A 112,729-nucleotide genomic window follows, 5' to 3' on the forward strand; every position below is an offset into this window, starting at 1 on the left:
AGGAGCCCTGCACGGACTCCCCGCTCTTCGAGCTCGACCAGGTCGTCTGCACCCCGCACCTGGGCGCTTCGACCGACGAGGCGCAGGAGAAGGCGGGCGTCTCCGTCGCCAAGTCCGTGCGGCTGGCGCTCGCCGGCGAGCTGGTCCCCGACGCGGTCAACGTCCAGGGCGGCATCATCGCCGAGGACGTACGGCCCGGCCTGCCGCTCGCGGAGAAGCTCGGCCGGATCTTCACCGCGCTCGCGGGCGAGGTAGCCGCCCGGCTCGACGTCGAGGTGTACGGGGAGATCACCCAGCACGACGTCAAGGTGCTCGAACTCTCCGCACTCAAGGGCGTCTTCGAGGACGTCGTCGACGAGACCGTCTCCTACGTCAACGCGCCGCTCTTCGCCCAGGAGCGCGGCGTCGAGGTCCGTCTCACCACCAGCAGCGAGTCCCCCGAGCACCGCAATGTGGTGACGGTACGGGGCACGCTCACCGGCGGCGAGGAGGTCTCCGTCTCCGGCACGCTGGCCGGCCCGAAGAACCTCAAGAAGATCGTCGGCATCGGCGAGTACGACGTGGACCTGGCCCTCGCCGACCACATGGTCGTGCTGCGCTACCAGGACCGCCCCGGTGTCGTCGGCACGGTCGGCCGGGTGCTGGGCGAAGCCGGCCTCAACATCGCGGGCATGCAGGTCGCCCGCGCCGACGCCGGCGGCGAGGCGCTCGCCGTGCTGACCGTGGACGACACCGTCCCGCAGACGGTGCTCACCGAGCTGGCCGAGGAGATCGGCGCCGCTTCGGCCCGCTCCATCAACCTGGCGGACTAGCGCCCCCGCCGACCCCGGGTTCCCTCGCACCCCCGTCCTGACCGCCTCTTCCGCACAGGCGTCCGGACGGGGGTGCGGTGCGTGGTGCCACCGCCCGCCGGTCTTGGGCCCGGGGTGGGGCCCAGGGGCCCATGACGACCACCCCGCGCCGCCCTAGCGTGAGCCGCTCCTCCGTACGCGGACGCGTGCGGCGTACGGCAGTTGGGGTGGTGCATGTCTGCGGTCGGTGGCATACCCGCGGGACCGGTCCCGGTGCGTCCCGGGCGGGTGCCAGGGCCGCCGTTGCCGGGGTCGCTGCTCGCGATACGGGTCCTGGTCCTGCTCCTCTTCGCGGCCACCGTGCTGGGCGGCCTCGGCCTGCTCGGTTCCGCGCTCGCGGCGGACGGGCCGTTCGCCGGGGTGTTCGGCCTTGTGCTGTACGGGGCCGCGCCCGGGGTCGCCGGGTTCCTGCTCTCGCGGCGGTTGTGGACCGGCGGGCGGCGGGTGTGGGGCGGGCTGCTCGGCGTACAGGTCTGGCTGGTCCTCGGGGGCGTCGGCAGCATCGGTGCCGGCTCCCTCCGGGGCTTCAGCCAGTTACTGGTGCCGCTGGTGGTGCTGTGGCTGCTGACGCGGGCGGAGAGCCGGGAATGGTTCGACCGCCCCGACCGGCCGGCGCCGCCCGCCCGCCGCTGGGACTGGCGCTTCTCCCTGCCCCGGATGATCACCTGGCGGCGGGACCGGGGGCAGTCCACGGTCGAGTACGCCGGTCTCGTCGTGATCCTCGCGGGAATCGTGCTGGCGCTGACCCTGTCCGGGTTCGGCGGCCGTATCGCGGAGGGACTCGGGCAGGCGGTCTGCTCGATCACGGGCGGGACGAACTGCGGAGGCGGCGGCGAACAGGGAGCGGCGGAGCCGCCGACGGGCGTGACGAACGGGGGAGTTGAGGGCCCGGCGGGCGTTGGCGGGGCGGGTGCTGGCGGGGCCGGTGGTACCGGTGGTGTGGCTGGTGCGACCGGTGGTGCGGCCGGAGGAGCTGGTGGTGCCGGTGGGGGCGTGGGCGGCGCCGGGGGTGCCGGTGGTGCCGGTGGTGCCGGTGGTGCCGGGGGTACGGCAGGTACGGGTGGGCCCGGTGGAACCGGCGGCCCCGGGAACCCGGGCAATACACAGATCAACGCGGGCCCGGAGACCGAGGCCGAGTACGACGACATGCCCGCGCCGGGAGAGGAGGCCGAGGAGCCCCAGCAGCAGGAGAAGCAGGAGGCCAAGGAGAAGGAGGACTGCTCCGGCTGGGGCTTCTTCGGCTGTGCGGGCGACCGTGTCACCCAGGTCTTCAAGGGCGTCGTGGTGGACGGCGTCTGGGGAGACGTCACCGGATTCGTCGACCTCTTCAAGGGCGAGACCTGGGAAGGCATCGGCGAGTACGGCAAGCAGCTCGGTGGCCAGTGGCTCCAGGACTCCGAGGACGCGGCCGGCAAGTGGGACGACGGCGACTACTTCGGAGCGATCGGGGACTGGGGCGAGGCGTCCTGGAACACCGCCTTCACGGTCGGCGACGACCTGTTCGTCGGTGACGAGGTACGCCGGCGCTGGAACAACGGCGAGAAGACCCGCGCCGTCACCGACGTCGTCTGGAACGTCGGGTCGCTCTTCATCCCCGGCTACGACGTCGCCAAGGTCGTCGGCAAGTTCTCCCATCTGGGCAAGGCGGCCAAGGGAGTCGCCGAGGCTGCGGAGGCGGCCGACAAGGCGGGCGATGCGGCGACCCGCGCGCGCAAGGCCGCGGACGCGGGGGACGTGGAGGCGGCCCGGAGGGCCGCCAAGGAGGCGGACGAGGCGGCCGACCTCGCGGAGGACCGGGCCCGCAGTGCGGGGTGCCCGATCGCGAGCGGTCCGGGCGTCGGTGGAACCCCGGGCCTCGGTGGTGTACCCGGCTCCGGTACGGGGCTGATCGCGGCGGGTCCCGCTCCCAGGGCCCGCTATCTCGCCGCCGACGGCTGCGACAAGACCGCCAAGGCCGAGGCGGAGGAAGCCCGCAAGGCGGAGCGGGACGCCTGGGTGGCGAAGAAGCGCGCGGAGGAGCCGGCTCGGGCGGCCAAGGCGGTGGCGAAGCGCAAGCAGTGGCCCGCGCCCAAGCCCGGCGACGCGACGGACTCGCGCAACTTCGAAAAACCCGACTGGATGGCCGACTTGAAGGCCCCGAAGCTGGGTTCGGCGGACCGCGGCGATGGCTACTGGGCGTCGCGCGACCGCAATCCCCGGCCGATTCAGAAGAACGAGTCGTGGCTGCGTTACCAGGAGCAGGTGACCGGCACGGTCCGTGGCCACGAGTACATCGTGCCGCACCCGGACAAGAGCAAACCTCCGGTGGAGTACGACGGATGGGACGCCTCGCGGCAGACCTTCCTGGAGGCCAAGAACGGCTATGGGAAAAGCGCGAGGTTCGTGGCCCCCGGCACCGGCGAGCTCACCGCGTACGGAAAGAAGAAGTTCCTGGACGAGGCCCAGCGGCAGATCGACGCGGCCGATGGACGTGCCATCGAGTGGCACTTCTCCAACGAGCGTGCGGCGAAGGCGACCCGCGAGGAGTTCGAGAAGGCGGGGCTCGACATCGAGGTCGTCTGGAACAAGGCCGAACCGGGAGGGCCCAGAAAGCCCGAGGCATTTGGCTAACCTGCCTGGGAACGCAACCGGTCGGACGTTCGGCACACGCACGGGCATCGAGGGTGGAGGCATCGGATGAAACGAATGGTGCGGGGTTTCTGGGGCCCCCGCCGGCAGCCACTGGAGGAACTGGCCGCTGCTTGGACAGCAACTCTTGACGCAGTCGAGGGGTTGCTTCCTGCCGCGTGGAGCGCGACGGAGGGGGCGCGATGGCTGCTGATCCGGAATGACGGGGGCTCCGCAGGATTTCGTGCGGAAGAACACGCCCTGCTTGCCGTGCTGCGAGAGGAGGAAGCGGGCGAAGGCTGGACCGAACGGACGGGTGTCGGACCGAGTCTGGTCGCGGCGAGCGCGCCCGGCTGGGAAATCTCGGTGAGTGGCCGGACCGGCGGTGAATCGCCGAACCTGCTGCAGGCGATGCTGCTTGAGATCGAGTCCGTCGAAGGGGCTGCCGTTCCGGAGGCCGAACTCCTGCGTGCCGTTGCCGAGGTGTGGAATCCGGACTTCGGGGACGTCGTCGATGGCGCGGAACGCGACGCGCTGCGGGGAGTGGGAGCGCGGGTGGCCAGGCCGGCCGTGGGCCGTATCGGATATCTGTCTCCGGCCCGCGCGGCCTTGGTCCCGGACGAGCTGAGGACGGTGTGCACACCCCTGCCGACCGGCGGCGTTCTACTCGACATCGCCCCACCCGGAGCCCCCGACACCGTGGCTGCCGCCCATCTGCGCCTACGCGATGCTGGCGCCCTGGAACCCCTCCCCAAGCCCATGGACCGGAGCACCCTGTGAACGCACGCGGAGGCGAGACCTTCGAGGCCGCCCGCGCTCTCGCCGGGATCGAAACCCTGCTAGCCGGGGAGGTTCCGGTGAGCGGGCCGCCGGAGTACGACCGCCAGGCCCACACCGGGGAGACGCTCTCGGTGCGCGGCGAAGGTTACGCGATCGCCGAACTCTGGTCGGGCGAGGACCTGCAAGGGGTGTACGAGAAGGAGTGGGAAGAGGCACAGGAGCGGGCGTACGGGCACGGTGACGAGCTCGTGCGGCAGCTTGACGCCCGCTGGGGCGCGCACCGGGACGTCGGCAACCGAGTGGCCGTCTGGTGGTCGGAGGGCGACCCGAACCTGCCGCCGCTCTACGAACAGCTGCGCAATATGGACGCGTTGGGGACCCTGCACGTCTGGGGTCCGGTACGTCCGCCCGGTGGTCACGCGGACCGCTGGGTCGCTCTCTCCGTCAACCAGATCGACGGCGACTGCCCGTTCTTCCTGATCGCCGTGGTGACCGACCGGCCCGTCGAGGAGCTGGAGGACTGAAGCGGACGCCCGCCGGTGCCCCTACAGCCTGGCCGCCTTCAGCGACATGTGCAGCAGCAGCCGGTCCTCGCCGTCGTGCAGGTCCAGGCCGGTGAGCTGCTCCACCCGGGACAGACGGTAGTAGAGGGTCTGGCGGTGGATGCTCAGGGCGGTCGCGGTACGGCCCGCCTGGCCCGCGCAGTCGAGGAACACCTCGGCGGTGCGGGCGAGTTCCGTGTGCGCGGGGGAGAGGAGCGGGGCTACGGCCGGGTCCACCGGATGGCCGGGGCCGCTGTCCGGGAGGGCGGCCAGGAGGCGGTACGGGCCGATGGCCGACCACTCGGCCACCGGGCCCAGGTGCGGGCGGGCCAGGGCGGCGCGGGCGGCGGCGGAGGCTTCGCGCCAGGCCGCGGGGAGGTCGGCGAGCGTGCGCGCCGCGGTGCCGATGCCGACGGCGGCGGGAACGGAGGCGGGGGAGGCGGTGGCGGTGTGCGCAGTGGCCGGCGCGGCTCCGGGGGCGCTCGCCAGCAGCGCCTTCGCCGCCGCCCCGGCCGGTCCCAGGTCCGCCCCCGCCCCCAGTCTGACCAGCACCGCGAGCCGGGGTCCGGCGGCCCCCGGCACCGGTACGAGGGTGAGTGCCGAGGCGCCCGGCATCGTACGCAGGCCGGGCAACGGGGCGGTCCAGGGCGCGGCGCACAGCAGGGTGCAGGGCCCCGCGCCCAAGGGGCCGGTCAGTGTGGCGAGCGCGGCCTCCCTGCGGTCCTCGGAGTCCGAGGTGAGCAGGGTGTTCAGGTGCGGGCCGAGGTCGGCGCGGGCGCGGGCCTCGTCGGCGAGCTGGGCCCCTGTCCGGGCACACACCGCCATCGCCGCGTCCAGGTCGGCGTCCGCGAGCTCCGTATGGGGAAGCGTCGGCACGGGAGCGTCCCCGGCCAGCAGCCACACGTACCCGAACACCGTTCCCCGGTGCCGCACCGGCAGGCACAGCCGCGCGCGCAGTACCCCGGCACCCGGGTCCGCGGGGATGCGCACCGGGCCGGTGGCCGTCGCGATGCCGAAGCGCTCGAACCACGCCCTGACCTCGGCCGTGGAGCGCCGGGTCAGGATCGAGCGGGTGCGGACCGGGTCCATCGCGCCCGCGTCGTCGCCGTCGTGCGCTCCGAACGCGATCAGCCGGAAGTCCCGGTCCTCCAGGGTCGCGGGCGCGCCCAGCAGGGCGGAGATCTCATCGACCAGGTCTTGGTAATCGGCGTTCACGGTGTCATTCTCGCACCGTTTCAGACATATGTATGAGGTGGTGTCTCCGGATGCGTGACAGCTGTCGGTAGTCCAAGGTCGGCGCGATACCTAGATTTCACCGTGGTTATCCGTGCCGTCCCAGTTCCGTTACAAAAGTGCTGGTCACGGCCCCTTCTATTGTTTTCCGTGGAGGTGCCCCGTGCTGGGTCCCGTGATCCTGGCCGCATCGCGCAGCGACCAGATGCGCCGCTTCGTCTCGGTTGCCCCGGGCACCAAACAGGTCGTCGACCGGTTCATCGCCGGTGAGACCGTCGAGCACGTCGTGCCGATCGTCCTGGACGCCACCGACAAGGGCCTGGAAGTCACCCTGGACGTCGTCGGCGAGGACATCACGACCCGCGAGCAGGCCTGCGCCGCCCGCGACGCCTACCTCGACCTGATCGCGCACCTCAAGGACCTGGGCCTGGGCACCAAGGCCGAGATGTCCGTGAAACTGTCCATGTTCGGGCAGGCGCTGGAGGACGGCCACGAGCTGGCCCTCGCGAACGTCCGCCCCGTCGTCGAGGCCGCCGCCGCCATCGGCACCACGGTCACCCTGGACGCCGAGGACCACACCACCCTCGACTCCATGTTCGCCATCCACGAGGAGCTGCGGAAGGACTTCCCGCAGACCGGCTGTGTCATCCAGGCGTACCTCTTCCGCACCGAGGCCGACGCCCGCAGGCTCGCCGCCTCCGGCAGCCGCGTACGTATCGTGAAGGGTGCGTACAAGGAGCCCGCGTCCGTCGCCCACCAGGACAAGGGGGAGATCGACAAGGCGTACGTGCGGATCATGAAGATCCTGATGGAGGGCGACGGCTACCCGATGATCGGGTCCCACGACCCGCGCCTGATCGCCATCGCGCAGGAGCTCGCGCGCCGCGCGGGGCGCAAGCTGGACGAGTACGAGTTCCAGATGCTGTACGGCATCCGCAGCGACGAACACGTCCGGCTGGCCGCCGAGGGACACCGGATGCGTGTGTACACCGCGTACGGCACCGACTGGTACGGGTATTTCATGCGCCGCCTGGCGGAGAAGCCCGCGAACCTGCTCTTCTTCGGCCGCTCGATCATCACCAAGAACTGATCGCCCCCGACGTCATCGCACCGAACTGCCGCACCCCCGGCAGACTGATTCAAGGAGCTATGGAACCCATGGACGCTGTGACCCAGGTCCCCGCCCCGGTCAACGAGCCGGTGCACTCCTACGCCCCCGGCTCGCCGGAGCGCACCCGCCTCGAAGCCAAGCTCAAGGAGCTGGCCGAGAACCCCATCGACCTCCCGATGACCATCAACGGTGAGAAGCGGATGGGTGGCGGCGACACCTTCACCGTCGTACAGCCGCACAACCACAAGGCCGTTCTCGGCACCGGCGCGCACGCCACCCAGCAGGACGCCCAGGACGCCATCGACGCCGCGCTCGCCGCCGCCCCGGCGTGGCGCGCGATGTCCTTCGACGACCGCGCCGCGATCATTCTGCGCGCCGCCGAGCTGCTCTCCGGCCCGTGGCGCGAGACGCTGGCCGCCTCCACCATGCTCGGCCAGTCGAAGACCGCCCAGCAGGCCGAGATCGACACCCCGTGCGAGCTGATCGACTTCTGGCGCTTCAACGTCAAGTACGCCCGCGACCTGCTCGCCGAGCAGCCCCCGGCGAACGCGCCCGGCGTGTGGAACCGGCTGGACCACCGCCCGCTGGAAGGCTTCGTCTACGCGATCACGCCGTTCAACTTCACGGCCATCGCGGGCAACCTGCCCACCGCCCCCGCGCTGATGGGCAACGTCGTCGTGTGGAAGCCGTCCCCGACGCAGACGCACGCCGCGGTGCTGCTCATGCAGCTCCTCGAAGAGGCCGGTCTGCCCAAGGGCGTCATCAACCTCGTCACCGGCGACGGCATCGCCGTCTCCGAGGTGGCCCTGAACCACCGCGACCTGGCCGGCATCCACTTCACCGGCTCCACCCCGACCTTCCAGTACCTGTGGAAGACGGTCGGCGAGAACATCGCCAAGTACCGCACGTACCCGCGTCTCGTCGGCGAGACCGGCGGCAAGGACTTCGTCGTCGCGCACCCGAGCGCCGACCGCGCGATCCTGAAGACCGCGCTGACCCGCGGTTCCTTCGAGTTCCAGGGCCAGAAGTGCTCGGCCTCCTCGCGTGCCTACGTCCCGGCGTCGATCTGGAACGACGGGTTCAAGGAGGAGTTCGCCGCCGAGGTCGACTCGATCACCATGGGCGACGTCACCGACCTGGACAACTTCATCGGTGCCGTCATCGACGAGCGCTCGTTCGCCAAGAACAAGGCGGCCATCGACCGCGCGAAGGCCGACGACTCCTGCACGATCGTCGCCGGTGGCACCTACGACGACTCGGTCGGCTACTTCGTCCGGCCGACGGTCATCGAGTGCACCGACCCGGCCAACGAGGTCTTCACGACCGAGTACTTCGGCCCGATCCTCGCCGTCCACGTGTACGAGGACGACAAGTACGACGCCATGCTGGAGCAGATGGAGTCGGTCTCCGACTACGCGCTGACCGGCTCGGTCATCGCGGGCGACCGTGCCGCCGCCGCCCACACGATGGAGAAGCTGCGCTACGCCGCGGGCAACTTCTACATCAACGACAAGTCGACGGGTGCCGTCGTCGGCCAGCAGCCGTTCGGCGGAGGCCGCGCCTCCGGTACGAACGACAAGGCCGGTGCGCCCCAGAACCTCCAGCGCTGGACCCTGACCCGGGCCATCAAGGAGACCCTGGTCCCGCCGACCGACTACCGCTACCCGCACCAGGGCTGAGCCCGACGCTGCCACGGCAGCCCCTGATCCCCGCCCCCGTCCGGCCCCACACCGGACGGGGGCGGTGTCGCACCCGGCCCGCGCGGTCGAGTTGCGCAGGCACGGAAAATGTCTCGCCTGCTCGTGCGGGCGAGACATCTTCCGTACTCCTGCCCCCGGGGGCTTCCGGCGCTACAGCTTGCGCCACCGGGCCATCGCGAAGGAGAACACACCGAACAGGATCAGCCCGACGGCCAGTGCCACGAGCAGCCAGGGTCCCACCGGGGTCTCCCGGAAGCTGCGGATCGTGTCGTCCATGCCCTTGGCCTTGTCCGAGTCGTACGTCACGGCCGCGGCCAGGGCGAAGCCACCGGCCACCGCGAAGACCAGGCCGCGGGCCACGCCGCCGCCGACGCCGGTGACGTCCACCAACTGCCGTGTGCGGCGCGACATCTCGCCCATCTTCATTTCCTTGTGGTACTTGCGCCGCGCCGCCTGGATCGCGATCCACACCCCGGATCCGACGATGACCAGCGCCACCACGCCGACCAGCCACCGCCCGGCCGGGAGTTCCATCGCCCTCGCCGTGACGTCCTGCGACTCCTTGTCGCTGGAGTTGCCGCCGCTGCTCTTGCTGCCGACCGCGAAGGCCAGCACCGAGTACGAGACGAAGCCGTAGAAGACGAACAGGGCGCCGGCCAGCAGGCGCTTGCGCGGCTTGTGCCCGTCGGGGCCCACCGAACCGAACAGGGCCTCCGACAACTGCCACAGCGCCATCGCGATCAGCCCGATGCCCAGTGCCCACAGCAGGACCTTGCCGAACGGCTTCTCCGCGATCTCCGCCAGCGCCCCGCCCTGGTCGGCCGACTTGCCTCCGCCGCCCACGGCGATCTGCATCGCCAGGACTCCGATCAGCAGGTGAATGACGCCGCGCGCGGCGAATCCCGCGCGGGCGGCGTACTTCATGGTTTCGCTGTCGGCAGCCTGCCGGGCGGTGCCCTTGGCCGTCCGTTGTCCGGTCTCGCTCACGCGCTTGTGCCTCCCTCTGGTCCCCTGGGGGGACCGTTGGCACGCGTGTGCCCCCGGTGGACGCGCAGAAACGAAAGGGTGCGCGGGAGAGGGGCCGGAAGGGCGGCCGGTCACGGGGGCGGCCACCTGCGCCGGGCCGCCGGTTCAGGTCATGGGGCCAGATCCAGCACCAGCTTTCCGTACGTACGCTCCGTCTCCACCAGCGCCGTCGCCTTCGCCGCCTCCTCGAACGGCAGCGTCGCCTCGACGTGCACCTGGACCCGGCCGTCCGCCAGCAGGGCCGCGAGTTCCGAGAGCCGGGCACCGGACGGGGTCGCCAGGAGCGGGGCCCAGCGCACCCCGGCCACCTGCGCCGCGGTCTCGCCGAAGCCCGGATCCGAGACGACCGCCGAGACCAGCAGGCCGCCCGGGAGCAGCGTGGCCATGGTGCGCGGACCGTACTCGCCGCCGATCAGGTCCAGGGCGATGTCCACGTCCCGGGCGACCGCCACGAAGTCGTCCGTGGTGTAGTCGATCGGCTCGTCCACACCCAGTGCGCGCAGGAAGGCGTGCTTCGGCTCGCGCGCCGTTCCGTACACGAACGCGCCGCGCGCCTTGGCCAGTTGAACGGCGATGTGACCCATGCCGCCGGCCGCCGCGTGCACCAGCACCCGGTGCCCGGGACGCACCTGGCCCAGTTCCACGAGCGCCTGCCACGCGCCGAGGGCCGCGACCGGAGCCCCGGCCGCCTCGACATGGGAGATGCCGGGGGGTTTCGTGGCGAAGGAATCGGCCGGGGCGGCCAGGTACTCGGCGTACGCGCCGCCGGGATGCATCCCGAACACCTCGTCGCCGATCCGGAACCGGGACACTCCCGGGCCCAGTCCCTCGACCGTGCCCGAGGAGTCCCAGCCGGGCACGTACGGCGGGCCGCCGGGCGGTGGGGCGGCCCCCCGCCGGGTCAGTGCGTCGACGGAATTGACACCGGCCGCGTGCACCCGGAGCAGGATCTCGCCCTCGCCGGGCGTCGGACGGTCGGCCTCCTCCAGCTGAAGGACCTCGGGCCCGCCGAAGGCGCGATGGACCCAGTGCCGCATGCGGGGCGTGGCGGCCGGTGCGGTGTCCGGGGTGGCTCGGGAAACAGTCATGCGGACGAGTCTGCGTGCTCCGTGGGGCAGTTGAGAAGACGGCCGGTGCCCCGAGGCGGGGCCGCCCCTCCCTTCTGTGCGGGAGCCCGGTACTGCGAATTTCCCGGTGGGCAACCGGGCGGAGTCTGGGAGAGTGCTCCGCATGACGACTGAGACGACCGTCCGGCGTGCCCTGCGCACCGTCCACACCGCACACCTCGCCCCCGCCGAACTCGCCGCCGTCCGCGCCCTCCTCGACGACGCCTTCGACGGGGACTTCGCCGACGCCGACTGGGAGCACAGCCTCGGTGGCCTGCACGCGCTGGTCACCGAGGGGCCCGACGACGGGATCGTCGCCCACGGCTGCCTCGTCCAGCGCCGCGTGGTGCACCGGGGGCGCTCGCTGCGGGTGGGGTACGTGGAGGCGGTGGCGGTACGCGACGACCGCAGGCGGCAGGGGCTGGGCGGCCGGATCATGGCCGCCCTGGAGGACGCCGTCGACCGGGCGTACGACTTCGGCGCCCTGTCCGCGTCGGACGCGGGAGCGGCGATGTACGCGGGGCGGGGGTGGCAGGTGTGGGCCGGGGGACTGGCGGCGCTGGGACCGGCCGGGGTGCTCCCGTTGCCGGAGGAGGAGGGGTCGACCTACGTACGGGCGGCGGCGGGCCGCGCGCTGCCGGACCCGGAGGCGGCGCTCTTCTTCGACTGGCGGGAGGGAGACGTGCTGTAGGGGGGCTCTACTCCTCGACGCCCTTCGCCACGTCGCGTTTGGTGCCGTACCAGCCGCCCAGGCCGCCCGCGACGCCCGCCGCCGCGAACACCGCGAGCGACCAGGGGTGTGCGGCCACGAAGTCGCCGTAGTCGGAGCACACGAGGGCCACCACGGCCACCAGTGCCAGCAGACCGGTGACCACCAGCACGCGGCGCACGCGACCGCCGAACATCACGTGCTCCGCGGGGGTCCGGGCCAGCGCGTCCAGGGCTGCCGCCGGACCCGCGCTCGCCGCCTTCGGACGCTTGAAGTACATGTAGAACGCCCAGTGCCCGCACGGCTCCCACGCGTCCGGGGCCAGTTCGGCGGTCCGGGCGGCACGCTCGGCCGCGCCGTTCGCCATCGCGCGGCAGTACTCCCAGCGCAGGGCGTCCGCCGGGTCGCGGCGGCAGACGAACCGGCCGAGGCGGTCGAGGCGCTCGACCTCCCAGCCCTGGTCGCCGTACTGGTTCAGGAGCCTGCGGTCGTTGTAGATGTCCGTGGTCCACTTCCACGTCTCGGCCCCCGTGGCGGGACCCGCCACCTCCGCGCCCCCGGTCAGCCGGGCGGCGAACTCCTCGGGTGCGCCGAACTCCTCCACCGGGTCGGCGCCGTCCGCGTCCGCCAGGTGGGCGGCGAGTTCGGCGACGATCGCCGCCACCTCGTCCGCAGGCCTGCCGCTCGCGCGCAGGGCGGTCCCGAGCCGGTCGAAGTAGGTGGCGTGGACGGTCATCATGTTTCCCCCGTGGTGCTTTTTGACGCGGTGAGTGTGTCCCGTACGGCCGTGTGGAACTCCAGCCAGGCGCCGGTCTGCCGGGCCAGTGCGGCACGGCCGTCCCCGGTGAGCCGGTAGTAGCGGCGGCCGGGGCCGCGTGCGGAGGCGCGGAATTCCCCGACTACGTGGCCGGCCTCCTCCAGCCGGTTGAGGACCGGGTAGAGCGTGCCGCCCTTGATGTCCCCGAGCCCCGCCCCGGCCAGCGCCTTGGAGATTTCGTACCCGTAGCTCTCGCCCTCCGTGAGACAGGAGAGGACGAGGAGATCGAGAACACCCTTGAGCCAACTGGATCTGCGGTCTGCGGCCATGGGGACAGTTCACCACTACCTAGATAGGAATGCAATCTAGATGGCATGCCGATCGCATGGGTAGCAGGGGCTCCTCAAGATCTCGTCTCAGATAGTAGGAAGTCCGAGTAATTGTGGAGACAGCTGCCCGCACCTGTCCTAGCTTTGTAGGAGCCGAACGTCTCGCTCCATCAGCGACTGGCGGCTGCGGGCCGGTGCCCCGAAGCAGGCAATCCCTGCGGCACCCGCTCCCCGCCTCATTCCGGCGCCTCACAGATGCAGCAATTCCCTGCGCATGTTCCGCGCGTACTTCCATGCCTCTGAAGGAGTCGATTTCCCGTGTCCGAGACCTCGATGACCCTGCACGCGACCCCCTCCCGCCGGGTCCGCCACAGCTCCCGTTCCGCCGACGCCGCCGACCGCAGGCAGGCCGCGGCCGCCCTCCAGCGGGCGCTGGACCGCCGCGACAACGGCGGCGAGACCGGCCACTGAGCCGTGGGGTGCATGTCGCGTCCACATGGCGGACGCGACGTGTCATCCCCTGGGACGCGGAGTAGGGTCCCCGACATGTCTCGCAGCATCAATCTCGCAGTGATCCCCGGTGACGGCATCGGCCAGGAGGTCGTGGCCCAGGGCCTGAAGGTCCTCAACTCCGTCCTCCCGCAGGACGTGAAGCTGGAGACCAAGGAGTACGACCTCGGCGCCCAGCGCTGGCACCGCACCGGGGAGACCCTCCCGGACGCGGAGCTGGAAGCGCTCAAGCGGCACGACGCGATCCTGCTCGGCGCGATCGGCGACCCGTCCGTACCCTCCGGAGTGCTGGAACGCGGTCTGCTGCTCAAGCTGCGCTTCGCCTTCGACCACTTCATCAACCTGCGCCCCTCGAAGCTCTTCCCGAACACCGCGACGCCGCTCGCCGGCCGCCCGGAGATCGACTTCGTGGTCGTACGGGAGGGCACCGAGGGCCCGTACACCGGCAACGGCGGCAGCCTCCGTACCGGCACCGCGCACGAGGTGGCCACCGAGGTCAGCCTCAACACGGCGTACGGCGTGGAGCGCGTGGTGCGCGACGCCTTCGAGCGCGCGGCGGCCCGCCCGCGCAGGAAGCTCACGCTCGTCCACAAGAACAACGTGCTCGTCTACGCCGGCCACCTGTGGAAGAACACCTTCGACCGGGTCGCCGCCGAGTACCCGTCCGTCACCACGGACTACCTGCACGTCGACGCCGCGACGATCTTCTTCGTCACCCAGCCGGAACGCTTCGACGTCATCGTCACCGACAACCTCTTCGGCGACATCCTCACCGACCTCGCCGCCGCCGTCTCCGGCGGAATCGGCCTGGCCGCCTCCGGCAACATCAACCCGACGGGCGCCTTCCCGTCCATGTTCGAGCCCGTGCACGGCTCCGCGCCCGACATCGCGGGCCAGGGCAAGGCCGACCCGACGGCGACCATCCTCTCCGTCGCGCTCCTGCTGCGTCACCTCGGATACGAGTCCGAGGCCGCCCGCATCGAGACGGCCGTCTCCGCCGACCTCGCCGAGCGTTCCGCCGACACCGTCCGTACGACGGACGAGATCGGCGACGCGCTCGCCCTGCGAGTAGCGGGCTGACCCGACGGACTCTCGCTCACGCCAGCCGCCGGGTCTCCAGACCCGGCGGCTGTTCCTCTGCGGCCACCGGGTGCGAGACCATCAAGCCCGGGCCGCGTACACCGCACGCCACACACACCGTTTCGTCCCTGCCCCTTCGCGCGCGATAATCGAACGCAGGGTCGCGGTACGAGAGGAAGCTCGGACGTCCTACTTGTGACGGATGGCGTGCGCGGCCCTTCCCAGACAACCGGTGAAGGACACGCACTCATGACGACGCCCACGACGATCGAGCTCAAGCCCTCAGCCACCCCGCTGAGCGCCGCGGAGCGCCAGGCGCACATGGCCAACCCCGGGTTCGGCCGGTATTTCACCGATCACATGGTGACCATCAAGTGGACGGAAGGCCGTGGCTGGCACGACGGACAGCTCGTCCCGTACGGGCCGCTCTCCCTCGACCCGGCGAACATGACCCTGCACTACGCGCAGGAGATCTTCGAAGGGCTCAAGGCGTACCGCAGGCCCGACGGCTCCGTCGCGACCTTCCGGCCCGAGGTCAACGCCAAGCGCTTCCAGGCCTCCGCGCACCGGCTCGCGATGCCGGAGCTGCCGGTGGAGACCTTCATCGAGGCGTGCGACGCGCTCGTCAAGCAGGACGAGGCGTGGGTCCCGCCGCACGGCGGCGAGGAGTCGCTCTACCTGCGGCCCTTCATGATCGCCACCGAGGTCGGGCTGGGCGTCAAGCCCGCCAACGAGTACCTCTTCCTCGTCATCGCCTCGCCGGCCGGCGCGTACTTCCCCGGCGGCGTGAAGCCCGTCTCGGTCTGGCTCTCGGAGAACTACGTCCGCGCGGTGCCCGGCGGCATGGGCTACGCGAAGACCGGCGGCAACTACGCGGCCTCCCTGCTCGCCCAGGCGGAAGCCGCCGAGAAGGGCTGCGACCAGGTCGTCTGGCTGGACGCCCTCAACCACAAGTGGGTCGAGGAAATGGGCGGCATGAACCTGTACTTCGTGTACGGGGACAGGATCGTCACCCCGGAGCTGACGGGATCCCTGCTGGCCGGCGTCACCCGGGACACCCTGCTCCAGCTCGCCGGTGACCTGGGCTACACCTCGGAGGAGGGCCGCATCTCCACGGAGCAGTGGCGGGCCGACGCGGAGTCCGGCGCGCTGACCGAGGTCTTCGCATGCGGCACCGCGGCGGTCATCACACCGGTCGGCCACGTGAAGTCCGCCTCCGGGGAGTGGACGACCGCGGACGGACAGCCGGGCCGCGTGACGATGGCGCTGCGCAAGGCGCTGCTGGAGATCCAGACGGGCAAGGCGGAGGACGTGCACGGATGGATGCACGAGCTGGCTTAGGCAGCCGCCGAGCGGCGGAGTCCGAGGAGTTCGGGCGGGGGCGGTGCGAGGGGCGGGCGCGTGTGTGCGATGCCGTTCCCCTGTCCGCTCTCGCCCTTGTGCACGTGACGGGCGGGCTTTCAGGGGCGGGGCCGGGGCGCCTCGGGCACGGCCGGCTGGAGAGCGGCGCCCCACCGCACCAGCCTCCCCCCGTCCATCGCTGACCACGGTCGCCTGCGACCCCGCCAGCGCCTCGGGCGGCAACGCCGAACCGCCGCCGGTCGGCATCCCGCCCACCCCGGACGGTGACCTCCACTCCGGCCGCGACACCGCACAACGGGCCCGCGGCGAAGGTCTCCGGAGGATCGGCGTATGGCACGAACGCCCGGATCCCCGCGTCCAGCCGGGCCGGCTCCGCGGCCTTCATCGCGCCACGCCCGTCTCCAGGTCCGCGCGTACCCCCGCATGGTCGGAGGGCCACACCCCGTCCACCGGCCCGTGCCCGAAACGGGCGACCGAGCGCACCGCGCCGAGCCCGCCGGGGCCCGGCACGCCCAGGAACACGTAGTCGATCCGGCTGCTGGGCCCCGGGGTGTGGTAGCCGTTCGTGGCGTCCCAGGTGGCCCACGGGGCGCCGGGTTGCGCGTACTCCCACGCGTCCACGAAGACCTGCCCCGGCACCGGGGGCGCGGTCTTGTACCCGCCCATCAGCCGTATCTCGTCCGAGTCGGGCCAGGCGTTGAAGTCCCCTGCGACCACCGCCGGGAACGCTCCGGCACCCCGGTGCTCCGCCACGAAACGGCTCAGGGCACGCACCTGCACGCAGCGTGTGGCGGAGTCGTACACGGCCGAGTTGAGGTGCGTGGTGAACACCGGGACGCAGCCCGCGGGGGAGTCCACCCGGGCGTACAGTGCCATCCGCCCGTTGTCCCCCGCCCCGTCCGCGGGCAGCCGCACCGACGCGTGCTCGCCGATCGGCCACCGGCTGAGGACGGCCACCCCGATGTCCGACGTGTCCCCGCCCGTCCGCCGCTGCCAGTAGTGCGGCTCCGCGAAGCGCACCCACGTCCAGTGGTCGAGCCCCAGCTCCCCGGCCAGCCAACCCGCCAGGTTCTCCTCGTCGTTGGCCCACACCTCCTGGAGCACGACGACGTCCGGCCGCTGCTCGCGCAGGACGGCGAGGATCGCTTTCCGGCGGGCGTCCCAGGGGCCGAACCGCCACCACAGGTTCCATGTCAGTACGCGCATGCGCCGAACCTACCCGGCCGTCCGCACGCCGGAATGCGGAACCGGCGGGGCGGCGAGCGAACCAACCGCACCGTGCACGCGTCCTTCACTCCAGTACGGTCCAACAACCGCACCACCACGGGGAGTTCCATCAATGCGCACCATCTCACGTACCGCGATCGGCGCGGCACTCGTCGCCGCCCTCACCGCACTGACCCTGCCCACCGCCTCGGCCGGGCCCCTCGCGCCCCGCACCGAGAAGGCCAGCACCGCACCCGGCGGCGCGCAGGCGGACAACTCCTCCGGGGACCCGGTGCTGAGCGGCGACGGCAAGGTGCTCGCCTTCCAGTCGTACGCCTCGAACCTGGTCGCCGGGGACACGCCCGGTACTGAGGACGTCTTCGTGCGCCCCGCGCCTGGCGCGCCGCTCCAGCGGGTGGCCGTGCCCGGCGCCACGACCTCGTCGGCGGCGCTCAGCCGCGACGGCCGCTTCCTCGCGTTCTCGTCCAGGAGCGAGACCCTGACCTACGGCGTCCACGTACGGGACGTGCGGACCGCCCGCACCGAGCGGCTCGCCCCCGCCCTCGGCGACGCGTACGCCGTCTCCTCCGGCAGGTCGGCGCTCAGCGCCAACGGCCGGTACGTCGCCTTCGGTGCCGACGCCACCGACGCCACCCCGGCCGCCGCAGACGACGGCCCCCGCGTCTACCTGTACGACCGCACCACCGGGAAGACCGAGCGGATCAGTCACTCGCCGGACGACGCGGACGGCGCACGCGGCTGCTTCGTCGGGTCCGTCAGCGACGACGGCTCGAAGATCGTTTACCAGGACTCGTACACCAACGGGCCCCGGGGCGACGACTGGGGCGACGTCTTCGTCCACGACCGCACCACCGGGAAGACCGTGCAGGCGGACGCCACGCACAACGGGGCCGAGGCGGACAAGGCGTCGATCGAGCCGCGGCTGAGCGGTGACGGCAGCACGGTGGTCTTCAACTCCTACGCCACCAACCTGGTGCCCGGCACCGACCCCAACCGCGGCTGGAACCCGTTCGTGTACGACCTGCGCAGCAAGGAGCTGACGCGGATCGACGCCCCCGTGCCGACCGACATCACGACCGCGTCTAGCCTCTCGGGCGACGGGAGCAAGGTGCTGTACTCGCGCTCGGGCAGCTCCGCGGGACAGTGGGTACGTGATCTGCGCTCCGGCAGGGACACCCTGGCCACCCCGGGGCTGGACGGTTCCCCGCAGGGCGTGGGCAGCTCCGCGCTGAGCGCCGACGCGTCGACCGTCGCCTTCTCCGGCTACGACGACGGCACGTTCGTCGCGGGTGACACCAACGGCGAGCCGGACGTCTTCGTACGCCGTCTCCGCTGACCGCTGCCGGCCGTCTTCGCCGACGGTTCCCGGCCGTCTCCGCTGATCGCCCCCCACGGGCGCCCGCATCCTGAGACGCCCTGAGACACGGGGGCAGCCGTGTGCCAGACTGCCCCCGTGTCCTCGTTCGCCATGATTATCGGCAGCAGGCGCGCCGGTCCGCAGTGACCGTCCCGTACATCCACCCCCGTACGGCACGGCCGCCCCGCCCCGACCCGCGCGCAGACCTCTCGCACCCGCGAGGGGTTTTTTCGTTTTACGGCCCCTACCCCGGCCCGACGGACGAGGCGCGCGAAGATGGGGGCAAGTGGAACCAGTCATTCCGACTGAGTGAATTCACCGCCTGGAACGTGAGCCCAGGATCCGACAGGAGTCAGAGACCATGACGACCGCAGACAGCCTTGACGACAGCTTCCACGTCTTCGACACCACGCTGCGCGACGGCGCGCAGCGCGAGGGGATCAACCTCACCGTTGCGGACAAGCTGGCCATCGCCCGTCATCTGGACGACTTCGGGGTCGGGTTCATCGAGGGGGGCTGGCCCGGCGCGAACCCCCGGGACACCGAGTTCTTCTCCCGGGTGCAGAAGGAAGTCACCTTCCGCAACGCTCAGTTGGTGGCATTCGGTGCCACCCGCAGGCCTGGGGCGAGAGCCGCCGACGACCCGCAGGTGCGGGCGCTGGTGGAATCCGGGGCGCCGGTGGTCACCCTGGTCGCCAAGTCGCACGACCGGCACGTGGAGCTGGCGCTGCGCACCACGCTGGACGAGAACGTCGCGATGGTCCGCGACACGGTGTCGTACCTGCGCGAGCAGGGGCGGCGCGTCTTCGTCGACTGCGAGCACTTCTTCGACGGGTACCGGGCGAACCCGGAGTACGCGAAGGCCGTGGTGCGGGCGGCGAGCGAGGCGGGGGCGGACGTCGTCATCCTCTGCGACACCAACGGCGGGATGCTCCCCGCGCGGATCCAGGCGGTCGTGGCGACGGTCCTCGCCGACACCGGGGCCCGGCTCGGCATCCACGCCCAGGACGACACGGGCTGCGCCGTCGCCAACACCCTGGCGGCCGTCGACGCCGGCGCCACCCATGTGCAGTGCACCGCCAACGGCTACGGCGAGCGCGTCGGCAACGCCAACCTGTTCCCGGTGGTCGCCGCGCTGGAGCTGAAGTACGGGAAGAAGGTGCTGCCCGAGGGCTCGCTGCGGGAGATGACCCGGATCTCGCACGCCATCGCCGAGGTCGTCAACCTCACGCCGTCCACGCACCAGCCGTACGTGGGCGTCTCGGCGTTCGCGCACAAGGCGGGCCTGCACGCCTCCGCCATCAAGGTCGACCCCGACCTCTACCAGCACATCGACCCCGAACTGGTCGGCAACCGCATCCGGATGCTCGTCTCCGACATGGCGGGCCGCGCCTCGATCGAGCTCAAGGGCAAGGAGCTGGGGGTCGAACTCGGCGACGACCGCGAACTGGTGGGCCGGGTGGTGGACCGGGTCAAGGAGCGCGAACTCCGGGGCTACACGTACGAGGCCGCCGACGCGTCCTTCGAGCTGCTGCTGCGGGAGGAGGCGGAGGGGCGGGCCCGCCGGTACTTCCGGGTCGAATCCTGGCGGGCCATCGTGGAGGACCGGCCGGACGGCACGCACGCCAACGAGGCGACCGTGAAGCTGTGGGCCAAGGGTGAGCGGATCGTCGCCACGGCGGAGGGCAACGGCCCGGTCAACGCGCTGGACCGGGCCCTGCGCGTGGGGCTGGAGCGGATCTATCCGCAGCTCGCCAAGCTGGAGCTGCTGGACTACAAGGTCCGCATCCTGGAGGGCACCCACGGCACCGAGTCCACCACCCGCGTCCTGATCACCACCGGCGACGGCGCGGGCTCCGGCGAGGACTGGTCGACGGTCGGCGTCGCGGAGAACGTCATCGCCGCGTCCTGGCAGGCGCTGGAGGACGCGTACACGTACGGACTGCTGCGTGCGGGCGTCGAGCCGACGGAATGACGGCGGGGAAGCTGTTCGGCCGGAAGAACTTCAGCGTTTGACCAATTCCGTTCAATGAACAACAAGTAAGCGCTCGTTCACCCTGCGTCAAGGAGGGTGATCTCGTCAGGTGTAAAGGTGATCAAGCCATCTCCGAGGTCCGGGGGTGCACATGAGTACGAGAAACAGATCAACTGTTCCCGGCCGTCACGGAGTTCACGCGGTGCGCATGGTTCACATGTCCCGCACCGCGCACACCCGTCACGGCCGTCTCATTGCTCGGTGCATCCCTACTTACGGAGAGGACGTGACGATGGTGAAGAAGACCTACGTCAAGCCGTCGCTGTTCAACCAGGGCGACTTCAGCAAGAAGACCGCGGGCATGTTCTATGCCTCCTGCAAGGAGTACTGGTCCCGTCGGCTCTGCATCTGATCCGGCGGACGGCTGAGTGATGACGATGCCCGGTCACCTGCGTGACTTCTTTGTTGTCCTTCCGGACACCGCCGAAGGCGAGGCAGCGGCCGGGCATCTTCGCTCGGCGGCGCCGGACTCCCCGGACGCCCCCGGCGCCTTCGAAACCGTTCCCCACCCCTCCGGCCGGCCCTGGGTCCTGGCCCGCCTCCTCGTGCGGAACCTGGTCCAGGTCGTGCGGGGCGACGACGCCCTCGTCCTGATAGGACCCAACAAGGCCTCCACGGCGGAGCTGGACGCCGTCCTGCGCCCCGCCCGCGACACCCTCGACCTGCACCGCCGGCTCACCGCGCTGCCCGGCCTCGGGCACGTCGTCTCCCGCGTGGACGGCGAGACGTGCGTACGCGGCACGGCCTCCGGCCACCGCCGCGTCTACCACGCGGACCGGGCCGGCTCCCGGATCGCCTCCGACCGCCCCGGCCCCCTCGCGCACCTCACCGGTGCCGCGCTCGACGACGGTGCGCTCGCCCTGCGGCTGCTCGACTTCGTCCCGCACCCGCTGCGGGAGCGGCCCGTCTGGCAGGGCGTCCAGGAGATCGACCCCGCGTACGCGCTGGTCCTGCGGGACGCCGCCCGCTCCTGCTCCGTCCGCCGCTGGTGGCAGCCCCCGCAGCCCCGCCTCGGCATGGCCGAGGGCGCCCCGCTGGTCGCGGCCGCACTCGCCGCGTCCGTCGCCGCGCACCTGCGCGACCGCACCCGCGTCAGCGGCGAACTCTCCGGCGGCATGGACTCCACCTCCGTCACCTTCCTCGCCCAGCGCGCCGGGGCGCCCGACACCACCCTGCTCACCGTCGCCGCCCGCGACAGCCGCTCCGAGGACCAGCTCTGGGCGGAACGAGGAGTGCGCGAGGCCCGGCAGGCCGCCGGACGGGACGCCGGCGCGCGCAAGATCGAGCACGTCGTCGTCCCCGCCGACGACGCCCCGCTCTTCTACGCCGACCTGCCCGCCACCGCCGGCGAGCTCCTCGACGAGCCCTTCCCCGTCGCCCCCGCCCGCGCCCGCGCCGCCATGCTGCTCTCCCGCGCCGCCGCCACCGGCTCCGAGTACCACCTCACCGGATACGGCGGCGACGAACTCTTCAACGGCCTCGCCTCCGCCTGCCAGGACCTCCTCCCCGGCAAGCCCCTCAAGGCGTGGAACCGGATCAGCGCGCTGCGCCACCAGTCCGGCTGGCCCCTGCTGCCCACGCTGCGCGGCATGCTCCTGCCGCCCGCCTTCGGCACCTGGCTCGCGGGCTCCCTCGTCGACACGGCCACCGCCGACTCCCGTACGCCCCAGGTCTCCTGGGGCATGCGGCAGGCGATGCGCCCCTGGTTCACCCAGCGCGCCAGGGACCTGGTCCGCGAGGAGTTCCGCAGGGCCGCCGCCACCGCCGAACCCATCGCGCCGCGCCCCGGCCGCCACATGGACATCGACACCGTCCGCCTCGGCGCCCGGTACTTCCAGGCCATGGAGGACGTGGGCGCCGGGCTCGGGCTGCCCGTCGCCGCGCCCTTCTTCGACGACCGCGTGGTGGAAGCGGTCCTGGCGGTACGGGTGGAGGACCGGGTCGTGCCCTGGCGGTACAAGCCGCTGCTCGTCGAGGCGATGCGCGGGGTGGTCCCGGACGCGCTGCTCTCCCGTACCACCAAGGACCACATGTCCGCCGACGACGTCCAGGGGCTGCGCGTACACGCCCCCGGGCTGCGGGACCTGTGGACCGGGTCCCTCCTCGACGAGCGGGGCCTCATCGACGCGCAGCAGCTCCGCCGCCTCGCCGACGACCCCTACTCGCCGCTCCTCCAGCAGCACCCGATCGACTCGACGGTGTCCTGCGAGGCGTGGCTGCGCACCGCGCAGGACGCCTGGCCGCCCACCGGACCCGCCGCTCCGACGCCCACCGCTCCCACGACGAACAGCGAGGCAGCCCCATGAGCCGGACCGATCCCTCCGCGCAGCTCGCCCTCCGCAAGGGCATCGCCGTCACCACCACCGAGTACGGCGGAGTCCTGCTCGACGAGAAGGACGGCACGTACTGGCAGTTGAACGAGTGCGGCACCCTCGTCGTGACCGCGATCTCCGAGGGCCGCTCGCCGTCCGACGCCGTCGAGCAGCTCCTGGCCGAGTACGAGGTCGACCGCGCCGAGGCCGAGGCCGACGTGGCCGAACTGACCGACCAGCTCATCAGGGCGAAGATCGTCACCCGGGCCGGAGCGGCCCGATGACCACGGAGATGACGATGCCCCGGCGCGGTGCGGGACCGGGCGGCCTCCGCCTGCGCGCCGCCGTCGCCGCAGCCCTCCTCCTCGCCAGGCTCAAGCCGGGCCGACTGCGCAAGGTGCTGACCGGGCTCAGCGCGGGAGCGCGCCCGGCGACGTACGACCGGACCCTGGAGACGTACGAGCGCGTCGTCGCCACCAGCCGCAAGTGCGCGGGCTGGTACGGCTGCCTGCCCCGCTCGATCGCGATCGCCCTGGTCTGCCGCATGTCCGGCAGCTGGCCCGACTGGCACGCGGGCGTCCGCAACGCGCCGCCCTTCCAGCCGCACGCCTGGGTCGCCGCCGAGGGGCGCACGGTGGGCGAGCAGAACGTGAGCGACTTCCGGCCGCTGATGAAGGTGGCCGTGGGTGGCAGGTGAGGCACCGGCGGGGCAGGACGCACGGTGGACGGCCGGCGAGGTACCGGCGGCGCAGGACGGCTCCCGCCCCCTGACACTGCTCCTGGCCCGCGCCCGCCCCCACTGGAAGCTCCTCCTCGGCGGCGGACTGCTGTCGCTCGCCGGGTCCGGGGCCGGGCTCGTCATGCCGATGACGGCGAAGTTCGCGGTCGACGCCTTCGGCAGCGGGCGCTCGGCCACCGGGCCGCTCGTGGCGCTCACCGCCGTGGTGATCGTCGGCGCGCTGCTCGCCGCCGCCGGGCGCTATCTGCTGGCCCGGACCGGCGAAGCCGTCGTGCTGCGCGCCCGGCGACGGCTCGTCGGCCGGATGCTGCGGCTGAAGGTCGCCTCCGTGGACCGGCTGACCCCCGGCGACCTGCTCTCCCGCGCGACCGGCGACACCACGCTCCTGCACACCGTGCTCTCCCGCAGCGTCGTCGAGGCGGTCGGCGGCGTGCTGATGCTGGTCGGGACGGTCGTGCTGATGGCCGTCGTGGACGCACTCCTGCTCGGCGTCACCGTTGTCGTCCTGCTGCTGAGCGCGGGCGTGCTGGCCCTGCTCATGCCCCGCATCCAGCGCGCCCAGCTCCAGGCGCAGGAGGCGGTCGGCGAGATGGGCTCGCTGCTCGACCGCTCGCTGCAGGCCTTCCGTACGGTCAAGGCCAGCGGCATCGAGGACCGCGAGGCCGCGCACATCGGGGAGGCGGCACGCACCGCGCACGACCGGGGCGTCTCCGTCGCCCGCTGGACCTCGGCCTCCGAGGTCGCCATGTTCCTCGCCACGCAGCTCGCGTTCCTCGCCGTGCTGGGCGTCGGCGGGGCACGCGTCGTCTCCGGCGTGATGGAGGTGTCCTCGCTCATCGCGTTCCTGCTCTACGTCTTCGGACTGATGGGCCCGCTCAGCCAGCTCACCGACGGCTGGACCGGCCTGCAGACGGGACTCGCGGCCGTCCGGCGCATCGACGAGATCGAATCGCTGCCGGGGGAAGGGGGCCGGGGATCGGCCGGCCCGCCCGCGCCCGGCCGTGCGCCCCGTCAACTCCCGCCCCTCGAAGTCCGGTTCACGGACGTCGTGTTCGGGTACGGCGACTCCCGCTCGCCCGCCCACCACGGCGTGACCTTCGCCGCCCCGCCGGGCGGTCTGACCGCGCTCGTCGGGCCGTCCGGTGCGGGCAAGACGACCGTCTTCGCCCTCCTGGAGCGGTTCTACGACCACAACGCCGGCACCCTCACGGTCGGGGGCCGCGACATCCGCGACTGGCCGCTCGCCGAACTTCGGGCCGCCCTGGCCTATGTCGAGCAGGACGCGCCCGTCCTGGCCGGCACCCTGCGCGACAACCTTCTCCTGGCGGCACCCGCCGCCACCCCCGGCGAACTCGCGCACGCCGTCACCCGCACCCGCCTGGACGACCTGGTGGCCCGGCTCCCGGAGGGACTGGACACCCAGGTCGGCCACCGCGGCGTCACGCTCTCCGGCGGGGAACGCCAACGCATCGCCTTGGCCCGCGCGTTGCTCCGCAGGCCCCGGCTGCTCCTGCTCGACGAGGTGACCTCGCAGCTCGACGCCGTCAACGAGGAGCGCCTGCGCGAGGTGATCGTCGAACTCGCCGCCGACACCACGGTGCTGGTCATCGCCCATCGGCTGTCCACCGTCGTACGGGCGGACCGCATCGTCGTCATGGAGGCGGGCCGGGTGCGCGCGCGGGGCACTCACGACGAACTCGTGCGCACGGACGCGCTGTACGCGGAGCTGGCGGCGACCCAGTTCGCCACCGGAGAGAGGGTCACGGTGAGTTAACGACTGATTACGCAACGCAATAGGTGCGTGTTCGAACAGTTCGGGTAGCGTCGAATACATGAGGACCAGGTCGTTTTCCGTCATATCGGCCCTTGCCGGGTCGACGCTGCTGCTCCTGCTGCCGCTCGCCCCGGCGGCCCTCGCCGCCACCGGGACGACGGAGGCGGGCAACGCCTTGAAGGAGGGGCCGGTCTACGTCGCGCCGGAGGCCAGGGGGCAGCTGTCCCGGACCGATCAGGACGCGCTGGCGAAAAAGATCGAGGAAGCGGACAAGCCCCTCTTCGTGGCGGTCCTGCCGCGCAACGAGGAGTTCCCGGCCCGGACGGTGCGCCAGAACCTGCGCAACGCCACCGGCGTCACCGGTGTGTACGCGGTCCGCCTCGGTGACGGTTTCGAGGCCGGCGCCGATCCGCGCGCACTGCCGTACCGGTCGCTCCGCAACCTGGTCGCCGCCGCCAAGACCCCGGCGGGCCTGGGCGCGGCCACCCAGCTCAACACCTTCGTCGACCAGGCGCTCCCGCAGGTCAAGGGCCACGCCCCGGCATCCTGGGAGGGCGGGGCGGACGACGGCGTGAACACCGGCGCGCTCGTCGGCGTCGGCGCGGTCGTGCTGGTGGCGGGCGCGGGCGGCTACGCGCTCGTACGCCGCAACCGCAACCGCAAGGAGGCCGAGCGCCTCGAAGCGCTCCGCAAGCTTACGGTTGTCGTCGACGAGGACATCACCGCGTACGGCGAAGAGCTCGACCGGCTCGACTTCCATCCCGCCGAGCCGGGCGCCACGGACGGGATGCGCACCGACTACCAGCGCGCGCTCGACCTGTACGAGACCGCGAAGTCCCGGATGGCGTCGGTCCGCGAGCCCAACGACGTGCGGGCGGTCACCGAGGCCCTGGAGGACGGCCGCTACGCGCTCGCCGTCCTGGACGCCCGCCGCACCGGCCGCCCCGTGCCCGAACGGCGCTCGCCCTGCTTCTTCGACCCCCGGCACGGTCCGTCGGTCACCGACGCGACGTGGACGCCGCCGGGCGGCGCGGCCCGCGAGGTCCCGGTCTGTGCGGCGGACGCGACCCGTCTCGCCGACGGGCAGGACCCGGCGGTCCGCACCGTCGACACCGCCGACGGCCGCCGCCCCTACTACGACGCGGGCCCGGCGTACGGGCCGTGGGCGGGCGGCTACTTCGGCGGCGGCATGCTTCCCGGCCTTCTGATGGGCACCATGCTGGGTTCGATGCTGGCCACGCCCGCGTACGCCTCGGACTACGGCGCGGGCACCGGCTTCGACACCGCCGGAGCGGGCTTCGAGGGCGGCGACGTCTCGGGCTCGGACTTCGACCCCTCCGCGTTCGGCGGGGGCGACTTCGGCGGCGGGGACTTCGGGGGCGGGGGCGACTTCGGGGGCGGCGGGGACTTCGGCGGCGGCAGCTTCTGAGGCGCTCGCCGCCCCCGGCGGCGGGGCTTGCTCCTCACGCGACGTGAGGTTCTACTGTCCGTGCCATGAAGATCCTCGTGCACGACACCGCGTCCGCCATGTCCGACCTCCTCGCGCTCCCCGTCGCCCAACGTCCTGCCGCACTGCGGGAGTTGCTCGCTCCGTTCCAGGCGGTGCTCAACCGGGTGACGGGCGGCGGCATGGACGCGGTGCAGCTGCACAGTACGGGCAGCGGTTTTCCCCTCGACCGCGACGACCCGCGCCTTGCGGCAGCCCTTGGGCGGATGCGCGAGGCCCGGGTGTGGGAGCGGATCGAGGAGTCCCTCGGCGCCGCCCAGGAGCGGCTGGCCGCCGAGGCGCCCGGCGCGGCGCGGGCCGAGACCGTCCACGTCGTCCTCGTCCTCGGTGACCCCGATGACGAGCACCTGACCGTGCGCAGCGAGGGCTACTTCGGAATGGGGGGCTTCCCCGGCGGCATCCATCTCGCCATGTGGCCCACCGCGACCAGCCTCGCCAAGATCCACCACACCGCCGCGCACGAACTTCACCACAACGTGCGCTACGCCAACGTGGTCTGGGATCCCGCGACGGTCACCGTCGGGGAGCACGTCGTGGCCGAGGGGCTGGCCGAAGCGTTCGTGCGGGAACTGGCGGGCGAGCAGGCCATGGGCCCCTGGGCCACGGCGGTCTCCGGCACGGAACTCGACGACGCCTACGAGAAGATCACCGATGCGGTCGACCTCCCCGGCATGCGGAATCTGCCGCCGTACGTCTTCGGGGACGCCACCGCGAAGCTCATGGGTCTCGCCCCGGTGGGTCTCCCGGACTTCGCCGGGTACACGGTGGGCCTTCGCATCGTGGACGCCCACCTGGCGGCCACCGGCCTGACCGCCGCGCAGAGCGTCGCGCTGCCGGCGGGCGAGATCCTCAGGAACGCGGGGGTGCGGACGAACGCCTGACCGCACCCCGCGACCTTCTCCCGGTCAGGCCGCCTTCTTGATCGCGGAGATGTCGAAGTTCAGCTTCACCTTGTCGCTGACCATGACGCCGCCCGTCTCCAGTGCCGCGTTCCACGTCAGGCCCCAGTCGGAGCGCAGGATCGTGGCGCTGCCCTCGAAGCCGACGCGCTCGTTGCCGTAGACGTCGGTGGCCGTGCCGTTGAACTCCAGGTCGATGGAGAGGGGGCGGGTGACGTCCTTGATGGTGAGGTCACCGGAGATGCGGTAGTCGTCGCCGCCGAGCTGCTCGGCCCGGGTGGAACGGAAGGTCATCTCGGGGAAGGCCTCCGCGTCGAAGAAGTCGGCGCTGCGGAGGTGGTTGTCGCGGTCCGCGACGCCGGTGTCGATGCTCGCGATCCGGACGGTGATCCGCGCCTCGGAGTCGGCCGGGTTCGAGCCGTTCAGACGCAGGGTGCCCTCGTGCTCGGCGAAGGTGCCGCGCACGTTGGTCACCATCGCGTGGCGGACGGTGAAGCCGATGCTGCTGTGGCTCGGGTCGACCGTGTACTCGCCGGTGAGGGCGGCCAGCGCCGGGTCGACGGCGACCGGGGCGGTGGTGGTGTCGACGGTGTCGTTGCGGCGGCCGAAGAGACCCATGGCGTTCCTCCTGGGAGAGATGTGGACGTATTGGTTGAACGTTCAACCTGTTCAACGGGAACGACGATAGCGCGACGATGTTCAACTTTCAACCGTTACGGATCGGTAGTCTCGGGATTCACCCGCGGGGGCGAGCGGACCCACCGCGGGCCCAGGTCCTGCGCGTCGTCCATCCGGGCCGGACGGACCGGAGAAGTGGGCTTTTTCAGTAAGGGAGTTGACGTTCCGCAAGCAGTAAGCGACACGAATGCGCTACGAAGTCCCCCGTGCGCGTCCGCGCCCTGGGGGGGTGCGCGTGCCCGGCGTATCCTCGGGCGGCATGGGGGCCACGGGGAGCGGTGGGAGTCGGGACTTCTACGCGGACTGGCGGTTACGGCTGAGACTGGGCGACGCCCGGGGTCGCGTGTGCGGAGCGGGGATACTGCTCACCAGGAACCGCGTGCTCACCTGCGCCCACGTACTGGGCGACGCCCAGCAGCGGATCTGGGTGGAGTTCGCCGAGGGCCACGGCGTGGCACCGGTCGGCGCGCGCCTCGCTCCGGAGCCCGGCAGCTGGATCCCCCCGGCCCTGCACGCCCCGGAATCCGGGCTCGACGTCGCGGTGCTGGCGCTGGAGCAGGACCGCCCCCGTCTGGACCCCGCGCTCCTCGGCCGCGACCTGCCCGCCGACCGGCGCACGCTCCGGGCCACCGGGTACACCGTGCACCACGAAGCGGGTCTCACCCTCTTCGCCACCCTCGGCGGCCCGCACGGCCGGTGGGTGCAGCTCGACCCCGTCAACGATCCCGTGGAGGAAGGATTCAGCGGCGGCGCCGTGTCCACCGTCGCCGAGGACGGTGCCCCCGCCGAGGTCCTCGGGATGACGGTCGCGCAGGTCGGGACCGCGACGGCCGGCCAGGAACGGTCGTACATGCTTCCCGTGGCCGCGCTGGCCCGCGAGGTGCCCCTGGTGGACGAACTGAGCACGCCCGGCGCCTGGGACGTCGCCCTGCGGCAGCGGCTGCGCGACTGGTTCGAGTGCGACCTCCGGCCGCCCGTCGAACTGTGCCTCGTCCCCGAGGGCGGCGGCCGCGACCGTACCCTGCAGCACGCCCTCGCCCGCGCCCAGCTCGTCCACGACTGCGCCACCCGCGACCGCAGGCGCCTCACCGAACAGATCGCCGCCCAGCTCCCCCTCGGACACGGCAGGCTGAGCGCGTTCCGCACCTGGCTGCTGTACGGCGGCGAACCACCGCCGGGGATCGCCGCACTGCCCGGCAGACCCGTCGACCTCGCCGTCCTGGGCCTCGACCGGGACCCCGCACCGCACCGGATGCTGCCCGTCCTGGCCCGGGTGCGCCACCTGGGCCTGCGGGTCCTGGTCGTCGTACGCGGCGACACACCCCGCTCCGAGGAGACCTGGCGGCGGACCGAGAGCGACCTGCTGGCCCCTGGCCTCGAACAGCACGTCCGCTGCCTGCTCGCCGAACTGCGCGAGACCGAACGGTACGCACCCCCGCACCGCCCGCGCCTCGCCGACCGGTACGCCGCCGAACTGCGCGGCATCGCCCCGCGGTGGGCCGACGCACACACCCGGGTGGGACTGCTCGCCACCCTGGCCGAACGGCTCAGGGCCGCAGTCCGGGAGCCGTCCGCGCCATGACCCGCTGCGCGCACCGACTGCGCACCGGAGCCCGCTGCCCCGGCGACGTCCTCGCCACCGGGTACTGCGACCACTGCGGGCTGGCCGCCGACGAGCGGCGCTTCGGGCCGCTCACCGCGAAGGACCGGCCCGCGGGGTTCCTCGAACTGCCCCGGCAACGGCCCAGTTCGGCCGGTGAACGGCTGCGCAGGCCGGGCGACCCGCTGCGCGCCGTCATGCGCTGCTCGTCGCTGGAGTGCCGCACGGTCATCGGCCCGCCCCTCACCGAAGGGCCCGTTCCGCTGGACGGCTACTGCCCCGTGTGCGGGAAGCGCTACTCCTACCGGCCCGACCTGGACAGCTCCGAGGACGAGGCCGACTGGCTGGCCGGACAGTACGAGGTGCTCGGACCCATCGCGCAGGGCGGCCAGGGCTGGGTCTACCTCGCCGTCGACCACCACCTCGACGAACACGTCGCCGTCAAGGGCCTGCTCAACCGGTACCTGGAGGGCGGCCCCGCACAGGCCGACGAGGAACGCCGTCGGCTCACCGCCATCCGGCACCACCGCATCGTCCGCATCCGGGACTTCGTCCGCAAGCTCGACGCCGACGGCCACACCGTCTCCGGCGCCTACATCGTCATGGACGACGTCGGCGACCGCACCCTGGAGGCGATGATCGACGCCACCCGGCGTGGCGACTTCGTCCTCGACATCGAGCACGTTCTCACGTACGGCTGGCAGATCCTCGAAGCGCTCCAGGCCCTGCACGCCTCCGGGCTCGCGTACATGGACATGAAGCCGTCCAACGTCGTCCACCACCAGGACGGCATCAAAGTCATCGACCTGGGCGCCCTGCGCGAACTGGGCCGCCCCCACAGCAGACCCGACGACATCCTCACCACCTCCCGGTACGCCTCGCCCGAGATCAACCGCACCCGCGTGCCGACCGTCGCCCACGACCTGCACACCGTCGGCGCCACCCTGCGCGAACTCGCCGAATGGGCCGTCGACGACGAGCCGCACGGCCGGGGGATCGGCGCCGCGTCCTTCCGTGCGGCCCTCGACCGGGCCACCGCCCGCGACCCCGGACGCCGGTTCCGCACCGCCAGGGACATGGCCGACCAGTTGCGGGGAGTCCTGAGGGAGATCAGGGCGCTGCGGCCCGGCGAGCAGGACCCGCCCGAACCGTCGCCCTGCTTCACCCCCGCCACCCGGCTGCCCGGCGCGAGCCTGGGCGCCGTACCCGAGCCCGCGCACTGGCTGCGCCGCCCCCTGCGCGGACGCGGGCGCGCACCGCGCTCGCCCGCGCTGGACCCCGCGGCACCCACCCCCGCGGAGGTGGCGGCCGGGCTGCCGGCGCCCCGCCCGTACGAGGACGACCCGCAGGCGGGCCGGTTCCAGGTCAGCAGCGGGTACGACCCCGCCCAGTACCTCGCCCAGGCCCCGGGCCGCCGCCCCTCCGTGGAGATCTGTCTGCACAACGTGCGCGTGTCCGTCGCCCTCGGCACCCCCAGGGCCCTCGCCGACGCCCGCGCCCAGCTCGACGCCGCCCGCCGCATCCGGGCCCCCCGGGACGCCCACGGCTGGCGGCTGGAGTGGCACCGGGCGCTCGTGGCGCTGGCGGGAGCGGACGAGGACGCGGAGGGAGGCGAGGCGGACGAAGGTCCGCGCACCGCGCGGCTGCGGGAGGCGCGCGGCCGGTTCACCGTCGTCTTCCGCGCCCTGCCCGGCGAGTACGCGGCCAAGCTGGCCCTCGCGCACTGCGCCGAACTCCTCGACGAGGAGGGCCTGCCCGGGTACGGTGCCGACGCGCTCTACCGGGCGGTGCACGCCCGCAACCCCTCGCACGGCGGGGCCGCCCTGGGTCTGGCCCGCGGGGCGCTCGCCGCGGGGGACCGCGCGGGCGCCCTCGATGTCCTGGCCGCCGTCCCGGACTCCTCGCGGGACCGGGCCGTCGCGCGGATCGCCGCGCTGCGGATCCGGGCGGCCCCGCTCGGCCCGGACGGAGCACCCGCCGCCGAATCCGACGTCAACGAGGCCCTGTTCGACCTCGCGCAGGCCGAGCAGGACCCGGCGATGCGGCTGTCCGGCGACGAAGTGCTGAGGCTGCGCACCGAACTGCTGGAACGCCGCCTGGACGCGGTGCAGGGCACGGCGGGGGAGCGGGCCGTACGCGAAGGACTGGAGGAGAACTACCGCCGCCTGGCCCACCAACGGCAGGACCGGGCGGAGTACGAGCATCTGATCGACCTCTCCCACGAGGTGCGGCCCCGCACCCGCTTCTGACCCCCCGTCCGCGCCCCACGAGCCCCGGGACCCGCGGCCAACAGGCCGGCCGACCGCCGGCCCGCGACCGACGAACGACGAAGGTGACGCACATGGGCACACCCGCCGCAGCACCGGGTCTGACCTTCGACCTGCACGTGGAGACGCGCCGCGAGCGGACCCCGCGCCCCGGCACCGTCGTCAAGGCCGTCCTCCAGGCGGAGGCGCGCGCCGTCGGCGCGGACCCGACGGGTGAGCTCCCCGCCACCGACCTCGCGGTGGCACTCGCCGTCGACCTCGCCCCCGACCGCGACCCAGGCCCCAGGGAAGCCCTCGCGGACACCCTGCTGGCCCTGCCCGACGGCGCGTCCTTCGCGCTGATCGGCACCGGCGGCGGCTACCCCTTCGAGGGGGGCTGGGCCGTCGCCGATGCGGAGACGCGGGGGGAGGCCGCCTTCACCGCCGTCTCCCGGAAGCCGTACCGCACACCGGGTGCGCAGGGCGCGCAGGACACCGGGCTCGCCGGGCTGCTGGCAGCCGCGCGTACCCGCTTCGCCGCCCGCCCCCTGCCGGTACGGCACCTGCTGCTGTTCTCGGACGGCACCGCACCCGTCGGCCCGCTCGACGACGAAATAGCGCGCTGCGCGGGGGAGTTCACCTGCGACGTGCTGGCGGTCAGCGGTTCCTGGGACCCGCTCGCGCTGGTGACCGTCGCCCGGAACCTGTACGGGGAACGCGGTCTGGCCCCCGAGGCGTTCGCCCCGTACGCCACCTCCCTGATCGCCGCGCGGCGCCGCATCCGCAGCCCCGGACTCACCCTGGAACTCACCCTGCGCACCGGGGTGCGACTGATCGAACTCCAGGAAACCGGAGGTCAGTTGCTTTCCACGGCCGTACGCCCCGACCCCGGCCGGCCCGGCCGGTACCAGCTGCCCACCCACCAGTGGGACGTCGGCAGACGCGAATACCTCCTGCAACTGGGCGTCGACGCCGACACCGAACCGCTCGGCGTCGACCTGCAACTCGCCTCGGCCGCCCTCGGGGACGCCGTGGCCCCGGTTGTCGTCCGCTGGGAGACCCGGCCGCGCTCCCTGTCCGCCGAGGAGCGGGTCGGCACCGACGACAACCTCACCGTCACCCTCGCCGACGCGCTCGGCCGGCTGCGGCAGGAACTCGACCGCGGGCAGCTCGCCGCGCACCGCAACCGGCGCGACTCCGCCGAACGCCACCTCGGCGCGGCCGTCCAGCTCGCCCACCAGCTCGGCATCAGCTGGCCACTGGACCGCGTCCGCACCATCGCAGACATCGACGACGCGGCCCGCGGAATCGTCCGCCTCCACCAGAGCTACGACCAGGACCGGCTGCGCGCCGACATCCTGACCGGCGGCGACGCGGGCACCGCCCAGGACCTCCTGCGCGACTACGCCCACGGCGTCGAACGCCGCTGCCCGCGCCCGGGCTGCCGCCGTCCCGCCGGCCTGCCCGCGGCGTACTGCATCACGTGCGGAGAACCCCTGCGATGACCGACCGGCCCCCCATGTCCCCGGCCCCGCCCGCCCCCGGCCGGCTGCGCCGCTGGTGGCACGCCCGGCGCACCGGCTCGCGCACCCGCCACCTGCTGGAACGGCACCTGGCGCTCGCCCTGGTGCTCTCCCTCGTCGGCGCCGGGACCCTGCTGGTCTCCTACCGTGCCGCCGACCGTGCCGCCTACGAGCTGCGCACCGCCTCCGAGCCCGCCGTCGTCGACGTGGCCTCCACCCGCCTCGCCCTGCTGCGCTCCTACGACGAGGCATACGACTCGGTGGACTCCGGGCTGGCCCCCGTCGTCGACGCGGGAGAGGAGTACCGCGCCCAGTGGGCCGTCGCCTTCCAGGGCCACGCCCGGCTCGCCCGGAACCAGATCGACGGGTCCCGCGGCAGGGCGATCATCGAACCCCTCTACGGCCTGATGGGGGCGTACGCCCAGTCGGTCAACCTGGCCACGACCCGGCAGGTCGACTCGACGCGCGCCGACGAACTCCTGCGCAGGCAGCGGCTCCGCGAGGCCCACTACGTGCTCCAGCGGCCCGTCACGGGAATGGTGTCGCGACTCGACCTGCTCCAGACGAACCAGCTGGAGAAGGTGGAGGCCGACGTCTCGTTCGGACCCGGACGGTACGCGGGCTGGGCGGTCGCCGAACTGGCGCTGGTCGCCCTGTTCGTGACGGTCCTGTCCGCCCTGCGCGTGCTGCGCCGCCGCTGCGGGAGACGCTACGAGCCCTCCCTCGTCGCCGCACTGCTGCTCACCGCCGCCCTCGCGGTCCTCCCGCTCTGGGCCGCCGTCGTCACCCACCACCGGCTGGACGACTCCTACCAGTCCCTGCGCGCACTCGCCACCGACGCGGTGAGCGCCTCGCCCCGGGTCGAGGACGCCCAGCAGACGCTCGCCGACCGTATCCCGCGGGTCCACGCCGGGCTCGCCGACGACGGCCGTCCGCCGTGGGTCTACTACTCGTTCCTCACCGGCGGCGTCCTGATCTGCGTACTGCCCGTCGCAGGATGCGTCCGCAGGCTCAACGCCGACTACTGGAGGGCAGCCGGATGACTCCGTACCGCACCCGTCCCGCCCGGGCCGCCCTGCGCGGCGTGGTCCTGCTCCTCGCGCTGCTGCTGCCGGTCACCGCCTGCACCCTCGCCGCGCCCGGCGACCCGTCCGACAGCGAGAAGGTCACCGTCCTCGGTCCGTGGACCGGCGACCAGGAACGCCGGTTCACCGACCTGCTCAAGAGCTTCGGTGTGCCGTTCGCCTATCAGGGCACCGCCGCCCAGCGCGAGATGCTGCTCTCCCAGGTCCAGACGGGCAGCGCGCCGCACGTCGCGATCATGCCCGGGGTGGGCGAGCTCGCCGAGTACGCCGAGAGGGGCCGGCTCAAACCGCTGGACAAGATCCTCGGCGACGTCGAGCTGGAGGAGTACGGACCGCCCTGGCAGCCCCGTACCGCCGACGGCATGACGTACTGGGTCCCGGTGAAGGCCGACCTCAAAAGCATCGTGTGGCACCGAAGGGGCGTCGTCCCGCCCGCCGGCCCGGTCAGGATGGCCGCCTGGTGCACGGGCATGGGCGACGACGGGGCGTCCGGCTGGCCCGGCAGCGACTGGATCGAGGACGTCGTCCTGCAGTCGCAGGGCCGCGACGTGTACGAGAAGTGGGCGACGGGCCACCCGGACGTGCCGTGGACCGACGAGCGGATCGTCCGCGCCTGGCGGGTCTGGGGCACGATGGCCGCCGCGGACCCCGAGGCCGCCGAGCGCGCCCTGCTCACCGACCACCGGGGCCGCACCCCCGAGGGCGGCGGCCTCCTCTTCGACGGAGGAGGCTGCATCCTGGAGCACCAGGGCTCGTTCGCCCGCGCCTTCTACGGCAGGCGGGCAGCCGAAGCGGACTTCACCGACTCCGCGCCCCTGCTGCCCGGCGGCCCCTACCGGCAACGGGGGTACGAGGTCTCCGCCGACTTCGCCGTCCTGTTCAACGACACCCCTCTCGCCCGCGAACTGCTGAAGAAGCTGGTCTCCCAGGAGGGGCAGGCCCGCTGGGCGGGCACCGGCGGGGGCGGCGTCTTCTCGGCCCGCTCCGACGTCTCCCCCAAGGGGGGCGGCCCCGACCAGCAGACCGCCCTGCGCCTGACCGGCGGCACGGGCAGCGTGCGCTGCCTGGACGCCTCGGACGTGATGTCCCCCGCGGTCCGGGACGCCTTCTACGACGCCACGCTCCGGCACCTGGCGGACACGGAAGCCGACCCCGGCGACCGGCGGCTGAAGCAGCGGCTGGCCGACATCCAGAAGGTGCAGGAGGAGCACAAGGAGAAGCGACGGCGGGAGGGGAGGCCGGAGGCGGGCCTCTCCGGGGTGTGCGAACCGCGCTGACGGACCCCTGCGTGTGCAGCACGCCACACCGGCGTCCTTTGTGACCTCTTTACAAAGAGCTCCCGCCGCGAACAGTGACTTCCCCTCCTCCCGGACGCGGTTCTGTCCGGCCCCGACAGGGATACGGTCCGGAGACTGTGCAGAGTCGACGGACCGTTTTCTTGTCGTTCTTCGTAGGGTCGACACATGACCGTTTTGGATACTCCGGGCGCTCCGGGCGAGCCCACCGACTCCCGTGGCCGGGTGGCCGAGCTGCTGGCGCTTCGTGAGCGGGCCGTGCAGGGCCCGAGCGAGCGGGCCACCCAGGCGCAGCACGCGAAGGGGAAGCTGACCGCCCGTGAGCGCATCGGGCTGCTGCTGGACCCGGATTCCTTCCGGGAGGTCGAGCAGCTGCGCCGGCACCGGGCGACCGGTTTCGGCCTGGAGAACAAGAAGCCGTATACCGATGGTGTGATCACCGGCTGGGGCACGGTCGAGGGCCGGACGGTCTTCGTGTACGCGCACGACTTCCGGATCTTCGGCGGTGCGCTGGGCGAGGCACACGCCACGAAGATCCACAAGATCATGGACATGGCCATCTCGGCCGGCGCCCCGCTGGTCTCGCTGAACGACGGCGCGGGTGCCCGTATCCAGGAGGGTGTGTCCGCGCTGGCGGGGTACGGCGGGATCTTCCAGCGCAACACGCGCGCCTCCGGTGTCATCCCCCAGATCAGTGTGATGCTCGGCCCGTGTGCGGGTGGCGCGGCCTACAGCCCGGCTCTCACGGACTTCGTGTTCATGGTCCGCGAGAGCTCCCAGATGTTCATCACCGGCCCGGACGTGGTCCGCGCGGTGACGGGTGAGGAGATCACCCAGAACGGGCTCGGCGGCGCGGACGTGCACGCCGAGACCTCGGGCGTCGCGCACTTCGCGTACGACGACGAGGAGACCTGCATCGCCGAGGTCCGCTACCTGATCTCGATGCTGCCCTCCAACAACCGGGAGAACCCGCCGGCGGTTGCCTGCGAGGACCCGGTGGACCGGCGCGGCGAGGTACTGCTCGATCTGGTGCCCGCCGACGGCAACCGCCCGTACGACATGCGCAAGGTCATCGAGGAACTCGTCGACGACGGCGACCACCTGGAAATCCACGAGCGCTGGGCCACCAACATCCTGTGCGCGCTGGCCCGTCTGGACGGCCAGGTCGTCGGCATCGTCGCCAACCAGCCGCAGTCCCTGGCGGGCGTCCTGGACATCGAGGCGAGCGAAAAGGCCGCCCGGTTCGTCCAGATGTGCGATGCCTTCAACATCCCCCTCGTGACGCTCCTCGACGTCCCCGGCTTCCTGCCGGGTGTCGACCAGGAGCACGGCGGCATCATCCGGCACGGCGCGAAGCTCCTGTACGCGTACTGCAACGCGACCGTGCCGCGCATCTCGCTCATCCTGCGCAAGGCGTACGGCGGTGCCTACATCGTCATGGACTCGCAGTCCATCGGCGCCGACCTCACCTACGCCTGGCCGACCAACGAGATCGCCGTGATGGGCGCGGAGGGCGCGGCCAACGTGATCTTCCGCAAGCAGATCGCGGAGGCCGAGGACCCCGAGGCCATGCGGGCGCGCATGGTCAAGGAGTACAAGGCCGAGCTGATGCACCCGTACTACGCGGCCGAACGAGGCCTCGTGGACGACGTGATCGACCCGGCCGAGACCCGCCAGGTCCTCATCTCCTCCCTCGCGATGCTGCGCAACAAGCACGCGGACCTCCCCTCGCGCAAGCACGGCAACCCGCCCCAGTAATTCCCTCCCGCACCTCGGTGCCGCACGACGACGATACGGAGACCACGAAACCGATGAGCACCCCCGCCGATACGGCTGCCACCAAGAACCTGCTGCGCGTCGAGAAGGGCGAGGCCGCCCCCGAGGAGCTGGCCGCGATCACCGCGATCCTGCTGGCGAGGGCCGCCGCCCGACCCGCCGAGGTCTCGGCGCCGCACGGCCGCACCGCGGCGGGCTGGCGCCGGCTGGAGCGCACGCCGGGCTTCCGCGCGCCGCACAGCTGGCAGGGCTGAGCACCCCCGCCGCACACGCCGACGGCCCGGACCCCCTCACTTCGAGGGGGTCCGGGCCGTTCTCGTACGTGTGCCGGCCCGTACCACAGGGGCGCGGGGCTGTGTCATTGTGCGGCTCCGCCGCGTGGGCGCGACCGGCCGAGCCGCGCCCACGCGGGAAACACCTGCCCCGGGCACCCCACTACGGAGCGGTACTACCGCAGCCGCGCCATCAGCGCGTGCTCGACCAGCGTGATCAGCGCACTCTTCGCGTCCGCCCGGTGCCGGGCGTCCGTCGTGATGATGGGGGTGTCGGGCCCGATCTGGAGGGCCTCGCGGACCTCCTCCGGGTTGTACGGCTGGTGCCCGTCGAAGCCGTTGAGGGCGATGACGAACGGCAGGCCGCTGTTCTCGAAGTAGTCCACCGCGGGGAAGCAGTCCGCGAGGCGGCGGGTGTCGACCAGGACGACCGCGCCGATCGCGCCGCGCACCAGGTCGTCCCACATGAACCAGAAGCGGTCCTGACCGGGCGTGCCGAACAGGTACAGGATCAGGTCCTGGTCCAGCGTGATGCGGCCGAAGTCCATGGCGACGGTGGTCGTCGTCTTGTCCCCGGTGTGGGTGAGGTCGTCGATCCCGGCCGAGGCTGAGGTCATGACGGCCTCGGTACGCAGCGGGTTGATCTCCGACACGGCTCCGACGAACGTCGTCTTGCCGACGCCGAAGCCGCCCGCCACCACGATCTTCGCGGAGGTTGTGGAGCGGGCTGCTCCGCTGCTAGAGCTTGCGAAGTCCACTGAGCACCCTTTCGAGCAGTGTCACATCTGGCTGACCACCCGCGGCTTCGTCGCCGCCGGGCTGGTGGATGGCGACGAGTCCGGCCTCTGCCAGGTCGGCGACGAGGATTCGGGCAACGCCGAGGGGGATGGAGAGCAGTGCGGAGATCTCGGCGACCGACTTGATCTCACGGCACAGGTGGCAGATCCGCTGGTGCTCGGGCAACTGCCCTTGCAGCCGTGCCGGTTCCGCCGTGGTGTGCACCAGTGCCTCGATGGCGAGCTGGTAGCGGGGCCTGGTACGGCCGCCCGTCATGGCGTACGGGCGCACCAGGGGATTGTGGGTGCCGCCGCCCGAGGACGTGGGCGAGCCCGCGCCCCGGACACCGCCCGCCCGCGGCGGCGCCGACCGGTTGCCGGGCTGCTGCGGTGCGCGGTGCTGCCCCCCGTGCTGCGGGGGCTGCGGGGGATGTTGCTGGTAGGGGTGCTGCTGCTCGTACCGGTGACCGGACCCGTCCGGGCGCCCGGTCTGCTCGTACGGTGAACGGCTCGGCGTGGAGGGGAAGTTGAACCGGTTCTGGGAGGGGTCGCCGGGACCCCCCTGCTGACCTCCCTGGCCCTGGACCGGGCCACGGCCATAGGGCCAGTCGGCCGACGAACCGTTTGGGGGCGTTGCCACGTTCTCCTCCTCCGACTGCACTGCGGGCGCCATTCACTGTGGGGCCACGTCCCCGAACCCTAAAGCCCGGGGACGCCCATGCGCACGGGGTGTCTGCTAGTTGAGAACACTTGTGTCTGCTTGTTCGACCGTTGTGTGAAACGGCCGGCAGTGGGTGTGCGCTAGTTGAGCAGACTTCCCTGGAGCTCTGCCCGGAGGTCCGGGGTGAGGACGGTACCGGCCCGGTCCACGAGAAGTGCCATCTCGTAGCCTACGAGGCCGATGTCGGCGTCGGGGTGCGCGAGCACCGCGAGCGAGGATCCGTCGGAGATGGACATGATGAAAAGGAAACCTCGCTCCATCTCCACCACGGTCTGGTTGACGGCGCCGCCCTCGAAGATCCGGGAGGCGCCGGCCGTCAGCGACGTCAGACCGGAGGCCACGGCCGCCAGCTGATCGGCACGGTCGCGCGGGAATCCTTCGGACATCGCCAGCAGGAGTCCGTCGGCGGAGACCACCACCGTGTGGGAAACACCGGGGGTGTTGTCCACAAAGTTGGTGATCAACCAGTTCAGATTCTGCGCCGCCTGGCTCATCGGGCTCACACTAACGCTCCTGGTTGTAGGTACTACCCGGTCCACTGTGCTGATCGTAAGTGGCCGCTTGGTTCTGGTCTGTTCCCGCGCTGCGTCCCTGCTGGACACCGCGCCGCAGGTTGCTCAGCCGGCCCCGTACGTCCTCCGGTGCGCGGGAGACCTGGGGGCCGCCCTGCGGAGCCTGCTCCGCGGCGCCCTCGACCAGGTTGGCCTTGGGCACCCGCTTGGGGAGTCCGGAGGGGGTGATCCCGCCGGCCTTCGGGTCCTTGAGCTTCTCGGCCCGCGACCAGCGCTCGTCGTTCGACGTGCGCCAGCCGCCGTCACCCGCGGCCGTTGCCGTGCCCGGGTCCGCACCGTCCTGCCCCGCGGCGGGCCGCTGCGGGAGCTGCGCCCGGGCCGCCTTCTCCTGCTGCTCCGGCTCGGTGCGGCCGGCGGACTTGCTGTGCCGGCTGAGCATCGACTCCTGGCCGGGCTGGCTGCCGCGGCGGGGGAGGCCCGCGCCGGTCAGCCCGTGACCGGCGCTCGGTGCGGGAGAAGGGGTTCCCGGACTGTCGAAGCCTACGCTCTCCGCGTCCGCCCCGGCAGGGGCGGAAGGAGACTGCGCGGATTCCGTTTCGGTCTCGTACGAGGGTTCGTACGCGGTCTGGAAACCCTGCTGGTCGGGCCAGTTGGGCTGGTGGGACGAGGACTCGTAGTTCTCGTACGCAGGTTCCGCGTTGTCGTACGTGGGTTCCACATACTCCTGTTGCGGCTGCTGCGACTGCTGTTGCGGGACGTAGCGCTCGGTCGAGCCGAAGGAGTCCCGCGGGCCGAAGCCGTCGAAGCCGGGCGTGGGGGCCTGCGGCGCCTGGGCGGCCGGGAAGCCGTTCCCGTCGTACGAGGGCTGCTGCGGCCGGCCGTACGGGTCGTACGACGCCTCCTGGTACTGCTGCTCGCCGTACTGCTGCTCCCCGTACCCGGGCGAAGGCTCCGGGTAGCCCTGCGGGCCCGCGCCGTCCTGCACCTCGTCGCGGAACAGCGGGCGGTCGTCGTCCTGGCCGTCGCGGCCCTCCAGGGCGGCCCTGCGCTCCTCACGGAGCCGTGCGCGCTTCACCGGATCGAGCGGCATGCGGCCCGGGGACTCGTCCTGCCCGCTCTCGTACTGCGAGTCGTCGAAGCCGAGTTCGGCCGCGGTCCGCATCGGCGCGTGGTCGGGGCCCGGCTGCTCCGGGGCCGGCTGCTGGGCAGCCATGATCGACGAGACCGTGAAGTCGTCCGAGTGGACGTCCTCGCCGCCACCACCGTGCGTGATCGCGTCCGGGAGCATGACCAGCGACGTCGTACCGGCCTGCTCGCCGGAGGGACGGAGCTGGACGCGGATGCCGTGCCGGTCGGCGAGGCGGCCGACCACGAACAGGCCCATGCGCTGCGAGACGGCGGCGTCCACCGTCGGCGGGTTGGCCAGCTTGTGGTTGATGTCCGCGAAGTCCTCGGCGGTGAGGCCGATGCCCTTGTCGTGGATCTCGACCATGACGCGGCCGTCGGGCAGCCGGGTCGCGGTGACGCGGACCTTGGTCTGCGGCGAGGAGAACGTGGTGGCGTTCTCCAGCAGCTCGGCGAGCAGGTGCACCAGGTCGGTCACGGCCTGGCCGTGGATCTCCGACTCGGGTACGCCGCTCAGCTCGATGCGCTCGTAGTTCTCGACCTCGGAGGAGGCGGCACGCAGCACGTCGACGAGGGGGACCGGCTGGTTCCAGCGGCGGCCCGGCTCCTCGCCGGCGAGGACGAGGAGGTTCTCGCCGTTGCGGCGCATGCGGGTGGCCAGGTGGTCGAGCCGGAAGAGGTTCTCCAGCTGGTCGGGGTCGGCCTCGTTGTTCTCCAGGTCGGTGATGAGGGTCAGCTGGCCCTCGATCAGCGACTGGTTGCGACGCGAGAGGTTGGTGAAGATCGCGTTGACGTTGCCGCGGAGCATGGCCTGCTCGGCGGCGAGCCGCACGGCCTCGCGGTGCACCTGGTCGAAGGCGCGGGCGACTTCGCCGATCTCGTCGTGCGAGGTGATCGGGATGGGCTCCACGCGGGTGTCCACGCGGCCCGGCTCGGTGCGCGACAGCTGGTCCACGAGCATCGGCAGGCGCTGCTCGGCGACGGCGAAGGCCGCCGTGCGCAGGCGCTTCATCGAGCGGCTCATCTGCCGGGCGATCATCCCGGCCAGGACGAACGCCGCCAGGAGCGCGATCACGACGACGGCGCCGTTGATGATGGCGTCGTTGCGGGCGTCGGCGGAGATCTGCGCGGCCTCGTCCACCGCCTTGGTGACGAGCTTCTCCTCGACCTCGGTGTAACCGTCGAACTTGGCGGTGGAGGCGGCCATCCAGGTGTCGGGCACGATGCCCTTCCTGGCCAGCGCCTGCTTGCTCCTGCCGGTGGCGATCTCCTGGCCCATGCCGGTGAGGATCGAGCCGTCGGCGCCGCGCGGCGGCGTCGGGAAGTCCTGGCCCGCGGCGGCCGCGCGGGCCTTCGCGGTGGCCAGCTTCTGCTCGCCGTCCCGGGTCTTGCCCGCCATGACGTCCTTGAGCAGCTGCTCGTCGGCGGCGGTGCTGCCCGAGACGAACTCACCGAGCGCGATGCGCTCCAGGTAGGTGTACGAGGTGAACGCGACGATCTGCGCGTCCTTGACGTCGTCCTGGCCGCTCGGCCGCACCAGCAGGTGCGTGCCGATGGAGCGCTGGAGGGAACCCGCCGCCTTGGCCAGCTGGATCGCGTAGACGGACCGGCCGTAGCTCGTCACGTTGCCCGTGTCCAGGCTGAGCTCGTTCGCGAGCTCCATCAGGGAGTGCTGGACGACGACGTAGCCCTCTTCGGTGGCGACCGGGCCGATGCCCTTCGACTCGTCCTTCCGGGCCGCCTCGACCTGGGCGGTGAAGGCCGTCTTGCGGATCGCGGCGAGCTTCGGCTCTTCCTCCTGGAACTTCTTCAGCCGGCGCTTCAGCCCGTCGCTGGGCAGGTCGGTGGCGACTTCCTTGAACTTCCCGGCCGCCTCGTCGGTCGCCGCGTAGGCCTTCTTGACCTCCGGGCTGTCGCGCTGCCCGCTGAGCAGCGGCTGGGCCGTCAGGTCGCGCTCGTTGAGCAGGGCGTGCCCGTACTCGGCGGCGGAGCGCACGATGAGTGCGGTCTTCTCCGCGTCCTGGGCCTGCCGCCAGGTCTGCACGGAACCGTTCACCTGGAAGCCGCCCATGACGAGGGCGACCAGGACGGGTATGAGGAGAATCGCGTTCAGCCGGGTGGCCACCCGCCAGTTGCGGGGGGACATCCGGCTGGAGCTGCCACCTGCCGGCGCGGCGGACGCCTCAGCGACAGGCGGCGCCGCAGCGTGCGACGGCGGCGTGAAGTTGCCCCGCGTCTGCTGCTCTGCGGAGCCGTTCTTGCTTCGCCTCACTCGACCAACAACCTCTCGGCGTCGGCACCTACGCTGTGCCGGTTTTCGTTCAGGGCGGTACTTACGGCTGTGCCTGTTCAGGACGGCTGTACTTACTCAGGAGTTTCGCCGAATTCCAGCACGCCCGACGGTTCCGGGCCAAACAGCCGGATGGCAGCGTTCCTAGTGGCCCATCCCTCAGATAAAACGGGCATAAAGAACGAGCCCCGCCAAAAGGCGGGGCCCGTGTGAGCGCAGCGACACCGCACGACCGCGCCGGGTTGCCGCGCTCGTGCAATTCTCTTTCGAAACGTTATGAACTCCGCGGCCAAACAGGGGCGGAGAGTGTCGTACGCCACAGTCCGTCCCTGTTTGGCTACGGCAACTGCCGTACGCCGCGCCCCACTTGTGTCCTACTTGAGCCGTGCCATCAGGGCGTGCTCGACCAGCGTGATCAGCCCGCTTTTCGCATCGGCCCGGTGCCGGGCGTCCGTGGTGATGATCGGGGTGTCCGGTCCGATCTGGAGGGCCTCGCGGACCTCCTCGGGCGTGTACGGCTGGTAGCCGTCGAAGCCGTTGAGGGCGATGACGAACGGCAGGCCGCTGTTCTCGAAGTAGTCCACCGCGGGGAAGCAGTCCGCGAGGCGGCGGGTGTCGACCAGGACGACCGCGCCGATCGCGCCGCGCACCAGGTCGTCCCACATGAACCAGAAGCGGTCCTGACCCGGAGTGCCGAACAGGTACAGGATCAGGTCCTGGTCCAGCGTGATGCGGCCGAAGTCCATCGCCACCGTGGTGGTGGTCTTGCCCCCGGTGTGGGTGAGGTCGTCGATGCCCGCCGAGGCGGAGGTCATGACGGCCTCCGTGCGCAGCGGGTTGATCTCGGAGACCGCGCCCACGAACGTGGTCTTGCCGACGCCGAACCCGCCCGCGACCACGATCTTCGCGGAGGTGGTGGAGCGGGCCGCTCCGGTCGCGCCGTCCGAGCTAGAGCTTGCGAAGTCCACTGAGCACCCTTTCCAGCAGCGTGACGGCCGGCGTTCCGTCGGCGTCCGCGCCCTCGCCCGGCTGGTGGATGGCCACCATCCCGGCCTCCGCCAGGTCCGCGACGAGAATACGCGCGACGCCGAGCGGCATCGAGAGCAGCGCCGAGACCTCGGCCACCGACTTGACCTCGCGGCACAGGTGGCAGATCCGCTGGTGCTCGGGGAGCAGTGTGGACAGGTGGGCCGGATCGGCCGTGGTGCTGACCAGTGCCTCGATGGCGAGCTGGTAGCGGGGACGGGTCCGGCCGCCGGTCATCGCGTAGGGGCGAACCAGCGGCTGGTCGCCCTCGTACTCGTACGGGGCGTCGAGATGCGCGCCGCCGTACGAATCGTGTGAGGCGGGGGGCGGGGTCATGGGTCCTCCGGGCATGACAGCAAGGGGTCGGCGTGCCGTCTGACTGGGCCGGTGGGGGATTCGGTTATCGGCCAGGCGGTGTGAAGGGCTTGGGGGAAGCCCCTCCTGATGAGGGGTACTGCGGGGGTACGGCGGCGCGCGGCTAGTGCAGCAGGCTGCCCTGCAGTTCCGCGCGCAGGTCAGGGGTGAGGACCGTCCCCGCCCGGTCGACGAGCAGGGCCATCTCGTACCCCACCAGACCGATGTCGGCGTCGGGATGCGCGAGCACCGCCAGCGAGGAACCGTCCGAGATCGACATGAGGAAGAGGAAGCCGCGCTCCATCTCCACCACGGTCTGGGCGACCGGGCCGCCCTCGAAGATCCGGGACGCTCCGGCCGTCAGGGAGGTCAACCCCGAGGCCACGGCGGCGAGTTGGTCGGCTCGGTCACGCGGGAAACCTTCGGACATGGCCAGAAGGAGTCCGTCGGCGGAGACCACCACCGTGTGGGACACCCCTGGGGTGTTGTCCACGAAGTTGGTGATCAACCAGTTCAGATTCTGGGCCGCCTGGCTCATCGGACTCAACTAACGCTCCTGCTGGTGAGTGGGGTCAACGGTGCGGAAGCTGCCAGTGGTTCCGTTGGAACCGGCCTGGCGGCCCTGCTGGATTCCCCGACGAAGATTGGTCAGCCGGCCGCGTACGTCGTCGGGCGCACGGGAGACCTGCGGACCTGTCTGGTGGTTCTGTTCCTGCGCGGTGCCCGGGACCAGGTTGGCCTTCGGGACACGACGCGGAAGTCCTGAGGTGGTGACACCGCCGGCGGCGGGCTTGCGGACCCGCTCGGCCTGCCGGACGAGTTCGTCGTTCGGCGAGGGCCGCCAGCTGACCTCGCCGGCCGGCTCCCGTTCGGGAGCGCCGGTGGGCTGCTGCGGCACGGCGGGGGACTGCGCCCGCGCCTGGGCCTGCTGGGGCTGACCCGGCTGGCCCTGCTCGCCGTGGAACCAGTTCGATTCCAGCGTGTCGAAGAGCGGCGTACGGCCGTCCCCCGGACCCGCGGCCGGCGGCAGGTCGGGGTGGTGCGGAGACCGGCCGTCCTGCGGCTGACGCTGCTGCGGAGCGGACTGGGCGGACCGGCCGGGCTGCGCGGGCGGCACCGGGAGGCTCGCGACGGGACGCGGCGCGTTCGGCGCCTGCGGCACCCCGGCGGGCGGGGCCGGCAGGGGGCCGTCGAGCTCGGAGAGCCCGTACTGGCCTGCCTGCGGCTGCGCCGGGAACTGACCCGTCCGGTGCTGACCCGTGTCGTACGGGTCCACCCGGTGCCGGCCGGCGTCGTACGGGTCCAGCTGGTGCTGGCCCGTGCTGCTGCCGTCCTGCGAGCCGCGCACGTCGGGACGCTCGAACTGTCCGGTGGACGCGGGGTCCTGCCCGCCGCGCCGGCTGTCCTCGGGGGCCTGCGGCTGCGGGGCCTGCGGGAACTGCCCCGTCGACGCCGGGTCCTGGTAGCCGCCGCGCGACGGCGGGAACTGGGCCTGGGGGAGCTGGTCCTGCGGGAACTGAGGCTGCGGGAACTGACCGGTGGCCGACGGGTCCTGCGGTCCGCGGGCGTCGGCCTGCGGGAACCGGCCGGTGCTGCCCGCACCCTGCGGTCCGCGTACGTCGGCGCGCTCGAACTGGCCGGTGGCCGACGGGTCCTGCCGTACGTCGGGACGCTCGTACTGTCCGGTCGTCGAAGCCTGGCCGGGGGGCGGCCCGTTGAAGTCCGGGCGGTCGAACTGCGCGGTGGCGCCGGGACCCTGACGGTCCTCGGTCTCCTCGTGGCCGCGCGGCACGTCCGGGTTCTGCGGCCGGGCGCCCCAGCTGGCGGCCTGGGCCTGCTGCGGGGGACGGAGGGCCTGCGGTGCGGGCTGCGGGGCCGCCGGGTTGCCGCCGGGCAGCTCCGCACGCGGACCGCCGGCCCGGGGGAGCGGCGCCGGGCCGCCGTGCTGGTCCTGCGGCGCGGTCTGCCGTACGTCCTCGCGCCCGCCGCGGCCACCGCCGAAGGCGCCGGCGAGACCGCCGCCGCCCCGCTTCGGGGGACCGGCCGGAGCCGGGTTCGCGGCGAGACCGGCGCCGGGCGTACGGCCGGGCAGCGCGGTCCGCGCACCCGAGCCCGCGCCCACCTGATGGCGGGACGGCTCGGAGCCGAGCGCACCCTGGCCGGCCTGCGGCCCGCCCGGACGGCTGCCGGGACCGCCGCCCGCGCCGGGGCCGCCGGGCAGCCCGGCACGCGCGCCGGGGCCGGCCGGCATCTGCGGCGCGCCGCCCTGACCGCCGGGGCCACCGGGCTTGCCGGGAAGCTTCTTGCCGCCCTGGGCGACATCGACCGGCAGCATGACCAGCGCGGTCGTACCGCCGGAGTCCGACGGGCGGAGCTGGATGCGGATGCCGTGTCGCAGGGACAGCCGGCCGACCACGAACAGACCCATGCGGCGGGAGACCGAGACGTCCACCGTCGGGGGAGCGGCGAGCCGCTCGTTGATCGCGGAGAGGTCCTCGGGGGAGAGGCCGATGCCGGTGTCGTGGATCTCGACGAGCACCCGCCCGTCGGGCAGCGCGTGACCGGTGACGCGCACCTTGGTCTGCGGCGAGGAGAACGACGTCGCGTTCTCCAGCAGCTCGGCGAGCAGGTGCACGAGGTCGTTGACGACGCGGCCGGCGACCTCGGTCGAGGGCACTGAGGAGAGCTCGATGCGCTCGTACTGCTCCACCTCGGAGGCGGCGGCGCGGAGCACGTCGACCAGCGGCACGGGCCGGGTCCAGCGCCGGCCCGGCTCCTCGCCCGCGAGGACGAGGAGGTTCTCGCCGTTCCGGCGCATACGGGTCGCGAGGTGGTCGAGCTTGAAGAGGGAGGAGAGCTGGTCCGGGTCGGCCTCGCGGGACTCCAGTTCGGAGATGAGCGAGAGCTGACGCTGGATGAGGCCCTGCGAACGCCGCGAGAGGTTGGTGAACATCGCGTTGACGTTGCCTCGCAGCAACGCCTGCTCGGCGGCGAGTCGTACGGCCTCGCGGTGCACGTCGTCGAACGCGGAGGCCACGCGGCCGATCTCGTCCCGGCTGTGCACGCCGACGGACTCCACGGAGGTGTCCACGTCCTGCGGGTCGGACTCGGAGAGCGCCTTGACGAGTTCGGGCAGCCGTTCCTGGGCGACCCGGGTCGCGGTGTCCTGGAGGCGGCGCAGCGAACGGATCATGGAGCGGGCCACCACGAAGGCGCCCACGAGCGAGACGCCGAGCACGAGGAGGATGACCGCACCGGAGATGATCGTGGAGCGCTCGGAGTCCGCCTGGAGCTCGCGTGCCTTCTGCTCCATGTCGTTGAGCAGCGTGGCCTCGATGCGCTTCATCACCTCGATCTCCATGCTGGCCTGGTCGTTCCAGTCCTGGTACGACCGCTTGGGGGCCGCCTTCATGGCGCCTTCGGTCGACAGGACGAGGCTCGCGTACTCTTCGGCGCGCTTGGAGTCGGGGTTGGAGTTCTTCAGGACGTCCAGCAGGGGCAAGGACGCGTCGCCGTAGATCCGGCGGAACGTTTCGAGCGCCGCCGCCTCGTTCAGCAGGGCGGTGTGACCGGAGAGCCGGTCGCTCTCCACGAGACGGGTCTCGGAGTCGGGGCCCTCGGGCGTGGCGGGCAGCGCCGCGGCGATGGTGGCGCGCTGCACCGAGGCGTATTCCTTGGCCGAGGAGAACGCGGCCAGGGCACGGGTACGGGTGATCATCTCCGGGCTGGAGGTGGCCTGCGCCATGTCCTGGGAGAGGCTCAGCAGAGCGGTGATCATCCCGCTGTAGGCGCTGACCGTCTGCGAGTTGCCCGCGCCCGCGCCGTTCTGGAAGGCGTCGGCGCGGACCTCCTGAAGGGAGTTCAGCCGGACCGAGATCTCGCGGAGGCTGCCTCGGATGCTGTTGAGGGCCTGGTCCGACTCGTCGCCCGCCGCGACTTCCTTGGTCCCGCGCAGGAACGCGGCCCGCACGCGGTCGGTCTTGTCGGTCTCGGCCTTGACGACCGGAGCCGTGCGGGGCGTGCCGTTGGCGAGCGGCCCCGCGGTCTTGTCCCGCTCGTTCTGCAGTGCCGCGGCGAGGTCGGTCGCCTGGCGCGTCATGTCGGTCAGCAGCTGCATGTGCTCCAGCTGCTGCATGTCGTTGAGGGACTCGTTGATGCGGAGCGCGCCGAGCGAGGTCGCCGCGACCACGGGGAGGGCCAGCAGCGAGACGAGGCGGGTGCTGATGCTCCAGTTGCGCAGGGATATTCGGGTGCCCGCGCTGATCGGCTTGGGAGCCTTGGCGGCCTTCGGCTTGGCGCCGCCGGCCGCGCTCGCGGACTCCCGGCCGCCACCGCCACCGAAGGCGTTGCCGCCGCCGAACGCACCGGCGCCGCGGTCACCGCCCGCGCCGCCGGGCTGGGCAGCACGGGGCGCCCCGCCGGCCTGCGCCGGGTCCCTGTCCTGGGGGGTCCGGGCGTGCTGGGGCTGGGGCGATGAGCCACGGTCGGTCCCGCCGCGCGGCTCCTGCTCCGCCGCAGCGCTGCCATCCCTCTTGAAACGTCCCTGCACTAGCGTCGCAACCTCTGGACCAGGCGTTCCGCCGCAGAGCGGCCGAACGGTGTCGAGTCGTGGGGTACCGGATCGTCCCCATTGGGTGGTCGTGAGTGACCGCGGTCCGGGGAATTCCAGCACAGTGCCGGATCTCCAACAAGGCCCGTGGTTCGCGGCACGACCAGCGTGACGCATTGTGTCGACCGAGTCACCAGACGTAGAGCCCTTTCCGGTATCAAACGGTCAATAACTGACGAGTCACTTAGGGGTGGGGGGTGCCCCGGTCGCGCCCCACACGGGATGATCGGGAGCGGAATGGTGCCTTCAGGCATGCAATGTCCGTTTCCCCCCACAAGATCAAGAGCACCAAATGCGGCATTTGCCCAACATCCCGTGAGCAAACTCACACGAAGATCCCCGCACATTCCCGGCTTTGGCCGGGAAGTGGATGTTTAGCCTGACGCTTTACAGGGATTGCGAATCCGACCACCGGCGCCCGCCCGGCGCCCTTACGACAAGGCGCGACCTGCACATGACGACGAAGACGGCGAAGAAGTCGGCCCCTGCGCTCCGCAACCTGGCCAACCCGCAGCGCACGACGCTCGCCCACCTGGACTCCTCGGCGACCCCCAAGACGGCCGCCCTGCCCCAGTACGCCCAGGAACTGCCCACCGTCACCGCGAACGCCCGCCGCACCGTCCTGATGGTCGCCCCGGAGGCCCAGCAGCTTCCCGAGGCCGCCCCCGCGTAACCCGCCCCACGCGCCGTGCGCCGCGGCCCCGCTCAGCGAACGGGGCGAAGCCGCCACCCCCACCCGCGTTAGCCTGGAGCGTCAGACTTCCGCCAGCTCAGTGAGGGGCACAGGCACACCGTGCGCATCGCCAGATTCTCCATCGACGGCAACGTCGCCTTCGGCGCGGTCGAGGGCGACGGAACCGTTGACTCCGGTGACCTCGTCCTCGACATCATCAAGGGCATTCCGTACGCCGACTTCGAGCTGTCCGGCGTCAAGGTCCCCCTCAGCAAGGTGCGCCTTCTGCCGCCCGTGCTGCCCAGCAAGGTCGTGGGCATCGGCCGCAACTACGCGGAGCACGCGGCGGAACTCGGCAATGAGGTGCCGGACCTCCCCCTCGCCTTCTTCAAGCCGTCCACCTCAGTGATCGGCCCCGGCGACTCCATCGCGTACCCCTCCTTCTCCTCCGAACTGCACCACGAGGCCGAACTGGCCGTGGTCATCGGCCGCATGTGCCGCGAGGTCCCCGCGGACCGCGTCAAGGACGTGATCTTCGGTTACACCGCGGCCAACGACGTCACCGCCCGTGACGTCCAGCAGCGCGAGAAGCAGTGGGCCCGCGCCAAGGGCTTCGACACCTCCTGCCCGCTCGGCCCCTGGGTGGAGACGGACCTCGACCCCGCCGACCTCACCATCCAGTGCACGGTCAACGGAGAACAGCGCCAGCTCGGCCGCACCAGCGACATGATCCGCTCGGTCGGCGACCTGATCTCGCACCTCTCCGAAGCGATGACCCTCCTCCCCGGGGACGTCATCCTCACCGGCACCCCCGCGGGTGTCGGACCCCTGAACGTCGGCGACGAGGTCGCCGTCACCATCGAAGGCATCGGCACTCTCACCAACAAGGTGATCAAGCGTGGCTAACACCCCCTCGTCCCCCGTCCGCGTACGGTTCTGCCCCTCCCCGACGGGCAACCCGCACGTGGGCCTCGTCCGTACCGCCCTCTTCAACTGGGCCTACGCCCGGCACACCGGCGGCACCATGGTCTTCCGCATCGAGGACACCGACGCCGCGCGCGACTCCGAGGAGAGCTACCAGCAGCTCCTGGACTCGATGCGCTGGCTCGGCCTCGACTGGGACGAGGGTCCGGAGGTCGGCGGCCCGCACGCGCCGTACCGCCAGTCCGAGCGCATGGACCTCTACAAGGACGTCGCCGAGAAGCTGCTGGCGGCCGGTCACGCCTACCACTGCTACTGCTCCACCGAGGAGCTGGACGCCCGCCGCGACGCCGCCCGCGCCGCCGGCAAGCCGTCCGGCTACGACGGGCACTGCCGCGACCTCACCGGTGAGCAGAAGGAGGCGTACGAGGCCGAGGGCCGCCCCGCGATCGTCCGCTTCCGGATGCCCGACGAGGCCATCACCTTCACGGACCTGGTCCGCGGCGAGATCACCGTCCAGCCCGAGAACGTCCCGGACTACGGCATCGTGCGGGCCAACGGCGCCCCGCTCTACACGCTCGTCAACCCGGTCGACGACGCGCTGATGGCGATCACCCACGTGCTGCGCGGCGAGGACCTGCTCTCCTCCACCCCGCGCCAGATCGCTCTCTACCGGGCGCTGATCTCCCTCGGCATCGCCAAGGAGATCCCCGCCTTCGGCCACCTCCCGTACGTCATGGGCGAGGGCAACAAGAAGCTCTCCAAGCGCGACCCGCAGGCGTCCCTCAACGTCTACCGCGAGCGCGGCTTCCTCCCCGAGGGCCTGCTGAACTACCTGTCCCTGCTCGGCTGGTCCTTCTCCGCCGACCAGGACATCTTCACGGTCCCCGAGCTGATCGAGAAGTTCGACGTCGCCGACGTCAACGCCAACCCGGCGCGCTTCGACCTCAAGAAGGCCGAGTCGATCAACGCGGACCACATCCGCCTCCTCGACCCCAAGGCCTTCGCCGACGCCTGCGAGCCCTGGCTGACGGCGCCGCACGCCAACTGGGCCCCCGAGGACTTCGACCGCGCCGCCTGGGAGGCCATCGCCCCGCACGCCCAGACCCGCGTCACGGTGCTCTCCGACATCACCGCCAACGTGGACTTCCTGTTCCGCGCGGAGCCGGTCGAGGACGAGGCCTCCTGGGCCAAGGCCATGAAGGGCGACCCGGCCGCCCTCCTGACCAGCGCCCGCGCCACGCTGGAGGCGGCCGACTGGTCGGACCCGGAGTCCCTCAAGAACGCCGTCCTGGCCGCCGGTGAGGAGCACGGCCTCAAGCTCGGCAAGGCCCAGGCCCCGGTCCGTGTCGCCGTCACCGGCCGCACGGTCGGCCTGCCCCTCTTCGAGTCCCTCGAAATCCTGGGCAAGGACAAGACCCTGACCCGCATCGACGCGGCCCTGGCGAAGCTCGCCGGGTAGGTGTGGTGCCGTGCATACGGCAGGGGGCGGCGACCGCACGGTTGCCGCCCCCTCTTGTTTCCGGTCGTACGGATGCGCAAATACTGCTCCCATGCCCCTTCGCGCCGTCCTCTGGGACATCGACGACACGATCTTCGACTACGCGTCCGCCGACCGCATCGGGATGCAGCGGCACTTCGCCGCCGAGGGACTGCCGCACGGGTACGAGAGCGCGGAGCACGCCCTCGCGCGGTGGCAGGAGCTCACGCGGCTGCACTGGGGGCGCTTCGCCGCGGGGCACTCCACCTTCGAGGAACAGCGGCGCGACCGGATCCGTGACTTCCTCGGCGCGGACATGCCCGACGCCGTCGCCGACGACTGGTTCGCCCGGCACGTGGCCCACTACGAGGCCGCCTGGGCGCTCTTCCCGGACGCGGTGCCCGTCCTGGACGCCCTCGCCGACGGCTACCGGCACGCGGTCCTCTCCAATTCGAGCATCCGCAACCAGGACCGCAAACTGCGCGTCCTCGGCGTGCGCGACCGGTTCGAGGCGGTGCTGTGCGCCGCGGAACTCGGGGTGGCCAAGCCGGCCCCCGAGGCGTTCCACGCGGCTTGCGACGCCCTCGCGCTGCCGCCCCACGAGGTGGCGTACATCGGGGACGAGCCGGACATCGACGCCCGCGGAGCGGTCGCCGCCGGGCTGACCGGGATCTGGCTGGACCGCAGGGGGGCGGGCGGGCATCCGGAGCTGGTGAGCGTCTCCGGGCTGGCGCAGCTCCCTGACCTGCTGGCGGGCAATACCCGTTTTGGTGCCCCGGGAACCTTCGGGTAATGTTCTTTCTGCGCCGCCCGAGCGGGCCGAAAGGTCCGGCCGGAAAGCGCAGACCGAACAGAGACCCCCGATCAGGGGTTGCGTTCTGGTGGGCTATGGTGTAATTGGCAACACTACGGTTTCTGGTACCGTCATTCTAGGTTCGAGTCCTGGTAGCCCAGCTCGCGAGAGCTGTTGAAGTTCATAGAGCATGAAACAGCTCAGCTAGGGCCCCCGTTGTGTAGCGGCCTAGCACGCCGCCCTCTCAAGGCGGTAGCGCCGGTTCGAATCCGGTCGGGGGTACAGATCCTTTCTTTCCGACACCTTCAGGTCGCTCCTGGATGTATCGACGCGAGGATCGCTAGGGCCCCCGTTGTGTAGCGGCCTAGCACGCCGCCCTCTCAAGGCGGTAGCGCCGGTTCGAATCCGGTCGGGGGTACTGGTTGCAAACCAACTCAAAATGGTCTCAACCACCATGGGCTATGGTGTAATTGGCAACACTACGGTTTCTGGTACCGTCATTCTAGGTTCGAGTCCTGGTAGCCCAGCGCATGTTGATCCCCTTGGTTCCCACGGTATTCAAGTGGACGGTCGATCTGCAGTTCACAGGCCCCCGTTGTGTAGCGGCCTAGCACGCCGCCCTCTCAAGGCGGTAGCGCCGGTTCGAATCCGGTCGGGGGTACGTACGAGAAGAGGCCCTCCGCATCCCAGTGATGCGGAGGGCCTCTTCGCATGTCCGCCCCCGCGGGCCGGACGGTTCCCTCGATCCCTCAGTAGGGCCGTGCAGCACCCGCGCGTACGGCGGAGCGAATGCGGGCAGAGTCCGGCCGTGCCCGCATCGAGGGGCACCGGGGCTCCGCTTCCTCGGCGGGAGGGGCGCGGTACCACGGGACGCGGACGCCGTCCGGCGGCCGCCGGACGCCACGATGCCCTGGTGGCCCGCGAGTTCGGGCACGGGCACCCGCTCACGGGACTGTCCGTACGGCGTCCCGCTGCTTCGATGCGCGACCCCTGAAAGTCTTCACCTCCGCCCACCCGAGGAGCGTTGACGTGGAACCCCTCGTACGCACCGCGGAACTACGCGTCATCCGTCTGTACCAGCCGCACGGTCTGCGGGTCGAGGGGGTGGTGGACGTACACGGCCACCGCCACCTGAGCGAGGCTCTCGAAGCGGTCGCGCAGACCGCCGGGGACGTCCATCTGGACCTGTCCGGGCTGGAGTTCCTCGACCTCGGCGGCCTGCGCCTGCTGATGGACTTCGCCCGCTCGCGTCCCGAGGGCCGACAGGTGGAGCTGGCGGGTCTCGCCCCGCACCTCCGGCAGGTCATCACCCTCGTCGGGTGGGACGAGACCCCAGGCCTGCGGCTGCGTGCGCGCCGTGCCGGGTGAAGCGCGCCACCGGGTTCGTGTGCGTCGGGAACGTCCCGCGCCGCACGCCCAGTTGGGGTGTTCGGGCGGGACGTTGCTCGGCACCGGCCGGGGCGTGGCGGTGGCGTCGCCTGTGCGAACCCGCCCAAGTGCGTTACGTGGAGGGCCGGTTGAAGCCCGGTCCGCGAGCCGCGGGAACCAGGGACACCGAGTGGGGGTGACCGGCATCCCACCCCCGGGGAGCGGCAACGGCGTTCAGCCGCCCGAGCGGCGCAGCGACTCCGAGAGGCGCGCCGCCGCGTCGATGACCGCCTGGGCGTGCATCCGGCCCGGGTGGCGGGTCAGGCGCTCGATCGGTCCGGAGACCGAGACGGCGGCGACCACACGGTTGGACGGGCCGCGGACAGGGGCGGAGACCGAGGCCACGCCCGGCTCGCGCTCGCCGATCGACTGCGCCCAGCCCCGGCGGCGTACCCCGGAGAGGGCGGTCGCCGTGAAGCGGGCGCCCTGGAGACCCCGGTGCAGACGCTCCGGCTCCTCCCAGGCCATCAGGATCTGGGCGGAGGATCCGGCCTTCATGGTGAGCGTGGAGCCGACCGGGACGGTGTCCCGCAGTCCGGACAGCCGTTCCGCGGCGGCCACGCAGATGCGCATGTCGCCCTGGCGGCGGTAGAGCTGTGCGCTCTCGCCGGTCACGTCGCGCAGATGGGTCAGTACCGGTCCTGCGGTGGCCAGCAGGCGGTCCTCGCCGGCCGCCGCCGAGAGCTCGGAGAGGCGGGGGCCCAGGATGAACCGGCCCTGCATGTCGCGAGCCACCAGCCGGTGGTGTTCCAGTGCCACGGCCAGCCTGTGGGCCGTGGGTCGTGCGAGCCCGGTCGCCGCGACCAACCCGGCGAGGGTGGCCGGACCGGACTCCAGGGCGCTCAGCACGAGCGCCGCCTTGTCGAGAACGCCGACGCCGCTAGAGTTGTCCATGCGTCGATACTCGCGTCTCACTCTGTGAAACGCAAGTTCAATTTTCCAACGAACTTGTCACGCTGTACCCGCGGCCGTACAACGGTCCGCGGTCACCGCCCCGCACGGGGGTCCGGGCGGGGCGGACCGACATCTCTAGTTGAGCCGGCAAAGCCGCCGGCCGGAGGGAAAGCGATGGGTAGGACACTCGCGGAGAAGGTCTGGGACGACCATGTCGTCCGGCGTGCGGAGGGAGAGCCCGACCTGCTCTTCATCGACCTTCACCTGCTGCACGAGGTCACCAGCCCGCAGGCCTTCGACGGACTGCGCAAGAGCAACCGCGCGGTACGGCGCCTCGACCTGACCATCGCCACCGAGGACCACAACACTCCCACCCTCGACATCGACAAGCCGATCGCGGACCCCGTCTCGCGCATCCAGCTGGAGACGCTGCGCAAGAACTGCGCCGACTTCGGGGTACGGCTGCACCCGCTGGGCGACGTCGAGCAGGGCGTCGTCCACGTGGTGGGACCGCAGCTGGGCCTGACGCAGCCGGGCACCACCGTGGTCTGCGGCGACTCGCACACCTCGACGCACGGCGCGTTCGGCGCGCTGGCCTTCGGCATCGGAACGTCCCAGGTCGAGCACGTACTGGCCACCCAGACCCTGCCGATGGCCCGCCCCAGGACCATGGCCATCACGGTCGAGGGCGAACTGCCGGACACCGTCACCGCGAAGGACCTGATCCTGGCGATCATCGCGAAGATCGGCACCGGCGGAGGCCAGGGCTACGTCCTCGAATACCGCGGCCCGGCCATCGAGAAGCTGTCGATGGAAGCGCGCATGACCATCTGCAACATGTCGATCGAGGCCGGCGCCCGCGCGGGCATGATCGCCCCGGACGCCACCACCTTCGACTACCTGAAGGGCCGCGACCACGCCCCGCAGGGCGAGGACTGGGACGCCGCCGTGGCGTACTGGAAGACGCTGAAGACCGACGACGACGCGGTCTTCGACGCGGAGGTCGTCATCGACGCCGCCTCGCTCGCCCCGTTCGTCACCTGGGGCACCAACCCCGGCCAGGGCGCGCCGCTCTCCGCGAACGTCCCCGACCCCGCTTCGTACGAAGACCCGTCGGAGCGCAACGCCGCGGAAAAAGCTCTGGAGTACATGGGGTTGACCGCGGGGCAGCCGCTGCGCGACATCAGGGTCGACACCGTCTTCGTCGGCTCCTGCACCAACGGCCGCATCGAGGACCTGCGCGCGGCCGCCGCGATCGTCGAGGGCCGTTCGGTGGCCGACGGGGTGCGGATGCTGGTCGTCCCGGGTTCGGTACGGGTGGCGCTGCAGGCCGTCGCGGAGGGCCTTGACAAGGTGTTCACGCAGGCCGGGGCCGAATGGCGGCACGCGGGCTGCTCGATGTGCCTGGGCATGAACCCCGACCAGCTCGCCCCCGGTGAGCGCTCAGCCTCCACCTCCAACCGGAATTTCGAGGGCAGGCAGGGCAAGGGAGGCCGTACGCACCTGGTGTCGCCGCAGGTCGCGGCGGCAACCGCCGTACTCGGCCACCTGGCCTCGCCCGCCGACCTGTCCGACGCAGACGCAACCGCCCTCGTGGAGGCCTGAGAACCATGGAAGCTTTCACCGCGCACACCGGCCGGGCCGTCCCGCTGCGCCGCTCCAACGTCGACACCGACCAGATCATCCCTGCTCACTGGCTCAAGAAGGTGACCAGGGACGGTTTTGAGGACGGGCTCTTCGAGGCCTGGCGCAAGGACCCGGAGTTCGTGCTCAACAAGCCCGAACGGGCGGGCGCCACCGTGCTGGTCGCCGGACCCGACTTCGGCACCGGTTCCTCCCGCGAGCACGCCGTCTGGGCCCTCCAGAACTACGGTTTCAAGACAGTTGTGTCCTCCCGTTTCGCGGACATCTTCCGGGGCAATTCGCTTAAGAACGGCCTGCTGACCGTGGTCCTGGAGCAGCAGGTGGTGGACGCGCTGTGGGAGCTGGTGGAGCAGGACCCGACCGCCGAGATCACCGTTGACCTCCAGGACAGGCAGGTGCGGGCCGAGGGCATCACCGCCGACTTCGAGTTGGACGAGAACGCCCGCTGGCGCCTGCTCAACGGCCTGGACGACATCAGCATCACGCTCCAGAACGAGGACGCGATCTCGACGTACGAATCAAGCCGCCCCTCCCACAAGCCGAGTACCCTGCGCGGCTGATCCCCTTCCGGGCCTCGTTCTCCGTGCCGCGGTAGCCCGTTCGGCCTGAGATCCATGCCTCACTTTCGGCGCCCCCCGCCATTCGTGGCGGGGGGCGCCGAACTGTGTTCCGGGTCTCAACTACGCTTGTGGGTCCGGAAGTTGGGCACCGGGGTTGGAGTGGCTGGTGGGGCTGATGGAGCCTGGAATTCCGCTAGTTGCCCCCGGCGGAGGCGACAACTCGCCCCAGATGGCACAATCGGTGCATGGAACGCGACAGCCAACTCGAGCTCTACGGCGTGGTCGCGGACCGATTGAAAGAAGCACACACAAGGGTGCGTGCACTGCAAGTCCCGGAGGGCGTACGGATGGCGCTGTCCCGGAAGCTGCTGGTCATCACGGCCGCGGCGAAACACGATCTCGCCGATGCGGCTAGACGCCTCGACAGGTTCACTCAGGACCTCGACGAGGGTCGATTTCCGGAAGGCAACTAGGTCTGTCAACCAGGTCTACGGATCTCCCGCAAGACCTACTTCGTTGCGGCACTAGGGTGATTAGCCCGTTTCGTGTTTGATTTGCGGTATATATCTGCCTAACGTGCGAAAAAGCCTGGACATTTCGTTCCGGCAATGTCTCCGAAGGGGAAGACGTGAACAAGGCCCAGCTCGTAGAAGCGATTGCCGACAAGGTCGGCGGCCGTCAGCAGGCCGCGGACGCCGTGGACGCCGTCCTGGACGCGATCGTGCGTGCCGTCGTCGCGGGCGACCGCGTCTCGGTCACCGGTTTCGGCTCGTTCGAGAAGGTCGACCGTCCGGCCCGTTACGCCCGTAACCCGCAGACGGGTGAGCGCGTTCGGGTCAAGAAGACCTCCGTGCCGCGCTTCCGTGCGGGTCAGGGCTTCAAGGACCTGGTCGCCGGCTCGAAGAAGCTCCCGAAGAACGACGTCGCCGTGAAGAAGGCGCCCAAGGGCAGCCTCTCCGGCGGTTCTTCCACCCGCACCACCGCCAAGGCCGCCGCCAAGAAGGCCACCGCCAAGAAGGCGACCGCCACCAAGAAGGCCACCGCGGCGAAGAAGACGACCGCGACGCCCGCCAAGAAGACCACGACCACGGCGACGGCGAAGAAGACCACGGCCAAGAAGACCACCGGTGCCGCCAAGAAGGCGACCCCGGCGACGACGGCGAAGAAGGCCACCCCGGCCAAGAAGACCGCCACCACGACCAACAAGGCCGCGGCCAAGAACACCGCTCCGGCGAAGAAGGCGGCCGCCACCAAGGCGCCCGCCAAGAAGACCACTGCGCGCAAGACCACGGCGAAGAAGACCCCCGCCAAGAAGAAGTAGTTCACGGCAGCGCGGTACTCACACGCCGGGCCGGGCTCCCTCCGGGGAGCCCGGCCCGCGGTGCGTTCCGGGGCCGCACCGGCGCTCCGGCGCCTTCCGCGGGCGGGTGGCGCGGAGTTACCGGCGGGGCGCGGGGGAAACGTGTGCCACAAGGGCTGCAGGAGGTCGCAGGAGCCCCGCTCAGAACGTCTGGAGCGTCACCAGGGTGATCCGTCGGGACGCGTCCTCACCGGCCGTCTCGATCCGGACCCGCTGGCCCGCGCGCAGCAGCCGCAGGCCGCCCGCGTCGAAGGCCGCGGCGTCGAAGGGGACCGGGGTGCCGTCGTCGAGCAGCACACTGCCGTTGCGGGTTTCGGGGTCGTATGTGTACGCGGTCGCCTGCATGGCCGCAGCGTATCGGGAGTCGCCCCGTCGCGCTCTCAGCACTGAGGCTGACGCAGGGCGTCCGAGAACGCGCCGCGCAGGGCCGCCGTGCGCGGGCCCGTTCCCAGCGCGAACGCGGCACGGAGATCGTCACCGGTGTCGACGTCCTGACGCACCGAATCCACCCATTCGAGCAGGAGTTCCTCGGCGCCCGAAATGATGTGCCGGATACGGGAGGGTCCCCCGAACGAGGGCCGCAATTCCACTTCTGGCGCAGCGGAAAGGAATGTAGTTCCGATTCCGGCCGCGTCCGTCAGAAATGCACGCGGAAATTCCGCCGCACGGGAGAGCACCCGCCGCAATTCGGCCGGCCGCAGCGCGGGCAGGTCCGCGTTCAGCGCGGCGACCGCGGCGTCCGGTCGCCGCACCCGCACGGACCGCGCCCCGTACGCCAGCGCCGCGTTGAGGCCGGCCGCCGGGGCGTCGGGCACGATGCGCGCCCCCAACGCGGCCAGCGCCGCTCCCGCCGCCTCGTCGTCCGTGACGACCACCACATCCCGTACCTCCGCGACGGACAGCGCCGCCGCCACGGTGTCCTGCGCGAACGCCAATGCGAGCCCCGGCCGGAGGGCGTCTCCGGCGGCGGGCGCGAGCCTGCTTTTCGCCCGTGCCAAGGGTTTGAGCGGGACGACCAGGGACCAGGCGGGGGTCCGGGGCGGGTTCAGGGCGGGCCTTTCGTCCGGTGCGGGTCGGGACCTTCGTCCCGTGAGCGGCGACGGAACGCGGACCATTGTCGCGCGGGGCACCCGCAACCAGGAGGCCCGGCCCCGGGCCCGGGGCGTACGGTGTTCTCGACAGACGAGGGACCCGGGGCGACACTTGTCCGCCTGAACCAGGCGCACAGGTGCACACGGGGTGCAGTGGCCAGGGTCCCAGAGGAAGGTGTCCCGAGTGTCCCGCCACAGAATCGGCTTCTGGTACCGCCTGGCCGCGGTCATCGCCAAACCCCCGCTGCTGGTTCTGTTCAAGCGTGACTGGCGTGGAATGGAGCACGTTCCGGCGGAGGGCGGATTCATCACCGCCGTGAACCACAACTCCTATGCGGACCCGCTGTCGTACGCGCACTGGCAGTACAACACCGGCCGGGTGCCGCGCTTCCTGGCCAAGGCGGGCCTGTTCAAGACCCCGTTCGTCGGCATGATGCTGCGCGGGACCGGCCAGATCCCCGTCTACCGCGAGACCACGGACGCGATGAACGCCTTCCGCGCCGCCATCGCGGCCATCGAGAACGGCGAGTGCGTCGCCTTCTACCCGGAGGGCACCCTCACCCGCGACCCCGACATGTGGCCGATGGCCGGCAAGACGGGGGCCGCACGCGTCGCGTTGCAGACCAGGGCGCCCGTGATCCCGGTGGCCCAGTGGGGCGCGAACCTGGCCATGCCGCCCTACGCGAAGGGCAGGAAGACGCACTTCTTCCCGCGCAAGACCCTCCAGGTGCTCGCCGGGCCGCCGGTGGACCTGGAACGGTTCTACGGCAAGGAACCGACGCCCGACGTGCTGCGCGAGGCGACCGAGGCCATCATGGCGGCGATCACCGAACTGCTCGCCGAGGTGCGGCAGGAACCGGTGCCCACCGAGGTGTACGACCACCGCAGGGCACGCGCCGAGCAGCGGCGCAGGGCGGCCGCCGCGAAGGCCGCGGCAAGGACGACGACGGGAGAGGACGAGAAGTGACGACACGGGTCGCCGTCTTCGGCAACGGTTCATGGGGCACCGCGTTCGCGATGGTGCTCGCCGACGCGGGCTGCGAGGTGTCCCTGTGGGGGCGCCGCGCCGCCCTCGCGGACGCCATCAATTCCTCCCGTACGAACCCCGACTACCTGCCGGGGGTCGCACTGCCCGCCGGGATCACGGCGACCGCCGACGCGGCGCGGGCCGCCGAAGGAGCGGACTTCGCGGTGCTGTGCATCCCGTCGCAGACGCTGCGCGAGAACCTCGTCGGCTGGACCGGCCTGCTGCCCGCCCAGTCCGTCATCGTCTCCCTGATGAAGGGCGTCGAACTCGGCACCGCCAAGCGCATGAGCGAGGTCGTCGCCGAGGTCGCGAAGGTGCCCGAGGAACGGGTGGCCGTGCTCAGCGGCCCCAACCTCTCCAAGGAGATCGCCGCCCGGCACCCCGCCGCCGCCGTGGTCGCCTGCCGCGACGAGGACGCCGCCGTACGGTTCCAGGCGGCCTGCCACACCCCGTACTTCCGCCCCTACACCACGACCGACGTGGTCGGCGTGGAGCTCGGCGGCGCGGTCAAGAACGTCATCGCGCTCGCCGTCGGCATCGCCAACGGCATGGGCCTCGGCGACAACACCAAGGCCTCCCTCATCACCCGCGGCCTCGCCGAGACCACCCGGCTCGGACTCGCCATGGGCGCCGACCCGCACACCTTCGCCGGGCTCGCGGGCATGGGCGACCTGGTCGCCACCTGCTCCTCGCCGCTGTCCCGCAACAACACCTTCGGTATGAACCTGGGCCGCGGCATGACCCTCCAGGAGGCGGTCGCCGCCACCAAGCAGACCGCCGAGGGCGTCAAGTCCTGCGAGTCCGTGCTGGATCTGGCGACGCGCCACGGCGTCGAGATGCCGATCACCGAGACGGTGGTGAGCATCGTCCACGAGGGTAAGCCGCCGCTGGTCGCGGTCAAGGAACTCATGTCGCGCAGCGCGAAGCCCGAGCGCTGATTCCGGCGGGCACAGCGGGTACCCTCAAGCCGATATGAGCAGCGAGAACCTCCCCCAGAGCCCTGACCAGGACCAGGCGCCCCAGGAGCCGCGCAAGCCGCGCGTGGCCGTCGTCTTCGGCGGCCGAAGCTCCGAGCACGGGATTTCGGTCGTCACGGCCGGTGCCGTCATGCGGGCCATCGACCGCGAGAAGTACGACGTGCTGCCGATCGGCATCACGTCGGACGGGCGCTGGGCGCTGACCGCCGACGAACCCGACCGCATGGCGATCACCGACCGCAAGGTCCCCAACGTCGAGCAGCTCGCCGAGTCCACCGAGGGCGCGGTGGTCCTGTCCGTCGACCCCGCCAACCGCGAGGTCGTCTACAGCGAGCCGGGCTCGGTGCCCAAGGCGCTCGGCGAGGTCGACGTCGTCTTCCCCGTGCTGCACGGCCCGTACGGCGAGGACGGCACGCTCCAGGGCCTGCTGGAGCTCTCCGGGGTGCCCTACGTGGGCTCCGGCGTCCTCGCGTCGGCCGTCGGCCAGGACAAGGAGTACATGAAGCGCGTCTTCCTCTCCTTCGGACTGCCGGTCGGACCGTACGAGGTGATCCGGCCGCGCGAGTGGGCCGCCGACCCCTCCGCCGCCCGCGCGCGCATCGTCGACTTCGCGGGCGAGCACGGCTGGCCGCTCTTCGTGAAACCCGCCCGCGGCGGCTCCTCCATGGGAATCACCAAGGTGAGCGACCTGTCCGGGCTGGACGAGGCGATCGAGGAGGCACAGCGGCACGACCCGAAGGTGCTCGTCGAGTCGCTGCTCACCGGTCGCGAGATCGAGTGCGGGGTGCTGGAGTTCGAGGACGGCCCGCGGGCGAGCGTGCCCGCGGAGATCCCGCCGGTCTCCGCCCACGACTTCTACGACTTCGAGGCGAAGTACATCGACTCCGCGGCCGGGATCGTTCCCGCGCCGCTGACCGGCGCGCAGACCGCCGAACTCCAGCGGCTCGCCGTCCGGGCCTTCGACGCGGCGTCCTGCGAAGGACTCGTCCGGGCGGACTTCTTCCTCCAGGACAACGGCGAGTTCGTGATCAACGAGATCAACACGATGCCCGGCTTCACGCCCATCTCGATGTATCCGAGGATGTGGCAGGAGAGCGGCGTGGACTACGCGGAGCTGATCGACCGGCTCATCCAGGCGGCGCTCCGGCGCCCCACCGGACTGCGGTAGTACCCGTACGGGTGGCGGACACCGCCCCTGGACGACCGGCCGGACCCCCGTGCCTGCTAGTCGTCCAGGGTCTTGGGGATCGACTTGTCGACGGGCTTCGCGAAGTCGACGAGGATGCCCGCGTCCGCGTGGTACGAGGCGGGGACCAGCAGCTCCACGTACGCCTCGCGGTAGCGCGAGTAGAACCGCAGCCCGTCCTCGTCCCGGTCGTCGACCACCCAGCCCACGCCGTTCACCTCCGCGCCGTGCAGCGACGGGTCGGCCACCTCGGCGGGCCGGTCGATGCCGCAGCGCAGTACGATCGCCGGGTCGCCCCAGGCCGCGGTGTACGGGGACTCGGGCGACGTGTCGCGGCGTGCCACGTCCTCAAGGACCTTCGCAGGGAGCTCCTTGTGGAGCGCCCTGCAGTACCCCGCGATGTCGGCGGGCGGCGAAGGAACCGCCACGGCCTGCGAACCGTCGGTGGGAGAACAGGCAACGGCCGCCGACAGCAGAAGCGCTGCGGCGGCCGAGGTGCGGCCGAGCCGGTGGGTCGAGGACTTCATCCGGCCAAGCGTAGACGGGGCTACAGGTGGACGACCGGGCAGGTCAGTGTGCGTGTGATGCCGTCCACCTGCTGGATCTTGGCAACCACCATGCGGCCGAGTTCGTCGACGGTGTCCGACTGGGCCCGCACGATCACGTCGTAGGGTCCGGTCACGTCCTCGGCCTGGACGACTCCCGAGATTTTCCCGATCAGGTCGGCAACGGTCGACGCCTTGCCGACTTCGGTCTGGATGAGGATGTACGCCTGTACCACGGAACCTCCAAGGCGGCCACGAGGATCATGTGGGGTGGGGGAAAGAGACGCCACCGTACCGTGTCGCCGCGGGCGGTGGGGAGACCTGCGCGACCGCCGGAACAGGGGCCGCCGCGCGTCCGAAGCCGTACGGCAGTCCGTACGGCACGTCGTACGAAGAACAGAAGTTGACGTACGTGTTGACGGTACCTACAGCAGTGTCGGCTCGCGACCGCAAGCGCACTGGGGCAGAAGGGGCACATACATGAAGGGCACCGTGGGCGAGCTGGGGGAGTTCGGCCTCATCCGAGAGCTGACCTCCCGGCTCACCTCCACCCCGGCCGTACGGCTCGGGCCCGGCGACGACGCGGCCGTCGTCGCCGCACCGGACCGGCGGGTCGTCGCCAGTACGGACATCCTGCTCGAAGGCCGGCACTTCCGGCGCGACTGGTCGACCGCCTACGACGTGGGCCGCAAGGCCGCCGCGCAGAACCTCGCCGACATCGCCGCCATGGGCGCCGTGCCGACCGCCCTGCTGCTGGGCCTGGTGGTGCCCGCCGAACTCCCGGCGACCTGGCCCGTCGAGCTGATGGACGGGCTGCGCGACGAATGCCAGGTGGCGGGCGCCGCCGTGGTCGGCGGGGACGTCGTACGCGGCGAGACCATCACCGTCGCGATCACCGCGCTCGGCGACCTGCGCAACCACGACCCGGTGCTGCGCTCCGGCGCACAGCCGGGCGACGTCGTCGCGGTGACGGGGTGGCTGGGCTGGTCGGCGGCCGGGCACGCGGTGCTCTCCCGCGGATTCCGCTCGCCGCGCGCCTTCGTGGAGGCCCACCGGCGGCCGGAACCGCCGTACCACGCGGGACCCGCGGCGGCCGGACTCGGTGCGACCGCGATGACCGACGTCAGCGACGGACTCGTCGCGGACCTCGGGCACATCGCGGAGGCCAGCAAGGTCCGCATCGACCTGCGCTCCGGCCTCATCGACATCCCCACCCAGATGTCGGACATCGGGCAGGCGGTCGGCGTCGACCCGCTGCAGTGGGTGCTCACCGGGGGAGAGGACCACGCGATCGTGGCGACCTTCCCGCCGGACGTGAAGCTGCCCGCCCGCTGGAAGGTGATCGGCGAAGTACTGAACCCGTCCGCGCTGCCCCAGGTGACCGTCGACGGGGCGCCCTGGACGGACAAGGGCGGCTGGGACCACTTCGGCGACATCGAGGGCTGACCCGGCGGCGCCTTCGCCGGCCGGGCCCCGCGTTACATTCGCAGGTATGCGAATAACTCCTGCCGCACGTCACGGCGTGCTCCCCTGCGTGCTCACCGTCGCCGGTTCGGACTCCGGCGGCGGTGCGGGCATCCAGGCCGACCTCAAGACGATGCTGGCCCTGGGCGTGCACGGGATGAGCGTGCTCACCGCCGTCACCGCCCAGAACTCCCTGGGTGTGCAAGGGGTTTGGGACCTCCCGGTGGCGGCGGTTCGGGCCCAGTACCGCAGCGTCGTGGACGACATCGGCGTGCAGGCCGTGAAGACCGGCATGCTGTCGTCCGCGGAACTGGTCGAGGAGGTCGCGGACCTGCTGGCCGGCACGGACGCCCCGGTGGTCGTCGACCCGGTGGGCGTCTCCAAGCACGGCGACCCGCTGCTCGCCGCGTCCGCCGTGGAGTCGGTACGGAAGTTCCTGCTGCCGACGGCGACCGTCGCCACCCCGAACCTCGACGAGGTGGCCCAACTCACCGGCGTACGGGTCGAGTCGGAGAACGACCTGCGGCGCGCCGCGGACGCCGTGCTGGCCTGCGGCCCGCGCTGGGTCCTCGTCAAGGGCGGGCATCTCCCGGGCGACGCGGTCGACTTGCTGACCGACGGAACCGACGAGCACTGGCTGCGCTCCGTCCGCCACGACAACCGCCATACCCACGGCACCGGTTGCACCCTGGCCTCCGCCATCGCCTCCGGCCTCGCGAAGGGGCTGGACGTGCCGCAGGCGGCACAGGCGGCCAAGGAGTACGTGACCGAGGCCATCGCGGCGGGGTTCGCGCTGGGCGCGGGGATCGGCCCGGTCGACCACGGCTGGCGGCTGCGGGACTCGCAGGACCGGTGAGCGGACGCCTGCCCAGGACCGCCGAGGTCCGGCGGGGGCCGTGCCGGGCGGGCAGCCGCCGTCCGGCTGCCCGGCGCCGGTCACCCGGTGGCGGTCACTCGATGCCGATCAGCAGCATCGACGCCTGACGGCCGCCGGCGTAGATCACCGTGTCCACCGCCAGGTGCCGTTTGCGCACATGGGACTCCAGTGCTTCCGCGAGCCCGTCCGGCACGCCTTCGCCCAGCACCAGCGTCACCAGTTCGCCGCCCGCCGACAGCATCCGGTCCAGCACCGTACGGGCCGTCGCCGCGACGTCCGTGCCGATGACGGCGACGTCCCCGTCGATCAGCCCGAGGACGTCGCCCGCCTGGCAGACGCCCGCCATCGTCCAGGACTGGCGTTCCGCGACGGCCAGTTCGGCATAGCGGGTGGCGCCCGCCGCCGACGTCATCGCGACCACGTCCTCGTCGAACCGCCGCTCCGGCTCGTGCACGGCGAGGGCCGCGATGCCCTGGACCGCCGCCCGCGTGGGGATGAGGGCGACCCGTACCCCCTCCGTCCGCACCTGCTGGGCCGCCGCCGCGGCCGGGTGCCGCAGATCGGCGTCGTTCGGCAGCAGCACCACCTCCCGCGCGTGCGCCCGCCGGATCGCGTCGACCAGCTCACCACTGGCCGGCGGCTCTCCGGGCCGCGCCAGTACGGTGGTCGCCCCCGCCGCCGCGCACAGCTCCCTGAGCCCTTCGCCCGGGACGACCGCGACGACCGCCCGCTGGACCCGCTCGCGCGGCGGGGCCACTCGGTCCGCACCGAAGTGCGTGATCCGGATCCGGTACGGCCGGCCCGCCTCCACGCCCGCCTCCACCGCCGCCCCCGCGTCGTCGACGTGGACGTGCACGTTCCACAGCCCGTCGCCGCCGACGACGACCAGCGAGTCGCCGAGGGAGTCCAGCCGCGCCCGCAGCCGGTCCACGGACGCGTCGTCCGCCTCCAGCAGATAGATCACCTCGAAGGCGGGGCCGCCCTCGTCGGCGTGGTCGGTGGAGCAGTCGTCGACGAGCAGACCGTGCGGGACGCGCGGACGCGAGGCGACCGCCTCCCCGGTCAGGGCCTCCACCAGTGCCCCGAGCACCGCCACCAGACCCCGGCCGCCCGCGTCCACGACACCGGCCCGGCCCAGGGCGGCCAACTGCCCGGTCGTCTCGGCCAGGGCCCTGCGGGCCCCGTCGTACGCGGCCCGCGCGGCCTCCGCGGCCGTCGTACCGGCCGCCGCGTCGGCCGCCGCGGTCGCCACCGTCAGTACCGTTCCCTCCACGGGATGCGCCACCGCCCGGTACGCGGAGGAGGCGGCCCGGCGCAGTGCCCGGCGCAGATCGGCGCCGTCGGCGCTCTCCGCGTGCGCGAGGTCCTGCGCGAGCTCCTCGGACATGCCGCGCAGCAGCTGGGAGAGGATCGTGCCGGAATTGCCGCGGGCCCCTATCAGCGCGCCGTGCGCCATCGCCCGCACCGCGTCGGACAGCAGGGGAACGGACGGCGGCGGGCCGACGACCGTCGCGTGCGCGGCGAAGACCGCTTCGAGGGCCTGGGCGGCGGACTCCATCGTCAGGAAGAGATTGGTGCCGGTGTCCCCGTCCGCGACCGGATAGACGTTGATCGCGTCGATCTCCTCGCGTTCCGCGCCCAGCGCCTCCAGGGCCAGCGAGCACCAGGTGCGTACCGCGACGGCGTCGAGATCGTCGGGGGACTGCGGCACCTGGGCCTCCTCCTTGAGCAGCAAGAACTCCCGCAGAGTAGTCCCCGGCAGGCGGCCGGCGGGAGAAGGGGCCGGGGCGTGGGTCCCCGTGACCGTGGTAGTTTCGTTGTACGAGAGCAGTCGTTGTATGCTGCTCCGGTTGCCCGATGAAAATCGGGACATTCCCCCGGCAGTGCCACAGGATCCTCGGATCTTTCGGCCTGCCGGAATTCACTGTAAGTGCATCTGAAGTCTTTGGAGTGACCGTGGCTGCCAACTGCGACGTCTGCGGCAAGGGGCCGGGCTTCGGCAACAACATTTCGCACTCGCACCGCCGTACCTCGCGTCGCTGGAACCCCAACATCCAGCGCGTGCGTGCAGTGGTCGGTCGGACGCCGAAGCGGCTTAACGTCTGCACCTCGTGCATCAAGGCCGGCAAGGTCTCGCGCTGACGTCTCGATAGCGCGGCCACCTAGCTGGTTGCTTAAGGAACCGGTCCACCCTCGGGTGGGCCGGTTTTTTTCATGGGCGATTCCGGGGCGGAGCCGGTCCGGGCGGTTTTCCGCAGGATTGCCGCACTGTCGGACCCATGGTGTCCAATGGATCTCGTGCCCTCGCTCGACGAACCACTCAAGAAGACACTCGGCGGCACCACTGCGAAGGTGATGGCCGAGCACCTCGACCTGCACACCGTCGGTGACCTGCTGCACCACTACCCCCGGAGGTACGCCGAGCGCGGCGAGCTCACCCAGCTCGCCGACCTCCCGCTCGACGAGCACGCCACGGTGGTGGCCCAGGTCGCGGACGCCCGCGTCCTGCGGTTCAACAACGGCAAGGGGCAGCGTCTGGAAGTCACCCTCACCGACGGCAGCGGGCGTCTCCAGCTGGTCTTCTTCGGCAAGTCGCTCTTCCATCACCAGAAGGAGCTGCTGCCGGGCCGCAAGGGCATGTTCTCCGGCAAGGTCGGCATGTTCCGCAACATCCGCCAGCTCTCCCACCCGGCGTACGAGATGCTCGGCAAGGACGCGGGCGCGGACGCCGCGGAGGCCTGGGCGAACCAGCTCATCCCGCTCTACCCGGCCTGCGCCCAGATGGAGAGCTGGAAGATCGCCAAGACGGTGGACCTGGTACTCGCCTCGATGGAGGCGACCCGGTGGGCCGAGACCGTGGACCCCCTGCCGGCCGCGCTGCGCGAGGGCCGCGGACTCGTCCCCCTCCCCGAGGCCTTCCGGAAGATCCACCGGCCGCGCACGAAGGCGGAGATCGCCGAGGCCCGCGACCGGCTCAAGTGGGACGAGGCGTTCGTCCTGCAAGTCGCCCTGGCCCGGCGCAGGTTCGCCGAGAAGCAGCTCCCCGCGGTCGCCCGCAAGCCGGTCCCCGACGGTCTCCTCGACGCCTTCGACGCCAAGCTCCCCTTCGCCCTCACCGACGGCCAGCAGAAGGTCTCCAAGGAGATCTTCGACGACCTCGCCACCGAACACCCGATGCACCGCCTCCTCCAGGGGGAGGTCGGTTCGGGAAAGACGCTGGTCGCCCTGCGCGCCATGCTCGCCGTCGTGGACGCGGGCGGGCAGGCGGCCATGCTCGCGCCCACCGAGGTGCTCGCCCAGCAGCACCACCGGTCCGTCACCGAGATGATGGGCGAGCTGGCGGAAGGGGGCATGCTCGGGGGGTCCGCGCTCGGGACCAAGGTCGTGCTCCTCACCGGATCCATGGGGACGCCCGCCCGCAGGCAGGCCCTCCTCGACCTGGTCACCGGGGAAGCGGGCCTGGTCATCGGCACGCACGCGCTGATCGAGGACAAGGTGCAGTTCCACGACCTCGGGCTGGTCGTCGTCGACGAGCAGCACCGCTTCGGCGTCGAGCAGCGCGACGCGCTCCGCTCCAAGGGCAAGCAGCCCCCGCACCTCCTCGTCATGACGGCCACCCCCATCCCGCGCACGGTCGCGATGACCGTCTTCGGCGACCTGGAGACCTCCGTCCTGGACCAGCTCCCCGCCGGGCGCTCCCCGATCGCCACCCATGTCGTCCCCGCCAAGGACAAACCGCACTTCCTCGCCCGCGCCTGGGAACGGGTGCGCGAGGAGGTGGAGAACGGACACCAGGCCTACGTGGTGTGCCCGCGCATCGGCGACGGCGAGGACGAACCGAAGAAGACCAAGAAGGCCGCCGAGGCCGCCGAGGACCCGGAGAAGCGCCCGCCGCTCGCCGTGCTGGAGATCGCCGACCTGCTCCGGGCCGGGCCGCTGAACGGATTGCGCGTCGAGGTGCTGCACGGGCGCATGCACCCCGACGACAAGGACGACGTGATGCGTCGCTTCGCCGCAGGTGAGGCCGATGTCCTGGTCGCGACCACCGTCATCGAGGTCGGCGTCAACGTCCCCAACGCCACCGCAATGGTGATCATGGACGCGGACCGGTTCGGCGTCTCCCAGTTGCACCAGCTGCGCGGGCGGGTCGGCCGGGGCTCGGCCCCCGGACTGTGCCTGCTGGTCAGCGAGATGCACGAGGCCAGCCCCGCCCGCGCGCGGCTCGCCGCCGTCGCCGCCACGCTCGACGGCTTCGAGCTCTCCCGTATCGACCTCGAACAGCGCCGCGAGGGCGATGTGCTCGGCCAGGCCCAGTCCGGCGTCCGCTCCTCGCTCCGCGTCCTCGCCGTCATCGACGACGAGGAAGTGATCGCCGCCGCCCGCGAGGAGGCCGTCACGATCGTCGCCGACGACCCGGACCTGGACGGGCTCCCGGAACTGCGCACCGCGCTCGACGCACTCCTCGACAAGGAGCGCGAGCAGTACCTCGACAAGGGCTGACCGGCCCGTACGCCATATCGTGGGAGGACAGAGCACCGCACGACCGCCGACCCGACAGAGGAATCCATGACCCGCGTGATCGCAGGCACCGCCGGCGGACGACGCCTGAGCGTCCCGCCGGGCAACGGCACCCGCCCGACCTCCGACCGGGCGCGCGAAGGCCTCTTCTCCACCTGGGAGGCGCTGCTCGGCACCCTGGAGGGAGTCAGGATCGCCGATCTGTACGCGGGCTCGGGGGCCGTCGGCCTCGAAGCGCTGTCCCGCGGCGGCGTGCACGCCCTGCTCGTCGAGGCCGACCAGAAGGCCGTACGGACGATTCGGGACAACGTACGCACCCTCGGGCTGCCCGGCGCCGAGGTGCGGGCCGGAAAGGCCGAGCAGGTCGTGACGACGGCGGCTCCCGCCACCCCGTACGACATCGTCTTCCTGGACCCGCCCTACGCGGTCACCGACGACGATCTCCGCGAGATTCTCCTCACACTCCACGCCCAGGGCTGGCTCGCGGAGGACGCGCTGGCCACCGTGGAACGCAGCACCAGGGGCGGAGAGTTCAAATGGCCCCAGGGCTTCGAGCCGCTGAGGGCCCGTCGCTACGGCGAAGGGACGCTTTGGTACGGTCGCGCCGCGTCACCGTACGACGACGCACGACCGTGCGAAGACGCACGATGACCGGACCGCAGAGACGGGGACCACAGATGCGCCGAGCAGTCTGCCCGGGGTCGTTCGACCCCATCACCAACGGCCACCTGGACATCATCGGCCGAGCCTCCAGGCTCTACGACGTGGTGCACGTCGCGGTGATGATCAACCAGTCGAAGAAGGGCCTCTTCTCCGTCGAGGAGCGGATCGCGCTGATCCGCGACGTCACCTCCGACTACGAGAACATCGTCGTGGAGTCCCACCACGGCCTCCTCGTCGACTTCTGCAAGGACCGCGACATCCCCGCGATCGTCAAGGGCCTGCGCGCCGTCAGCGACTTCGACTACGAGCTGCAGATGGCCCAGATGAACAACGGTCTCTCGGGCGTCGAGACGCTGTTCATACCGACCAACCCCACCTACAGCTTCCTCTCCTCCAGCCTGGTCAAGGAGGTCGCGGCCTGGGGCGGCGACGTCTCCCACCTGCTGCCGGAGACCGTCCACGCGGCGCTCACCGGGCGGCTCGCGGAGAACAAGTCCGCCGCCCAGGACGGCTGACGGCTCGTCAGCAGTGTCGGACGGGAGCCGACTGGCCTTACAGTCGTCCCGTCCGTCTCCAAACCAGGCCGAGAGAGTGGCGAGCACACGGTGGACGTGCAGAAGAAACTCGATGAGATCGTCGAGGCGATCGGCAGTGCCCGGTCCATGCCCATGTCGGCCTCGTGCGTGGTCAACCGCGCCGACCTGCTCGACATGCTCGAAGAGGTGCGCCGCGCCCTGCCCGACTCCCTCGCCCAGGCACAGGAGCTGATCGGCGGGCGCGAACAGCTGGTCGAGCAGGCCCGCCAGGAGGCGGAGCGGATCATCGAGTCCGCCCAGGCGCACCGCGGCGACCTGATCTCCGACACCGAGGTCGCCCGCCGCTCCCAGGCCGAGGCCGACCGCATCCTCGCCGAGGCCCGGCGGGACGCCGAGGAGATCCGCGCGGAGGCCGACGAGTACGTCGACTCCAAGCTCGCCAACTTCGAGGTCGTCCTCACCAAGACCATCGGCTCCGTGGGCCGCGGACGCGAGAAGCTGCTGGGCCGGGGCCCCGGCCTCGACGAGCAGGGGTACGCCGACGAGGACGCCCCGGACTACAGCCCGGACCCCTCCACCCTGCTGCACCGCGCCGACGAGTACGTCGACACCAAATTGGGCGCCTTCGAGGCCGTCCTCGCCAAGACCCTCGACGCGGTCGGCAAGGGCCGCCAGAAACTGCACGGCCGGGTCGCCTCCGACGACCTGGGCGCCCACATGGCCGCCCAGGACGACCTGGAACGCTCCGGTCTGCGCGGCAGTGACGCCGACTTCCTCGCCGACCTCGCCGAGCCCCAGCCGGCCGCCGTCCCGGACCCGCCGCGCGCCGACCCCCGCATCCCGGCCCAGCAGCCCTACGACCCGTACGCGGGCACCTCGTACCCGCAGCAGCCGCAGGGCCAGGACGTCTACACCGCCGCCCCGTACGGCCAGCAGCAGGACCCGTACGGCTACCAGCAGGACCCGTACGCCGTCTCGTACCCGCAGCAGGGCTACGACCCGTACGGCCAGCAGCCCGACCAGTCCGCGCAGCAGCACCAGCAGCAGCCCGCGCAGCCGGGGCACCCGGCCCAGCAGGGCGCGCTCGACGAGACGAGCATGTTCGACACGAGCATGATCGACCTCGACCGGCTGCGCGAGTACGAACAGGGCCGCTAGCCCCGGACACAGGGGGGTCGTCCGGACCGGATTGGGCCCTGGGCGAAGCGTCCAGTATCCTGGCCATTCGTCGCGGACCACGTCTGCGATTTCGGCTGCCCGATTCGCCATGGACCCTCGGTCCGGCCACGCACAGGGCAGTCCCTCCACAGCAATCCGAAGGCGGGAAATCCCCTGAGTACGCACCTCGACCACCGCAACCCCCTCGTGTTCGACACACACGAGCTGGGCCGGCGTCCCGGTGCGCTCCAGCGGCTGACCCGTACCGCGGAGGCCCCCAAGGACTTCGGTGTCGAAGGGGTCGTCGGCGTTCCGGAAGGTGCGCCCTTGGAGATCAGGCTCCGCCTCGAATCCGTCATGGAAGGGGTGCTTGTCACAGGCACCGTCCGTGCGGCGGCCGAGGGGGAGTGCGTAAGGTGTCTGGAGCCGGTGCAGCTGAAGGTTGCAGCGGACTTCCAGGAGATGTTCTCGTACCCTGACGCCGACGACCGGGGCCGCGCAAAGGCGGAACCGGGCGACGACGCCGAGGACGACGAGGACACGCTCTTCCTCGAGGACGGCTTGTTCGACCTCGAACCCGTGCTGCGTGACGCGGTAGTGCTCGCACTGCCGATGCAGCCGGTGTGCCGGGAGGACTGTGCAGGCATGTGCTCGCAGTGCGGGATCAGCCTGAACGAGAACCCCGACCACCACCATGACGCCGTCGACATCCGTTGGGCGGCGTTGCAGGGACTCGTCGAGACCGGCCAGGTCGACGAGAAGGACAACGTGCACGACGCCGGTACCGGCGTCGACGAGAAGCAGGAGAAGTAGCCGTGGCTGTTCCGAAGCGGAAGATGTCGCGCAGCAACACGCGCCACCGCCGGTCGCAGTGGAAGGCTGCGGTCCCCACCCTGGTGTCGTGCGAGCGCTGCCAGGAGCCGAAGCTCCAGCACATTGCGTGCCCGAGCTGCGGCACGTACAACAAGCGCCAGGTCCTCGAGGTCTGAGCGGCTGGTGAGAGGCACCATGTCTGAGTCATACAAGACGGACAATGCCTCGTCTCACACGCTTCTGGAAGGGCGGCTCGGGTATCACCTCGAGTCCGCCCTTCTGGTGCGTGCGCTGACGCACCGTTCGTTCGCGTACGAGAACGGCGGTCTGCCCACCAACGAGCGGCTGGAATTCCTCGGGGATTCGGTGCTCGGCCTGGTGGTCACGGACACGCTGTACCGGACCCACCCCGATCTCCCGGAAGGCCAGTTGGCCAAGCTCCGGGCCGCGGTGGTCAACTCTCGTGCGCTCGCGGAGGTGGGCCGCGGCCTCGAACTCGGCTCCTTCATCCGGCTCGGCCGGGGCGAAGAGGGCACGGGAGGCCGGGACAAGGCATCCATCCTCGCCGACACCCTGGAAGCGGTGATCGGTGCGGTCTATCTCGACCAAGGTCTGGAAGCGGCTTCCGAGCTGGTGCACCGGCTCTTCGATCCGCTGATCGAGAAGTCGTCCAGCCTCGGCGCCGGCCTGGACTGGAAGACCAGTCTCCAGGAGCTCACCGCGGCCGAGGGGCTCGGCGTTCCCGAGTACCTGGTCACGGAGACCGGCCCGGACCACGAAAAGGTCTTCACTGCTGCCGCCCGCGTCGGTGGTGTCTCGTACGGCACCGGCACCGGCCGCAGCAAGAAGGAAGCGGAACAGCAGGCGGCGGAGTCCGCATGGCGCGCGATCAGCGCGGCTGCGGCGGAGCGCGAGGCGGCGGCGAAGGCCGAGGCCGAGAACCCGACGCCGCCGGCGCCGGCCGTCGCTCCGGTGGCCCCGGCTTCCGAGCCGGCGGCCACGGTCTCCGACGCGGTGGCCCCGGCCGCCGGACCGGCGGACGACAGCAGGTCGTCGGTCGCCTGACCCGCAGCAAACCGTCCGGCCCCGGTGCCGCCCCTCGCAGGGCGGCACCGGGGCCGGACGCGTACCCCCGACGCGACACACGCATCACACGAGGAGTGCCCTGTGCCCGAGCTGCCCGAAGTGGAAGTCGTCCGCCGCGGACTCGAACGCTGGGTCACCGGGCGGACCGTCGCCGAGGTCGAGGTGCTGCATCCCCGTGCGGTACGCCGCCACCTCGCCGGCGGCGCCGACTTCGCCGCCCGGCTGCGCGGCCACCGCATCGGGGCGGCCCGACGACGCGGCAAGTACCTGTGGCTGCCCGTCGAGGACGCCCCGCTGGCCGTGCTCGGACACCTCGGGATGAGCGGACAGCTCCTCGTGCAGCCCGAGGAGGCGTCCGACGAGAAGCACCTGCGGGTCAGGCTGCGCTTCGACGACGCGCTGGGCACCGAACTCCGCTTCGTCGACCAGCGCACCTTCGGCGGGCTCTCGCTGCACGACACCGGCCCCGACGGCCTTCCCGACGTCATCGCGCACATCGCCCGCGACCCGCTCGACGAGGCCTTCGACGACGCCGCCTTCCACACGGCGCTGCGGTTGCGGCGCACCACCGTCAAGCGGGCACTGCTCGACCAGTCGCTGATCAGCGGCGTCGGCAACATCTACGCCGACGAAGCACTGTGGCGCTCCAGGCTGCACTACGACCGGCCGACCGCCACCATGACCCGGCCCCGTTCCACCGAACTCCTGGGCCACGTGCGCGACGTGATGCACGCGGCGCTGGCCGTGGGCGGCACCAGCTTCGACAGCCTGTACGTCAACGTGAACGGGGAGTCGGGCTACTTCGACCGGTCCCTGGACGCGTACGGTCGCGAGGACGAGCCGTGCCGCCGGTGCGGCACCGCCATGCGCCGTCGGCCGTGGATGAACCGCTCCAGCTACTTCTGCCCGCGCTGCCAGCGCCCGCCCAGGGCCGTCACTGCCTGAGCGGCTCCGGGGCCGTGCACCGCACGCGGGAGTGCACGGGCTGCGAGGGCGCGCCCTCGCGGGAAGGCGCGCCGTGCACGAGGACGGGTCCGCTCGTGGAGGCTCAGAAGCCGAAGTTCTGCGTCCACCACGGGCCGCCCTCGGCCATGTGCACGCCGACGCCCAGCGTCGTGTACTCGCAGTTCAGGATGTTCGCGCGGTGGCCCTCGCTCTTCATCCAGGCGTCCATCACGGCCTGGGCGTCGGCCTGGCCGCGGGCGATGTTCTCACCGCCCAGATCCTTGATGCCCGCCTTGGCGGCACGGTCCCACGGGGTCGCGCCGTCCGGGTCGGTGTGCTCGAAGAAGCCGCGTGCCGCCATGTCGCGGCTGAAGTTCGCGGCCAGCGTCGCCAGACCGGTGTCCGGGCGGACCGGACGGCAGCCGGCCTTCGCGCGCTCCTGGTTGACCAGGGAGAGCACGGCGGCCGCGGCGTCGTTCGCCGAGGCGGGGGCCCGCCGGGGCGGCGGGGTGGCGGCAGGGGCCCGTTCGGTGGCCGGCGGCGTGGTCCGTCGGGGCTTCGGGGCCGCCTTCGTCGGGGGCGTCGTGCTGGCGGGCGCCTCGGAGGCAGGCTCCTTCGACGCGACGTCGGGTGTGTGCTTCTGCGAATCGGTGACGGGCGTCCCGGTCGGCTCGGCTGCCGGGGACGACTGCTCGCCGGTGCTCTGCGACGGGGTCGGCGCCGGCCCCTGGGCCCGCTCCTCGCCACGCGCGGTGGCAGGGGCGGAGGCGCGCTCGGTCGGGGTTTGCACGGCGCCGCCCTGAGCCCTCAGGTCCACCGTGCCGCCCGCGGCCGCCCGGTCCCCGGGGCTGCCGGAGCCGCCGCCGAAGGTCAAGGCGTCACCGCCGGGGAGGATCCCGGACGCAACGGCGACGGCACCGAACGCCACGGCCGCGGAGACTCCGAGCAGTCCGCTCCGCACGGGTGCGGAGCGCTTCCGCCGGCGGCTGTCGCCCCGGTGCCCGCCGGCCTCGACGAGCGCGTGATCGTCCGTGGCGGGCTCGGCGGCGGTGCGTCGATGGCGTCCCATCTGCTGTGCCTTCCTCAGAATTCGACGGTCAATGCGTTCACCCGTATGGATGAGCCTCATTGCGTCGGGACTGTACGGCATGACGGATGGGGGCGAAGTGCCTCGTGAGCAATTGGCCGGTTAGCGTGCGGGCATGAACGAAGACGCTCAGCCGGACGCCCGGCTCACCGCATGGGTGCGCGGCCGCGTACAGGGAGTCGGCTTTCGCTGGTTCACCAGGGCAAACGCGCTGGAGATCGGCGGCCTTGCCGGCTTCGCCCTCAACCTCGACGACGGCCGGGTGCAGGTCGTGGCCGAGGGCCCGCGTGAGAATTGCCACCGCCTGCTGCAGTGGCTGCACTCGGACGACACTCCCGGCCGGGTCGACGGCGTCACTGAGATCTGGGGCACACCGCGCGGGGGATATACGGGCTTCGCGATCCGCTGAACGGGTGCACCGGCCTGCCCCCCGCAGGGCGGGAACGGTCACTGCCCGGGGTGCCCCGGTTACCGCCCGCGAAGAGAAACGCCCTGGTGGTTGCCAGAATCGGGTTGCCATGGAAGGCTGCCGGTACGAGGATGATCTCTACGCCCCCAGGGCCCCGCAGGTCGAGCGACGCCGGTGAGTGCACGGCGGTACGCCCCCGGGCCGCCCGGCGATACGGGGCGTGATCGTGTTGACCGTCAAACTTTTTGGTGAGACTCTGGGATCCCCGCGCACCTTAGCTGTTTGGCAGCAAGAACCGCAGTGAAACAACAACACTGCCAAGCACCGCGGGTGCGATTCCCTCACGACCCACACCGCTCCCGGTCGGTCACTCAGTGTGGAGGACCACTCATCATGGCAAAGGCGCTTCTCGGTTACGTCGGCGGATCCGACCCGCGACTCCTCGCCGAGATGCGACGGCTTCAGCAGCGCGTTCAGGATCTCGAGTCCGAGCTCAACCGGATTCAGAACGAGAACGACTCGCTCACGGCCGCCGCTCAGCACCGCGGAGACTCTTCTCTGCTCGACGAGGACTTCGACATCGACGTCCCCCGTGCGGAGCCCGCACTCACCTGATTCCGTTCCAGGCCTCTCCTGTACCGGTTTCACCTTCTGCGGCACTCGCGTACGGACACAACCGCCGCCGCCTCACTGCCGCAGCATCTTCAAGGGACGTTTCGGCGTCCCTTTTTCCTTTCCTCGGCCCCCGGTCGTCCGGTGTGCGTCCCGCGTTTTCTTAACGTCTGATGTGCCCTGCACGTTCATCGGTGAAACCGCGACAGCCCGGTAGAGTCGGGCTGCGTGCATCTCAAGGCCATGACCCTCCGCGGTTTCAAGTCGTTCGCCTCCGCCACGACGCTCCGCTTCGAACCCGGTATCACCTGCGTCGTGGGGCCCAACGGGTCCGGCAAGTCCAATGTGGTGGACGCGCTCTCCTGGGTAATGGGGGAGCAGGGCGCCAAGTCGTTGCGCGGCGGCAAGATGGAGGACGTCATCTTCGCCGGCACGACGGGGCGGCCGCCGCTGGGCCGGGCCGAGGTCTCGCTCACCATCGACAACTCCGACGGCGCGCTGCCCATCGAGTACGCGGAGGTCACCCTCACGCGGATCATGTTCCGCAACGGCGGCAGCGAGTACCAGATCAACGGCGACACCTGCCGCCTGCTCGACTTCCAGGACCTGCTCTCCGACTCCGGCATCGGCCGCGAGATGCACGTCATCGTCGGGCAGGGCCAGCTCGATTCCGTCCTGCACGCCGATCCGATGGGGCGGCGTGCCTTCATCGAGGAGGCGGCGGGCGTCCTCAAGCACCGCAAGCGCAAGGAGAAGGCGCTGCGGAAGCTGGAGGCGATGAAGGCGAACCTGGCGCGCGTGGAGGACCTCACCGGTGAACTGCGCGGCCGGCTCAAGCCGTTGGGGCGGCAGGCCGCCGTGGCGCGACGGGCCGCCGTGATCCAGGCCGACCTGCGCGACGTACGGCTGCGGCTGCTCGCCGACGATCTCGTCGCGCTCCAGAAGGCGCTCGGCGCGGAGATCGCGGACGAGGCCGCGCTGAAGCAGCGCAAGGAACACGCCGAGAGCCGGCTCAAGGCCGCGCAGCAGCGCGAGGCGGAGCTGGAGGCCGAGGTGCGGCGACTCGCGCCGCGCCTCGGCAGGGCCCAGCAGTCCTGGTACGGACTGTCGCAGTTCGCCGAGCGCGTGCGCGGCACGATCTCCCTCGCCGACGCGCGCGTGACCAGCGCGAACGCGGCCCCTCAGGAGGAGCGCCGGGGCCGCGACCCGGAGGACATGGAGCGCGAGGCCGCCCGGATCCGGGAGCAGGAGGCCGAACTCGAAGCCGCCCTGGAAGCGGCGCGGCACGCCCTGGAGAACACCGTCGAGCACCGCGCCGGGCTGGAACGCGACCTCGCCGCCGAGGAGCGCAGGCTCAAGGACCTGGCGCGGGCCGTCGCCGACCGCCGGGAGGGCCTGGCGAGGCTCAACGGCCAGGTCGACGCCGCCCGCGGCAGGGCGGGCTCGGCGCGGGCGGAGATCGAGCGGCTGGCCGGGGCCCGGGACGCCGCGCAGGACCGCGCCGTCACCGCCCAGGAGGAGTACGAGCAGCTCAGGGCCGAGGTCGACGGGCTCGACGCGGGCGACGAGGAGCTGTCCGTACGGCACGACGAAGCCAGGCGGGACCTGGCGGCGGCGGAGGCCGAGTGGGGTTGCGTACGGGAGGAACTGACGGCCGCCGAGCGCAGGCGGGCCGCGACGGCGGCGCGCCGCGAGGCCCTGGCGCTCGGGCTGCGGCGCAAGGACGGTTCCGGGGCGCTGCTGGGGGCCGACGACAGGCCCGCCGGGCTGCTCGGGCCCGCGGCGGAACTGCTGACGGTCGCGCCGGGGTACGAGGTGGCGGTGGCGGCTGCGCTGGGATCGGCGGCCGACGCGGTCGCGGTGGCGAACCCCGCGGCGGCGGCCGAGGCGATCCGGCGGCTGCGCAAGCAGGACGCGGGGCGGGCCGCGCTGCTTCTGGCGGGGGAGGCCGGAGCCCCTGCGGCGCAGCCGGACCCCACGCGGGCCGCCGCCGCGCCGCCCGCGGGTGCGCCGTACGCCGTGGACTTCGTGCGCGGGCCGCAGGACCTGATGCCCGCGGTGCGGCGGCTGCTGCACGGCGTGGTGGTCGTGAGCACGCTGGAGGACGCCGAGGACCTCGTCCACGCGCACCCCGGGCTGACGGCGGTCACCGCCGAGGGCGATGTGCTCGGGGCGCACTTCGCCCAGGGCGGGTCGGCGGGGGTCCCGAGCCTGCTGGAGGTGCAGGCCTCGGTGGACGAGGCGGACGCGCAGCTTGCGGAGCTGTCCGTACGGTGCGAGGAGCTGGCCCGGCGGCAGTCTCGGGCCGGGGAACGGCGGGGCCGGTGCGCCGCGCTGGTCGAGGAGCTGGCGGAGACGCGGCGGGCCGGCGAGCGGGAGCGGTCCGTGGTCGCGCAGCAGCTCGGACGGCTGGCCGGGCAGGCACGTGGGGCTGCGGGGGAGGCGGAGCGGTCGGCCGCCGCTGCCGCCAGGGCGCAGGAGGCACTGGAACGGGCCACCGAGGAGGCCGTGGAGCTGGCGGAACGGCTCGCGGCCGCGGAGGAGGCGCCCGTGGAGGAGGAGCCCGACACCTCCGTCAGGGACCGGCTGGCGGCGGACGGGGCGAACGCCCGGCAGACCGAGATGGAGGCGCGGCTCCAGGTCCGTACCCACGAGGAGCGGGTCAGGGCGCTCGCGGGGCGGGCCGACGCGCTCGACCGGGGCGCGCGAACCGAGCGCGAGGTTCGGGCCAGGGCCGAGCAGCGGCGGGCCCGGATGCGGTACGAGGCGCAGGTGGCGGGGGCGGTCGCGGCGGGGGCCCGGCAGCTGCTCGCGCACGCCGAGGTCTCGCTCGTACGGGCCGACCGGGAGCGTGCGGCGGCGGAGGCCGCAAAGGCCGAGAGGGAGCGCGAACTGGTCACCGAGCGGGCCCTCGGCCGGGAAGTCAAGGAGGAACTCGACAAGCTGACCGATTCGGTTCACCGCGGCGAGGTACTGGGAGCGGAGAAGCGGCTGCGCATCGAGCAGCTGGAGACCAGGGCACTGGAGGAGCTGGGCGTGGAGCCGGCGGAGCTGGTGGCGGAGTACGGGCCCGAGCAGCCCGTGCCCGCGTCGCCGGCCGCCGACGGGGAGGACCTGCCGGAGGATCCCGGTGATCCGCGCAACCGGCCGCGTCCTTTCGTCCGTGCCGAGCAGGAGAAGCGGCTCAGGGCGGCCGAACGGGCGTATCAGCAGCTCGGGAAGGTGAATCCGCTGGCGCTGGAGGAGTTCGCGGCGCTGGAGGAGCGGCACCAGTTCCTCTCCGAGCAGCTGGCCGACCTCAAGCGGACCCGGGCCGACCTGTTGCAGGTGATCAAGGAGGTCGACCAGCGTGTGGAGCAGGTGTTCACCGAGGCGTACCGGGACACGGCGCGCGAGTTCGAGGGCGTCTTCTCGCGACTTTTCCCTGGTGGGGAGGGGCGGCTGATCCTGACCGACCCGGACAGCATGCTGACGACCGGGGTCGATGTGGAGGCGCGTCCTGCGGGCAAGAAGGTCAAGCGGCTGTCGCTGCTGTCCGGCGGCGAGCGGTCCCTGACCGCCGTGGCGCTGCTGGTGTCGATCTTCAAGGCCCGGCCCAGTCCGTTCTATGTGATGGACGAGGTGGAGGCCGCGCTGGACGACACCAACCTCCAGCGGTTGATTCGGATCATGAAGGAGCTCCAGGAGAGCTCGCAGTTGATCGTGATCACGCACCAGAAGCGCACGATGGAAGTGGCGGATGCCCTGTACGGGGTGTCCATGCAGGGCGACGGGGTATCCAGGGTGATCAGCCAGCGCCTCCGCCGACCGTGCGGGGAGCCCCGCCGCTAGCTTCAAAAGTTGAAGGATTACGATCGCTCCCGTTCCTTTTGGCTTCAAGTAGCGTCAATGGTGCTGAAGGTGTCGAGTGGTGAGCGGTACGGACCCGTGCCCCACTGGAAGCCACCTGAAGTGCCTGCCCCCCACGGACATGCCCGGCGACGCGGCCGGGCCCAGGAGTTCACGTGACCAGCACAGCGCAGACGCCGTCGTCGTCGCCCGGAGGCAAGCAAGCCGCCCCGGAACACCTCGGCCATGTCGTCTTCATCACCGCCGCGGCCGCGATGGGCGGTTTCCTCTTCGGCTACGACAGCTCGGTGATCAACGGAGCCACCCAGGCCATCGGCGAAAAGTGGGACATCGGCGCCGGCACGCTCGGGCAGGTCATCGCCGTCGCCCTGATCGGCTGCGCGGTCGGCGCCGCCACCGCGGGCCGTATCGCCGACCGCATCGGCCGCATCCGCGTCATGCAGATCGCCGCCGTGCTGTTCACCGTCAGCGCGGTCGGCTCCGCACTGCCGTTCGCGCTGTGGGACCTCACCATGTGGCGCTTCCTCGGCGGTATCGCCATCGGCATGGCCTCGGTGATCGGCCCGGCCTACATCGCGGAGGTCGCCCCGCCGGCCTACCGCGGACGGCTGGGCTCCTTCCAGCAGGGCGCGATCGTCCTCGGCATCGCGATCTCCCAGCTCGTCAACTGGGGCATCCTCAACTGGGCCGGCGGCGACGACCGCCACAAGGTCTTCGCCGGCCTGGAGGCCTGGCAGGTCATGCTCGGCGTGATGGTCGTTCCCGCGGTGATCTACGGGCTGCTGTCCTTCGTCATCCCCGAGTCCCCGCGCTTCCTGGTCTCCGTCGGCAAGACCGAGCGGGCCAAGAAGATCCTGGCCGAGGTCGAGGGCGAGCACATCGACCTGGACGCCCGGGTCGCCGAGATCCAGGACGGCCTGCGCAGCGACCACAAGTCGACCTTCAAGGACCTGCTCGGCAGCAGGTTCGGGTTCCTGCCGATCGTCTGGATCGGTATCGGCCTCTCGGTCTTCCAGCAGCTCGTCGGCATCAACGTCGCCTTCTACTACTCGGCGACGCTGTGGCAGTCCGTGGGCATCGACCCGAGCGACTCGTTCTTCTACTCGTTCACCACGTCGATCATCAACATCATCGGCACCGTGATCGCGATGATCTTCGTCGACCGGATCGGCCGCAAGCCGCTCGCCCTGATCGGTTCGGCGGGCATGACGCTCGCCCTCGCCTGCGAGGCCTGGGCCTTCTCCGCCGACATGGTGAACGGCAAGCTCCCGGACACCCAGGGCCTGGTCGCCCTGGTCGCCGCCCATGTCTTCGTGCTCTTCTTCGCCCTGTCCTGGGGTGTCGTGGTCTGGGTCTTCCTCGGCGAGATGTTCCCGAACCGGCTGCGCGCCGCCGCCCTCGGTGTGGCCGCGGCCGCCCAGTGGATCGCCAACTGGACGATCACCGCGAGCTTCCCCTCCCTGGCGAGCTGGAACCTCTCCGGGACGTACGTCATCTACACGTTCTTCGCGGCCCTCTCGATCCCCTTCGTGCTCAAGTTCGTGAAGGAGACCAAGGGCAAGAGGCTGGAGGAGATGGGCTAGCCAGGCACCGCCCGCCTCCCGCGCGTCACCCGTTCCACCCGCTGCCCCGTTCCACCCGCTGCCCCGGCCCGCTCCGCGAGCCGGGGCAGCACCCTGTGCGCGAACAGACGCAGACTCTCGTGCCGCCGCTCACCAGGTCGAGGACGGCGATGTCCTCGGCGAGCCGCAGCGGGCCGTACAGCGGGCGGATGACCGCCGAGATCATCACGGTGAGGCGCCGCGTCGCACCGGGGGCGGCGCCCGCGAAGGCGAACGGCAAGGGCAGCCAGCCGCTGGCGACGCCGTGGTGCTCCTCGGTCTGGAGCGTGTCGACGCCGTGCTCGTCCGCGTACCGGGCCATCTCCAGGGCGGCGGCGTAGCGCGCCCGCGCGGAGGTGCGGGTGGCATCGGGATCGGCGAGGTTGCAACGGACCACCCAGCAGGCCATGACGAAACGTCCCCCTGCGCCGGGTGTGTGTCCGGCGGAGGGGGACGTTGGCTGACGTCGCGTCAGATGGACGGGGTGTCGGCCGCACGGGGCTCGCGGGCCTGCGCCCGGGGCAGCACCGCGTACAGGACGCCCGCCACGACGGTGGTGACGACCCAGCCGAGGCCGTTCTCGCCGAGCCAGGTGGTGGCCAGCGGGCCGGTGAACCACTCGACCTTGGTGAAGAGCAGACCGATCACCAGGGCGACGGCCCACGCGATCATCGCGGACCAGGCGAAGCCGCCGCTGTACCAGTAGGCGCTGGTGCGCGTCGTGTCCATCAGCGCCTCGCCGTCGTAGTCGTGGCGCTTGAGCATGTCGATGCCGAAGACGCCGATCCACGCCGAGAACGCGACCGCGAGCAGCGTCAGGAAGGAGATGAACGAGCCCATGAAGCTGGTCGCCACCACCATCAGCAGGAACCCGAAGACGAGGCTGATGATCGCGTTCACGCTGACGGCCCAGGCGCGCGGGACGTTGATGCCGAGGGTCTGCGCGGTGAAACCGGCCGAGTACATCGACATCGAGTTGATGAGCAGCATGCCGACCAGCGCGATGACCAGGTACGGGACCGAGATCCAGGTCGGCAGCAGCTCACCGATGAAGGACACCGGGTCCTGGGCCTTCGCCAGGTCCGGGGTGGAGACGGCCATGACCGCTCCCATCAGGACCATCGGGACGATGACGATCCCCGCGCCGCCGATCGACGCCGTGACCATCCGCTTCGCGTCGGCCGTGCGCGGCAGGTAGCGGGTGAAGTCCGGGCCGGTGGGGACCCAGCTGATGCCGCCCGCCGCGATGGTGCCGATGCCCGCGATCAGCATCGCCGTCGAACCGGCCGGCTTGGCGAACACGGACGCCCAGTCGGTGTTGGCGACCAGGTAGATCAGGACCAGCACGCTGAACACGCCGAAGAGGTACGTCGACCACTTCTGGCACACCTGGAGCGCCGTGATGCCCAGGCCCGAGACGACGAACGTGCACGCCACGAAGAGCAGCAGGGTGGCGATGACGAGCGGGGTGCTGCTCTGCACGCCGAAGCAGAGATCCAGCACGGTGAGCACCGCGTAGGCGCCGGTGACCGCGTTGATCGTCTCCCAGCCCCAGCGGGCCACCCAGATCAGCGAGCCGGGGAAGAGGTTGCCCCGCTGGCCGAAGACCGCACGTGAGAGCGCCATGCCGGGAGAGCCGCCGCGCTTGCCCGCGATCGAGATCAGTCCCACGAGGCCGTACGAGACGGCCGGGGCGACGACGGCCGCGATCAGTGCCTGCCAGAAGTTCAGCCCGTTGAAGACCACCAGCCCGGCGCCCATGGTGAGCAGCAGCACGCTGATGTTGGCCGCCACCCACGTCGGGAACAGCTGCCCGACGTGTCCGTTGCGTTCGCTGTCGGGGACGGGTTCGAGGCCCCTGGTCTCCACCGCGCCCTCGGCTGCGGGTTCGGTGGCTGCGGGTTCGGCGGTGGTGCTCATGGGTGGGGGTTCCATGCCTCTCGCTCGGAGCGCGACGTTGCGGCCCGGTGGGGGAATGACGAGTGATCGGTCAGGACTCTACGCGCGTGGACTGTGCTGCGACCATCGTACTTTGACCCGAGTGCACCGCTGAGTGAGGGTATGTCTCTTGGAGGAAGCCCCAAGAAGGGCCCGGGGGTGCACCGTGGCCGATACTGATGAGGTTATGGACATCCTCATCCTTGCTGTAGTCATCGCCCTGGTCGCGGTCGGCGCGATCAGCGGGCTCGTGGTCGGCAGCCGCAAGAAGAAGCAGCTGCCTCCCTCGGCACCGTCGAGCACGCCGACCATCACTGTCCCGCCCGCCGAACCTCAGGTCGGCGACGACGCCGCTCCGCCGAAGGACGAAGCGCGCCGCACCATCGAGGAGGTCGAGCTCCCGGGCACCCCCGAGGCGCCCGTCGTCGTCGAGGAGCCCGTCGTCGGGGCTCCCGCACTCGACGTCCCCGAACCCACCGCCGGCCGTCTGGTGCGCCTGCGCGCCCGGCTCGCCCGCTCCCAGAACTCGCTCGGCAAGGGCCTGCTCACGCTGCTCTCGCGCGACAACCTGGACGAGGACACCTGGGAGGAGATCGAGGACACCCTCCTCACCGCCGACGTCGGCGTCGCCCCCACCCAGGAACTCGTCGAGGCCCTGCGTGAACGCGTCCGCGTGCTCGGCACCCGTACCCCCGACGGACTGCGCACCCTCCTGCGCGAGGAGCTGCTCGCCCTCATCGGCACCGACGTCGACCGCGCCGTGAAGACGGAGAGCGGCGTCGACACCCCGGGCGTCGTCATGGTCGTCGGCGTCAACGGCACCGGCAAGACCACCACCACCGGCAAGCTCGCCCGCGTGCTGGTCGCCGACGGCCGCTCCGTGGTGCTCGGCGCGGCCGACACCTTCCGTGCCGCCGCCGCGGACCAGCTCCAGACCTGGGGCGAGCGGGTGGGCGCCCGGACGGTACGGGGACCCGAGGGCGGCGACCCCGCGTCGATCGCCTTCGACGCCGTCAAGGAGGGCATCGCCGAGGGTGCCGACGTCGTCCTCATCGACACCGCGGGCCGCCTGCACACCAAGACCGGGCTCATGGACGAGCTCGGCAAGGTCAAGCGCGTCGTGGAGAAGCACGGCCCGCTGGACGAGGTACTGCTCGTCCTGGACGCCACCACCGGGCAGAACGGCCTCGTCCAGGCGCGGGTGTTCGCGGAGGTCGTGGACATCACCGGCATCGTGCTGACCAAGCTCGACGGCACTGCCAAGGGCGGCATCGTCATCGCCGTCCAGCGCGAGCTGGGCGTACCGGTCAAGCTGGTGGGCCTCGGCGAGGGCGCGGACGACCTGGCTCCGTTCGAGCCGGAGGCCTTCGTGGACGCCCTGATCGGGGACTGAGTTCCGGATGCGTACGTACGACGGAGGCACCGCGGGACGTCCCGCGGTGCCTCCGTCGTACGCAGCGGTGTCAGGCCGGGTGGCGGTGGCAGATGTACGCCAGGGTGCCCAGCAGCAGCCGCGCCTGCGGGGGCTTTCGCGCCGTGTCGAGCGACGGCGGGCGCAGCCAGCGCACCTGGCCGAGGCCCGCGTGGTCCGACGGAGGAGCAGTGACGTACGACCCCGGGCCCAGGCACCGCAGGTCGAGATCCGCGTCGTCCCAGCCCATCCGGTAGAGCAGCTCCGGCAGGGCGGCCGAAGCGCCCGGTGCGACGAAGAAGTGCGCGCGGCCGTCCGGTGTCACGGTCACCGGACCCAGCGGGATGCCCATCCGCTCCAGCCGGACCAGCGCCTGGCGTCCCGCCGTCTCCGTCACGTCCAGCACGTCGAACGACCTGCCCACCGGCAGCAGCACGGCCGCCCCCGGGAACTGGCCCCAGACGGCGGCGACCTCGTCCAGCGTCGCCCCGGCCGGGACCACCTGAGCGAAGTCGAAGGGGTGGGCACCGGGGGCCTCGCACGCCCGGCTGCCGCAGGAGCAGACTCCCGCGGCGGCCCTCGCGCCCGGGACCACGTCCCAGCCCCACAGTCCGGTGTACTCCGCCACCGCTGTGCCCTCTGACGTGCGGCTGCGGCGCCGCGTGCCGGAGCGCATGTCCCGGATGCCGCCGATCGTGAAGCCCATGCCCCCTCCAACGGGTCGAACGCGCCGGTGGTTACGACACGGAGCGCTCTGGTGACGCTGCGTCAACGAGGTACTGCCGTCGATCCGGCTCCGGCGGCGTATCGGGACACTGGGGGTGGTGCGCGACGCGGCACACGCTCCGGCGTGCGTCGCTCCGCCGACTCCTGATCGTCCTGTGTCAAGTGAATCGCTTCTGCCCGCGGGGGAGTTCACTCGGAGGGGTGGCGAATGGTGGCGTTTCTGTAAGTGCCCTCGCCGGACGGGTGATCGGGGGACTACTTTCGGTGCATGAACTCCGGGAGTGCGCGCGTTCGTGGGTATGCCGGGGGCAAGCCGGATTCCTGTTCGAGGGTGTGCATCCTGCGGACAGGAGGCCCCTGTCGGCGGCATTCTGTATGGGGTTCATGCGGAGGACGTGTGTGAGCACAGGATTTCCGGAGCGCGGTGTGCGGCCCGCTCCGGGCGACGGAATGGGGGCGTTCGACGTGGGCGGCAGCGACGGGAGCGGCGGTCACGCCGGCAAGCGCCCGAACGAGCAGCTCGGTTCGTGGTTCGTGCGCAGCGGCTGGTCCAAGGGCGAACTGGCCCGCCAGGTGAACCGCCGGGCGCGGCAGATGGGCGCCCACCACATCAGCACCGACACCTCCCGGGTGCGCCGCTGGCTGGACGGTGAGAACCCGCGCGAACCCATCCCGCGCATCCTGTCGGAGCTGTTCTCCGAGCGTTTCGGGGCGGTCGTCGCCATCGAGGACCTCGGCCTGCGCGCGGCACACCGCTCGCCCTCGGTGTCCGGGGTGGACCTTCCCTGGGCCGGACCGCAGACCGTGTCCCTGCTGAGCGAGTTCTCCCGCAGCGACCTGATGCTGGCCCGCCGCGGCTTCCTCGGCTCCTCCCTCATGCTGTCCGCCGGTCCCACGCTCATCGAGCCGATGCAGCGGTGGCTGGTTCCCACCCCTGCCGGCGATCCCGCGCCGCAGGAGTCGGCCGCCGCCGCCCGGCGGCCGTCCCGGCTGTCCGAGCCGGAACTGCAACTCCTCGAATCCACCACCGTCATGTTCCGCCGGTGGGACGCCCAGTGCGGCGGCGGGCTGCGCCGCAAGGCCGTCGTCGGACAGCTGCACGAGGTCACCGACCTCCTCCAGGAACCCCAGCCCTACGCCACCTCGAAGAGGCTGTTCCGGTGTGCCGCCGAACTGTCCGAGCTGGCCGGCTGGATGAGCTACGACATCGGGCTCCAGCCCACCGCCCAGAAGTACTTCGTCCTCGCGCTGCACGCCGCCAAGGAAGCCGGGGACAAGCCGCTCGGCTCGTACATCCTCTCCAGCATGAGCCGCCAGATGATCCACCTCGGACGCCCCGACGACGCCCTGGAACTGGTCCACCTCGCCCAGTACGGCAGCCGCGACTGCGCCACCGCGCGCACCCAGGCCATGCTGTACGCGATGGAGGCACGCGCGTACGCCAACATGGGCCAGCCCAGCAAGTGCAAGCGGGCCGTGCGGATGGCCGAGGACACCTTCGTCGACGCGGGCCTGGACGACGAGCAGGACCCCGACTGGATCCGCTTCTTCTCCGAGGCAGAACTCAACGGCGAGAACTCCCACTCGTACCGCGACCTCGCCTACGTGGCCGGGCGCAGTCCCACCTACGCCTCGCTCGCCGAACCCGTCATGGAACGCGCCGTGGACCTCTTCGAGAAGGACGACGAGCACCAGCGGTCGTACGCGCTCAACCTCATCGGCATGGCCACCGTGCACCTCCTGAAGCGGGAGCCCGAGCAGGCCGTCGCCTACTCGCAGCGGGCCCTCGGCGTCGCGGAGAAGGTCCGCTCCGAGCGGGTCAACAACCGGCTGCGCAAGACCGTCGAAGGCGCGGTACGGGAATTCGGCGACGTGGCCGAAGTGCACGACCTGACCGACCAGTTGGGCGCGAAACTGCCCGAAGCCGCAGAGGCGGTGTAAGGCACCCCGAACCCGGCCGCGGCAGCGACCCCGTGAACCCCGACTCGGCTCCCCCGCGCCAGGTCACCCGGGGAGCTGCCGCGGCCGGCCCCTGTCCGCCCCCCGTACGCCGGACATGATCGGCGAGTTCATTTCCGCGTAACACGCACGATGCCATCGTCACTGCGGCGAAACACGGAGGGGCATCTTCCGAAACGGCGCTCCGCCACTCTCGGGGTCCATAACCAGCCACCCCGCACTGGCCGCACCGAGGACGAGGAGACGCCGATGCCCCCAGGCATCACGACAGACGCGATGACTTCCTGGACGGATCCCGGGCTGCCGGTGACGCTCGCCGCGGAGGCCCCGACGCTCTCCGCCGCCAACACCGGCTTCATGCTCATCTGCTCCGCCATGGTGATGCTGATGACGCCCGCCCTCGCCTTCTTCTACGGAGGCATGGTCCGCGTCAAGTCCACCCTGAACATGCTGATGATGAGCTTCATCAGCCTCGGGATCGTCACGATCCTGTGGGTGCTCTTCGGCTTCAGCCTCGCCTTCGGCGACGACGTCGGCTCCGTCATCGGCTGGAACACCGACTTCGTCGGGCTGAGCGGTATCGGCGTCACCGAACTCTGGGACGGCTACACGATTCCCGTCTACGTGTTCGCCGTCTTCCAGCTGATGTTCGCGGTCCTCACCCCGGCCCTGATCAGCGGTGCGCTCGCGGACCGCGTGAAGTTCACCGCCTGGGCGCTGTTCATCACGCTGTGGGCGGTCGTGGTCTACTTCCCCGTCGCACACTGGGTGTGGGGCGCGGGCGGCTGGCTGTTCGAGATGGGCGTCATCGACTTCGCGGGCGGCACCGCCGTCCACATCAACGCCGGTGCGGCGGCCCTCGGCGTGATCCTCGTGATCGGCAAGCGGATCGGCTTCAAGAAGGACCCGATGCGCCCGCACAGCCTGCCGCTGGTGATGCTCGGCGCGGGACTGCTGTGGTTCGGCTGGTTCGGCTTCAACGCCGGCTCCTGGCTGGGCAACGACGACGGCGTGGGCGCGGTCATGTTCGTCAACACCCAGGTCGCGACCGCCGCGGCCATGCTGGCCTGGCTGGCGTACGAGAAGATCCGGCACGGCGCGTTCACCACGCTGGGCGCGGCCTCGGGCGCGGTCGCCGGCCTCGTCGCGATCACCCCGGCCGGCGGATCGGTCTCGCCGCTCGGCGCGATCGCCGTCGGCGCCATCGCCGGTGTGGTGTGCGCGATGGCCGTGGGGCTCAAGTTCAAGCTGGGGTACGACGACTCGCTGGACGTCATCGGCGTCCACCTGGTCGGCGGCGTGATCGGCTCGCTGCTCGTCGGGTTCTTCGCCACCGGCGGCGTACAGTCCGACGCCAAGGGCCTCTTCTACGGCGGCGGCCTCGAACAGCTCGGCAAGCAGGCGATCGGCGTCTTCGCCGTCCTCGCCTACTCCCTGGCCGTCTCCGCGCTCCTCGCCTTCGTCCTCGACAGGACGATGGGCATGCGGGTGGAAGAGGACGTCGAGGTCTCCGGCATCGACCAGACCGAACACGCCGAAACGGCATACGACTTCACCGGCGCGGGCGGCGGCGCTGCCCCCCGTACCCCCGTGCCCGGACCCCCTGTCGAAGCGAGCAAGAAGGTGGACGCATGAAGCTGATCACGGCGGTCGTCAAGCCGCACCGGCTCGACGAGATCAAGGAGGCCCTGCAGGCCTTCGGGGTCCACGGGCTGACCGTCACCGAGGCCAGCGGTTACGGGCGCCAGCGCGGCCACACCGAGGTCTACCGGGGCGCCGAGTACACCGTGGACCTCGTACCGAAGATCCGCATCGAGGTGCTCGTCGAGGACGGCGACGCCGAGCAGCTGATCGAGGTGGTCGTGAAGGCCGCCCGCACCGGCAAGATCGGCGACGGCAAGGTGTGGAGCGTGCCCGTCGAGACGGCGGTCCGGGTCCGGACCGGCGAGCGCGGACCGGACGCGCTGTAATGAGCCGGACGGACCGCGGAACGTTCTGCTGAACGGCAAGGGAGCTGCTGGGTGACGCGTGTGGAAGAGACCGAAGAGCAGTCCGGCCCGCGACCCGGCGGCTACGCGGCGGCCCGGCTGCGACTCCTGACCCAGGAGTCGCGGTCCGGGCCGCCGCGCCGCTCCGGCCTCGCGAAGCTCACCGACTCCTGGGTCGCGGAACTGTTCGACATCGCCGCCGCACAGGCCGGCGTACGGAACGCGGCACTGGTCGCCGTCGGCGGCTACGGGCGGGGCGAACTCTCCCCGCGCAGCGACCTCGACCTGCTCCTGCTGCACGACGGGTCCGACCCCAAGGCGGTCTCCGCCCTCGCCGACCGGGTCTGGTACCCGGTCTGGGACCTCGGCCTCGCCCTCGACCACTCCGTGCGCACCCCCGCCGAGGCCCGCAAGGTCGCCGGGGAGGACCTCAAGGCCCATCTCGGCCTCCTGGACGCCCGGCACGTCGCCGGGGACCTGGGCCTCACCGCCGGGCTGCGCACCACGATCCTCGCCGACTGGCGCAACCAGGCGGTCAGACGCCTCCCCGAACTCCACGAACTGTGCCTCGAACGGGCGGAGCGGGCGGGCGAGTTGCAGTACCTCCTGGAACCCGACCTCAAGGAGGCGCGCGGCGGCCTGCGCGACGCCACCGCCCTGCGCGCCGTCGCCGCCTCCTGGATCGCCGACGCCCCCCGCGAAGGTCTCGCCGAGGCCCGCCGCACCCTCCTCGACGTACGTGACGCCCTCCACCTCGCCACCGGACGGGCCACCGACCGGCTCGCCCTCCAGGAACAGGACCAGGTCGCGACCGCGCTCGGCGTCCTCGACGCGGACGTGCTGCTGCGCAAGGTGTACGAGGCGGCCCGCACCCTCTCCTACGCCGGTGACGTGACCTGGCGCGAAGTGGAACGGGTGGTGCGGGCCCGGTCCGTACGGCCGCGGCTCAAGGCCCTGCTGGGCGGCCGGCCCGCGGGCCCGGAGCGCACGCCGCTCGCCGACGGCGTCGTCGAGCAGGACGGCGAGGCGGTCCTGGCGCGCACCGCACGCCCGGAACGGGACGCGATCCTTCCGCTGCGGGCCGCTGCCGCTGCCGCGCAGGCCGGACTGCCGGTCAGCATCCACGCCGTGCGGCAACTCGCCAGGCTCGCGCCGCACCTGCCGGTGCCGTGGCCCGCCGAGGCCCGCGAGGAACTGGTGACACTGCTCGGAGCGGGCGAGTCGGCGGTACCCGTGTGGGAGGCGCTGGAGGCCGAGGGGCTGATCGCACGGCTGCTCCCCGACTGGGAGCGGGTGCGCTGCCGGCCGCAGCGCAACCCCGTGCACACCTGGACCGTCGACCGCCACCTCCTGGAGGCGGCGGTGCGGGCCGCCGGATTCACCCGGCGGGTGGGACGGCCCGATCTGCTGCTGGTGGCCGCGCTGCTGCACGACATCGGCAAGGGATGGCCCGGCGACCACTCCGTGGTGGGCGAGACCATCGCGCGGGACATGGCGGCGCGGATCGGATTCGGCGACGCGGACGTGGCCGTGGTGGCCACCCTCGTACGGCACCACCTGCTGCTCGTGGACACGGCGACCCGGCGTGACCTCGACGATCCGGCGACGGTACGGGCGGTGGCGGACGCGGTCGGCACAGCGTCCACGCTGGAACTGCTGCACGCGCTTACCGAGGCGGACGCCCTGGCCACCGGCCCCGCGGCCTGGTCGGCGTGGCGCGCGTCCCTGGTGGCCGACCTGGTGAAACGGGTGGGCGCGGTACTGGCCGGGGACCCGCTCCCGGAACCCGAGCCGGGCGCGCTGACCGTGGAGCAGGAGCGGCTGACGCTGGAGGCGCACCGCACCGGCGGGCCCGTGCTGGCGCTGCGCGCGCGGGAGGAGGACGACGCGGGCGACGCGGCGCTCGGGGTGGAACTGACGATGGCCGTGCCGGACCAGCCGGGGGTGCTGCCCGCGGTCGCCGGGGTGCTCGCCATGCACCGGATGACCGTGCGGACCGCGGAACTGCGGTCCGCGGAGCCTCCGTTGGAGGGGGCTCCCGCACTGCTCCTGCTGTCCTGGCGGGTGGCCGCGGCGTACGGGGGCCTGCCGGAGGCGACGCGGCTGCGGGCCGACCTCGTACGGGCCCTGGACGGGTCGCTGGACCTGGCGTCCCGGCTCGCCGAACGGGAGAAGGCCTACGCGAGCAGGGCGCGCCGCCGGACCGGCGTACCGCCCGCGCGGGTGACCGTCGCCCCGGCGGCCTCCCGGCACGCGACGGTCCTGGAGGTACGGGCCCAGGACGCACCGGGGCTGCTGCACCGGATCGGCCGGGCGCTGGACGAGTCGGGGGTACGGGTGCGCAGCGCGCACGTCTCGACGCTGGGGTCCAGCGCGGTGGACGCGTTCTACGTGACGGGGAGGGACGGGCACCCGCTGGGCTCCGGGGAGGCGGCGGAGGTCGCGCGGGGGGTGGGGGCGGCGCTGGGGGAGAAGTAGCGGCTGCGGGGGACGGTCCGCCCGCGGACTCGTTGCCTGCGCGCGGGCAAGCCCTTCCCTTCGGGCGGCTCGGGCGCCGGGCAAGGGCCGCGCGATGCGCGGGGGCGGGCCGCGCAGTTCGCCGCGCCCCCGACGGCACGCTGCGCAGCCGTCGTTCGCCGGACTCCGGCAGGCGGGGGCCGACGTTTTGCCGGGCCGGATACTCTGGGGGGCCAAGGACTCCGCCCCCAACCCGAGGATCTGCGACCACAGTGTTCGATACCCTCTCCGATCGCCTTTCCGCGACTTTCAAGAATCTCCGGGGCAAGGGCCGCTTGTCCGAGGCGGACATCGACGCCACCGCCCGCGAGATCCGCATCGCCCTGCTGGAAGCGGACGTCGCCCTGCCGGTCGTCCGGGCCTTCATCAAGAAGGTCAAGGAGCGCGCCGCCGGGGCCGAGGTCTCCAAGGCGCTGAACCCCGCCCAGCAGATCATCAAGATCGTCAACGAGGAACTGGTCGGCATCCTCGGCGGCGAGACCCGTCGTCTGCGGTTCGCCAAGTCCGGCCCGACCGTGATCATGCTGGCGGGTCTCCAGGGTGCGGGCAAGACGACCCTCGCCGGAAAGCTGGGTCTCTGGCTCAAGGGTGAGGGGCACGCCCCGCTCCTCGTCGCCTGTGACCTCCAGCGTCCCAACGCCGTCAACCAGCTCAGCGTCGTCGCCGACCGTGCCGGTGTCGCCGTCTACGCGCCCCAGCCGGGCAACGGCGTCGGCGACCCGGTCACGGTCGCCAAGGACTCCATCGAGTACGCGAAGACCAAGCAGTTCGACGTGGTCATCGTCGACACCGCCGGCCGCCTGGGCATCGACCAGGAGCTGATGCAGCAGGCCGCGGACATCCGCGACGCCGTCAGCCCGGACGAGATTCTCTTCGTCGTCGACGCGATGATCGGCCAGGACGCGGTCAACACCGCCGAGGCCTTCCGCGACGGCGTCGGCTTCGACGGTGTGGTGCTCTCCAAGCTCGACGGTGACGCCCGGGGCGGTGCCGCGCTCTCCATCGCGCACGTCACCGGCCGTCAGATCATGTTCGCCTCCAACGGCGAGAAGCTCGACGAGTTCGACGCGTTCCACCCGGACCGGATGGCCTCCCGCATTCTCGACATGGGTGACCTGCTCACCCTCATCGAGCAGGCGGAGAAGACGTTCAGTCAGGAAGAGGCCGCCAAAATGGCCTCCAAGCTGTCCTCCTCCAAGGGCGGCAAGGACTTCACGCTGGACGACTTCCTGGCCCAGATGGAGCAGGTCCGCAAGATGGGCTCGATCTCCAAGCTGCTCGGCATGCTGCCGGGCATGGGGCAGATCAAGGACCAGATCAACAACATCGACGAGAAGGACGTGGACCGCACCGCGGCCATCATCAAGTCGATGACCCCGGCGGAGCGCGCCGAGCCGACGATCATCAACGGTTCGCGCCGTGCCCGTATCGCCAAGGGCTCCGGTGTCGAGGTCAGCGCCGTGAAGAACCTGGTGGAGCGGTTCTTCGACGCCCGCAAGATGATGTCGAAGATGGCTCAGGGCGGTGGCATGCCCGGTATGCCGGGGATGCCCGGGATGGGTGGCGGTCCCGGCAAGCAGAAGAAGCAGATCAAGCAGGCCAAGGGCAAGCGCAAGTCCGGCAACCCGATGAAGCGCAAGGCCGAGGAGCAGGCGGCGGCCGAGCGGCGCGAGCAGGCCGCCCAGCAGGGCGGCGGCGCGTTCGGGCTGCCCGCGGGCCAGGGCGGCAAGGACTTCGAACTCCCGGACGAGTTCAAGAAGTTTATGGGCTGACCGTCCGGCACCTCGGTCCGTACGCCGTGGCCGCCCGTTCACGCGGGCGCCCACGGCGTACGTGTGTCAGCACGCCCGGACGGGCACAGCTCTGTACTGCCGCGCCGTACCCGTCCGCCCCCGCACACGTACCTTGCTGCCGCGCGTACTTCGGCGAGGAGGCGGAAGAACGCTACGGCTTACGGGCGATCAGATACCGGAAGACGTTCGGCATCCACACCGTCCCGTCCTCCCGCAGATGCGGATGCAGCGCCTCCACCAGTTCCTTCTCCACCTGCGCCGGGTCGGTCGCCCGTATCGCCGCGTCGAAGAGGCCGGTGGACATCAGACCCCGCACCGCGCTGTCCATGTCGCTGTACCCGAACGGGCAGGCGACCCGCCCCGAGCCGTCGGGCCGCAGTCCCGCCCGCGCCGCCACGTTCTCCAGATCGTCCCGCAGCGGGGCCCGCCAGCCGCCGGACGCGCGTGGCGGGTTGGTCAGCCGGGACGCCACCCGCAGCACCGCCGAGGTGGCGCAGCGCTCCGGCGGACCCCAGCCGGTCAGCACGACCGCGCTGCCGCGCCGCACCAGCGGCACCGCTTCGGCGAGAGCCGGCGCGAGGCAGTCGGTGTCCCCGGCCGCGCAGCCGATCGGCTCGAAGGCGGTCAGCAGGTTGTACGGAGTGCAGTCGGCGTCCGCGGTGTCGGCCGGGCCGCCGCAGACCACGGCGGCCGTCCCGGTCCCGGGCGTCCCCTCGTCGTGGAGCCGGGTCCTGGCGAGCGCCACGCGCCCGGGGTCGTCGTCCACCCCGGCGACGCACGCGCCCCGCGACGCGGCGACGAGCAGGGCCAGACCCGACCCGCAGCCGAGGCCGAGCAGCCGGGTGGCGGGGCCCACCTCCAGCCGCGCGTACACCGCTTCGTAGAGCGGCACCAGCATCCGCTCCTGGATCTCGGCCCAGTCACGCGCGCGCGTGCCCCTGGGACCCGAAGCCGCGCTCGGGTGGTGCTGGACGAGCGTTGGTGTCATCGAAAGCGCCCCAATCCGCAGTGAGGTCGGTCGTGCCCGTTATGGCCACCCCCGTGCTGTGTGTGCGCATCGGCACTTCCCCCGTATGTCAGGGAACTCCGCATCCGTCCCCAAGTCCAGTGGGCGGCGGGGCATTACTCGCGTGCTCCGGGAGTGCGCCCCCTGTATTTGGCCCCGCGTGCGCCCTGTACGGGTGAGTCGTGGTACGTACTCCGTCCGGGTGAACCCCGGGCGGGAGGCGGACCCACCGAGCTCCCGCGCGGGCGGTCGCGCGGATCGTGCGCCGCGCAGCGACAGGGCCCGGACCTGGGGCCGGCACACCGGAACCGGCTGCCCGCCGCCGTCCCGGCGGGGGCGGCGGCGGGTACGCGTGGAGGCGTACCGGCCGATACGCACCGCCCTGGCGTCCGTCGCGCCGGTTCTCCGCGAATCGGCGCACCCGCCCCTCGGCGCGAGGCATCAGCGGGAACTGACTGGTACGTGCAAATTATTTGGGATGCCCCGGAATAGGAACACGGAAGCCCTCCGGCTCGTTGTCACGTCGTGAGCACGACACCACCTGTCCTCGCCGCAGAACTGGCGCAGGCGTGGGCCGACATCCAGCGGTACCACCCCGAGCTGCCCGATCTAGCCGCGCCCGAGTCCCTGATCGGAGAGTCCTCGTCCGCCTGCGGCGTGGCTCTCTCCTTCGAAAGACTGCTGCACGAGGCAGTCCACGGCATCGCCGCAGCCCGCGGCGTCCGTGACACCTCCCGCGCCGGTCGCTACCACAACCGCAGATTCCTTGCGATCGCCGAGGAGTTGGGCCTGGACCACCCCGAGGAGCCGCATCCCAGCAGCGGGTTCTCCCTGGTCGCGCTCAACCCCGAGGCGAAGCGCCGCTACCGTCCCACCATCGAGCGGCTGACCCGCGCCCTCAAGGCGCACACCGTCGCGACGGCCGCCGACACCAAGCGCTCCTTCCGCGGCCCCGCCGCACGGCACGGGTCCTCCGGGGGAGGGGTGCGGGTCAAGGCCGTCTGCGACTGCGGGCGCAACGTCCGCGTCGTGCCGTCGGTGCTGGCGCAGGCCCCGATCGTGTGCGGCGGCTGCGGCAAACCGTTCCGCATTCCGGACGTGGTGGCCGCCGCCGGCTGAGGCAGCAGAGCGTGACCAGGGCCGGGGAACGGCGTGTGCCGCAGCTGTGGCACAATGGACAGCTGTACTCGACAGCCGCACAGGACCCCTCTCTCCTCCGGCTGACGCGTCCATCGGGCACCCCGAGTACCGCAACCCCACGTGGCATCCCGTTGTGCCCAACCACGTCAATTCCAGGAGAGACCACTCCCGTGCTCAAGATCAAGCTGAAGCGCCTCGGCAAGATCCGTTCGCCGCACTACCGCATCGTCGTCGCCGATGCCCGTGTGCGCCGTGACGGCCGTGCCATCGAAGAGATCGGCCTGTACCACCCGGTGCAGAACCCCTCGCGCATCGAGGTCAACGCCGAGCGTGCGCAGTACTGGCTGTCCGTCGGCGCCCAGCCGACCGACGCCGTTCTCGCCATCCTGAAGCTCACGGGTGACTGGCAGGCCCACAAGGGCCTTCCGGCCCCCGCGCCGCTGCTCCAGCCGGCGGCGAAGGAAGACAAGCGCGCTTCCTTCGACGCCTTCGCGAAGGCTCTTGAGGGTGGCGACGCCAAGGGCGAGGCCATCACCCCCAAGGCGAAGAAGGCCGACAAGAAGGCGGACGAGGCTCCGGCCGACGCTGCCGCTGAGTCGACCGAGGCCTGAGCATGCTCGAGGAGGCTCTTGAGCACCTCGTGAAGGGCATCGTGGACAACCCCGACGACGTGCAGGTCGCCTCGCGCACCCTGCGTCGCGGACGCGTTCTCGAAGTCCGGGTGCACCCCGACGACCTCGGCAAGGTGATCGGCCGCAACGGCCGTACCGCCCGTGCCCTGCGTACCGTCGTCGGGGCCATCGGTGGCCGTGGCATCCGCGTCGACCTCGTCGACGTGGACCAGGCCCACTGATCATCGGGCAGTCGCCGAGCATCAGGCAGTAGAGCATTACCGGCAGGGGCCGGGGAGGGCTGAGGCCCGCCCCGGCCCGTTGTCGTTTTCCGTACGCTTGCCGACGGACCGGGTACGCGCGGGTCCGCCGTACCCGTACCGGGCGGGTCGTGCCGTATCCGTACGAAGAGGAGAGAACGAGAGTGCAGCTGGTAGTCGCGCGGATCGGCCGCGCCCACGGCATCAAGGGCGAGGTCACCGTCGAGGTGCGCACGGACGAGCCGGAACTGCGGCTCGGCCCCGGAGCCGTCCTGACCACGGACCCGGCAGCGGTGGGCCCGCTGACCGTGGAGACCGGCCGGGTGCACAGCGGCAGGCTGCTGCTGCGCTTCGAGGGCGTCAAGGACCGCACGGCGGCCGAGGCCCTGCGCAACACCCTCCTGATCTCCGACGTCGACCCCGGGGCGAGCCCCGAGGACCCCGAGGAGTTCTACGACCACCAGCTGGTCGACCTCGACGTGGTGCTCGCCGACGGCACCGGGATCGGCCGGATCACCGAGATCACGCACCTGCCCTCGCAGGACCTGTTCATCGTGGAGCGCCCCGACGGCAGCGAGGTGATGATCCCGTTCGTGGAGGAGATCGTCACCTCGATCGACCTGGACGAGCAGCGCGCGGTGATCGACCCGCCGCCCGGCCTGATCGACGACAGCGAGGCGGTCGTGGCCTCCAGCAGGGAAGACGAAGAGGACGCGCGCTGATGCGGCTCGACGTCGTCACGATCTTCCCCGAGTACCTGGAACCGCTGAACGTCTCCCTCGTCGGCAAGGCACGCGCGCGCGGTGTCCTCGACGTCCAGGTGCACGACCTGCGCCGGTGGACCTACGACCGGCACAGCACCGTCGACGACACCCCCTACGGCGGCGGCCCCGGCATGGTCATGAAGCCCGACCCGTGGGGCGCGTGCGTCGACGAGGCGCTCGCCGACGGGTACGAGGCGGGCGCCCACGGCCCCGTCATGGTCGTGCCCACGCCCAGCGGACGCCCCTTCACCCAGGAGCTCGCGGTCGAACTCTCGGCGCGTCCCTGGCTGCTCTTCGCGCCCGCCCGTTACGAGGGCATCGACCGTCGTGTGATGGACGAGTACGCGACGCGGATGCCGGTGTACGAGGTCTCCATCGGGGACTACGTTCTGGCCGGCGGCGAGGCGGCGGTCCTGGTGATCACCGAGGCGGTCGCCCGGCTACTGCCCGGCGTGCTCGGCAACGCGGAGTCCCACCAGGACGACTCGTTCGCGCCCGGCGCGATGGCCGATCTCCTGGAGGGGCCCGTGTACACCAAGCCCCCCGAGTGGCGCGGGCGCGGCATCCCGGACGTGCTCCTCAGCGGGCACCACGGGAAGATCGCGCGCTGGCGGCGGGACGAGGCGTTCCGCCGCACCACCGCTCACCGGCCCGACCTTATCGAGCGCTCGGACCCCGCCGCCTTCGACAAGAAGGACCGCGAGATGCTCTCCATCCTGGGCTGGCGGCCGGGCCCGGACGGCCGATTTTGGCGCGACCCCGGGGCCGTGGAACAATAAGCAGCTGTTGTCCGTCCGCGTGCGCCCCTGCCACAGGGGGAACGACGCCCGTCCGACGCGTACAGCATCCCCTTTCATCTCCGAAATGCCGCTGATGACCTGTGGCATCAGTGAAGAAAGCAGACTCACATGTCCCACCTGCTCGACTCCGTCGACGCTGCCTCGATCCGCAGCGACGTCCCCGCCTTCCGCCCCGGCGACACCGTGAACGTCCACGTGCGCGTCATCGAAGGCAACCGCTCCCGTGTGCAGCAGTTCAAGGGTGTCGTCATCCGCCGCCAGGGCGCGGGCGTCCGTGAGACCTTCACGGTCCGCAAGGTCTCTTTCTCCGTCGGCGTCGAGCGCACCTTCCCGGTGAACTCCCCGATCTTCGAGAAGATCGAGGTCATCACCCGCGGTGACGTGCGTCGCGCGAAGCTGTACTACCTGCGCGAGCTGCGCGGCAAGAAGGCGAAGATCAAGGAGAAGCGCGACAACTGATCGCGCCCAGGCGTCCGGAACCCGCCGGATAGGCTCGGGTTCCGATGGACACCGAAGCAGCACAGCACACGGAGCGCGACCGCTCTCCCGACCCCGGCAATGGGGACGGAGAGCGGTCGCGCTCCGCGCGTTCGTCCGGACATGACGAATCCACCGAGGACGCCATGTCCGGACAGAGCCACCGGCCCCCGTGGCGGAGCCCCCTGCTGTACACCGCCGCCTGCCTCACCTTCCTGCTGCTGCTCAGCGGCTTCGTGATGCAGCCCTTCCTCATCCCCAGCACCTCGATGCAGCCCGCTCTCGACGTGGGCGACCGGGTGCTCGTGAACAAGCTGGCGTACCGTTTCGGGGCCGTGCCGGAGCGCGGGGACATCGTGGTCTTCGACGGGACGGGCTCGTTCGTACGGGAGGAACCCTCGGCCGACCCGGTGACGGGGGCCCTGCGCCGGGCGGGCTCGGCGCTCGGACTGACGGAGCCCGCCGAGACCGATTTCGTGAAGCGGGTGGTGGGGGTGGGCGGTGACCGGGTGGTCTGCTGCGACAAGCGGGGGAGGCTCCAGGTGAACGGCCGGTCCGTGGACGAGACGTACCTCCACCCCGGGGACACCCCGTCCCGGGTGCCCTTCGACATCGTGGTACCGCAGGGCAGGCTGTGGATGCTCGGCGACCACCGGTCCCGCTCCAGCGACTCCCGCGACCACCTCGGCAGCCCCGGCGGCGGCATGGTGCCTGTCGAGCGCGTCATCGGCAGGGCGGACTGGACGGTGTGGCCGTTCGGACGGTGGGGCGCGACGGCACCCACCGGCGCCTTCGACGGCGTTCCGGACACCACGCACGCGACGGACGTACGACCACCGGCCGGGCCCCGTGGGTAGCCGTGGACGGGCCCGCGCGTCGTACGGGCAGGACGTCCCGCTGCCGACGGGGAGCCGGCCCCCCGCGCCCGGAGCCCCGGCGGAGGGAGCAGCCACCGAGCCGCGCAGTGCGCCGGGCCGGGCCGAGCGGCGCAAACTGGCCCGCCGGGTCAAACGGCGCCGGCGCAGGTCCGCGCTCAGGGAGATACCCGTCCTCGTAGGTGTGGCGCTGCTCATCGCGCTGGTCCTGAAGACCTTCCTGGTGCAGGCCTTCGTCATCCCGTCCGGTTCGATGGAACAGACGATCCGCATCGGCGACCGCGTGCTGGTCGACAAGCTGACCCCGTGGTTCGGCTCGCGTCCTCAGCGCGGCGAGGTGGTCGTCTTCCGGGACCCGGGCGGCTGGCTGGAGAAGGAGGCGGCCTCCGGAAAACCGGACCCGGTCGGGATCAAGCAGATCAAGGAGGGGCTGACCTGGATCGGGCTGCTGCCGTCGGCGGACGAGCAGGACCTCATCAAGCGCGTGGTCGCGGTCGGCGGGGACACCGTGAAGTGCTGCGACAGGAACGGTCGGGTCACCGTCAACGGCGTGCCGCTCAATGAACCCTACGTCTTTCCGGACGACCGCCCCTCGAAGATCCCCTTCGAAGTGGAGGTGCCCCCGGGGCGTCTCTTCGTCTTGGGGGACCACCGGTCGAACTCCGCCGATTCCCGGTACCACTTGAACGAGAAGTACCACGGAACGGTCGCGGAGGAGGGTGTTCTGGGCCGGGCCGTCGTCATCGCCTGGCCGATCGGGCACTGGCGCAAGCTGGAGGTCCCCGAGACCTTCGCCCGCATCCCCGCACCGCGAGCGGGGGCGGCTGCGGCGCCCGGACCGTCGAATAGGGTGGCGTCCCAGGACCGCCAGGTCCTCCTCCCGAGCCCAGGGGAACTCCCGCTCGTTATGGGAGTGATGGGCCTGCGCCTTCTCGGGCGCGGGCGGTGGCACGGAATGAGGAGTGGACGTGGGGGATGTGGCGGTCGGGGCCCGGTCCGGACACGACGGACCCGAGAAGGAGCCCGAGCCCGAGCGGCGCGCCGACGCGCCCCCGCCCACGACCCGGGGCCTGGCGACGGAGCAGCAGAACGGTGAAGCAGCGGTGAGCGACGCGGAGAACGGCCCCCGGAACGACGGCAGCAGCGAGGACGAGGGGACGAAGGCCGCGCGCAAGCCGCGCTCGTTCTGGAAGGAACTGCCTTTGCTGATCGGCATCGCGCTGGTCCTCGCCCTGCTGATCAAGACGTTTCTGGTGCAGGCCTTCTCGATCCCCTCGGAGTCGATGCAGGAGACGCTCCAGAAGGGCGACCGGGTACTGGTCGACAAACTGACCCCGTGGTTCGGGGCGGAGCCGGAGCGGGGCGAGGTCATCGTCTTCCACGACCCGGGCGACTGGCTCACCAACACCGCGGTGGCCGAGCCGAACGTCTTCCAGAAGGCGCTCAGCTTCATCGGCCTGATGCCGTCCGCCGAAGACAAGGACCTGATCAAGCGGGTCATGGCGGTCGGCGGCGACACCGTGGAGTGCAAGGCCGGCGGCTCGGTCACGGTCAACGGCAAGGCGCTCGACGACAAGTCGTACATCGCACCCAAGGGTGCCCCGTGCAACGACAACCCGTTCGGGCCGCTGAAGGTGCCGGACGGCAAGCTCTGGGTGATGGGCGACAACCGCTCGGACTCCATGGATTCCCGCTACCACGAGGAACTCACCACCAAGGGGTTCGTCAGCACCGACGAGGTCGTCGGCAGGGCCTTCGTCGTGGCGTGGCCGATCAACCGGTGGTCGACGCTGCCCGTGCCGGACACCTTCGAGCAGCAGGGGCTGGCGGGCGGGGCCGCCGCAGCCGCCGCCTCGGTGGCGCCCGGTGCGCTCGGCCTGGCAGGGGCGGTGCCGCTGGTGCTGTGGCGCCGCCGGAGGCTGACCGACGGGCGTACCGCCGGGTAGGGTGCCGTCCCGGATCGTGTTCTCCGAGGCGGGGGTGCGCTGGAATGGGCGGAGCAGAACGTACGGACGACGGCCGCGGCCGCCTCGGCGATGTGCTGTCGGGGCTGGCCGTGGCCGTCGGCTGTGTGCTCTTCCTCGGTGGATTCGCCTGGGGAGCGGTGGTGTACAAGCCGTACACCGTGCCGACGGACTCGATGGCCCCGGCCATCGGGACCGGTGACCGCGTGCTGGCACAGCGGCTGTCCGGCGACCCGGTGCGGCGCGGGGACGTGGTGGTCTTCAGCGATCCGGCGTGGGGGGACATGCCGATGGTGAAGCGGGTGGTCGGCGTCGGTGGCGACAAGGTCGTCTGCTGCGACAAGGACGACCGGCTCATCCTGAACGGCACGTCGATCGAAGAACCGTATCTGCACTCCCGGGACGGCGCGGGGTCCCGGCCCTTCAGCGCCACGGTGCCCGACGGCGAGCTCTTCCTCCTGGGCGACCGGCGCCGCACCTCGGTGGACTCCCGGGGGCATCTCATGGACACCGGCCGCGGCACGGTCCCGGTGTCGGAGGTGGCCGCCAGGGTGGACGCCGTCGCCTGGCCGGTCGGCGGCGTGCTGGAACGCCCACGGACCTTCGCGGGGATGCCCGGCGGGATCTCCGAGCCGGGGCCGGTACGGGCGGTGGTGACCGCGATCGTGGCCGGGGTGGTGCTCATCTTCGGCGGCGCGGCCTACGGGCCCCTGTCGAAGCTGGGCGGACGGCGTCGCGAGGCACGCGCATGACGACGGCGAACGGGGCCGGGGACGCCGAGCGGCCGCCCGCGGACCTCGGGGCGTGCGGCACCCAGGGCGGGCAGCGGCGCAGGGTCGCGCGGGTCGTTCTGCTCGACCCCCAGGACCGGATCCTGCTGCTGCACGGCTTCGAACCCGAGGACCCCGGCCGCACATGGTGGTTCACGCCCGGCGGCGGTCTGGAGGGCGAGGAGACGTGGGCAGAGGCGGCGCTGCGCGAACTCGCCGAGGAGACGGGGATCACGGACGTGGACCTCGGACCGGTGCTGTGGCAGCGGAAGTGCTCTTTCCCCTTCGACGGCCGCCGCTGGGACCAGGACGAATGGTTCTATTTGGCGCGCACGAGGCAGACCGCGACCGTGCTGACCGGGCTGACCGAGCTGGAACGGCGCAGTGTCGCGGGGCTGCGGTGGTGGTCCTCCGCCGCACTGTCCGCGACGCGTGAGACGGTGTACCCGACCAGGCTCGCCGAGTTGCTGCGCACGCTGCTCGACGAGGGTCCTCCGAGTACGCCGATCGTCCTGGCCCCGGAAATCGCATAGGGGCGTACGGGGCTGGCGCACAATAGGGGGACGCACGGCTGAAGGGGAACATGCCATGAGCGCCGAGGACCTCGAGAAGTACGAGACCGAGATGGAGCTGAAGCTCTACCGGGAGTACCGCGATGTCGTCGGTCTGTTCAAATACGTGATCGAGACCGAACGGCGCTTCTACCTCACCAACGACTACGAGATGCAGGTGCACTCGGTCCAGGGCGAGGTGTTTTTCGAAGTATCCATGGCGGACGCCTGGGTCTGGGACATGTACCGGCCCGCCAGGTTCGTCAAGCAGGTGCGGGTGCTCACGTTCAAGGACGTGAACGTGGAGGAGCTCAACAAGAGCGACCTGGAGCTGCCGGGCGGCTGAAGGACGGCGTCGTCCGGCTGAGGCTTCGCGTCCTGGCCGACGGAGGCCTGTGGGCACCGCTCGATGGAGCCTTCCGGGCGACCGGGTTTTCCACAACCCCGGAGTTTTCCACCAAGATCCACCGACTCGCGGGGAGTACGTCACATTCGGTTCCGGAGGTGGAACCGAATGAACGCGAAGAGTGAACGCACGCCGCGCACCGCACGCGGAAACCTCGGCCGCTACGGCGAGGACCTGGCGGCACGCCGGCTGGCCGAAGTAGGGATGACCGTCCTGGCGCGCAACTGGCGCTGCCGGGCGGGCGAGATCGACATCGTGGCCAGGGACGGCGACGCGATCGTCGTCTGCGAGGTCAAGACCCGGCGATCGGGACCCTTCCAGCACCCGATGGAAGCCGTCACGCCCAGGAAGGCCGAGCGGCTGCGCACCCTGGCGGAGCTCTGGCTGTACGAGCACGGCGGGCCGCCGCCGGGCGGCGCCAGGATCGACCTCGTGGGCGTCACACTGCCCCGGCGCGGGGCCCCGGTCCTGGAGCACGCACGGGGGGTGGCCTGATGGGTTTCGCACGTACGTGCTCCGTGGCGCTGGTCGGCGTCGAGGGCGTGGTGGTCGAGGTGCAGGCCGACCTGGAACCCGGTGTCGCGGCCTTCGCGCTGGTGGGACTGCCGGACAAGAGCCTGGTGGAGAGCAAGGACCGGGTGCGGGCGGCGGTGGTGAACTCTGGGGTCACCTGGCCGCAGAAGAAGCTCACGGTGGGGCTGAGCCCCGCCTCGGTGCCCAAGAGCGGAAGCGGCTTCGACCTGGCCGTCGCGGTCGCCGTGCTGAGCGCGGCGGAGCGGATCGACCCCAGGGAGATCGCCGACCTGGTCCTGGTCGGCGAACTCGGGCTCGACGGCCGGGTCAGACCGGTGCGGGGCGTCCTGCCGGCGGTGCTCGCCGCCGCCGAGGCCGGACACCGGCAGGTGGTCGTACCCGAACAGAGCGCTGCGGAGGCCTCGTTGGTGCCCGGCATCTCGGTACTGGGCGTACGCAGCCTGCGCCAGCTCATCGCCGTACTCGCCGGGGAGCAGGTGCCTGACGAGGAACCGGTGGAGGAGGGTCGGCCCGACACGATGCTGGCCGGGCTCATGGTGCCCGGCGCCGGGGCGGGCACCGGACTGGCGCCCGGCCGCAAGGACGCGCTGCCCGACCTCGCGGACGTGGGAGGACAGGAGGCGGCACGGCAGGCCCTGGAGATCTCCGCGGCAGGAGGCCACCACCTGCTGCTGCACGGCCCGCCGGGGGCCGGCAAGACGATGCTGGCCGAGCGGCTGCCGGGCCTGCTGCCGCCGCTCACCCGCCGGGAGTCCCTCGAAGTGACCGCCGTGCACTCGGTGGCGGGCATCCTGCCCCCGGGCGAACCGCTCGTGACGAGGGCCCCCTACTGCGCACCGCATCACTCGGCGACGATGCAGTCGCTCATCGGTGGCGGCAACGGGCTGCCGCGGCCGGGCGCGGTGTCCCTGGCCCACCGGGGAGTCCTCTTCATGGATGAAGCGCCCGAATTCGCCGGAAAGGCGCTCGACTCGCTGCGGCAGCCGCTGGAATCGGGGCACGTGGTGGTGGCGCGCAGCGCGGGCGTGGTGCGGCTGCCGGCCCGCTTCCTGCTGGTCCTGGCGGCGAATCCCTGCCCCTGCGGCAGGCACGGCTCGAAGGACTCCTCGTGCGACTGCGGCCCGCAGGTGGTCCGTCGCTACCAGGCGCGGGTGTCGGGGCCGCTCATCGACCGGGTCGACCTCAGGGTCCGGGTGGAGGCGGTGACGCGTGCGGACCTCACGGCCCGGGGAGGCCGCGGCGAGCGGACCGAAGCCGTCGCCGCCCGGGTGCGGGGAGCCAGGGAGCGGTCCGCCGTCCGGCTGGAGGGGACACCGTGGAGCAACAACAGCGAGGTGCCGGGCCACGAGCTGCGCACCCGCTGGCAGCCGGTGCCCGGAGCCCTCAAGGCGGCGGAACGGGACATGGACCGGGGGCTGCTGACCGCACGCGGCTTCGACCGGGTGCTGCGCGTCGCCTGGACCGTCGCCGACCTCCGGGGGCACGACCGGCCCGACGAGGCAGACCTGGCGGTGGCGCTCCAGCTGAGGACCGGCATCGAGCGGGGGGCGATCAAGGACCGCGGCGGCCTCGTGGCCGGAGGCGTGCGGTGAGCGCGGGCACGGCCGGGGCCGAGCGGCTGGCCAGGGCGGCCCTGACCGGGATCGTCGAGCCGGGGGACGAGGCCGGCGGGCGCTGGCTGCGGGACCACGGACCGGTGGAGCTGCTGCGACGGCTGACGGCGGCCGCTCCGGGACCGGACGAGGCGCTGGCAGGGGCGAGCGAGAAGCGCCTCGCGGGCTACCGCAACCGGGCGTCCGCGGTCGACCCGGCCCGCTACCTGGCGGCGGCCGACGCCGTCGGGGCCCGCCTCGTGTGTCCCGGCGACGGGGAATGGCCGAGCCAGCTGGACGACCTCGGCGACGCCAGGCCGGTCGGGCTCTGGGTGCGGGGCGCGCCGAACCTGCGGATGTGGGCGCTGCGGTCCGTCGCCGTCGTCGGAGCCCGGGCGTGCACACCGTACGGGGCGCACATGGCGGCGAGCCTCGGCGCGGGGCTCGCGGAACGCGGCTGGGTCGTGGTGTCGGGCGCGGCGTACGGCGTCGACGGGGCGGCCCACCGGGGCGTGCTGGGCGCGGGCGGGGCGACGGTCGCCGTCCTCGCCTGCGGGGTCGACGTCAACTACCCCCGCGGGCATGCCGAACTGATCTCCCGCGTCGCCGAACAGGGATTGGTGCTCGGCGAGTTGCCGCCCGGGAGCCACCCGACGCCCAGCAGGTTCGTCCTGCGCAACCGGGTCATCGCCGCGCTCACCCGCGGCACCGTCGTCGTCGAGGCCGAGTACCGCAGCGGATCACTGGTCACCGCACGCGGCGCCCAGCGCCTCGGCCGCTTCACGATGGGCGTGCCGGGCCCGGTGACCAGCGGACTCTCCGCCGGGGTGCACGAACTGCTGCGCGGCGAGGCCGTCCTGGTCACCGACGCCGCGGAAATCGTCGAACTGGTCGGTGGGATCGGCGACCTCGCACCCGCCCGACGCGGCCCCGTACTGCCCCGTGACCTCCTGGACCCGGTCACCGCACGGGTGCTCGAAGCGCTGCCGGGCCGTACCGCAGCCGACACGCGGAGCGTCGCCCGCGAGGCCGGGACGACCGGTGACGAGGCGCTCGCCAGGCTGTACGAACTGCACTCCCTGGGGTTCGTCGAACGACACGGCGACGGATGGCAGTTGGCACGGGGCGCGGCACGGGGCGTTCCGCCCCGGCGAGGCGGTGCTTGACCAGGGACGTCCGGGTGAAAAGGTGAAGAAGATGACCCTTAAATCGTGTACCGGACCACGACCGGAGCAACCGTGCGCGGCGGCGACCGGGCCGCGGGGGCACGGTCCGGGGCTGTCAACCGGACGATGCGGTCCCATATCCTTCGCGCACCGCGACCTTTCAGTCACGCTACGCTCGCAAGGTTTTCGTCCGGTCCGGGCCTGGCACACGTCTTCCGGGCACGGCACGGGCACCACATCACGTCCCCCTCACATCACAGCAGAACGGCTCAAGGCAACGCATGCCCCAGCACACCTCCGGGTCTGACCGCGCGGCAGCACCCCCCGCCGCCCGCGGCCCCGTACGGCCCCCGGCGCCCTCGTCCGTCGACGAGCTGTGGCGGTCGTACAAGACCACGGGCGACGAGCGGCTGCGGGAGCAGCTGATCCTGCACTACTCACCGCTGGTGAAGTACGTCGCGGGCCGGGTCAGCGTGGGGCTCCCGGCCAACGTCGAGCAGGCCGACTTCGTGTCCTCCGGCGTCTTCGGACTGATCGACGCCATCGAGAAGTTCGACATCGAGCGCTCCATCAAGTTCGAGACGTACGCCATCACCCGTATCCGCGGCGCGATGATCGACGAACTGCGCGCCCTGGACTGGATCCCGCGCTCGGTCCGGCAGAAGGCCAAGGCCGTCGAACGGGCCTACGCCACGCTGGAGGCCAAGCTGCGCCGCACTCCCTCCGAGTGCGAGGTCGCCTCCGAGATGGGTATCGCGGTCGAGGAACTGCACGCCGTGTTCAGCCAGTTGTCGCTCGCCAACGTGGTCGCTCTCGAAGAGCTGCTGCACGCCGGCGGCGAGGGCGGCGACCGGCTGAGCCTGATGGAGACGCTGGAGGACACCAGCGCGGACAACCCGGTCGAGGTCGCCGAGGACCGTGAGCTGCGCAGACTGCTCGCCCGCTCCATCAACACCCTCCCCGACCGGGAGAAGACCGTGATCACCCTCTACTACTACGAGGGCCTCACGCTCGCCGAGATCGGCAATGTGCTCGGCGTCACCGAGAGCCGGGTCAGCCAGATCCACACCAAGTCGGTCCTCCAGCTCAGGGCCAAACTCGCCGACGTCGGCCGCTGACCAGGCAGACCCCGCCGACGGCCGCTGAATCGTCCCTGCCGGGTGTGCACCCCGTCGTCATCCACGGCGCGCATCCGTACAGTGGAGGCGTGCCAAGGATTCGAGCGGCCTCCGTGGCCGAGCACCGGACGATGCAGCGCAGTGCCCTCCTGGACGCTGCCCGATCCCTCCTGTCCGAAGGCGGGACGGAGGCGTTGACCTTCCCCGCCCTCGCCGAGCGCACGGGCCTGGCCCGCTCCTCGGTCTACGAGTACTTCCGTTCCAGAGGTGCGGTCGTCGAAGAACTGTGCGCCGTCGACTTCCCCGTGTGGGCCGCCGAGGTCGAGGCCGCGATGGCCTCCGCGGACACCGCCGAGGGCAAGGTCGAGGCGTACGTGCGCCAGCAGCTGACGCTGGTGGGCGACCGCCGTCACCGCGCGGTGGTCGCCATCTCCGCGAGCGAACTCGACGCCGGGGCCCGCGAGAAGATCCGTGCCGCGCACGGCGGGCTCGTCACGATGATCGGCGACGCCCTGCGGGAGCTGGGCCACGAGCAGCCCCGCCTGGTGGCGATGATGCTCCAGGGCGTGGTCGACGCGGCGGTGCGACGCACGGAGCTGGGCGGCGCCGCCGAGGACCCGGCTGTCATCACGGAGGCCGCCGTCTCCATGGCCCTGCGCGGCGTCCGGGGCTGACCGCCCGAAGTCGCCGTATCCGCCCCGGGCCCGGAGCGCGCCGCGTTCCCTCCGGCCGCGCCGGGCCGTGCAGCCGCCGCTGCGTTCCGTACGCCAGACCGGCCGCGGCGGTCAGAAGCAGTGCGTGCAGGGCGTCCGGTGCGAGTGCCGCGACCTTCCGCGACGGCACGAACACCGCGCCCGGCACCGGCGGCGGGACGCCGAAGACCGGCAGGAGCCGCGGCGGCCCCCGGTGCAGCAGACCGGCCGGCAGCAGCGACAGCGGATCGAGGTACTCCGCGCCGCGCAGCAGCCCCCAGTGCAGACAGCCCGTCGCCGGGCAGTGATACGCCCCCGGTTCCAGCACCGCCACTACCTGGCCCGCCGTCACCACCGTCCCCTCGGCCACCAGCGCGCGCACCGGCTCGTACGTGGTCCGCAGCGGTGGCTCGCCGGTCGCGGTCAGCGTGACCGACAGCACCCCGCGGCCCGCCACCCGGCCTGCGAACGAGACCCGGCCCGGCGCGGCCGCCCGTACCTCCGCACCGGCCGCGGCCGCCAGGTCCACACCGCGGTGCCCGGCCGCGTACGGCGACGGCGGCGGCTCCCAGCCCCGTACGACGGACGGACGCACCCCCACCGGCCAGGCGCGCTCCGGCCCCCGCGGGGCGTCGGCGCCGAGGGACGGGGGCGCCTGCCACAGCAGTGCGGCGACCAGCGGGAACAGTGCGCACAGTGCGGCGCTCACGAGTCGGTACATGCCGAAAACGGTCCCGCAACGGGCGCGTTCGCGGGGATCATGGGCCGTTCCTGTGGACGGCCGGACGGCTGTGGACAACGCCGTCACCCGGCACTGTGCGGGTCCCGTACACTTCTGGTGGCGATCCGGGTCACCGGGTCGACTTCGCACGTCCCGCCACCACCCTCTCTCAGCGGTCAGTGGCAGTGCTGCTCGGTCCTCAAGGATTCCGTCCCCATGGGCACAGCACGAGGGGCGTCAGGCGCGACCGCCGTCCGGCGGAAGCGATAACCGAGTACCTCAAGGAGTACGGCCATGGCCGTCGTCACGATGCGGGAGCTGCTGGAAAGCGGCGTCCACTTCGGTCACCAGACCCGTCGTTGGAACCCGAAGATGAAGCGTTTCATCTTCACGGAGCGCAACGGCATCTACATCATCGACCTGCTCCAGTCGCTGTCGTACATCGACCGTGCCTACGAGTTCGTCAAGGAGACCGTCGCCCACGGCGGTTCCATCATGTTCGTCGGCACCAAGAAGCAGGCGCAGGAAGCGATCGCCGAGCAGGCGACGCGCGTGGGCATGCCCTACGTCAACCAGCGCTGGCTCGGCGGCATGCTGACCAACTTCTCCACGGTCTACAAGCGCCTCCAGCGCCTGAAGGAGCTGGAGCTCATCGACTTCGAGGACGTGGCCGCGTCGGGCCTCACCAAGAAGGAGCTCCTGGTTCTCTCGCGCGAGAAGGCCAAGCTGGAGAAGACCCTCGGCGGTATCCGCGAGATGTCGAAGGTTCCCAGCGCCGTCTGGATCGTCGACACCAAGAAGGAGCACATCGCCGTCGGTGAGGCGCGCAAGCTCCGCATCCCGGTCGTCGCGATCCTCGACACCAACTGCGACCCCGACGAGGTCGACTACAAGATCCCGGGCAACGACGACGCGATCCGCTCCGTCACCCTGCTCACCCGCGTGATCGCCGACGCCGTCGCCGAGGGCCTCATCGCCCGCTCCGGTGCCGCCACGGGCGACTCCAAGCCGGGCGAGAAGGCCGCCGGCGAGCCCCTCGCCGAGTGGGAGCGCGACCTGCTCGAAGGCGACAAGAAGGCTGACGAGGCTCCGGCCGCCGACGCCGACGCCGACGCCGCTGCTCCGGCCGCCGAGGCTGCTCCGGCCGCCGACGAGGCCCCGGCCGCCGAGGCCGAGAAGCCGGCCGAGGCCGCTGCCGAGGCTCCGGCCGCGGACGCCGAGCAGGCCTGACCCAGCCCCAGCGGCTGACTGACGGCGGGGGAGGGTGCGCCACCAGGCGTCCCGCCCCCGCCGTTCACCCGTAGATCACGTG

The 112,729-nt window shown here is 71.6% G+C and carries 102 protein-coding genes, 5 tRNA genes and 2 pseudogenes (1 of these 109 running past the window's edge); 82 read left to right on the top strand and 27 right to left on the bottom strand.

What is annotated here, in order from left to right:
* The 4 genes from serA to HNQ79_RS23520 all read left to right on the top strand — a co-directional run.
* Positions 1-812, top strand: the 3' portion of a protein-coding gene (serA, locus tag HNQ79_RS23505; RefSeq protein ID WP_185034277.1) for a phosphoglycerate dehydrogenase. 784 nt of this gene lie to the left of the window's left edge; the window shows 812 of its 1,596 coding nt (coding positions 785-1,596); its start codon lies off the left edge, out of view; it ends in the stop codon at positions 810-812.
* Between the two features lie 213 nt (positions 813-1,025).
* Positions 1,026-3,461: a Tox-REase-5 domain-containing protein gene (locus HNQ79_RS23510; protein ID WP_185034279.1), complete on the top strand. Its 2,436-nt coding sequence runs from the start codon at positions 1,026-1,028 to the stop codon at positions 3,459-3,461.
* 267 nt (positions 3,462-3,728) lie between these two features.
* Entirely contained in the window at positions 3,729-4,238 is a 510-nt protein-coding gene (locus HNQ79_RS23515; RefSeq protein WP_229923646.1) for a hypothetical protein, read from the top strand.
* Complete coding sequence (locus tag HNQ79_RS23520; RefSeq protein ID WP_185034282.1) at positions 4,235-4,762, top strand: hypothetical protein; 528 nt, start codon at positions 4,235-4,237, stop codon at positions 4,760-4,762. Before HNQ79_RS23515 ends, HNQ79_RS23520 begins: the two co-directional genes overlap by 4 nt.
* Before the next feature lie 21 nt (positions 4,763-4,783).
* Here HNQ79_RS23520 and HNQ79_RS23525 read toward each other — a convergent pair whose 3' ends face one another.
* Positions 4,784-5,995, bottom strand: a complete 1,212-nt coding sequence (locus tag HNQ79_RS23525; protein ID WP_185034283.1) for a PucR family transcriptional regulator — start codon at positions 5,993-5,995, stop codon at positions 4,784-4,786.
* 181 nt (positions 5,996-6,176) lie between these two features.
* Here HNQ79_RS23525 and HNQ79_RS23530 point away from each other — a divergent pair, with 181 nt between their 5' ends.
* Positions 6,177-7,103: a proline dehydrogenase family protein gene (locus tag HNQ79_RS23530; protein ID WP_185034284.1), complete on the top strand. Its 927-nt coding sequence runs from the start codon at positions 6,177-6,179 to the stop codon at positions 7,101-7,103.
* A gap of 68 nt (positions 7,104-7,171) precedes the next feature.
* Positions 7,172-8,803, top strand: coding sequence for an L-glutamate gamma-semialdehyde dehydrogenase (gene pruA, locus HNQ79_RS23535; RefSeq protein ID WP_185034285.1), 1,632 nt, complete (start codon positions 7,172-7,174; stop codon positions 8,801-8,803).
* A 171-nt stretch (positions 8,804-8,974) separates the two neighbouring features.
* On the opposite strand, the gene HNQ79_RS23540 is transcribed toward pruA, so the two are convergent.
* Both HNQ79_RS23540 and HNQ79_RS23545 read right to left on the bottom strand, forming a co-directional pair.
* Positions 8,975-9,748, bottom strand: a complete 774-nt coding sequence (locus tag HNQ79_RS23540) for a DUF1206 domain-containing protein (RefSeq protein WP_185034577.1) — start codon at positions 9,746-9,748, stop codon at positions 8,975-8,977.
* A 212-nt stretch (positions 9,749-9,960) separates the two neighbouring features.
* Positions 9,961-10,938 (bottom strand): NADP-dependent oxidoreductase, encoded by a 978-nt coding sequence (locus HNQ79_RS23545; protein WP_308437360.1) that lies wholly within the window; start codon positions 10,936-10,938, stop codon positions 9,961-9,963.
* Between the two features lie 142 nt (positions 10,939-11,080).
* Here HNQ79_RS23545 and HNQ79_RS23550 point away from each other — a divergent pair, with 142 nt between their 5' ends.
* The gene (locus HNQ79_RS23550) at positions 11,081-11,647 is read left to right on the top strand and encodes a GNAT family N-acetyltransferase (RefSeq protein ID WP_185034286.1); all 567 of its coding nucleotides are present in this window, start codon (positions 11,081-11,083) and stop codon (positions 11,645-11,647) included.
* A gap of 7 nt (positions 11,648-11,654) precedes the next feature.
* Here HNQ79_RS23550 and HNQ79_RS23555 read toward each other — a convergent pair whose 3' ends face one another.
* On the bottom strand, positions 11,655-12,404 hold the full coding sequence (locus HNQ79_RS23555; protein ID WP_185034287.1) for a hypothetical protein: 750 nt from the start codon (positions 12,402-12,404) through the stop codon (positions 11,655-11,657).
* A complete protein-coding gene (locus tag HNQ79_RS23560; protein WP_185034288.1) occupies positions 12,401-12,751 on the bottom strand; it encodes a PadR family transcriptional regulator in 351 nt (116 codons plus the stop codon). The genes HNQ79_RS23555 and HNQ79_RS23560 overlap by 4 nt, the downstream gene beginning before the upstream one ends.
* 318 nt (positions 12,752-13,069) lie before the next feature.
* Between HNQ79_RS23560 and HNQ79_RS23565 the strand changes: the two genes are divergently transcribed.
* The 3 genes from HNQ79_RS23565 to HNQ79_RS23575 all read left to right on the top strand — a co-directional run bounded on the left by HNQ79_RS23565 (position 13,070) and on the right by HNQ79_RS23575 (position 15,682).
* Positions 13,070-13,222, top strand: coding sequence for a hypothetical protein (locus HNQ79_RS23565; RefSeq protein WP_185034610.1), 153 nt, complete (start codon positions 13,070-13,072; stop codon positions 13,220-13,222).
* 75 nt (positions 13,223-13,297) lie between these two features.
* Positions 13,298-14,341 carry a 3-isopropylmalate dehydrogenase gene (locus HNQ79_RS23570; protein WP_185034289.1) on the top strand — a complete coding sequence of 348 codons (1,044 nt, stop codon included), beginning with the start codon at positions 13,298-13,300 and terminating at the stop codon, positions 14,339-14,341.
* A 249-nt stretch (positions 14,342-14,590) separates the two neighbouring features.
* Positions 14,591-15,682 (top strand): branched-chain amino acid aminotransferase, encoded by a 1,092-nt coding sequence (locus HNQ79_RS23575; protein ID WP_185034291.1) that lies wholly within the window; start codon positions 14,591-14,593, stop codon positions 15,680-15,682.
* Positions 15,683-16,084: 402 nt separating this feature from the next.
* On the opposite strand, the gene HNQ79_RS23580 is transcribed toward HNQ79_RS23575, so the two are convergent.
* Complete coding sequence (locus HNQ79_RS23580) at positions 16,085-16,909, bottom strand: endonuclease/exonuclease/phosphatase family protein (RefSeq protein WP_185034293.1); 825 nt, start codon at positions 16,907-16,909, stop codon at positions 16,085-16,087.
* Between the two features lie 133 nt (positions 16,910-17,042).
* Between HNQ79_RS23580 and HNQ79_RS23585 the strand changes: the two genes are divergently transcribed.
* From HNQ79_RS23585 to HNQ79_RS23625, 9 genes are all read left to right on the top strand, one after another.
* Positions 17,043-18,266 (top strand): TolB family protein, encoded by a 1,224-nt coding sequence (locus HNQ79_RS23585; protein WP_185034295.1) that lies wholly within the window; start codon positions 17,043-17,045, stop codon positions 18,264-18,266.
* A gap of 382 nt (positions 18,267-18,648) precedes the next feature.
* Positions 18,649-20,262, top strand: coding sequence for a citramalate synthase (cimA, locus tag HNQ79_RS23590; RefSeq protein WP_185034297.1), 1,614 nt, complete (start codon positions 18,649-18,651; stop codon positions 20,260-20,262).
* Between the two features lie 292 nt (positions 20,263-20,554).
* The gene (locus HNQ79_RS23595) at positions 20,555-20,674 is read left to right on the top strand and encodes a keywimysin-related RiPP (protein ID WP_185034581.1); all 120 of its coding nucleotides are present in this window, start codon (positions 20,555-20,557) and stop codon (positions 20,672-20,674) included.
* 19 nt (positions 20,675-20,693) lie between these two features.
* Positions 20,694-22,628, top strand: a complete 1,935-nt coding sequence (locus HNQ79_RS23600) for an asparagine synthase-related protein (RefSeq protein ID WP_185034299.1) — start codon at positions 20,694-20,696, stop codon at positions 22,626-22,628.
* On the top strand, positions 22,625-22,918 hold the full coding sequence (locus HNQ79_RS23605; protein ID WP_185034301.1) for a lasso peptide biosynthesis PqqD family chaperone: 294 nt from the start codon (positions 22,625-22,627) through the stop codon (positions 22,916-22,918). Before HNQ79_RS23600 ends, HNQ79_RS23605 begins: the two co-directional genes overlap by 4 nt.
* Entirely contained in the window at positions 22,915-23,331 is a 417-nt protein-coding gene (locus HNQ79_RS23610) for a lasso peptide biosynthesis B2 protein (RefSeq protein WP_185034303.1), read from the top strand. Before HNQ79_RS23605 ends, HNQ79_RS23610 begins: the two co-directional genes overlap by 4 nt.
* Positions 23,321-25,147: an ABC transporter ATP-binding protein gene (locus tag HNQ79_RS23615; protein WP_185034305.1), complete on the top strand. Its 1,827-nt coding sequence runs from the start codon at positions 23,321-23,323 to the stop codon at positions 25,145-25,147. The genes HNQ79_RS23610 and HNQ79_RS23615 overlap by 11 nt, the downstream gene beginning before the upstream one ends.
* Before the next feature lie 58 nt (positions 25,148-25,205).
* Positions 25,206-26,576 carry a hypothetical protein gene (locus tag HNQ79_RS23620; RefSeq protein ID WP_185034307.1) on the top strand — a complete coding sequence of 457 codons (1,371 nt, stop codon included), beginning with the start codon at positions 25,206-25,208 and terminating at the stop codon, positions 26,574-26,576.
* A 65-nt stretch (positions 26,577-26,641) separates the two neighbouring features.
* A complete protein-coding gene (locus tag HNQ79_RS23625; RefSeq protein ID WP_185034309.1) occupies positions 26,642-27,535 on the top strand; it encodes a DUF2268 domain-containing putative Zn-dependent protease in 894 nt (297 codons plus the stop codon).
* Positions 27,536-27,559: 24 nt separating this feature from the next.
* Here HNQ79_RS23625 and HNQ79_RS23630 read toward each other — a convergent pair whose 3' ends face one another.
* Complete coding sequence (locus HNQ79_RS23630; RefSeq protein ID WP_185034311.1) at positions 27,560-28,171, bottom strand: YceI family protein; 612 nt, start codon at positions 28,169-28,171, stop codon at positions 27,560-27,562.
* Between the two features lie 319 nt (positions 28,172-28,490).
* Between HNQ79_RS23630 and HNQ79_RS23635 the strand changes: the two genes are divergently transcribed.
* From HNQ79_RS23635 to HNQ79_RS23665, 7 genes are all read left to right on the top strand, one after another.
* On the top strand, positions 28,491-29,813 hold the full coding sequence (locus HNQ79_RS23635) for a S1 family peptidase (protein ID WP_260421759.1): 1,323 nt from the start codon (positions 28,491-28,493) through the stop codon (positions 29,811-29,813).
* Positions 29,810-32,080 carry a tetratricopeptide repeat protein gene (locus HNQ79_RS23640; protein ID WP_185034314.1) on the top strand — a complete coding sequence of 757 codons (2,271 nt, stop codon included), beginning with the start codon at positions 29,810-29,812 and terminating at the stop codon, positions 32,078-32,080. The genes HNQ79_RS23635 and HNQ79_RS23640 overlap by 4 nt, the downstream gene beginning before the upstream one ends.
* Before the next feature lie 92 nt (positions 32,081-32,172).
* Positions 32,173-33,582: a vWA domain-containing protein gene (locus tag HNQ79_RS23645; RefSeq protein WP_185034316.1), complete on the top strand. Its 1,410-nt coding sequence runs from the start codon at positions 32,173-32,175 to the stop codon at positions 33,580-33,582.
* Positions 33,579-34,643, top strand: a complete 1,065-nt coding sequence (locus tag HNQ79_RS23650) for a hypothetical protein (RefSeq protein WP_185034318.1) — start codon at positions 33,579-33,581, stop codon at positions 34,641-34,643. Before HNQ79_RS23645 ends, HNQ79_RS23650 begins: the two co-directional genes overlap by 4 nt.
* Positions 34,640-35,962, top strand: coding sequence for an ABC transporter substrate-binding protein (locus tag HNQ79_RS23655; protein WP_185034320.1), 1,323 nt, complete (start codon positions 34,640-34,642; stop codon positions 35,960-35,962). The genes HNQ79_RS23650 and HNQ79_RS23655 overlap by 4 nt, the downstream gene beginning before the upstream one ends.
* 186 nt (positions 35,963-36,148) lie before the next feature.
* Positions 36,149-37,738 (top strand): acyl-CoA carboxylase subunit beta, encoded by a 1,590-nt coding sequence (locus HNQ79_RS23660; RefSeq protein WP_185034322.1) that lies wholly within the window; start codon positions 36,149-36,151, stop codon positions 37,736-37,738.
* 53 nt (positions 37,739-37,791) lie between these two features.
* Entirely contained in the window at positions 37,792-38,010 is a 219-nt protein-coding gene (locus HNQ79_RS23665; RefSeq protein WP_185034324.1) for an acyl-CoA carboxylase subunit epsilon, read from the top strand.
* Between the two features lie 194 nt (positions 38,011-38,204).
* Here HNQ79_RS23665 and HNQ79_RS23670 read toward each other — a convergent pair whose 3' ends face one another.
* The 8 genes from HNQ79_RS23670 to HNQ79_RS23705 form a co-directional block, all read right to left on the bottom strand.
* A complete protein-coding gene (locus tag HNQ79_RS23670) occupies positions 38,205-38,786 on the bottom strand; it encodes a GTP-binding protein (RefSeq protein ID WP_185034326.1) in 582 nt (193 codons plus the stop codon).
* Positions 38,767-39,444 (bottom strand): DUF742 domain-containing protein, encoded by a 678-nt coding sequence (locus HNQ79_RS23675; RefSeq protein ID WP_229923647.1) that lies wholly within the window; start codon positions 39,442-39,444, stop codon positions 38,767-38,769. Before HNQ79_RS23675 ends, HNQ79_RS23670 begins: the two co-directional genes overlap by 20 nt.
* A gap of 161 nt (positions 39,445-39,605) precedes the next feature.
* Positions 39,606-40,019, bottom strand: coding sequence for a roadblock/LC7 domain-containing protein (locus HNQ79_RS23680; RefSeq protein WP_030980891.1), 414 nt, complete (start codon positions 40,017-40,019; stop codon positions 39,606-39,608).
* Between the two features lie 10 nt (positions 40,020-40,029).
* Positions 40,030-43,434 carry a nitrate- and nitrite sensing domain-containing protein gene (locus HNQ79_RS23685; RefSeq protein WP_185034331.1) on the bottom strand — a complete coding sequence of 1,135 codons (3,405 nt, stop codon included), beginning with the start codon at positions 43,432-43,434 and terminating at the stop codon, positions 40,030-40,032.
* Positions 43,435-43,826: 392 nt separating this feature from the next.
* Positions 43,827-44,420: a GTP-binding protein gene (locus HNQ79_RS23690; RefSeq protein ID WP_185034333.1), complete on the bottom strand. Its 594-nt coding sequence runs from the start codon at positions 44,418-44,420 to the stop codon at positions 43,827-43,829.
* Positions 44,401-44,814 (bottom strand): DUF742 domain-containing protein, encoded by a 414-nt coding sequence (locus HNQ79_RS23695; protein WP_185034334.1) that lies wholly within the window; start codon positions 44,812-44,814, stop codon positions 44,401-44,403. The genes HNQ79_RS23690 and HNQ79_RS23695 overlap by 20 nt, the downstream gene beginning before the upstream one ends.
* Positions 44,815-44,956: 142 nt before the next feature.
* Positions 44,957-45,370 carry a roadblock/LC7 domain-containing protein gene (locus tag HNQ79_RS23700; RefSeq protein WP_185034582.1) on the bottom strand — a complete coding sequence of 138 codons (414 nt, stop codon included), beginning with the start codon at positions 45,368-45,370 and terminating at the stop codon, positions 44,957-44,959.
* Positions 45,371-45,379: 9 nt separating this feature from the next.
* Positions 45,380-49,381, bottom strand: a complete 4,002-nt coding sequence (locus HNQ79_RS23705; protein ID WP_185034336.1) for a nitrate- and nitrite sensing domain-containing protein — start codon at positions 49,379-49,381, stop codon at positions 45,380-45,382.
* Between the two features lie 514 nt (positions 49,382-49,895).
* Here HNQ79_RS23705 and HNQ79_RS23710 point away from each other — a divergent pair.
* The 10 genes from HNQ79_RS23710 to HNQ79_RS34570 all read left to right on the top strand — a co-directional run bounded on the left by HNQ79_RS23710 (position 49,896) and on the right by HNQ79_RS34570 (position 54,676).
* The gene (locus HNQ79_RS23710; RefSeq protein WP_185034338.1) at positions 49,896-50,114 is read left to right on the top strand and encodes a hypothetical protein; all 219 of its coding nucleotides are present in this window, start codon (positions 49,896-49,898) and stop codon (positions 50,112-50,114) included.
* Positions 50,115-50,234: 120 nt separating this feature from the next.
* Entirely contained in the window at positions 50,235-51,020 is a 786-nt protein-coding gene (locus HNQ79_RS23715; protein WP_185034340.1) for a fumarylacetoacetate hydrolase family protein, read from the top strand.
* A complete protein-coding gene (gene gltX, locus HNQ79_RS23720; protein ID WP_185034342.1) occupies positions 51,013-52,497 on the top strand; it encodes a glutamate--tRNA ligase in 1,485 nt (494 codons plus the stop codon). The genes HNQ79_RS23715 and gltX overlap by 8 nt, the downstream gene beginning before the upstream one ends.
* A 91-nt stretch (positions 52,498-52,588) precedes the next feature.
* Positions 52,589-53,308: an HAD family hydrolase gene (locus tag HNQ79_RS23725; RefSeq protein WP_185034344.1), complete on the top strand. Its 720-nt coding sequence runs from the start codon at positions 52,589-52,591 to the stop codon at positions 53,306-53,308.
* A gap of 89 nt (positions 53,309-53,397) precedes the next feature.
* Positions 53,398-53,469: transfer RNA gene (locus HNQ79_RS23730), tRNA-Gln, on the top strand.
* Between the two features lie 48 nt (positions 53,470-53,517).
* A tRNA-Glu gene (locus HNQ79_RS23735) sits at positions 53,518-53,590 on the top strand.
* A gap of 63 nt (positions 53,591-53,653) precedes the next feature.
* Positions 53,654-53,726, top strand: a tRNA-Glu gene (locus tag HNQ79_RS23740).
* Between the two features lie 37 nt (positions 53,727-53,763).
* Positions 53,764-53,835: transfer RNA gene (locus tag HNQ79_RS23745), tRNA-Gln, on the top strand.
* Positions 53,836-53,896: 61 nt separating this feature from the next.
* A tRNA-Glu gene (locus HNQ79_RS23750) sits at positions 53,897-53,969 on the top strand.
* Between the two features lie 368 nt (positions 53,970-54,337).
* On the top strand, positions 54,338-54,676 hold the full coding sequence (locus HNQ79_RS34570; RefSeq protein WP_185034346.1) for an STAS domain-containing protein: 339 nt from the start codon (positions 54,338-54,340) through the stop codon (positions 54,674-54,676).
* Positions 54,677-54,910: 234 nt separating this feature from the next.
* On the opposite strand, the gene ndgR is transcribed toward HNQ79_RS34570, so the two are convergent.
* Positions 54,911-55,630 (bottom strand): IclR family transcriptional regulator NdgR, encoded by a 720-nt coding sequence (gene ndgR / locus HNQ79_RS23760; RefSeq protein ID WP_185034348.1) that lies wholly within the window; start codon positions 55,628-55,630, stop codon positions 54,911-54,913.
* Positions 55,631-55,804: 174 nt separating this feature from the next.
* Here ndgR and leuC point away from each other — a divergent pair, with 174 nt between their 5' ends.
* The 4 genes from leuC to HNQ79_RS23780 all read left to right on the top strand — a co-directional run bounded on the left by leuC (position 55,805) and on the right by HNQ79_RS23780 (position 59,155).
* Complete coding sequence (gene leuC / locus HNQ79_RS23765; protein WP_185034350.1) at positions 55,805-57,235, top strand: 3-isopropylmalate dehydratase large subunit; 1,431 nt, start codon at positions 55,805-55,807, stop codon at positions 57,233-57,235.
* Positions 57,236-57,240: 5 nt separating this feature from the next.
* Complete coding sequence (leuD, locus tag HNQ79_RS23770) at positions 57,241-57,834, top strand: 3-isopropylmalate dehydratase small subunit (protein ID WP_185034352.1); 594 nt, start codon at positions 57,241-57,243, stop codon at positions 57,832-57,834.
* A 245-nt stretch (positions 57,835-58,079) separates the two neighbouring features.
* Positions 58,080-58,307: an SCO5555 family protein gene (locus tag HNQ79_RS23775; protein ID WP_185034354.1), complete on the top strand. Its 228-nt coding sequence runs from the start codon at positions 58,080-58,082 to the stop codon at positions 58,305-58,307.
* Positions 58,308-58,462: 155 nt separating this feature from the next.
* Positions 58,463-59,155 (top strand): HU family DNA-binding protein, encoded by a 693-nt coding sequence (locus HNQ79_RS23780; RefSeq protein ID WP_185034356.1) that lies wholly within the window; start codon positions 58,463-58,465, stop codon positions 59,153-59,155.
* Positions 59,156-59,335: 180 nt separating this feature from the next.
* Here the strand turns inward: HNQ79_RS23780 and HNQ79_RS23785 are convergent, their stop codons facing one another.
* On the bottom strand, positions 59,336-59,539 hold the full coding sequence (locus HNQ79_RS23785) for a hypothetical protein (protein ID WP_185034358.1): 204 nt from the start codon (positions 59,537-59,539) through the stop codon (positions 59,336-59,338).
* A gap of 35 nt (positions 59,540-59,574) precedes the next feature.
* The gene (cofC, locus tag HNQ79_RS23790) at positions 59,575-60,192 is read right to left on the bottom strand and encodes a 2-phospho-L-lactate guanylyltransferase (protein WP_229923648.1); all 618 of its coding nucleotides are present in this window, start codon (positions 60,190-60,192) and stop codon (positions 59,575-59,577) included.
* A 277-nt stretch (positions 60,193-60,469) separates the two neighbouring features.
* Between cofC and HNQ79_RS23795 the strand changes: the two genes are divergently transcribed.
* From HNQ79_RS23795 to HNQ79_RS23805, 3 genes are read left to right on the top strand one after another with little or no spacing between them, the layout of a single operon-like run.
* Complete coding sequence (locus tag HNQ79_RS23795; protein WP_185034360.1) at positions 60,470-61,252, top strand: lysophospholipid acyltransferase family protein; 783 nt, start codon at positions 60,470-60,472, stop codon at positions 61,250-61,252.
* Positions 61,249-62,250, top strand: coding sequence for an NAD(P)H-dependent glycerol-3-phosphate dehydrogenase (locus HNQ79_RS23800; RefSeq protein WP_185034362.1), 1,002 nt, complete (start codon positions 61,249-61,251; stop codon positions 62,248-62,250). Before HNQ79_RS23795 ends, HNQ79_RS23800 begins: the two co-directional genes overlap by 4 nt.
* Before the next feature lie 34 nt (positions 62,251-62,284).
* Positions 62,285-63,457, top strand: coding sequence for a D-alanine--D-alanine ligase family protein (locus HNQ79_RS23805; protein ID WP_185034364.1), 1,173 nt, complete (start codon positions 62,285-62,287; stop codon positions 63,455-63,457).
* 56 nt (positions 63,458-63,513) lie between these two features.
* Here HNQ79_RS23805 and HNQ79_RS23810 read toward each other — a convergent pair whose 3' ends face one another.
* Together HNQ79_RS23810 and HNQ79_RS23815 are read right to left on the bottom strand one after the other, a co-directional pair.
* Positions 63,514-64,002, bottom strand: coding sequence for a DUF3515 domain-containing protein (locus HNQ79_RS23810; RefSeq protein ID WP_185034366.1), 489 nt, complete (start codon positions 64,000-64,002; stop codon positions 63,514-63,516).
* Between the two features lie 20 nt (positions 64,003-64,022).
* Positions 64,023-64,256, bottom strand: coding sequence for an Lrp/AsnC ligand binding domain-containing protein (locus HNQ79_RS23815; RefSeq protein ID WP_185034368.1), 234 nt, complete (start codon positions 64,254-64,256; stop codon positions 64,023-64,025).
* Between the two features lie 244 nt (positions 64,257-64,500).
* Between HNQ79_RS23815 and HNQ79_RS23820 the strand changes: the two genes are divergently transcribed.
* Complete coding sequence (locus HNQ79_RS23820) at positions 64,501-65,466, top strand: thiamine-phosphate kinase (protein ID WP_185034370.1); 966 nt, start codon at positions 64,501-64,503, stop codon at positions 65,464-65,466.
* A gap of 46 nt (positions 65,467-65,512) precedes the next feature.
* Complete coding sequence (thiD, locus tag HNQ79_RS23825) at positions 65,513-66,340, top strand: bifunctional hydroxymethylpyrimidine kinase/phosphomethylpyrimidine kinase (protein WP_185034372.1); 828 nt, start codon at positions 65,513-65,515, stop codon at positions 66,338-66,340.
* A gap of 94 nt (positions 66,341-66,434) precedes the next feature.
* Here thiD and HNQ79_RS23830 read toward each other — a convergent pair whose 3' ends face one another.
* A complete protein-coding gene (locus tag HNQ79_RS23830) occupies positions 66,435-68,072 on the bottom strand; it encodes a fatty acid kinase ATP-binding subunit FakA (RefSeq protein WP_185034586.1) in 1,638 nt (545 codons plus the stop codon).
* A 245-nt stretch (positions 68,073-68,317) separates the two neighbouring features.
* Here HNQ79_RS23830 and rpmB point away from each other — a divergent pair, with 245 nt between their 5' ends.
* From rpmB to mutM, 9 genes are all read left to right on the top strand, one after another.
* Positions 68,318-68,503, top strand: a complete 186-nt coding sequence (gene rpmB / locus HNQ79_RS23835) for a 50S ribosomal protein L28 (protein WP_003957616.1) — start codon at positions 68,318-68,320, stop codon at positions 68,501-68,503.
* 147 nt (positions 68,504-68,650) lie between these two features.
* A complete protein-coding gene (gene recG / locus HNQ79_RS23840) occupies positions 68,651-70,861 on the top strand; it encodes an ATP-dependent DNA helicase RecG (RefSeq protein WP_185034373.1) in 2,211 nt (736 codons plus the stop codon).
* A 66-nt stretch (positions 70,862-70,927) separates the two neighbouring features.
* A complete protein-coding gene (gene rsmD, locus HNQ79_RS23845) occupies positions 70,928-71,530 on the top strand; it encodes a 16S rRNA (guanine(966)-N(2))-methyltransferase RsmD (RefSeq protein WP_185034375.1) in 603 nt (200 codons plus the stop codon).
* Positions 71,531-71,556: 26 nt separating this feature from the next.
* A complete protein-coding gene (gene coaD, locus HNQ79_RS23850) occupies positions 71,557-72,057 on the top strand; it encodes a pantetheine-phosphate adenylyltransferase (protein WP_185034376.1) in 501 nt (166 codons plus the stop codon).
* Between the two features lie 90 nt (positions 72,058-72,147).
* Positions 72,148-73,236: a cell division initiation protein gene (locus HNQ79_RS23855; protein ID WP_185034378.1), complete on the top strand. Its 1,089-nt coding sequence runs from the start codon at positions 72,148-72,150 to the stop codon at positions 73,234-73,236.
* 174 nt (positions 73,237-73,410) lie between these two features.
* A complete protein-coding gene (locus HNQ79_RS23860) occupies positions 73,411-74,049 on the top strand; it encodes a YceD family protein (RefSeq protein WP_185034588.1) in 639 nt (212 codons plus the stop codon).
* A gap of 2 nt (positions 74,050-74,051) precedes the next feature.
* A complete protein-coding gene (gene rpmF, locus HNQ79_RS23865; RefSeq protein WP_003965982.1) occupies positions 74,052-74,225 on the top strand; it encodes a 50S ribosomal protein L32 in 174 nt (57 codons plus the stop codon).
* Positions 74,226-74,244: 19 nt separating this feature from the next.
* Entirely contained in the window at positions 74,245-75,114 is an 870-nt protein-coding gene (gene rnc, locus HNQ79_RS23870) for a ribonuclease III (protein ID WP_185034380.1), read from the top strand.
* Positions 75,115-75,216: 102 nt separating this feature from the next.
* On the top strand, positions 75,217-76,080 hold the full coding sequence (gene mutM, locus HNQ79_RS23875) for a bifunctional DNA-formamidopyrimidine glycosylase/DNA-(apurinic or apyrimidinic site) lyase (RefSeq protein ID WP_185034382.1): 864 nt from the start codon (positions 75,217-75,219) through the stop codon (positions 76,078-76,080).
* A 103-nt stretch (positions 76,081-76,183) separates the two neighbouring features.
* Here mutM and HNQ79_RS23880 read toward each other — a convergent pair whose 3' ends face one another.
* Positions 76,184-77,149: a CAP domain-containing protein gene (locus tag HNQ79_RS23880; protein WP_185034384.1), complete on the bottom strand. Its 966-nt coding sequence runs from the start codon at positions 77,147-77,149 to the stop codon at positions 76,184-76,186.
* A gap of 133 nt (positions 77,150-77,282) precedes the next feature.
* On the opposite strand from HNQ79_RS23880, the gene HNQ79_RS23885 reads away from it, so the two are divergent.
* The 4 genes from HNQ79_RS23885 to HNQ79_RS23900 all read left to right on the top strand — a co-directional run bounded on the left by HNQ79_RS23885 (position 77,283) and on the right by HNQ79_RS23900 (position 83,620).
* Entirely contained in the window at positions 77,283-77,576 is a 294-nt protein-coding gene (locus HNQ79_RS23885; RefSeq protein ID WP_185034386.1) for an acylphosphatase, read from the top strand.
* 393 nt (positions 77,577-77,969) lie between these two features.
* Positions 77,970-78,191: a hypothetical protein gene (locus HNQ79_RS23890; protein ID WP_185034388.1), complete on the top strand. Its 222-nt coding sequence runs from the start codon at positions 77,970-77,972 to the stop codon at positions 78,189-78,191.
* A 225-nt stretch (positions 78,192-78,416) separates the two neighbouring features.
* Positions 78,417-82,019 carry a chromosome segregation protein SMC gene (gene smc / locus HNQ79_RS23895; RefSeq protein WP_185034390.1) on the top strand — a complete coding sequence of 1,201 codons (3,603 nt, stop codon included), beginning with the start codon at positions 78,417-78,419 and terminating at the stop codon, positions 82,017-82,019.
* Between the two features lie 173 nt (positions 82,020-82,192).
* Positions 82,193-83,620, top strand: a complete 1,428-nt coding sequence (locus tag HNQ79_RS23900; protein WP_185034392.1) for a sugar porter family MFS transporter — start codon at positions 82,193-82,195, stop codon at positions 83,618-83,620.
* A 106-nt stretch (positions 83,621-83,726) separates the two neighbouring features.
* Here HNQ79_RS23900 and HNQ79_RS23905 read toward each other — a convergent pair.
* Positions 83,727-84,047 (bottom strand): annotated as a pseudogene (locus tag HNQ79_RS23905) (LLM class flavin-dependent oxidoreductase); the annotation flags it as partial.
* 62 nt (positions 84,048-84,109) lie between these two features.
* Complete coding sequence (locus HNQ79_RS23910) at positions 84,110-85,558, bottom strand: purine-cytosine permease family protein (protein ID WP_185034396.1); 1,449 nt, start codon at positions 85,556-85,558, stop codon at positions 84,110-84,112.
* Between the two features lie 205 nt (positions 85,559-85,763).
* Between HNQ79_RS23910 and ftsY the strand changes: the two genes are divergently transcribed.
* Positions 85,764-86,969 (top strand): signal recognition particle-docking protein FtsY, encoded by a 1,206-nt coding sequence (gene ftsY, locus HNQ79_RS23915; protein WP_185034398.1) that lies wholly within the window; start codon positions 85,764-85,766, stop codon positions 86,967-86,969.
* 70 nt (positions 86,970-87,039) lie between these two features.
* Here the strand turns inward: ftsY and HNQ79_RS23920 are convergent, their stop codons facing one another.
* Positions 87,040-87,693 carry a bifunctional DNA primase/polymerase gene (locus HNQ79_RS23920; RefSeq protein WP_185034401.1) on the bottom strand — a complete coding sequence of 218 codons (654 nt, stop codon included), beginning with the start codon at positions 87,691-87,693 and terminating at the stop codon, positions 87,040-87,042.
* 470 nt (positions 87,694-88,163) lie between these two features.
* Between HNQ79_RS23920 and nsdA the strand changes: the two genes are divergently transcribed.
* From nsdA to ffh, 5 genes are all read left to right on the top strand, one after another.
* On the top strand, positions 88,164-89,654 hold the full coding sequence (gene nsdA / locus HNQ79_RS23925; RefSeq protein WP_185034590.1) for a transcriptional repressor NsdA: 1,491 nt from the start codon (positions 88,164-88,166) through the stop codon (positions 89,652-89,654).
* A 267-nt stretch (positions 89,655-89,921) separates the two neighbouring features.
* Positions 89,922-91,307 (top strand): ammonium transporter, encoded by a 1,386-nt coding sequence (locus HNQ79_RS23930; RefSeq protein ID WP_373312604.1) that lies wholly within the window; start codon positions 89,922-89,924, stop codon positions 91,305-91,307.
* Complete coding sequence (locus tag HNQ79_RS23935) at positions 91,304-91,642, top strand: P-II family nitrogen regulator (protein WP_185034403.1); 339 nt, start codon at positions 91,304-91,306, stop codon at positions 91,640-91,642. The genes HNQ79_RS23930 and HNQ79_RS23935 overlap by 4 nt, the downstream gene beginning before the upstream one ends.
* Before the next feature lie 51 nt (positions 91,643-91,693).
* Complete coding sequence (locus HNQ79_RS23940; RefSeq protein WP_185034405.1) at positions 91,694-94,138, top strand: [protein-PII] uridylyltransferase; 2,445 nt, start codon at positions 91,694-91,696, stop codon at positions 94,136-94,138.
* Between the two features lie 251 nt (positions 94,139-94,389).
* On the top strand, positions 94,390-95,949 hold the full coding sequence (gene ffh, locus HNQ79_RS23945) for a signal recognition particle protein (RefSeq protein ID WP_185034407.1): 1,560 nt from the start codon (positions 94,390-94,392) through the stop codon (positions 95,947-95,949).
* 172 nt (positions 95,950-96,121) lie between these two features.
* Here the strand turns inward: ffh and HNQ79_RS23950 are convergent, their stop codons facing one another.
* Positions 96,122-96,958, bottom strand: a complete 837-nt coding sequence (locus HNQ79_RS23950) for an SAM-dependent methyltransferase (RefSeq protein ID WP_185034409.1) — start codon at positions 96,956-96,958, stop codon at positions 96,122-96,124.
* A 543-nt stretch (positions 96,959-97,501) separates the two neighbouring features.
* On the opposite strand from HNQ79_RS23950, the gene HNQ79_RS23955 reads away from it, so the two are divergent.
* From HNQ79_RS23955 to HNQ79_RS24035, 17 genes are all read left to right on the top strand, one after another.
* Positions 97,502-98,095 carry a hypothetical protein gene (locus HNQ79_RS23955; RefSeq protein ID WP_185034411.1) on the top strand — a complete coding sequence of 198 codons (594 nt, stop codon included), beginning with the start codon at positions 97,502-97,504 and terminating at the stop codon, positions 98,093-98,095.
* A gap of 191 nt (positions 98,096-98,286) precedes the next feature.
* Positions 98,287-98,727: a 30S ribosomal protein S16 gene (gene rpsP, locus HNQ79_RS23960; RefSeq protein ID WP_185034413.1), complete on the top strand. Its 441-nt coding sequence runs from the start codon at positions 98,287-98,289 to the stop codon at positions 98,725-98,727.
* Positions 98,728-98,729: 2 nt separating this feature from the next.
* Complete coding sequence (locus tag HNQ79_RS23965) at positions 98,730-98,969, top strand: RNA-binding protein (protein ID WP_067164759.1); 240 nt, start codon at positions 98,730-98,732, stop codon at positions 98,967-98,969.
* A gap of 182 nt (positions 98,970-99,151) precedes the next feature.
* Positions 99,152-99,709, top strand: a complete 558-nt coding sequence (gene rimM, locus HNQ79_RS23970; RefSeq protein WP_185034414.1) for a ribosome maturation factor RimM — start codon at positions 99,152-99,154, stop codon at positions 99,707-99,709.
* Positions 99,709-100,530 carry a tRNA (guanosine(37)-N1)-methyltransferase TrmD gene (gene trmD, locus HNQ79_RS23975; RefSeq protein WP_185034416.1) on the top strand — a complete coding sequence of 274 codons (822 nt, stop codon included), beginning with the start codon at positions 99,709-99,711 and terminating at the stop codon, positions 100,528-100,530. The genes rimM and trmD overlap by 1 nt, the downstream gene beginning before the upstream one ends.
* 129 nt (positions 100,531-100,659) lie before the next feature.
* The gene (gene rplS / locus HNQ79_RS23980; RefSeq protein WP_185034418.1) at positions 100,660-101,010 is read left to right on the top strand and encodes a 50S ribosomal protein L19; all 351 of its coding nucleotides are present in this window, start codon (positions 100,660-100,662) and stop codon (positions 101,008-101,010) included.
* 44 nt (positions 101,011-101,054) lie between these two features.
* Complete coding sequence (gene lepB / locus HNQ79_RS23985) at positions 101,055-101,885, top strand: signal peptidase I (protein WP_185034420.1); 831 nt, start codon at positions 101,055-101,057, stop codon at positions 101,883-101,885.
* Positions 101,878-102,999 (top strand): signal peptidase I, encoded by a 1,122-nt coding sequence (gene lepB, locus HNQ79_RS23990; protein WP_185034422.1) that lies wholly within the window; start codon positions 101,878-101,880, stop codon positions 102,997-102,999. The genes lepB (HNQ79_RS23985) and lepB (HNQ79_RS23990) overlap by 8 nt, the downstream gene beginning before the upstream one ends.
* On the top strand, positions 102,881-103,849 hold the full coding sequence (lepB, locus tag HNQ79_RS23995) for a signal peptidase I (RefSeq protein WP_185034594.1): 969 nt from the start codon (positions 102,881-102,883) through the stop codon (positions 103,847-103,849). The genes lepB (HNQ79_RS23990) and lepB (HNQ79_RS23995) overlap by 119 nt, the downstream gene beginning before the upstream one ends.
* A gap of 44 nt (positions 103,850-103,893) precedes the next feature.
* Positions 103,894-104,619, top strand: a complete 726-nt coding sequence (gene lepB / locus HNQ79_RS24000) for a signal peptidase I (protein WP_185034423.1) — start codon at positions 103,894-103,896, stop codon at positions 104,617-104,619.
* Entirely contained in the window at positions 104,616-105,170 is a 555-nt protein-coding gene (locus HNQ79_RS24005) for an NUDIX hydrolase (protein ID WP_185034424.1), read from the top strand. Before lepB (HNQ79_RS24000) ends, HNQ79_RS24005 begins: the two co-directional genes overlap by 4 nt.
* 55 nt (positions 105,171-105,225) lie before the next feature.
* On the top strand, positions 105,226-105,534 hold the full coding sequence (locus tag HNQ79_RS24010) for a DUF2469 domain-containing protein (protein ID WP_185034425.1): 309 nt from the start codon (positions 105,226-105,228) through the stop codon (positions 105,532-105,534).
* A gap of 168 nt (positions 105,535-105,702) precedes the next feature.
* Positions 105,703-106,089: a YraN family protein gene (locus HNQ79_RS24015; protein WP_185034426.1), complete on the top strand. Its 387-nt coding sequence runs from the start codon at positions 105,703-105,705 to the stop codon at positions 106,087-106,089.
* Positions 106,089-107,720 (top strand): YifB family Mg chelatase-like AAA ATPase, encoded by a 1,632-nt coding sequence (locus tag HNQ79_RS24020; RefSeq protein WP_185034427.1) that lies wholly within the window; start codon positions 106,089-106,091, stop codon positions 107,718-107,720. Before HNQ79_RS24015 ends, HNQ79_RS24020 begins: the two co-directional genes overlap by 1 nt.
* The gene (dprA, locus tag HNQ79_RS24025; RefSeq protein WP_229923649.1) at positions 107,717-108,886 is read left to right on the top strand and encodes a DNA-processing protein DprA; all 1,170 of its coding nucleotides are present in this window, start codon (positions 107,717-107,719) and stop codon (positions 108,884-108,886) included. Before HNQ79_RS24020 ends, dprA begins: the two co-directional genes overlap by 4 nt.
* 281 nt (positions 108,887-109,167) lie before the next feature.
* Positions 109,168-110,004 (top strand): RNA polymerase sigma factor WhiG, encoded by an 837-nt coding sequence (gene whiG / locus HNQ79_RS24030; RefSeq protein WP_185034428.1) that lies wholly within the window; start codon positions 109,168-109,170, stop codon positions 110,002-110,004.
* A 113-nt stretch (positions 110,005-110,117) separates the two neighbouring features.
* Positions 110,118-110,678, top strand: coding sequence for a TetR/AcrR family transcriptional regulator (locus tag HNQ79_RS24035; RefSeq protein WP_185034598.1), 561 nt, complete (start codon positions 110,118-110,120; stop codon positions 110,676-110,678).
* Positions 110,679-110,865: 187 nt separating this feature from the next.
* Here the strand turns inward: HNQ79_RS24035 and HNQ79_RS24040 are convergent.
* A pseudogene (locus HNQ79_RS24040) lies at positions 110,866-111,417 on the bottom strand (peptidoglycan DD-metalloendopeptidase family protein); the annotation flags it as partial.
* Between the two features lie 294 nt (positions 111,418-111,711).
* Here HNQ79_RS24040 and rpsB point away from each other — a divergent pair.
* Positions 111,712-112,647, top strand: coding sequence for a 30S ribosomal protein S2 (gene rpsB, locus HNQ79_RS24045; protein ID WP_185034430.1), 936 nt, complete (start codon positions 111,712-111,714; stop codon positions 112,645-112,647).
* Positions 112,648-112,729 lie beyond the last annotated feature (82 nt).

The sequence above is a fragment of the Streptomyces candidus genome, from assembly GCF_014207445.1.
Classification (GTDB): Bacteria; Actinomycetota; Actinomycetes; order Streptomycetales; family Streptomycetaceae; genus Streptomyces; species Streptomyces candidus.

What these genes read in the sequence shown, in the direction of transcription:
- HNQ79_RS23510 (WP_185034279.1), top strand. Translation starts at nt 1,026, where the DNA reads ATGTCTGCGGTCGGTGGCATACCCGCGGGACCGGTCCCGGTGCGTCCC.
- pruA (WP_185034285.1), top strand. Translation starts at nt 7,172, where the DNA reads ATGGACGCTGTGACCCAGGTCCCCGCCCCGGTCAACGAGCCGGTGCAC.
- HNQ79_RS23540 (WP_185034577.1), bottom strand. Translation starts at nt 9,748, where the DNA reads ATGAAGTACGCCGCCCGCGCGGGATTCGCCGCGCGCGGCGTCATTCAC.
- HNQ79_RS23545 (WP_308437360.1), bottom strand. Translation starts at nt 10,938, where the DNA reads ATGACTGTTTCCCGAGCCACCCCGGACACCGCACCGGCCGCCACGCCC.
- HNQ79_RS23550 (WP_185034286.1), top strand. Translation starts at nt 11,081, where the DNA reads ATGACGACTGAGACGACCGTCCGGCGTGCCCTGCGCACCGTCCACACC.
- HNQ79_RS23555 (WP_185034287.1), bottom strand. Translation starts at nt 12,404, where the DNA reads ATGATGACCGTCCACGCCACCTACTTCGACCGGCTCGGGACCGCCCTG.
- HNQ79_RS23560 (WP_185034288.1), bottom strand. Translation starts at nt 12,751, where the DNA reads ATGGCCGCAGACCGCAGATCCAGTTGGCTCAAGGGTGTTCTCGATCTC.
- HNQ79_RS23570 (WP_185034289.1), top strand. Translation starts at nt 13,298, where the DNA reads ATGTCTCGCAGCATCAATCTCGCAGTGATCCCCGGTGACGGCATCGGC.
- HNQ79_RS23575 (WP_185034291.1), top strand. Translation starts at nt 14,591, where the DNA reads ATGACGACGCCCACGACGATCGAGCTCAAGCCCTCAGCCACCCCGCTG.
- HNQ79_RS23580 (WP_185034293.1), bottom strand. Translation starts at nt 16,909, where the DNA reads ATGCGCGTACTGACATGGAACCTGTGGTGGCGGTTCGGCCCCTGGGAC.
- HNQ79_RS23585 (WP_185034295.1), top strand. Translation starts at nt 17,043, where the DNA reads ATGCGCACCATCTCACGTACCGCGATCGGCGCGGCACTCGTCGCCGCC.
- cimA (WP_185034297.1), top strand. Translation starts at nt 18,649, where the DNA reads ATGACGACCGCAGACAGCCTTGACGACAGCTTCCACGTCTTCGACACC.
- HNQ79_RS23595 (WP_185034581.1), top strand. Translation starts at nt 20,555, where the DNA reads ATGGTGAAGAAGACCTACGTCAAGCCGTCGCTGTTCAACCAGGGCGAC.
- HNQ79_RS23600 (WP_185034299.1), top strand. Translation starts at nt 20,694, where the DNA reads ATGACGATGCCCGGTCACCTGCGTGACTTCTTTGTTGTCCTTCCGGAC.
- HNQ79_RS23605 (WP_185034301.1), top strand. Translation starts at nt 22,625, where the DNA reads ATGAGCCGGACCGATCCCTCCGCGCAGCTCGCCCTCCGCAAGGGCATC.
- HNQ79_RS23610 (WP_185034303.1), top strand. Translation starts at nt 22,915, where the DNA reads ATGACCACGGAGATGACGATGCCCCGGCGCGGTGCGGGACCGGGCGGC.
- HNQ79_RS23620 (WP_185034307.1), top strand. Translation starts at nt 25,206, where the DNA reads ATGAGGACCAGGTCGTTTTCCGTCATATCGGCCCTTGCCGGGTCGACG.
- HNQ79_RS23625 (WP_185034309.1), top strand. Translation starts at nt 26,642, where the DNA reads ATGAAGATCCTCGTGCACGACACCGCGTCCGCCATGTCCGACCTCCTC.
- HNQ79_RS23630 (WP_185034311.1), bottom strand. Translation starts at nt 28,171, where the DNA reads ATGGGTCTCTTCGGCCGCCGCAACGACACCGTCGACACCACCACCGCC.
- HNQ79_RS23635 (WP_260421759.1), top strand. Translation starts at nt 28,491, where the DNA reads ATGGGGGCCACGGGGAGCGGTGGGAGTCGGGACTTCTACGCGGACTGG.
- HNQ79_RS23640 (WP_185034314.1), top strand. Translation starts at nt 29,810, where the DNA reads ATGACCCGCTGCGCGCACCGACTGCGCACCGGAGCCCGCTGCCCCGGC.
- HNQ79_RS23645 (WP_185034316.1), top strand. Translation starts at nt 32,173, where the DNA reads ATGGGCACACCCGCCGCAGCACCGGGTCTGACCTTCGACCTGCACGTG.
- HNQ79_RS23650 (WP_185034318.1), top strand. Translation starts at nt 33,579, where the DNA reads ATGACCGACCGGCCCCCCATGTCCCCGGCCCCGCCCGCCCCCGGCCGG.
- HNQ79_RS23655 (WP_185034320.1), top strand. Translation starts at nt 34,640, where the DNA reads ATGACTCCGTACCGCACCCGTCCCGCCCGGGCCGCCCTGCGCGGCGTG.
- HNQ79_RS23660 (WP_185034322.1), top strand. Translation starts at nt 36,149, where the DNA reads ATGACCGTTTTGGATACTCCGGGCGCTCCGGGCGAGCCCACCGACTCC.
- HNQ79_RS23665 (WP_185034324.1), top strand. Translation starts at nt 37,792, where the DNA reads ATGAGCACCCCCGCCGATACGGCTGCCACCAAGAACCTGCTGCGCGTC.
- HNQ79_RS23680 (WP_030980891.1), bottom strand. Translation starts at nt 40,019, where the DNA reads ATGAGCCAGGCGGCGCAGAATCTGAACTGGTTGATCACCAACTTTGTG.
- HNQ79_RS23695 (WP_185034334.1), bottom strand. Translation starts at nt 44,814, where the DNA reads ATGACCCCGCCCCCCGCCTCACACGATTCGTACGGCGGCGCGCATCTC.
- HNQ79_RS23700 (WP_185034582.1), bottom strand. Translation starts at nt 45,370, where the DNA reads ATGAGCCAGGCGGCCCAGAATCTGAACTGGTTGATCACCAACTTCGTG.
- HNQ79_RS23710 (WP_185034338.1), top strand. Translation starts at nt 49,896, where the DNA reads ATGACGACGAAGACGGCGAAGAAGTCGGCCCCTGCGCTCCGCAACCTG.
- HNQ79_RS23725 (WP_185034344.1), top strand. Translation starts at nt 52,589, where the DNA reads ATGCCCCTTCGCGCCGTCCTCTGGGACATCGACGACACGATCTTCGAC.
- ndgR (WP_185034348.1), bottom strand. Translation starts at nt 55,630, where the DNA reads ATGGACAACTCTAGCGGCGTCGGCGTTCTCGACAAGGCGGCGCTCGTG.
- leuC (WP_185034350.1), top strand. Translation starts at nt 55,805, where the DNA reads ATGGGTAGGACACTCGCGGAGAAGGTCTGGGACGACCATGTCGTCCGG.
- leuD (WP_185034352.1), top strand. Translation starts at nt 57,241, where the DNA reads ATGGAAGCTTTCACCGCGCACACCGGCCGGGCCGTCCCGCTGCGCCGC.
- HNQ79_RS23775 (WP_185034354.1), top strand. Translation starts at nt 58,080, where the DNA reads ATGGAACGCGACAGCCAACTCGAGCTCTACGGCGTGGTCGCGGACCGA.
- HNQ79_RS23785 (WP_185034358.1), bottom strand. Translation starts at nt 59,539, where the DNA reads ATGCAGGCGACCGCGTACACATACGACCCCGAAACCCGCAACGGCAGT.
- HNQ79_RS23805 (WP_185034364.1), top strand. Translation starts at nt 62,285, where the DNA reads ATGAGCAGCGAGAACCTCCCCCAGAGCCCTGACCAGGACCAGGCGCCC.
- HNQ79_RS23810 (WP_185034366.1), bottom strand. Translation starts at nt 64,002, where the DNA reads ATGAAGTCCTCGACCCACCGGCTCGGCCGCACCTCGGCCGCCGCAGCG.
- HNQ79_RS23820 (WP_185034370.1), top strand. Translation starts at nt 64,501, where the DNA reads ATGAAGGGCACCGTGGGCGAGCTGGGGGAGTTCGGCCTCATCCGAGAG.
- thiD (WP_185034372.1), top strand. Translation starts at nt 65,513, where the DNA reads ATGCGAATAACTCCTGCCGCACGTCACGGCGTGCTCCCCTGCGTGCTC.
- recG (WP_185034373.1), top strand. Translation starts at nt 68,651, where the DNA reads ATGGATCTCGTGCCCTCGCTCGACGAACCACTCAAGAAGACACTCGGC.
- rsmD (WP_185034375.1), top strand. Translation starts at nt 70,928, where the DNA reads ATGACCCGCGTGATCGCAGGCACCGCCGGCGGACGACGCCTGAGCGTC.
- coaD (WP_185034376.1), top strand. Translation starts at nt 71,557, where the DNA reads ATGCGCCGAGCAGTCTGCCCGGGGTCGTTCGACCCCATCACCAACGGC.
- rnc (WP_185034380.1), top strand. Translation starts at nt 74,245, where the DNA reads ATGTCTGAGTCATACAAGACGGACAATGCCTCGTCTCACACGCTTCTG.
- HNQ79_RS23880 (WP_185034384.1), bottom strand. Translation starts at nt 77,149, where the DNA reads ATGGGACGCCATCGACGCACCGCCGCCGAGCCCGCCACGGACGATCAC.
- HNQ79_RS23885 (WP_185034386.1), top strand. Translation starts at nt 77,283, where the DNA reads ATGAACGAAGACGCTCAGCCGGACGCCCGGCTCACCGCATGGGTGCGC.
- HNQ79_RS23890 (WP_185034388.1), top strand. Translation starts at nt 77,970, where the DNA reads ATGGCAAAGGCGCTTCTCGGTTACGTCGGCGGATCCGACCCGCGACTC.
- HNQ79_RS23910 (WP_185034396.1), bottom strand. Translation starts at nt 85,558, where the DNA reads ATGAGCACCACCGCCGAACCCGCAGCCACCGAACCCGCAGCCGAGGGC.
- ftsY (WP_185034398.1), top strand. Translation starts at nt 85,764, where the DNA reads ATGGACATCCTCATCCTTGCTGTAGTCATCGCCCTGGTCGCGGTCGGC.
- HNQ79_RS23920 (WP_185034401.1), bottom strand. Translation starts at nt 87,693, where the DNA reads ATGGGCTTCACGATCGGCGGCATCCGGGACATGCGCTCCGGCACGCGG.
- nsdA (WP_185034590.1), top strand. Translation starts at nt 88,164, where the DNA reads ATGGGGGCGTTCGACGTGGGCGGCAGCGACGGGAGCGGCGGTCACGCC.
- HNQ79_RS23930 (WP_373312604.1), top strand. Translation starts at nt 89,922, where the DNA reads ATGCCCCCAGGCATCACGACAGACGCGATGACTTCCTGGACGGATCCC.
- HNQ79_RS23935 (WP_185034403.1), top strand. Translation starts at nt 91,304, where the DNA reads ATGAAGCTGATCACGGCGGTCGTCAAGCCGCACCGGCTCGACGAGATC.
- HNQ79_RS23950 (WP_185034409.1), bottom strand. Translation starts at nt 96,958, where the DNA reads ATGACACCAACGCTCGTCCAGCACCACCCGAGCGCGGCTTCGGGTCCC.
- HNQ79_RS23965 (WP_067164759.1), top strand. Translation starts at nt 98,730, where the DNA reads ATGCTCGAGGAGGCTCTTGAGCACCTCGTGAAGGGCATCGTGGACAAC.
- trmD (WP_185034416.1), top strand. Translation starts at nt 99,709, where the DNA reads ATGCGGCTCGACGTCGTCACGATCTTCCCCGAGTACCTGGAACCGCTG.
- rplS (WP_185034418.1), top strand. Translation starts at nt 100,660, where the DNA reads ATGTCCCACCTGCTCGACTCCGTCGACGCTGCCTCGATCCGCAGCGAC.
- lepB (WP_185034420.1), top strand. Translation starts at nt 101,055, where the DNA reads ATGGACACCGAAGCAGCACAGCACACGGAGCGCGACCGCTCTCCCGAC.
- lepB (WP_185034423.1), top strand. Translation starts at nt 103,894, where the DNA reads ATGGGCGGAGCAGAACGTACGGACGACGGCCGCGGCCGCCTCGGCGAT.
- HNQ79_RS24005 (WP_185034424.1), top strand. Translation starts at nt 104,616, where the DNA reads ATGACGACGGCGAACGGGGCCGGGGACGCCGAGCGGCCGCCCGCGGAC.
- HNQ79_RS24010 (WP_185034425.1), top strand. Translation starts at nt 105,226, where the DNA reads ATGAGCGCCGAGGACCTCGAGAAGTACGAGACCGAGATGGAGCTGAAG.
- HNQ79_RS24015 (WP_185034426.1), top strand. Translation starts at nt 105,703, where the DNA reads ATGAACGCGAAGAGTGAACGCACGCCGCGCACCGCACGCGGAAACCTC.
- HNQ79_RS24020 (WP_185034427.1), top strand. Translation starts at nt 106,089, where the DNA reads ATGGGTTTCGCACGTACGTGCTCCGTGGCGCTGGTCGGCGTCGAGGGC.
- whiG (WP_185034428.1), top strand. Translation starts at nt 109,168, where the DNA reads ATGCCCCAGCACACCTCCGGGTCTGACCGCGCGGCAGCACCCCCCGCC.
- rpsB (WP_185034430.1), top strand. Translation starts at nt 111,712, where the DNA reads ATGGCCGTCGTCACGATGCGGGAGCTGCTGGAAAGCGGCGTCCACTTC.